Here is a 115,343-nt window from a genome sequence, read left to right on the forward strand (position 1 = left end):
CCGAAACCCGCTGACCAGCCACAACCCCCACGCCTAGAGACACGCCCCCACGGCGTATCCAGCCGCATTTCCCCAGGCCACAGCACGAATCAATGCTCTAGGCGCCGCGAATTATGCGGAACGCAGGTCACATGGATGTTCGGCACGCCGTCGCGGATCTCTCCGTTTCCGGCGACCTCTGCGAGACGGCCGGAGGTGAGAACTGCCTCCCGGGGGTTGTCGGCCTTCATGTTCGAGACCGTGAACGACCGTGCCGCGCCGACGACCGAGACGACTGCCGCGTTCGTGATGCCCCGTTCCTTGGCGATCGCCGTCAGCGCCTCTATCGCGTCGCCCGTGTCGCCAAGGATGATCAGTTCCACGGTCGTTCTCCGTTCAGTCCCAAGCCGATGGCCCGCAGGTTCTCCCTGCTGGACTCCGTACGCAGGGCCCCGACGAGAAGGGCCCTGGCAGCTCCTGAGCCGCCCTCAACAGCCTCTCCCAGGAACACCGCCGCACACCAGCGGTTCGAAACGTCGTGGGGGTCGTGGAGCAGTTGGCCGAGGCTGCTGATCTCGCTGACGGGCGCAGCGGATGCCGTGTAGCGCGAGGCGTCGGGCCAGGAGAGTCCGAAGGTCCGCCGGGTGAAGCAGCGCATGCAGCGCCGTCGGGTCTCCTCGTCGTGGCGCATGGATTGCTCGGCCCGCTCGACCAGGTCGGGCTGGTGGGTCTTGAACAGGGTTCCCTGGGCGTTGCCACGGAGCAGCGAGGTGGAACCTCCCTCCAACCAGCGCATCAGACGGCGCTTCGTGCCTTGATCCCTGTCGGCCAGGTTGGCCAGCGCGACTGAGAAGTCGTACGGGCCGATGTTCCGAGACAGCCAGGACTCGTCCCCGCCGGCTACCGAGGTCAGCATGTCCAACAGCTCTGCCCTGCGCGGGCCGGGAACGGCAACTCCATGGGCAGAGCGGGCAGTGCGGCGCTGCGCTCGGGTGGCATTCGCTTCCTTCTCAAGGTCCGCGCGCGGGACCCCGAGCGCAAGAGCCAGCAGCCCGACCCAGTACTTCCCTGGGATCACCTTCCCGGTCTCCCAGCGCTTCACCTGGTCACGGCCAGGTGTCCCCTCAGGGTTGCCGGACAGTTCGCACAGCAAGGCAGCCAGTTGCACTTGGGTGCGCCCCTGAGCAAGCCGGAGATCACGAATCACGTCACCGATCGCCACTTGCTCAGGATGCCCCCCAACATGCCCCCGCGTGGCTGAAACGGCGCCGGTAGACCAGTAGTCGTACCGAACGACTGACGCGGAGGAGTCTGCGGTGACGAGCATTTTGAGGCGGAACACGCCCACGACTGCGAACCCGGCGAAGATGCCCCATCGGGACGACCGGCGGGCCACCCCCGACGAGATGGCCGCGATCATGAACGAGTACCAGCAGGCCACGAACAGCCGCCCGTTCGTCGCCTACCAGCCCGATCCGGGCTGTGTGTGCCCCCGCTGCACGACTTCGGAGGGGCGCTGTGGGATCTGAGCGCGAGTGCGCCAGGTGCACCGAGCTGGACGAGCTGGAGAAGGCCGCAAAGCCTGCCCCAGAGGCCAATGGGCGGGGCTTCATCGACCGTTCGGCGCTGCTGGACATCGAGATCTGGCGGAACCGGCACCAGCCCGTGTGCGAGGTCTTCCGGGTTGCTGGTGCGCGTGTCTGAGCCGGATGACATCGAGCACCAGGACCACCAGGACCACCAGGACGACGCCGAGCAGCACCCGCTTGAGCCCGTATGGGAGTCCGAGACGTTGGGTCGTCTGCGGGCCGCTCAGCGCAGGGCCAACGCCCTCAACCAGAACAGGCGTTGGTCAACCGACTCCGGACCGCACCGCCGGTCCGGCCGGTAAGGATCCAATCGACGAAGGGACAGTCGTTATGACCGCAAACCCCTACTTCGAGTTCGTCACGGTGGCGTGCCGTGACTCCCGGGTGAACAACTGCCCGCAGGTCGCCAGCAACGTGCCCGGCGTGGTCGCGCTGCGGGACTCCGCCCGACCCGGTGAGGTGGTCACCTTCACGGCGGAGGACTGGGCGGCCCTGGTCGCCGAGTCGGCCCGGCAGCTCGGTCTCACGGCCTAGCCTGGGTCCATGGACTGCCCGCTGTGTGAGCACCCGATCGCGTTCGATCCCGAGAGCGACGCGGGGTTCTGCTTTCGCTGCGGACAGTGGGTCGGCACGGCCGGGCCGCTCCCGTGCCCAGGGCCCGAGCCGGAGCGGTTCCGCGCCACCAGAAAGCCCTACCGGTCCCGAGACCACGAGTGATCCGGCCCCGGCCGACCTGTGCACCCGCGCTGGTCAGCCGGGGCTTCTCGGTGCCTACGCTGGTCGCATGACTGACGAGACGCCAGCGAAGCCCGCAGCCGAGACGACTGAGACGCCCGTACAATGTGTAAGAGTTCTCCTCGCCGAGGACCAGGGCATGGTCCGCGAGGCGCTCGCCGCGCTGCTCGGGCTGGAGGGCGACATCGACGTGGTCGCCCAGGTCGCCCGGGGCGACGAGGTGGTCGAGGCGGTGCTGGCGCACGGGGTGCAGGTGGCGGTGCTGGACATCGAGATGCCCGGACTGACCGGGATCGAGGCGGCCGCGCTGGTCAAGCGGCGCAGCCCGGGGACCAAGGTGGTGATCGCGACCACGTTCGGGCGGCCGGGGTACCTGCGCCGGGCGATGGAGGCGGGGGCGGACGCGTTCCTGGTCAAGGACGCGCCGGCCAGTGAGCTCGCCCAGGCGGTGCGGCGGGTGCTGGCGGGGGAGCGGGTGATCGACCCGACGCTGGCGGCGGCCGCGCTGGCCGAGGGGGCCAATCCGCTGACCGGGCGCGAGCTTGAGGTGCTCGCGGCGGCCGCGGACGGCGCGGTCAACGCCGAGATCGCGCGCCGGCTGCACCTCTCCGAGGGCACGGTGCGCAACTACCTCTCGATGGCGATCCAGAAGACCGCGGCGCGCAACCGGGCCGAGGCGGTCCGGGTCGCCCGGGAGAAGGGCTGGCTGTAGTCCCGGGCCGTCGCTGCTCGGTTGTCGCTGCTCAGTTGAGGCGGTGCCGTGCGGCCCGGGCGTCCTGGCGGACCCGCTTGGCGGTCTCCGGGTCGAAGACGTCCAGGATCCGCGCGTAGGCGTCCATCTCGTCCGCGCCGCCCAGGAAGTCGCCGGTGCGCACCAGCAGTTCGGCCCGCTCCAGGCGGAGCTGGGCCGGGTGGCGGGGGAGCAGCAGCGAGAGCTCGGTGGCCCACAGCTGGGTCCTGGCGTGCTCGGGGCGGTCGGCCGCCCAGTTCCGGATGTTGCCGAGCACCCGCAGCACGAGGTCCAGCGGCTGCGCCGGTGTGAACAGTTCGGGCGAGAACCGGTGGCCGGCGGCGACCACCAGGGCGCCGGCGTCCTCGATGGCGAGCAGCCGGCCGCCGTGGAACGGGTCCGCCAGCACGTACTCGCCGACCGCGCCCGGGCCGACCACCGCGGCGTGGCCCGCGGCCGGCACGGGCCCGGGCGGTGAGCCCGGCCCGCCGACCGCGACGATGAAGTGGCCCGGCAGCGCGATCCCGTGCACGGTCAGCCCGGCCCGGGCGGCCACCGCCTGCCAGACCAGCGAGAGCAGGATCGGCAGGCCGCGCCGGCGGCGCAGCACGTCCGGCAGCAGCGAGGACTCCAGCCGCCGGTAGTCCGACTGCCGTCCGTGGAACCGCTCGCGGCCGCCCAGCACCGCCGCCAGCAGCGCGGCGGTCGCCTCCGGGGTGCGCGGGCGGCGTTCGGCCACCGCGCGCCGCACGGCCGCCGCATGCCGGTCCAGTGCGGCCAGGCAGGCGGCCAGCAGGGCCTCCAGGGACGGCGGCGGCTCGCCGTCCTCGGTGCGGACGGCCGTGGACAGGGTGTGCTCGGCGGCGGCCAGCAGGCAGAGCAGCACCGGGTCGGGCTGCTCGGACCTGGCCTCGGCACGGAAGCGGGCTCTGCTCTGCTCGGTCACGGTGGCTGCGGTGGCTTTCGGGCTGGGACGGCTTTCCTGCGGGTACTGCGGGTACTGCGCGGTGCTGCTGTTTCGGTGCTGCGGCGGTGCTTCTTCGAGGTCTTGCGGCGAGGCGTTACGGCGGGAACCTACGCGGACGGCCGCGCCTCGGGAAGACCGGCGTAGTGGTAAGTGTGACTGGTCGTGAAACCGAGCCGGTCATAGAGCGCGATCGCAGCGCTGTTCTCGGTCTCCACCTGCAGGTACGCGCCGGTCGCCCCCTCCTCGGCGGCCCGCGCGGCGAGCACCGCCATCACCGCGGAGGCCAGGCCGGCCCGGCGCGCGAACGGCTGCACCTCGACCGCGCCGAAGTGCGCCCACGGGCCGTCGATGACGCAGCGCCCGATCGCCAGCGGCGCGGGCCGCCCGTCCGGGTCCGTGGTCCCCGTGCCGGCCGCGCCGGGGACGGTCGCGAACCAGACCGAGGCGCCGCCGTGCAGCACCCGCCCAGCGGCCGCCTCGGCGTCGGGGCCGCCCTCGACCCGGTGGTAGACGGAGAGCCAGTCGGCTCCGGCGGTCCGGGACAGCCGGACCCTCTCGACGCCCGGCACCGGCTTCGCGAGCGGTGCGAGCGGGGCGGTGCGCACCAGCGCGGGGGTCACGACCCCGGGCAGTTCGGCGGCGAGCGCCGGGTCGCTGCCCGGTGTGGTGATCTCCACCCAGGCGGGCAGCGCGCGGGCCGCGTACCAGGCGCGCACCGCGGCGAGTGCCTGCGGCAGCGGCAGGCCCGGGTCGCCGAGCGCCTGCACCGAGTTGGCCCGCTTGGTGAAACCGCCGGCCGCCCGCAGCGTCCACTCGCCGAGCTGCTCGCGCTCGATGGCCGGCCAGCTGCGCGCCGCCGTCCGCTGCAACTCGACCGGGTCGGCCTCGGGCTGCGGAGCCCGCCGGGCCGTGAAGAGCGGGACGGTCTTGCCGGCGACCAACCGGTCGGTCGGGATCTTCGTCTCGGTGCCGTCCCTGGTGACCACCACGAGCCCGGAATCGTCCCAGGATGTGAGCACACCGATCGCATCGCGGAACACCGGCCGGCCCGTGGCACTGTCGCGGTACTCTTCGATCTTCCGTACTGATACCCGAAGTCCCACGTCAGCAGGGTCTATCCGGACCTCTGGACGGGAGCTGACGGGATTCGGCGTGATCCTCAAGGCAACCTCCGGTGCATTTACAGTCCCTGACCCGCGATACTAGGGGCGGGCATCGACGACGCCGCGCTCACCCGCGCACGCAAGCACATAGTTTGGGCACCGGCCCATCCGAGGAGGAACGACAGCGTGACCTACGTCATCGCGCAGCCTTGTGTCGACGTCAAGGACAAGGCGTGCATCGAAGAGTGCCCGGTCGACTGCATCTACGAGGGCCAGCGCTCCCTTTACATCCACCCGGATGAGTGCGTCGACTGTGGCGCATGCGAGCCGGTCTGCCCGGTCGAGGCGATCTTCTACGAGGACGACACGCCGGAGGCGTGGAAGGACTACTACAAGGCGAACGTCGAGTTCTTCGACGACCTCGGTTCGCCCGGTGGCGCCTCGAAGCTGGGCCTGATCGAGAAGGACCACCCGTTCATCGCCGCTCTCGAGCCGCAGAACCAGGGCGAGCACTGAGCAGTGAGCACCAATGAACCGACGCACGCGCCGTTCCCGGGTCACCCGGGGGCGGCGCGCCGCGTATCCGACCTCCTGCCGGTCTTCCCGTGGGACAAGCTGGAGCCGTACAAGGCGACCGCGCTGGCCCACCCGGACGGTCTCTGCGACTTCTCGGTCGGCACGCCGGTGGACCCGGTCCCCGAGCTGATCCAGAAGGCGCTGGCCGCCTCGACCGACACCCCCGGCTATCCGACCGTCTGGGGCCCGCTGGAGCTGCGCGAGGCGATCGCCGGCTGGCTGCGGCGCCGCTGCGGCGCCGAGATCGAGCCGACCGCGGTGCTGCCGACCCTCGGCTCCAAGGAGCTGGTCGCCTGGCTGCCCGGGCAGCTGGGCCTGGGCCCCGGCGACCAGGTCGCCTACCCGCGGCTCGCCTACCCGACCTACGAGGTCGGCGCCCGGCTCTGCGGGGCCGAGCCGGTCGAGTACGAGGACGTCTCGGAGCTGGACGGCTCCCGGGTGCGGCTGCTCTGGCTGAACTCGCCGTCCAACCCCACCGGGCGGGTGCTGACGGCCGACCAGCTGCGGCGCGCGGTCGAGTGGGCCCGTGAGCACCGGGTGCTGCTGGTCAGCGACGAGTGCTACCTCGAGCTCGGCTGGGAGGCCGAGCCGGTCTCGGTGCTGCGCGCCGACATCTGCGGCGGCTCGCACGAGGGGCTGCTCGCGGTCCACTCGCTCTCCAAGCGCTCCAACCTGGCCGGCTACCGCGCCTCCTTCGTGGCAGGTGACCCGGTGGTGGTGCGCGAGCTGCTGGAGATCCGCAAGCACGGCGGCATGATCGTGCCGGCGCCGGTGCAGGCGGCCACCGTGGCGGCGCTCGGCGACGACGCGCACGTGGCCGAGCAGCGCGAGCGGTACGCCGCCCGGCGCTCGGCGCTGCGCGGCGCGCTGGAGGCGTGCGGCTTCCGGGTCGAGCACTCCGAGGCCAGCCTGTACCTGTGGGCCACCAAGGACGAGCCCTGCTGGGACACGGTCGCCGAGCTGGCCCGGCTCGGCATCCTGGTCGCCCCGGGCGACTTCTACGGTCCGGCCGGCGCGCGCTTCGTCCGGGTCGCCTTCACGGCGACCGACGAGCGGGTCGCCTCGGCCGTCGCGCGGCTGCGGGCACACGCGGCGGCCTGACGCGGCACAGCCAGGACGGCCGGTACGGCCGGTACGGCAGAAGGCCGGGGCCCGGGAGGGCGATCTCCCGGGCCCCGGCCTTCTGCCGTCCTGTGCGGGCGGTGTGGGTCGTGGGTGCGGTCAGTCGACCGACGGCAGGTGCTGGAGGCCGCCGGGCAGGCCGCCGACCGCGTTGGTGACCGAGCCCAGGTCGGAGAGCCCGCCGAGCCGGTGGGTGCTCTCGCCGACCTGGTTGCCGAGCGGGCCGAGGTGGTCGGTGTCCGCCGGGGCCGACGGCTGCATCGGGTGGCTGGAGTGGCCGAGCTGACCGAACTGGCCGGGCAGGCCGTGGGTCAGCTGCTCGCCGCCCGGCAGCAGCGAACCGAGGTGCTCGGTGCCCGGCAGGCCGGCGACGAGCTGGTCGGCCGCGGGCACCGAGCCGAGCGTGTTGCCGGCGGTGGGCACCGTGTCGGCCAGCCGGTCGGCGCGGGGCAGTGCGCCGGTCACCTTGTCGGTGCCGGGCAGCGCGTCGGCCAGCGGCTTGGTGGCCGGGATCTGACCGGCCAGGTGCTGGGTGGCGGCGACCGGGTTGCTCACGGTGTCGGCGTTGACCAGCTTGTCCACCCCGTCCACCTTCGGCGTGCCCGGGACCGGCAGGTTCGAGACACCGGGCAGGCCGGGCGTGCCGAGGCCGGGAGTGGCCATCGGCATCGAGCGGGGAGCCATGCCGCCCGGCAGCGAGCCGCCCAGCAGCGGCAGCAGCTTGCCGACGGCATCGGTCAGCGTGCCGGTGGTGTTCGCGGTGGAGCCCTGGTCGCCGAGCGCGCCGATGGTCTTCTTGGCGTCGGGCAGCGTCTTGCTGGCGGCGTCCCCGGTGGCGTCGGCCGCGGCCGGCACCGCGGTGCCGGCCAGCACCGAGCTGGTGGTGCCGAGCGCCCGGCCGAGGTCGTGCGTCTCCCCCTTCAGGGTCGAGGCCGAGGTGACGCCGTCCAGCTTGCTGATCCCCGAGGTGACGTCGGTGTTCTTCGGCACCAGCTCGTTCGCGGACGCCACCCCGGCGGCGGCGACCAGCGGGGTCGCGCCGGCGGCGACGAGCAGCGCGGCCTGGGCGATCCGGCGCGTAAGGGGGAGGGACATGGTGCTCCTAACAGGTGACGACACGGCAGGTCCGCCGGGCGGACGCCGTGATTACCGCCTGAGGAGCGAGAAGGTTTCGCCCGGAAAAGGCAAAGAGTGACCAAAGATCGCATGATCCTCTTTCTGGCATCCCGGACAAATCGACCCGCCGTCAGAGATCGAGGAGCAGCCGGGGAAACGTCACTTCCCCTGGTCGGAGCAGGTGCCGGCGGGCGGCCCGGCATGCCGCGGCCCGGACCGCGCGGGCGGTCCGGGCCGGTGAGGTGCGTCCAGTCGGCGCGTCCACGTTCACTCGTCGGAGCGTCCACGGGCGGGTGTACGTCAACGCGTGGTGACGGGGCGTCCGTCCGTGACGGTGGATCAGTGCTTCGCGGTCGTCGGCATGCCCAGGAAGACCAGCACCCGGTCGGTCTGAGTGGCGTCCGGCTGGGCCTTCCAGCCGTCGGAGGAGTGGTCGATCCGCCAGGACTTGCCGTCGTACTCGATCGTCCCGATGCCCAGCTCCTGGGCGTGCGCGACGGCCCACTGCGCGACGGCCCAGCCGCTCTGCCGCTGCGCGTCCGGTCCGGCGTCGGTGTTCGCGGACGGGTCGGGGATCAGCGCGATCGGCGACCCGGCCGACCCGCTCGCGTTCGCGCCGGTCGCGGGGCCGACCGTCACGGTCTTGCCGAACTCGCGGCGCAGCCGGTCGGTCAGCTGCTGCCGGCCGCTCGGCGCCGGGCTCGGCACGCTCGTCGCACCGGCTGCCGCGCCGGCCGCCACCGCACCGCCCGAGGCCGCCGCACCGGCGGCGCTGGTGGCCGCCGTGTCCAGCTGGTCGGCGGTGACGAACTGGTGCACCGTGCAGCTGAACGAGGCCGGCGAGCGGCCGGTCAGCGCGGAGGCGAGCATGTCGGCGTTCGCCTCGTGCTTCGCGTACGCGTCGGGGTAGCCGCTGTGCTGGACGTCCTGCGCGGCCTCGGTGAGCGGCAGCCGGGCGTAGCCGGGCACCTGCACCAGCGCGTCGAGGAACTTGTTCGTCGCGTACACCGGGTCTTCGATCTGCTGCGGGGTGCCCCAGCCCTGCGAGGGGCGCTGCTGGAACAGCCCGATCGAGTCACGGTCGCCGCCCGGCAGGTTGCGCAGCTTGGACTCCTGCAGCGCGGTGGCCAGCGCGATGGTCAGGGCCCGCTCGGGCAGGCCGCGGGCGATCGTGACGGCCGCGATCGTCGCCGCGTTCGAACCCTGCTCGATGTCCATGCCGACCGGCTTGCCGCCGGCCGGCGTGACCGCACAGCCCTCGGGAGTCTCCAGCAGCCCGTGCCGGTTCCACAGCAGCAGACCGGCCACCACGGCCGCGGTCAGCACCAGTGCGGTCAGCACCCAGCGCAGCGGGCGCCGGCGCCGGCCGCGACCACGCGCCGGGCCGTCCTCCTCGTTGGCCACCGTGGCCCCTCTCACCTCGGGATGTCTTCGCACACCGTACTCAGTCGGCACCAACTCGGACGACTGTGCGGCCCCCGCCGGTTGCACGCACGAGTGTCCAACCGGTGACAGACGGTTGCGCGGGCCGTCGGCGGCCGGGCGTGCGGCTCGCTCCCGCCAGGCGTCGGAGCGCCGTTCGTGCGCTGTTCCGCGCGGTGTTCCACGCGCTGTTCCGTGCTCGGGGCAGCGCTACGCTTGGCGCCCATGAGCAGCCTGAACAGCGTCACGACAGCCCTGGACCTCTCCCTGGACGGCGGCGCGCTCACCGCGCGGCTCGTCGACTTCCCCTCGGTGAGCGGGGACGAGCAGGCCCTGGCCGACAGCGTCGAGGCGGCGCTGCGCGCGTTCCCGCACCTGACCGTGGACCGGTACGGGAACAACGTCGTGGCCCGCACCAACCTGGGCCGCGCGGAGCGGGTGCTGCTCGCCGGCCACCTGGACACCGTGCCGATTGCCGACAACGTGCCCTCCCGGGTCGACGGCGACCTGCTGTACGGCTGCGGCACCTCGGACATGAAGTCGGGGGTGGCCGTCCAGCTGCGCCTGGCCGCCACGCTGGCCGAGCCGAACCGCGACCTGACCTTCGTCTTCTACGACTGCGAGGAGATCGAGGCCTCCCGCAACGGCCTGGGCCACCTGGTCGCCCAGCACCCCGACTGGCTGGCCGCCGACTTCGCGGTGCTGATGGAGCCGAGCGGCGCGATGGTCGAGGGCGGCTGCCAGGGCACGATGCGGATCCGGATCACGCTGACCGGCGTCCGGGCCCACGCCGCGCGCAGCTGGCTCGGCGACAACGCGATCCACCACGCGGCCGAGGTGCTCGGCCGGCTCGCCGCCTACCAGCCGCGCCGGGTGGAGATCGACGGCCTGGAGTTCCGCGAGGGCCTGAACGCGGTGGACATCCGCGGCGGCGTGGCCGGCAACGTGATCCCCGACGAGTGCGTGGTGACCGTCAACTTCCGCTACGCGCCGGACCGTACGCCGGCCGATGCCGAGGCGCACCTGCGCGAGGTCTTCGCCGGCTTCGAGATCGAGGTGACCGACTCCGCCCCCGGCGCGCTGCCGGGCCTGGACAAGCCCGCCGCCCGCGACTTCGTGGCGGCGGTCGGCGGTCAGGCCCGGGCCAAGTTCGGCTGGACGGACGTCGCGCGGTTCAGCGAGCTGGGCGTGCCGGCCGTCAACTACGGCCCCGGCGACCCGAACCTGGCCCACAAGCGGGACGAGTACTGCTCGTTGAGCGCGATCGCCGACGTCGAGCGGCGGCTGCGCGACTGGCTGACCAAGGACTGACGTTCGGGGCGGGGCGGGGCGGGGCGGGCTGGTGCGGTGCGGAGCGCGCGGTGCGGTGGTACACCCGGTGGCCATGCACCGTCCGCCCCGTGTTCCCCACGGGCGGCGCCGGCCGGGCGTACAGTTTCGTCATGACAGGGACATCAGCGCACGACGGCGCAGACGGACGGCGCTTCGGCCACGGGCCGGAGCTGGTGGAGACGGCGGAACCCGGTGCGGACGCGCCGCGGCGGACCTGGCCGGAGAAGCAGAAGGGCCCGGTGCTGCTGCGCCGGGAGCAGGTCGGCACCAGCACCACGGACCAGCGGCTGCTGGACACCACCGGCCCGACCGACTGGCTGCACACGGACCCCTGGCGGGTCTGGCGGATCACCTCGGAGTTCGTCGAGGGCTTCGGCGCGCTCGCCGAACTCCCGGTCGCGGTCAGTGTGTTCGGCTCGGCCCGGACGGCCCCCGACTCCGACGAGTACAAGTCGGGCGTGGCGATCGGCCGCGCGCTGGCCGAGGCCGGCTACGCGGTGATCACCGGTGGCGGCCCGGGCGCGATGGAGGCGGCCAACCGCGGCGCCTCCGAGGCCGGCGGGCTGAGCGTCGGGCTCGGCATCGAACTCCCCTTTGAGCAGGGGCTGAACGAGTTCGTCGATCTCGGGCTGAACTTCCGTTACTTCTTCGTGCGCAAGACGATGTTCGTCAAGTACGCGCAGGGGTTCGTGGTGCTGCCCGGTGGTCTGGGCACGCTGGACGAGCTGTTCGAGGCGCTCACCCTGGTGCAGACGAAGAAGGTCACCCGGTTCCCGGTGATCCTCTTCGGCTCCGCCTACTGGAACGGGCTGGTGGACTGGCTGCGCGACACGCTGGTCGCCCAGGGCAAGGCCTCCCCGGCCGACCTGGAGCTGTTCCAGGTCACCGACGACGTGGACGAGGTGCTGAAGATCCTCGCCGACAGCCGCCGCCCGGCGAACGAGATCTGAGCAGTCGTCCGGTTCGTTCGTCCGAAGCTCTACGCCAGCCCCCGGCGGGCCACCGCCGGGGGCCGGGTGCCGCGGATCGAGGCGACCATGTCCAGCACCTGCCGGGTCTCGGCCACCTGGTGGACCCGGTAGATCTGCGCGCCCAGCCAGGCCGAGACCGCGGTGGTGGCCAGCGTGCCGAGCAGCCGCTCGTCCACCGGCTTGTCCAGCGTCTCGCCGACGAAGTCCTTGTTGGAGAGCGAGACCAGCACCGGGAACCCGGTCGCCGTCATCTCCGGCAGCCGCCGGGTGGCCTCCAGCGAGTGCCGGGTGTTCTTGCCGAAGTCGTGCCCCGGGTCGATGATCAGCGCGTCCCGCCGCACGCCGAGCGCGGCGGCCCGCTCGGCCAGGCCGACCGTCACCCGCAGGATGTCGGCCATCACGTCCTGGTACCCGACCCGGTGCGGCCGGGTGCGCGGCTCGGCCCCGCCGGCGTGCGTGCAGACCAGCCCGACGCCGCGCCGGGCGGCCACCTCGGCGAGCTTCGGGTCCGCGCCGCCCCAGGCGTCGTTCAGCAGGTCGGCGCCGACCTCGCAGACCGCCTCGCCGACCTCGTGCCGCCAGGTGTCCACGCTGATCACGGCCTCGGGGTGCCGCTTGCGCAGCTCGGCGACGAACGGGACGGTGCGCCGCAGCTCCTCCTCGACCGTCACCTCCTCGCCCGGCCCGGCCTTGACCCCGCCGATGTCCAGGATCGCCGCGCCCTCGGCCATCGCACGGTCGGCGGCGGCGAACGCGGCCTCGTCGGCGAAGGTGGCGCCGCGGTCGAAGAAGGAGTCCGGGGTGCGGTTGACGATGGCCATGATGACCAGTTCGTCCGCGGCGAACTCACGCGGTCCCAGGCGCAGTGCCACCCTTGCTCCTCCAGGTCCAAGCAGATGAGGTCTCAAACGGATTCCGGGTACCGCGGGCGGGTATTGCGGGTATCGATCCACACCTGCCCTGGTGCGATGATGGGGCCCCGGCCTTCCCCAGGGACACCATGATCCCTCACACGGCCGCATACTCACGTGTCGGGAGGACAGCTCGTGTTCTGGGTGATCGTGGTGGCGATGGCCGTGGTGGTCGGCGGCGCCGCGCTGGTGGCGCTGGGCGGCGGCGGTTCGTTGCCGGAGGCCGTGCACGACCGGATCGCGGCCCGGCTGCCGCAGGAGCGGCCGCTGAGCCGACATGACGTGGACGAGATCCGGCTGCCGATGGCGGTGCGCGGCTACCGGATGAACGAGGTGGACGACGTGCTCGACCGCCTCGGCGCCGAGCTCGCCTACCGCGACTCGCGGATCGCCGAGCTGGAGGCCGCGGCGGGCGTGCGCGACGGCGGCGGGGCCGCAGGCGGCGAGCAGGCGGGCACCGCGCAGGACAGCACCGCGCAGGACGGCCCGGCCGCGCAGGATGCGGTCGAGCACGCCGGCCAGGTCGGCAAGCAGGCCGCCGAGCACCCGGAGAAGGCCGAGTCGTGACCGACCCGCAGCCGCTCGTGCCCGGCCCGGACGGGCTGCTCCGCTGCCCCTGGGGCGAGTCCACCGACGACTACCGGATCTACCACGACACCGAGTGGGGCAAGCCGGTGCACGGCGAGGACCCGCTGTTCGAGCGGATCTGCCTGGAGGCCTTCCAGTCCGGCCTGTCCTGGATCACCATCCTGCGCCGCCGGGAGGGCTTCCGGGCCGCGTTCGCCGGCTTCGAGATCGCGAAGGTCGCGCGGTTCGGCCCCGAGGACGCCGAGCGGCTGCTCCAGGACACCGGGATCATCCGCAACCGGCTGAAGATCGAGGCGACGATCAGCAACGCCCGGGCCGCCCTGGCACTGGACGGCGGTCTGGACGCGCTCGTCTGGCAGTTCGCCGCCGGGCCGGACCGGCCCGCGCCGAAGACGCTCGCCGAGGTCCCCGCGGTGACTCCGGAGTCCACCGCGCTGGCCAAGGAGCTCAAGCGGCACGGCTTCAAGTTCGTCGGCCCGACCACCGCGTACGCGCTGATGCAGGCCTGCGGCCTGGTGAACGACCACCTGGCGGACTGCCACGCCCGCTGAGCCGGGCTGGGGCCTGTTGTTCAGACCCCAGGGCCATCCGCCAGGTGACGGCCGGTCAGCGGCCGACGTACGCCGGCTGCTCCTTGGCGATGAAGGCGCGCACCGCGATCCGGTGGTCCTCGCTCTCCCCGGCCATCGTCTGCAGCTCGTCCTCCTTGTCCAGCGTCTCGCTCAGCGAGTGCGAGGCGGCGAAGTCCAGTGAGGCCTTGATCGCGCCGTAGGCGACGGTCGGGCCGGCCGCCAGCTTCTGTGCGAACTCCCGTGCGGTCGCCGCCAGTTCGGCGGTCGGCACGACCTGGGTGGCGAGCCCGAGGGCGAGCGCCTCGGGGGCCTTGACGGTGCGCGGGAACATCAGCAGCTCGGTCGCCCGGGCATGCCCGACCAGCCGGGGCAGCGTCCACGACGCGCCCGAGTCCGCGGTCAGCGCGATTCCGGCGAACGAGGTGTTGAAGCCCGCGGTCTCGGCGACGATCCGGAAGTCGCAGGCGAAGGCGAGCGAGGCGCCGGCGCCGGCCGCCACCGCGTTGACCGCGGCGATCGTCGGCTTGCGCATCCCGGTCAGCGCGCGGACCAGCGGGTTGTAGTGGTCGGCGACGGTCTTCAGCGGCGCCTCGCCGGTCTCCTCGGCCCGCTTGAGCAGGCCCAGGTGTTCCTTGAGGTCCTGCCCGACGCAGAACGCCCGCTCGCCCGCGCCGGTCAGCAGCACCGCCCGCACCGCCGGGTCGGCGGCCGCCGCGACGACGGCGTCCCGCAGTGCGACCTTGGTCGGCACGTCGAGCGCGTTCATCGCCTCCGGCCGGTTGATCGTGATGACGGCCAGGCCGCCGTCGAGCTCGTACAGCACGGAGTCGGACATGGGGTGGAGGCTCCCAACCGTTCGGTAACATCGCGGACCTGAATCAGCATGCCGGAGCGCGCCGGTCGGCGGGAGTGTGAGGTAGCGCACCTTTGTGGCCCCGCGCGCGCCGCCGCGCCGGGGGCCGCCGCCGGTGGCTCCGCCGGGCCGGGCGGCCGCAGGGTACCGGCCGGGGGCAGGCGGGGAGCGGCAACTGATGCGCTTTCGCCCGTTCGAGTGCTGCGCCGTCTGAGGTGGAATCAGCGGGTCTGTGCCGGTGTGGCCACTGGTGCGGTGAGAGTGACGTTGGTCATCGGGGCGCCGAATGCGGGATAATGGCTTCCGATCAATGCGTTCGATACCGGCGGTGGACGGACTGCTGGTACGTAGCTGAGCGGTTGCAGGAAGGGGAACGAGCATGGCGGCCATGAAGCCGCGGACGGGTGACGGCCCGCTCGAGGTCACCAAAGAGGGGCGGGGCATCATCATGCGAGTTCCGCTCGAAGGCGGCGGGCGCCTGGTGGTGGAGCTCACTCCGGACGAGGCAGACGCTCTGGGTGAGGCTCTGAAGAAGGCCTGCGGCTGACTCAAGCGTGAGCTTCGCATCCTGCGGGATGCGTGTGCGGGGCCCGGGAGCCGACTGGTGCGCAGACACCGGTCGGCCCCCGGGCCCCGCTGTCGTCCGCGCACCCGCACGCCCCCGCAACCCCCATGCCCCCGTCCCAGGGGCTCCGCGGGGCCGCCAGGGCTCTCCGAGCTCCCAGGGTCCCTGGGCCCTCCCCGTGGGCGGTACGGCTGTCGGTACGGCTGTCGGTACGGCTGTCGGTACGGCTGTCGGTACGGCTACCGCTTGGCCGCGCAGAGCAGCCCGTCGCTGACCGGCAGCAGCGCGGGCAGCAGCATCTCGCTCTCCCGCACCGCCTGCACCAGCCCCCGCATCGCGCTGGTCCGCGGATCGTCCAGCGACGGGTCGGTCAGCCGGCCCTGCTGGAACACCCCCTCGAAGCAGACCAGCCCGCCCGGCCGCAGCAGGCGCAACGATTCTGCGAGATACGCCTGCGATTCGGCTGCCTCGCCGTCGCAGAAGACCAGGTCGTACTGTCCGTCGGCGAGGCGCGGCAGCACCTCCAGCGCCCGGCCCGGGATGAACCGCGCACGGTTGGCCGCGAAGCCGGCCGCCAGGTACGCCTCGCGGGCGAACTGCTGGCGGATCGGCTCCAGATCGACCGTGGTCAGGATGCCGTCCGGACGCATGCCGCGCAGCAGGTAGAGGCCGGAGACGCCGGTGCCGGTGCCGATCTCGGCCACCGCCTTGGCGCCCACCGCGGCGGCCAGCAGCCGCAGGCAGGCGCCGCCGCTCGGGCCGATCGCCTGCACGCCGGTGCGGGCGGCCTGAGCCCGGGCATAGGTCAGCACGGCGTCCTCGCCGACGTACGTGTCGGCGAGGGTTGCAGCCGCGGGCCCGAAGTCGTTGATGGTGGTCCTGGGGGGTCTGCCGGCGCCTGGCGGGCCGGCGGCTGGCCTGATGTCGATATTTCAGGCGACAGATTACTGGCCGGGCGGGAACCGCGTCCGGGGGCGGGCCGTTGCTCTTGTTGAGAGTCTGCGGGAGCGGCCGGTGGCAGGTGTCCCTCGCGCTGCGGTGGAAGAACACACTTTTATCCAGAACTGACGGGTGAGGTGGATATGGTGGTGGCCCTGCTGGGCAGAAGAGCCAACCGAGGAGGTGTGGCCGAGGGCGACGTCCCTGTGCGGCGGCATCTCCGCGGCACCACGTCGGCCCGTACGCCGAAGCCCGTGATGAACCAGACTGCGCCCACCCCCCAGGACCTGTCGTCCGACGGCACCGCCGCCGAGTCCTCGGCTCCCGCCGCGCTCGCGACCTTCACCGAGGGGCCCGCCGCGCAGAGCTGGACCCCGCCCAGCTGGGAAGAGATCGTCGAGGCGCACAGCGCCCGGGTCTACCGCCTGGCCTACCGGTTGACGGGTAATCAGCACGACGCCGAGGACCTCACGCAGGAGGTCTTCGTCCGGGTCTTCCGCTCGCTGTCCACGTACACCCCCGGCACCTTCGAGGGCTGGCTGCACCGGATCACCACCAACCTCTTCCTCGACATGGTCCGCCGCCGTCAGCGGATCCGCTTCGACGCGCTCGCCGAGGACGCCGCCGAGCGGCTACCGAGCCGCGAGCCGAGCCCGGCCCAGGCCTTCAGCGACACGCACTTCGACGCCGACGTCCAGCAGGCGCTGGACACGCTGGCCCCGGAGTTCCGCGCCGCCGTCGTGCTCTGCGACATCGAGGGGCTCTCCTACGAGGAGATCGCCGCCACGCTGGGCGTCAAGCTCGGCACCGTGCGCAGCCGGATCCACCGCGGCCGTTCGCACCTGCGCGCCGCGCTCAAGCACCGCGCGCCCGGCGCCGCGCCCGGCCGGATCCGGCGTGGCGGCTCGGAGCCCGCGCCCGCGGTCGTGGGAGCGGCTGCCGGTGAGGCCGGTGTGGGCGGGAGCGGGCGGAGGCGATCGTGAGCGTTCCGGGCTGGTCCGGCGCCAGGCGCCCGGCACCCGCCGAGGTGGAGCAGGAGAGCACCAGTGAGGAGGTCCCCGTGCTGCGGCCGATCGCCGTACGCCAGGCAGAGCCGAGCAGTAGCGAGGAACACCACCTCGGCGACCGGCTCACCGCGTACCTGGACGGCGAACTGGGACACGACGCGCGTGAGCGGGTCCAGGCCCACCTGGCGACCTGCGAGCGGTGCCTGGCCGAGGCCGAGGAGGCCCGCACGGTCAAGCAGTTGCTCGCCCACACCGAGGCACCCGGTCCGTCCGCGCTGCTGATGTCCCGGCTGCTCGCGGTGGCCGCGCTTCCCGACGACGCCGGTGGCGGCGGTGGCGCAGGGAGTGGTCCGGGAGGTCTTCCCTCCGCAGGCCCGACACTCGGCGGCAGCCGGCTGACCGGCGGCTCCTTCGGCCGCGGCGCGGGCGCCTCGTTCGGCTCCGGCTTCGGGTCCGGCGCGCTCGGCGCGGACGACCCGCTGCCCGGCGTGGACCCGCGCGCCGGGCGGCTGCCCGACGTGCGGCTCTGGACCGGCCGGCGCGGCTCGGGCAGGACGGCGCACGCCACCGAGCGTCCGCCGACCGTGCCGCCGATCTCCCGCCCCGGCCCGCCGCGCGGGCGGCGGCTGGTCGTCGCGGCGGCCGGCGCGTTCTCGGTCGCGGCGGTCACGCTCGGCGGCTTCGGCAGCCTGGGCCTGGCCTCGGTGGCCGGCGACAGCCCGCTGGACGAGCAGCACGGCACCACGGTCAACTCGCAGCTGCCCGGCGGCGGTACGGCGCCGGGGCTCACCGGCGGCGCGGTCGGAGCGGTCGGCGCGGGGCTGAGTGCCCCGCTCTCGGTGGACTTCCCGCTGCACAGCTACGGCCACCCGTACGACGCGGTGACCCCGGTGCCGACCGCCTCCTCGCTCACCGTCCTCCCGGCCTCGCACGGGCACGCGCCGCTGCCCTAGGGCTGTCCGGCGTCACCTGTTCGGGCCCGGGCGGGCCCTCGGCATTCGGCCGCCGGCTGGTCTTTACCACGGTTTCGTTCCCCCGTGGGCCGCAGACCCGCCGGCGGCCATTACGCTGTAGGAGACCGGTGGCGTGCGCCCGACCGGAGCCGTCCTTCAGGAGCTGGGAGCTTAGGTGTTCTTCGACATAAGCCCGCTCGAACTGCTCACGCTGATCGTCATGGCGATCGTGATCTTCGGGCCGGACAAGCTGCCCAAGCTGATCCAGGACACCATGGGCTTCATCAAGAAGGTGCGGGCCTTCGCGGACAACGCGAAGGAGGACATCCGCAGCGAGCTGGGCCCCGAGTTCAAGGACTTCGAGTTCGAGGACCTCAACCCGAAGACCTTCGTCCGCAAGAACCTGATCGGCGGCGACGACGACCCGCTCGGCTTCAAGGAGCTGCGTGAGGGCCTCGACATCAAGTCGGTGCTCGACGACAAGCCGCCGACGGCGGTCAGCACCACGAAGACCCCGGCGGCGGCCGGCGGCGTGGCCGCCTTCGTCAAGCCGGAGACCGGTGCCCCGCTGACCGCGGGCGAGCGCCCGCCGTACGACTTCGACGCGACCTGACGCAGCACTCGGCGCTTTCCTGACGCCCTCCTGCCGCCTCGTTTGCCCCACGACACCCCGCCCGGCCCCGGCCCGGCGGGGTGTCCGCGCTCCGCGCCGCTATTGTGCTGAGTGCTCGGCAGGGTGGCCGGTCGACAGGTGGCTGAGGAGGTCCGGGATGGACGCGACGAGCAGTCGTGCGGTGAACCCGACGAGCGGTGCCGGTACGGCCACCGCCCAGGCGGCGGAGGTGCCCGGCCGGCGCACGGCCGAACCCGCCGACCCGCTGGCGCCGTACCAGAGCGCCGACTTCCCCTGGTACGGCCTCGACGAAGGCTGGACCGGCCACCGCTGGCTGCTCCAGGCCGGCGCCGGCGGCCACCGCGCCGTCCAGCCGCGCACCATCGACTACGGCTCGGTCGGCCACGGCGAGGAGCCCCCCAAGCAGTACGAGGCCCGCGACGCCCGTCGCTTCGCCGTCGTGGTCACCGTCGCCCGCCGCCCCGGCCGCCGCAGCGCCGACGGCACCGGCGTCCTGGAGGCCACCTCCGCCTCCTCCGCCGCCTGGCTCGCGGGCTCCGGCCTGCTCGCCGCCACCTGGCCGGGCCAACTCGACCGCGGCCGCCGCCAGGACTGGCTCGACCAGCAGACCGCCCTCGCCTGGGACCTCGCCGACGACCTCGCCGGCCCCGGCTGGTCCCCCCTCACCCTCCCGGTCAACGGCCTCCCACAGCCCTTCCGCTACCGCGAGTCCGAGTACGGCTGGGTGCTGGCCGGCGAGGCCCCGGGCGTCCTGCTGGGCGCCTACGGCCGCGGCGTGAGCGCCTACGGCATCGGCTTCAGTGCGATCGCGGACCTGGCGTCGTACACCGGGAAGTGACGAGAAGTCAGCCCGTCCGACGTTTCGTGCCCCCCCGTCGGACGCAGGAACGCGAGACGGCCCCGGGAGTGGAACCCCGGGGCCGTCTCGCGTTCCGTCAGCCCGCCGCCGGAGTGAACTCCCGCGGCGGGCTGACGGGCTGACGGATCAGAACTTGTTCTTCGGGGTCAGTCCGAGGGAGAGACCCGAGAGTCCGCGCTGGCGGCCGCCGAGCTTGCCCGCGACGGCGCGCAGGGCGGCGCCGGCGGGGGAGTCGGGGGCGGCCAGGACGACGGGGGTGCCGTCGTCGCCGCCCTCGCGCAGGCGGACGTCGATGGGGATGTTGCCGAGGACCGGGACGGTGGCGCCGGTGGCCCGGGTGAGGGCGTCGGCCACGGTCTGGCCGCCGCCGGTGCCGAAGACGTCGACCATCTCGTTGCAGTGCGGGCAGGGCATGCCGGACATGTTCTCGATCACGCCGACGATCTTCTGGTGGGTCTGCAGCGCGATCGTGCCGGCTCGCTCGGCCACCTCGGCGGCGGCCATCTGCGGGGTGGTGACGATCAGGATCTCGGCGTTCGGGACCAGCTGGGCGACCGAGATGGCGATGTCGCCGGTGCCCGGCGGCAGGTCGAGCAGCAGGACGTCGAGGTCGCCCCAGTAGACGTCGGCCAGGAACTGCTGGAGGGCGCGGTGCAGCATCGGGCCGCGCCAGACCACCGGGGCGTTGCCCGGGGTGAACATGCCGATCGAGATCACCTTCACGCCGTGCGAGGACGGCGGCATGATCATGTCCTGCACCTGGGTCGGGCGGCCCTCGACGCCCAGCATCCGGGGCACGCTGTGGCCGTAGATGTCGGCGTCCACCACGGCGACCTTCAGGCCGTCGGCGGCCAGCGCGGCGGCCAGGTTGACGGTGACCGAGGACTTGCCGACGCCGCCCTTGCCGGAGGCGACCGCGTAGACCCGGGTCAGCGTGCCGGGCTTGGCGAACGGGATCTCCCGCTCGGGGGCGCCGCCGCGCAGCAGCTGGGAGAGCTCCTTGCGCTGCTCGTCGCTCATCACGTCGAGCTCGACCTCGACCTCGGTGACGCCCGGGATCCGGCCGACCGCCGTCTTCACCCGGTCGGTGATCGTCTCGCGCATCGGGCAGCCGGAGACGGTCAGGTAGACGGCGACCCGGACCGTGCCGCCGTCCGCGAGTTCGACCGATTTCACCATGCCGAGCTCGGTGATCGGGCGGTTGATCTCGGGATCCTGCACGGTGGACAGCGCCTTGCGGACGGACTCCTCCGTCACGCCGGTCGCCACCTCTGTCTCATTGGCCATGCCTTGATGGTACGGCTCGCCGGTCGGGTGGTTGACTGGCCGGTAGCGTGCCGACGGTCACAGCCGGGAGTCACAGCCGGGCTCACGCGCTCTCGGAGACCTCCGAGCGCTCGTCCAGCTCCTTGAGCAGCTGTTGCAGCTCGGAGCGGATGCCGCTCAGTTCGGAGGAGATGAAGGCGCGGGTCGCGACCTCGCCCAGGCCCTGGCGCAGCGCGGCGACCTCGCGGGTCAGGTACTCGGTGTCGGCGATGCTGCGGTCGCTGCGGGCCCGGTCCTGCTCCATGTTGACCCGGTCGCGGTCGTCCTGCCGGTTCTGCGCGAGCAGGATCAGCGGGGCCGCGTACGAGGCCTGGAGCGAGAGCACCAGGGTGAGGAAGATGAACGGGTAGTTGTCGAACCGGGCGGCCTGCGGAAGCAGCGTGTTCCAGAGCACCCAGATGATGATCACCACGGTCATCCAGACGATGAACCGTCCGGTGCCGAGGAAGCGCGCGATCCGCTCGGAGAGCCGGCCGAAGGCCTCCGGGTCGTAGGCCGGCAGCGTGAACAGGCCCGGGCGCTCGGTGCGCGGCTGGTCCAGCCGGGAGCGGACGGCGGTGCCGTGCACGGTCGGGGTCCGGACCACGCCCTCGCGGGCCCGCAGCTCGCGCAGCTGCCGCAGGTCGCGCAGCTCGCCCTGGAGCCGCTGGCGCTTGCGCGGGCCGCCTTCCTGCTGCCCGTCTCTGCGGTTCTTCCGATCAGCGTCCACGGGTCGCCTCGCTCTCGTGCCCGGTGTGGTCGATGTCGCCGTGGTCCATGTCGCCGTGCAGCGCGGCCTCGCGCCAGTCCTCGGGCAGCAGGTGGTCCAGCACGTCGTCGACCGTGACCGCGCCGAGCAGGTGGTCCGCCTCGTCCACGACCGGGGCCGCGACCAGGTTGTAGGTCGCCAGGTAGCTGGTCACCAGCGAGAGCGGGGTGTCCGGCGGCAGCGGGTCGAGGTCGTCGGCCAGGATCGAGCCGACCAGCGTGTACGGCGGCTCGCGCAGCAGCTGCTGGAAGTGGACCGTGCCCAGGTACTTCCCGGTCGGGGTCTCGTTCGGCGGGCGGCAGACGTAGACCTGGGCGGCCAGTGCCGGCTTGTGGTCGCGGATCCGGACCCGGGCCAGCGCCTCGGCCACGGTCGAGTCCGGTTCCAGCACGATCGGCTCGGTGGTCATCAGGCCACCCGCGGTGTCCTCCTGGTAGGAGAGCAGCCGGCGCACCGGTGCGGCCTCCTCGGGCTCCATCAGCTGGAGCAGCCGCTCGGCCTCCTCGGCGGGCAGCTCGGAGAGCAGGTCGGCCGCGTCGTCCGGGTCCATCGCCTCGAGCACATCGGCGGCGCGCTCCTGCTTGAGCTTGCCGATGATCTCGATCTGGTCGTCCTCGGGCAGCTCCTCCAGCACGTCGGCGAGCCGCTCGTCGTCCAGCGCGGCGGCCACCTCGGCGCGGCGCTTGGCGGACAGGTGGTGCATCACGCCGGCCAGGTCGGCCGGGCGCAGCTGCTCGAAGGTGGCCAACAGGTTGGCGGCGCCCTGGCTCTCCTCGGTGAGGGTGAAGCCGGTGACGGCCGACCAGTCGAGGGTGACCGCCTCGCCGCGGTTCTTCCGCAGTCGGCTGGTCTTGCCGCGCTGCACGAAGACCCGGCTGATCTCCCACTCGCGCAGCCGCGTCTGCACCATGGCGACGTCCAGCACGGTGACCTGTTCGCCGGTGCCGGTCTCGGTCACCCGGCGGTCCAGCAGCTCGGCCAGCACCAGGGTCTCGGTCGGGCGCTGCTCGAACCGGCGCAGGTTGATCACGCCGGTGGTCAGCACCTGGCCGGACTCCAGGCTGGTGACCCGGGTCATCGGCAGGAAGATCCGCCGTCGGCCGATCACCTCGACCACCAGGCCGAACACCCGCGGCGACCGGCCGCCGATGCGCAGCGAGACCACTACGTCACGAACCCGGCCGACCTGGTCGCCGTTCGGGTCGAAGACCGCGATTCCGGCGAGGTGGGAGATGAAGACCCGGCCGCCTGGTCCTGCCATGGGCTTCCCTTCGATCGTCGTTGGGGTGTCTTCGGGGTGGCCAGGCTATCGAAGGGTGCAAGTCAGAGCTCGTCGCGACCGTACTGCAGTGCCCGGGACGGTCGTACGGGAGGTGGAACGGTGCGTCGTACGGCAGGTCGTGGGGCCGGTGGCTGCCGCCCGGGCGCGGCGCGGCGACCCGTACGCTGTGCGGCATGGACGGTACGACCGCAACAGCTGAGGCCCTCCTCGACCGCGCGCTGATCGAGGAGTCGGTGAAGAAGTCCGGCCTGCTCTGGGTGCTGCCCGACGGCGCGGCCGACAGCCGGCCGCTCTGGCACGCCTGGCACGACGGCGCGGTCGTGGTGGTCGGCGACGGTGGCGAACAGCCGCTGCACGGGCTGACCGCCGGCGCCGGCGCCGCGGTGACGGTCCGCAGCAAGGACAAGTGGGGTCGCCTGGTCGCGTTCGCCGCCCGGGTGACCGAGCTCGAACCGCGCGGCGCGGCCTGGGACGGCGCGGTCGAGGAACTCAAGGGCAAGCGGCTCAACGCGCCGGACACCGACGCGATGACCGACCGCTGGGCGCGCGAGTGCCGGGTGCTGCGGCTGGAGCCGGTCGGCACCTCCACCGAGCGGCCCGGCGCGATGCCGGACGCCTCGCACGCCGCCGTGCCGATGCCGAGCGCGGCCACCACCCGGCAGCCGATCCCGGCGGGCCTGCCGAAGCTGGTACTGCGCCGGCTGAGCCGCAAGGGCTGAGTCGTGCCCTGCACCAACGCGGCCGAGACCGCTCGGACCGCGCAGCCCGTCCCCGGGATACCCGCGCAGCTGCCCAGGGCCGACCTCGGCCTGCTCGCGATCTCCGTCGCGGGCATCTCGCTCTCCGCGCCGCTGATCAGCGCGACCGCCGCGCCCGCGCTGGCGATCGCCTGCTGGCGCAACGTGATGTCGGTCGGCGTGCTCGCGCCGTACGCGCTGGCCCGGCACCGGGCCGAGCTGCGCGGCATCGGGCGGCGCGCGCTGCTGCTCGCGATGGCCGCGGGTGTCCTGCTCGCGCTGCACTTCGCGCTCTGGATGCCGAGCCTGCGGATGACCTCGGTCGCCTCGTCCACCGCGCTGGTCACCACGACGCCGTTGTGGACCATCCTGCTGCTGAGGATCACCGGGGTCCGTCCGCCGCGGCTGGTCGCGGTGGGTACCTGTGTCTCGTTCGTCGGCGTCCTGCTGCTGACCGGGGTCGACCTGGCGCTCTCCTCGCGCGCGCTGCTCGGGGACGCGCTGGCGCTCGGCGCCGGGCTGGCCGCGGCCGGCTACATGCTGCTCGGCGCGGAGGTCCGGCGGACCGTCAGCACGACCGCGTACACGCTGGTCTGCTACGCCACGACCGCGGTCGTACTACTCGGGATCTGCCTGGTCGCCGGGGTGCGGATGACCGGCTGGCCGGCCGGCGTCTGGGGGCAGATCGCGCTGCTGATGGTCGCCGCGCAGCTGGTCGGGCACTCGCTCAGCAACCGGGTGGTGCGCACGCTCGGCCCGTCGGTCACCTCGACGGCGATCCTGCTGGAGACGCCGGGGGCGGCGCTGATCGCGGCCGTCTGGCTGGGGCAGCTGCCGCCGGTGGCGGCGTACCCGGCGGTGCTGATGATCCTGGCCGGGCTGGCGCTGGTGGTCCGCGGCGGACGCCGCTGAGCAGTCGTCAGCGGCCTCGGGGCGGGTGTCGGGGGGCGGCTGTCGGCGGCTGCCGGCGGCGTCCGGGGGGGCTGTGGGGGCACCCTGTACGCTCGGCCGCATGGCGCACGACTTCCCGCTCTTCGGTGACCCCTCGCAGCCCGCGCACGGCCCGCAGGGGCCGACCAGGGCCGACGTGCTGACGGCGGTCGAGGCCCGCCTGATCACCGCACTCGGCGAGCCGAGCGGGCGGGCGGCGATCACGTTCCTGGGCGCCGAGAAGATCGAGCTGCTGCGGTTCGGCCCGGACGCCGACGGGCTGGTGCGGTACGCGACGCTGGGGATGTCGGCCGCGCCGATGGCCGACCCGAACGCCGCCGTCGCCGACCAGGTGCGCGGGCCGCGGGTCGAGCTGCTGCTGACCGTCCGTGGCGGCCGTGACGATGTGCTGCGCGCGCTGGCCACATTCGCCGCCACGCCGCAGGTCGAGGGCCTGGTCGTGGCGCCGGGCGCCTCGCTGGACCTGGGCGAGCCGCTGTGGGCGGGCGCGCCGTTCACCTCGGTGCTGGCGGGCGAGCCGGGCGGGCTGGTCGAGGACCTGGAGCTGGAGGAGCCGGCCGACCCGGTGCGGTTCCTGCCGCTGCTGCCGATGACGCCGAACGAAGCCGCCCACAAGCGGGTGCACGGGGCTGAGGAGCTGCAGGAGCGCTGGCTTCGGTTCGGGGCCGACCTGCGGGACCCGGAGCGCCGGGGAGTGGCGTTGGACTGACGGATAGCGGGCTGCGGATGACGGCTGACGGATGACAGAATCTGTTATCTGTCAGTTGTCATCCGTTGGGCGCTATCTGTCAGCCGTCAGCCGTCAGCCGTCGATTGTCAGGCATCAGACGTCAGCTGTCAGGCGGTGATCGGCTTCGCTCCCGTGGCCTGGGACAGCAGCGCCTCGTAGGCCTCCGGGGCCGTGGTGAAGGCGCCGAGCTCCACCGTCTTGCGGGAGCCGTGGTAGTCGCTGGAGCCGGTGCAGAGCAGGCCGAGGTCGCCGGCGAGCGAGCGCAGCCGGTCGCGGGTCTGCTCGTCGTGGTCCATGTGATCCACTTCGAGGCCGCCCAGCCCGGCGGCCGCCAGGTCGGCGATCACCTGCTCGGAGACCGTACGTCCGCGCTTGACCGCGCCCGGGTGCGCGAAGACCGGCACGCCGCCCGCCGCGCGGACCAGCCGGACGGCCTCGGCCGGATCGGTCTCGTGCTTCGGGACGTCGGCCCGGCCGCCGTTGGCCAGCCAGTCGCCGGTGAAGGCCTCCGAGACGGTCGCCACCACGCCGGCCTCGACCAGCGCGCTCGCGATGTGCGGGCGCCCCACCGAGCCGGCCCCCGCGATCCGCTGCACCTGCTCCCAGCTGATCGGTGCTCCCAGCTCCCGGCACCGCTCGACGACCGCCTGCCCGCGCCGGAACCGGTCGTTGCGGACCAGCTCACGCTCGCGGGCGAACGCCGGCTCGGCCGGGTCGAACAGGTAGGCCAGCAGGTGCATGCTGATCCCCTCGACGCGGCAGGACAGCTCCGCGCCCGGCACCAGCGTCAGACGGTCCCCGGCCGGCAGCGCGTGCACCGCCTCGGTCGCCTCGGCGTGGCCGGCCACCGTGTCGTGGTCGGTCAGCGCGACCACGTCGAGTCCGGCCGCGACGGCCGCCGCGACCAGCTCGGCCGGAGTGTCGGTCCCGTCGGAGGCGTTGCTGTGGGCGTGCAGGTCGATGCGCACGGGACGGGCTCCTGGCTGGCTCGGATGCGGGCTGGGGCAGGCGGGGCGGGGCTCAGGTGGGGCAGGCAGCCCAGGATAGCCAGCCGGTTACCGGGCGGTTCGGGGCAAGGGGCACGAAGGCCGAAGGGCGAGAGGTGCGGGCCAAGGGGGCGCGGGCCACGGGCCGGCGGGCAAGCCGAGCACCGGTGACCCGGAGCAGGGGTCGACCCGGAGCCCGGCAACTGGAACGCGGGCGACCGGAACGCACGCGACTGGAACGCGGGAGGCGACTAGAACGTGGGCGGTGCGCCGAGCAGGCGCGGCGAGAGCGCGCCGCAGGGCAGCAGGTCCAGCTCGGCGCCGGCGTCTCGCAGATCGGTGAGCACCAGCTCGTCGTACATCAGCAGCGCGGACTGCTCGGGCCAAGCGATCGCCCAGAGCCAGAGCCCGAGCGCCTCGCCGACGAAGACCGCGCGGTCGTCGGGCGCACCCGGCACGTGCCACATCGGGGTGGGCCGGCCGGCGGCCATCAGCTTCGTGTCGGCGGGCTTGTGCAGCGAGATGACGTCGCCGGGATCGGGGCCGGGCAGCCCGGCGTACCGTGCGCCGAGGCCGACGCCGAGCTCCTCGGCGACCAGCACCAGTTCGCCGAAGCCGCCGAGCGGCGCAGGGCCGGAGCAGGCCACCGCAGTGGCACGGGCGCCGGACAGGTCGTCACCCGCATGCGCGATCCCGGTGTAGAGCCAGCTGACCGGGAGCGGCCAGGGCAGCCAGACCGGCACCTGGGACCGGGCCACGGCAGCCCCGAGCGCCTCCACGCTCGGCGGGAGCACGGGCTGCATCGGATAGACGGCGCCATGCTTGTCGCACTGCCAGGTGTCGGAGAAGAGACCGGGGGCACGCACCCGACCGGCGCACCTCGGGCAACTTGGCTCGCCCCTCATAACAGCCAACGCTCCTCCCTCCGGACCGCCTCGTCAAGGACGATCACCCGTACGGAGTGCGTCGCGGCGGCTCCGTGCTGGGGGCACCTCCCGGCCGGAGGCGGGGGGAGGCTGCGGGCCCGACCGGGTAGAGCGGTCGCCCCCGGCTAGGGGATGTCCCGCGCGGCCGGACGCCAAACGTCCACGGGGAGCGCGGCGTGCACCAGGGGGCGCGCACACGGACGCCCCGTCACCGGGAAGTCGGTGGCGGGGCGCCGGGGAGGGTGTGGGCGGTCGCGAGGACCTGCCGGGGCGTCAGACGGTCTGGCACGGACGGATGTAGAGGCGCTCGCCGGTGAGTGCGGCGGCCTCGACCAGCCGGCGTACGGTCTCCGCGTCGGCGATCAGCCGGTCGGTGGCGGAGCCCTGGTGGTCGTCCAGACGGAGGATCTCGAAACGCATGGGCGTCTCCTTTCGCTGCCCCGGCAGTGGCCGGGACGGGTTTACTGTCTTCGCTTCGGTCAGTGCGGGGATCGTCGGCGTCGTTGCCTTCGGCACTGCGGCGTTCGGTTCTGCGGCGTTCGGTGCTGCGATGTTCGATGGTGCGGACTTCGGTGCAGCGGATCTCCGTGGCGCGCTCTTCAGCACAGCGCTCGTCGGTGCTGCGGTCTGCGGTCCTGCGGTCCTCGGCGTCACGCCTCCCCCTTCGGTCGCCGCCGGTGGGACGGGATCCAGCGGGAGCCTCGTTCACCAGCCTGGCTTCGGGCTGTTTCCTCGCGGTTGCCCGCCGGTGAAGTCCTGCCACCGGTTGTCGACCGGGCGGCGTGGCTGCGGGGGCACGTGGGGTACAACGGCGCAGCTGGGGTCGATAATTCCCGGTCTGAATCAAATATTACCGGAACTAATGATTTTTAGGCCGTGCCGCACCTGGGCAGCGGGAGCGCGCCCCGGAGCACGGGGGCATGGGACGGAGCAGGGCTGCGGCAGGGCGCGCCAGGGCAGGCCAGGACAGGCCAGGGCAGAGCAGGGCAGGACAGGGCAGAGCAGGAGGACGAACCAGTGGGACCGGACGGACGGACGGCTTTCAGCCGGTGCTGACCGCAGACCAGAAGGCCACCAGCGCGGCAGCCGTCTCGGCCGGGCGCTCGGCGTTGGGGGAGTGGCCTGCGCCGTCCACCACCACGTGGCGCGCGCCCAGCTGCTCGGCCGTACGGGCCTGCTCCTCCACCGGCCAGGCGTAGTCCCGCACGCCCGAGACGGCCAGCTTCGGCAGCGCGGTGGCCGCCAGCAGCGCGGTGCGGTCGGGCTCGTGCAGCAGTCGCTCGCCCATCGCCTGCAGCGACTGCGGGACGTTGGCGAGCCAGCGCTGGTGCAGGAACTCGGCGATCTCCGGTGCCAGCGGCGGGTTCGGGGCCTCCTCCATCTGCTGCATGACCTGCCAGATGCTCTCCAGGTCCATCATGCCGAGCGCGTCCATCAGCAGCTTGGTCCGGGCGGCCTCGGACGCCTCGATCGGACCGGGACCGCTGGAGAGCAGCGTCAGTGAGGCCCACGGCAGTGCGGCCGACGGCAGTGCGGCTTCGGCCGCCAGTACCGCCTCGCGAGCCACCAGGCCGCCGAAGGAGTGGCCGAGCAGGTGCAGCGGGCCGCCGCCCGCCGCGCCGAGCAGCTCGGTGACGGCCAGCAGGTCCCGGCCCAGCTCAGGCAGCGCGTAGGCGTCCTGGTCGGCGGGCCCACCGGTCTCGTACTGGCCGCGCTGGTCCACCGCGACCACCCGGAAGCCGGCTGCGGCGAGCGGCTCCAGCAGCGCGATGAAGTCCTCCTTGCTCCCGGTGAACCCCGGCACCAGCAGCGCAGTGCCGCGCGACTGCCCGGCCGGCTCGGCGCGCAGCGCGGCGATCTCACCGCGCGCGGTGACCAGCCGGGTGGCGACGGCGCAAGCGGGGAGCGTGAGGAAGGGCGGCGTGCTCATGGGCGGGCTCCTCTGCAGGCGGGGGAGGGGAGAGGGAGGCGACAGGGAGGGGAGGGGACGGACGAGGCCGGCGGCCGGACGGCCGGGGCGCACTCCGCCTCCGAGCTTAGGGCGTCTGCGGAGCCCTGACGTGCGAAGGCGGGCGGACCGACCGGTCCACCCGCCCTCGCACGGTGCGTCAGATGACGCGTTGTCACTCGGCGGCGGGCGCCTTCTTGGCGGCCGTCTTGCGGGTGCGCGTCGCCTTCTTGGCGACCGGCGCGGCCTCAGCCGCGGCCTCGACCACGGCCTCCGCCTCCGCGACGACCTCGGCCGCAGCTGCGGCGGTCTTCTTGGCGGCGGTCTTCCGCGTGCGGGTGGCCTTCTTGGCCGGTGCCGGAGTCTCCTCCGTCACGACCGCAGCCTCGGTCACCGTCTCGGCCGCCGTCTCGGTGGCGGCGGTCTTCTTGGCAGCGGTCTTGCGCGTGCGGGTGGCCTTCTTGGCGACCGGCGCGGCCTCAGCCGCGGCCTCGACCACGGCCTCCGCCTCCGCGACGACCTCGGCCGCAGCCGGGGCGGTCTTCTTGGCAGCCGTCTTCCGCGTGCGCGTCGCCTTCTTGGCGACCGGCGTGGCCTCGGCAGCGGCCTCGACCACGGCCTCCGCCTCGGCGACGACCTCGGCGGCAGCTGCGGCGGTCTTCTTGGCGGCGGTCTTCCGCGTGCGGGTGGCCTTCTTGGCGACCGGCGCGGCCTCAGCCGCGGCCTCGACCACGGCCTCCGCCTCGGCGACGACCTCGGCGGCAGCCGGGGCGGTCTTCTTGGCAGCGGTCTTCCGCGTGCGGGTCGCCTTCTTGGCCGGCGCCGGAGCGTCGGTCTCCTCGACCGGTGCGCTCGCCTGGCTCGGCACAGCGGCCACGGCGGGCGCCTCGGCGACCGCGACAGCCGACGCCGGAGCCTCGACCACAGGCGCCTCGACCACGGGGGTCTCGGCCGCCGGAGCCTCGACGGCCGGCGCAGCCGGGGTCGCAGCCACCGGAGCGGCCGTGCCCTCGCCCGACGCGCCCCCGTTGCGCGGACGGCGACGGCGGCGGCGCGGAGCGCTCTCGCCCTCGCCGGTCGCCGCTGCCGGGGCAACGGCGGCAGCCGGCGCACCGGTCACCGAGGTCGTCGAAGTCGCCGACGCGGTCGAGTCCACCACGGCCGCAGCGGCAGCCGGAGCGCCCGCCTCGACCGAGGACCCGCCACGGGTACGCCGACGGCTGCGCGGCGCACGGGCCGCACGCGGCTCGCCCGCCTGCTCGCCGGCCGTCTCGCCGCGCCGTCCGCCGGAGCGCTCGGAGCCACTGGACCGCTCGGAACCACCGGCGCGCTCGGCGCCGGCGCCCCGCTCGGGACGGTCGCCGCCACGCCCGCGACCGCGGTCACGGTCACGATCGCCGCGCCCACCGGAGCGGGAGCCGCGTCCCCCGGTCTCGCCGAGGTCCTCGACCTCCTCGGCGGCCAGCCCGGCGCGGGTGCGCTCGGAGCGCGGCAGCACGCCCTTGGTCCCCGGCGCGATGTGCAGCAGCTCGTACAGGTGCGGAGACGTCGAGTAGGTCTCCTCCGGCTCGTTGAAGCCGAGCTCCAGCGCCTTGTTGATGAGCTGCCAGCGCGGGATGTCGTCCCAGTCGACGAGCGTGACCGCGGTGCCCGAGGCGCCGGCGCGGCCGGTGCGGCCGATCCGGTGCAGGTAGGTCTTCTCGTCCTCGGGGCACTGGTAGTTGATGACGTGTGTGACGCCCTCGACGTCGATGCCGCGGGCCGCGACGTCGGTGCAGACGAGCACGTCCACCTTGCCGCCGCGGAACGCCCGCAGCGCCTGCTCACGGGCGCCCTGGCCGAGGTCGCCGTGCACGGCGCCGGCCGCGAAGCCGCGCTGGGTCAGCTGGTCGGAGACGTCCGCTGCGGTCCGCTTGGTGCGGCAGAAGATCATCGCCAGGCCGCGCCCGTCGGCCTGCAGGATGCGGGAGACCAGCTCGACCTTGTCGAGCGAGTGCGCCCGGAAGATGTGCTGGGTGGTGTTGGCGACCGTGTGGCCGCTGTCGTCCGGCGCGGCGGCGCGGATGTGCGTCGGCTGGCTCATGTAGCGGCGGGCCAGGCTGATCACCTGACCCGGCATGGTGGCCGAGAAGAGCAGGGTCTGCCGCTTGGCGGGCAGCATGGTGATGATCTTCTCGACGTCGGGCAGGAAGCCCAGGTCGAGCATCTCGTCGGCCTCGTCCAGCACCAGCGCCTTGACCTTGGAGAGGTCGAGCTTCTTCTGCCCGGCCAGGTCGAGCAGGCGGCCGGGGGTGCCGACGACGATGTCGACGCCCTTCTTCAGCGCCTCGACCTGCGGCTCGTACGCCCGGCCGCCGTAGATGGCGAGCACGCGGACGTTGCGGACCTTGCCGGCCGTCTGGAGGTCGTTGGTGACCTGGGTGCAGAGCTCGCGGGTGGGGACCACGATCAGCGCCTGCGGGCTGTCGGAGAGCTGCTCCTCGGTCGCGCGGCCGGCGTCGACGTCGGCGCGCACGATGGCCCGCTCGATCAGCGGCAGGCCGAAGCCCAGGGTCTTGCCGGTGCCGGTCTTGGCCTGGCCGATGACGTCGTGCCCGGTCATGGCGACCGGGAGGGTCATCTCCTGGATCGGGAACGGGTGGACGATGCCGACTGCTTCCAGCGCCTCGGCGGTCTCCGGGAGGATGCCGAGTTCGCGGAACGTGGTCTTCGTGGGTTCGGTCGTGGTGGACAGGGTGCTGCCTCTTCCGTGTGGCGGGCCGAGAGCGAGAGGGCGGCGGGCAGCCGCGCGGTTGGTCCTGGGCCGTGAAAGCCCGTCAACCGCGCGGTCGTGCACGACCGCGCCGGCCCCTGCGGCGTACGGGAGGGCCTGCCCTGGCGGGGCGGTGGCGTCCCGTGGCGTGGGGGGAGATGTCCCATGAGGGGTTCGGCGCGGGACCGGCGCCCTGCGGCGCGGTCCGCGGCGGCCCTCGCTCGGCCACTGATGCGGTGCCTGGCTTGGGGTCCAAGCCAAGGTCGGAGCCGATCGGCTCTCCGACCGGGCATCCGCGTACGTGAGTGCCCCATGCCGTGTGCCGGAATCGTCCGGACTCAGCGAACCCGCGCGGTTTGCGAACCGTGCGGGCATGACGGGCCTCTGTACCACTGTACAGTCAGCCGACGACTCGAACAGGTGACGTGTCTGACCTTGCGGTATGTGACGCCACGGACACGGTCGCCGCGCAGCGCACGGGCGCTCGCCGGGCCGGTCCACAGTGACGGGAACACCGGTCCGCAGTGACGGAACAGCCGTGACGGACCATCTAGAGTGACGGACCATGGAGACTCAAGGCGGAGCCGGTCAGGTCGGCTCGATCGGTGACTGGACCAGCTGCGCCGCGGACCCCGGCTACCGGGCCGCCGTGCTCGACCTGCTGGGCGCGCTGGCCTACGGCGAGCTGAGTGCCTTCGAGCGCCTCGCCGACGACGCCAAGCTCGCGCCCGGCCTGGCCGACAAGGCGGCGCTGGCCCGGATGGCGTCCGCCGAGTTCCAGCACTACCAGCTGCTGCACGACCGCTTGGCCGAGATCGGCGCCGACCCGACCGAGTCGATGACGCCGTTCGTCGAGCCGCTGGAGAACTTCCACCGGGTGACCAGGCCGTCGGACTGGCTGGAGGGCCTGGTCAAGGCGTACGTCGGCGACGCGATCGCGACCGACTTCTACCGCGAGGTCGCGGTCCGCCTCGACGACGACACCCGCGAGCTGGTGCTGCGGGTGATGAGCGACACCGGGCACGCGCAGTTCGCGGTGGACAAGGTCCGCCAGGCGATCGAGGAGAACCCGCGGGTCGGCGGCCGGCTCGCGCTCTGGGGCCGACGGCTGATGGGCGAGGCGCTCAGCCAGGCGCAGCGGGTGGTGGCGGAGCGCGACGCGCTCTCCAACCTGCTGGTCGGCGGCGCCGAGGTGGCCGGCTTCGACCTGGTCGAGGTCGGCAAGATGTTCAACCGGATCACCGAGGCGCACACCAAGCGGATGAGCGCGCTGGGTCTCTCCTCCTGAGCCGGGTCGGCAGGAGCAGCGGGGGCCCGGTCAGGCCGCGTGCCGGCGGCGGCGGTGGCTGTTGCGCCTGGCGGCCAGGTCAGGCCGCGCCAGCACCGAGGTGAGCAGCCCGGTGCAGACCATCGTCATCACGACCGTGGCCGCCGCCGAGGCGTCGCCGAGCGTGAACCGCAGCAGCATGCCGCTGAGCAAGGCCGAGACCAGCCCGGTGCCGACGGTGACGGCGCGCGTCATCGGGTAGTACTCCGGCACGAGGATCAGCGCCGCGGCCGCGGTCAGCAGACCGATCACGGCGAACACGATCGCTTCGACGGGCAGGGGCACGGCAGGCCTCCCGGTCTCGTGCAGGGCGGCGCGGCGGGGGACCGCGGTGGCCCGACCCATACCCGAGGCTGCCGGACCGGAAACGGCACGGACCGGAAACGGCGATGCCCGCCACTCCCTGACGGAGTGGCGGGCATCGCCGACGCGGCGCGGCTCAGATGGTGCCGAAGCCGACCTTGCGCGCAGCCTGCTCGCCGATCTCGACGTACGCCAGCCGCTCGGCCGGAACGATGATGCGGCGGCCGTGCTCATCGGTCAGCGAGAAGAGCTTCGAAGTACCGTCGACCGCCTTGGCGACCGCGTTCTCGACCTCATCCGCCGTCTGCGAGCTCTCGATAACGATCTCTCGGGGTGCGTTCTGCACGCCGATCTTGACCTCCACGGCTTCCGTCCCTCCGGGGTTGCAGCCATCCATGCGCGGCGGCCGCCAGCTCCGAACGGGAGTTCGCGGCTACCGCGCCGTACGGCTTCACCATAGAGCAAGGTCGCCCCCGGTACGGGGCGGATCAGTCCGCAGTCGACTGCTGGGCGCCCGGCTCGCCCGGCTCGGTGGGGTGCATCGGGAAGCCCTTGAGACCGCGCCACGCCAGGCTGGCCACCAGCCGCACGGCCTCCTCGCGCGGGATCTCGCGACCCTGCGAGAGCCAGTAGCGGGCGGTGATCTGGGCCAGTCCGCAGACGCCGGCGGCGAGCAGCTTGGCCTCCGCCTCGGGCAGGTCGGTGTCCTCCGCGATCACCTTGCTGACCAGCGTCGCGCTCAGGTCGGCGGCGCGCTCCACCCGCTCGCGCACGGCGGGCTCGTTGGTCAGGTCGGACTCGAAGACCAGCCGGAACGAGCCGGACTCGCTGGCCACGTAGTCGAAGTACGCCTGCATGGTGGCCGCGACGCGCTGCTTGTTGTCCGTGGTCGCGTCCAGCGCGGCCCGGGTCGACTCGACCAGGGCGTCGCAGTGCTTGTCGAGCAGTGCGAGGTACAGCTCCAGCTTGCCGGGGAAGTGCTGGTACAGCACGGGCTTGCTGACGCCGGCGCGCTCGGCGATGTCGTCCATCGCGGCGGCGTGGTAGCCCTGCGCGACGAACACCTCCTGCGCGGCTCCGAGCAGCTGCTCACGGCGGGCGCTACGCGGCAGCCGGGCACCGCGAGGGCGGTCCTGGGCCTCCTGGATGGCCGTCACGGCGCTCCTCACTTCTGGCTGGCGATGGTGCTCGGATGGTGCTCGGACGGCGCCAGGGGCGACGACCCGACGGGTGCCGGGCCGCTGACCGGGCTGACGCCTGGGCAATAGGGAGTGATTCTACTTTTCGGTAACCCGGTTTGCGCCCCCCTGAACCTGGAAAAGCAGCAGCTCTCGGGTTGTCGGGTGCCCACAATACGGCGCGCGCGCGTCGACCGTGCCAACGTCTCATTACCATCATCACTCATGAGCACTGAGCAGCAGGAGCGGGCCGGGGCACAGCCCGGCGACGGTGCGGGCGGCCCCGCGGAGCCGGGCGCCGGCGCGGTACGGGACGCGGTGCAACGGCCCGCCGGGCTCTGGGAGACCAGGGCGGTCGAGGTGCCCGGGGCGGTGCTGTCGGTGACCGGTCCGACCGCCGACGAGGCCGCCGGGCTGCCCGAGGCGCTCTTCGTGCACGGGCTGGGCGGCTCCTCGGACAACTGGACCGAGCTGATGCGCGAGCTGACCGGGGTGGTCCGCGGCGAGGCCCTGGACCTGCCCGGCTTCGGCTGGTCGGCGCCGCCGCTGGACGGCAACCTCTCGGTCTCCGGGCACGTCCGGGCGGTGATCGGCTACCTGGAGGCGAGCGGACGGGGGCCGGTGCACCTGTTCGGCAACTCGCTCGGCGGCGCGGTCTCGGTCCGGCTCGCGGCGCTGCGGCCCGACCTGGTGCGCAGCCTGACGCTGATCTCCCCGGCGCTGCCCGAGCTGCCCCCGCAGCGCACCGCGCTGCCCACCGGCCTGCTCGCGCTGCCCGGGGTGCCGCGGCTGCTCCAGCGGGTCCAGTCCGAGGGGCGCAGCGTCGAGCAGGCCACCGACGGGCTGCTCGACCTGGTCTACGGCAACGCCCGGGCGATCCCGGCCGAGCGCCGGGAGCAGGCGGTCAGCGAGTACCGGCGCCGGATGGGCCTGCCGTACGCGATGCAGGTGCTGGTCGGCTCGGCGCGCGGGATCGTCTCGGCGTACACCGAGCGCGGCGACCAGGCGCTGTGGCGGCAGGCGGAGCGGGTCGAGGCACCGGTGCTGCTGGTCTACGGGCTGCGCGACAAGCTCGTCTCGTACCGCTCGGCGGCCCGGGCCTGCGCGGCCTTCGGGGACGCCCGGCTGCTGGTGCTGCCGGAGTCCGGGCACGTGGCGATGATGGAGCACCCGGCGCAGGTCGGCCGGGCGGTCCGCGACTTCCTACGCGAGATCGGCTGAGATCAGCACGGAGCTGAGCAACCACGAGCGGGGCCCGACGCAACGTCGGGCCCCGCTCGTGGTTACGGGGGTTCACTCGTTCAGGTGGCAGGGGTGGCCGCCGAGCGATGGCAGGACCGTTTCCGTTCTACCGTCAGTGCTGTCGGACCGAACAGCTGTGGGGGGGCGTGAACCGCCGGCCTGCCGGGTGGGCGCCCAGGGGTTATGAACCGCTGGGGATTGAGGTCCGTCTCGGGACGGGCGCACGTAAGTGTCCACGAGCGTTTTCGATCATGGCCGTCAGGTGGATGAGACGACTGTCGGTGGTGTGAGGGCGGTGGCACCGGCTGGGAGGGGGGGATGACGTGACTGGGTCGAAAAAGGAGTTCCGGCGGATCGAGGCGCCGTTTGTTGCCCTGGGCCCGTCGGGTGTGACGGTTCGCGACCGTCTCAAGGGCCTCACGTCCGAGGACGAGAGGGTGCTGCGGCTGGTCGGTGAGCACCTGGGGGCGCTGGCTTCCCGTGATCTCAAGGGCCACTGTGCTGACGGTCTTGAGCACTCCAGCGACTCGTGGGCGGCGCGGAAGCGGGAGCTGACCGCCGTCTCGTCGTCGCGGTGGGCCGGATCGATCACGAAGGCGACGCATGCTCAGTGGACCCTGTCGCGTCGTGGTCAGGCAGCGCACCTGGACTCATTGGACGCGGGTATCCGGATGCTGCGGCACCGCCTGTCGCTGCCCACTGGGCAGAAGGGCGGCAAGCGCGCACCTGGTGGTTACCGCTCCAAACACGAGTGGTTCGTCAAGTCCCGGCGTCTGGCCGTGCTGGAGGACCGGCGTGACGCTGTTGCGGCGAATCGTGAGGCCTGTGTCGTGCATGTGGTGCGCGGCGGTCGGAAGCTGCTGAAGACCCGGCACAACTTGGTCGCCGCCGGTCTCACCGAAGCCGATTGGCGGAAGCGGTGGGAGAGCGTGCGATGGTTCCTGTCAGCTGACGGTGAGTCGGGCAAGCGGTACGGGAACGAGACGATCCGGGTCACCCCTGACGGCGAAGTGTCGGTCAAGCTGCCCGCGCCGCTGGCCGGGCACGCGAACGCTGCACACGGCCGGTACGTCCTGGCCGCGAAGGTGTCGTTCCCCTATCGGGGCACTGAATGGGCCGACAGGATCGAGGGCAACCGGGCGGTGGCCTACCGCATCCACCTGGACGTTGAACGCCGTCGCTGGTACCTCGACGCCTCCTGGACCAGGCCCGTTGTCCGGACGGTTCCGCTCTATGTCGCCCGTACTGCCGGGGTGGTCGGGGTGGACACGAACGCGGACCACTTCGCCGCCTGGCACCTCGACGTCCACGGCAACCCCGTCGGTGACCCCAAGCGGTTCCGTTACGACCTGTCGGGCACGGCCCAGCACCGCGACGCTCAGGTGCGGCACGCCATCAGCCAGCTGTTGCACTGGGCGAAGCGCTCCGGTGTCAACGCGATCGGCCTTGAGAACCTCGACTTCGCCGAGGAGAAGACTCGCGAGAAGCACGGCCGCAAGAAGCGGTTCCGGCAGCTCATCTCCGGCTTCCCGACCGGGAAGCTCAAGGCCCGGCTCGTGTCGATGGCCGCCGAGCTGGGACTGTCGATCGTCGCGGTTGACCCGGCCTACACCAGCATGTGGGGCACGCAGCACTGGCAAAGGCCGCTCGCGACCCCGCGACGCAAGACCACCCGACACGACAGCGCCGCTGTCGCCATCGGACGACGCGCTCTCGGACACCGGATCCGGCGACGGACGGCACCGCCCCCACATCACCAGAGCGATGGTGTGGGGCATCGGACCGTCCAGGCCGGACCAGGTGCCCGGGGGCGTGAGGAAACCCGCCACTCCGTCACGGACCGCAACCATGAGCTGCGCGCCCGAACGGGGACAACGAGAACGCGGGCCACCAGCGCACCCAGAACCGTTCGGGCTGCGCGCAGCAACGGGACGTGGACTCAATGCTCACTCCTGGACACTGCTTAAGGAACGGTGTGTGAGAGATGCGCAGCGGGCGGGAGCGGATCCCGTCGAGGCCGCAGTGGAGCGTGGGGGCGCTCCGTGAGGGCGGGGGCGATCTGACTCCGCGTCGGGACCGGGACCGGTGTCTTGGTGACGGCGTGTCTGATCCTGCCCGCTCTGGTTGCTGACCCACTTTGTTTTCTTGTTCTCTCGTCCCTGTCTCTCCGCCGGAGGTCGTCGTGCGCATTGCCCTGCTCACCGAGGGCGCCCATCCGTACGCTCAGCGTGCCGGGGGTGACTGGTGCGACCGGCTTGCCCAGGGGCTGCCGGAGCACGAGTTCGAGCGGTTCCTGCTGCTGCCGACCGAGCCGGGGCCGGTGCCGACGGCCCCCAGGGTGCGGACGCTCGCGCTGTACGGCCCGCCGCCGGGCGGTCGTGGCCCTGGTGCGGTCCGCCGCCGGCACTACTCCGAGGCGTTCCGGGACCTGGTCGGCGCTCTGGTGCTGCCGCGCGAGTCGGCCTCGTTCGCCGAGGGGCTGTACCGGCTCGCCGAGCTGGCCCGGATCGACGGCGCGCTGCCCGCGTTCCTCGCCTCCGGGCACGCCCACCAGGTGCTGGAGAAGGTCTGGCGCGCGCCCGGCGCCGACACGGCCGCCGGGCGGCCGCTGGTCCGTGACGTGCTGGCGGCGGGCGATCTGCTGGAGCGGTGCCTGCGCCCGCTCTCGGCCCCCTGGTACGGCGACGGGCGGGGCGGGCTCGGCGGTGTCGATCTCTGCCACGTGGTCGGCGGCGGCCCGGCGGTGCTGCCCGCGCTGGTGGCGAAGGAGCTGCACGGCGTGCCGTTCGTGCTCACCGAGCACACGCTGCACCTGCGCGAGCAGTACCTGGGCCGTCGGCAGGCGCCGTACCTCGCGCGGGCTTGGGCCGGTGGTGCTGCTGCGCCGGTGCGGGCGCTGCTGCTCGCGTTCTTCCGCCGGCTGACGGCGCAGACGTACCGGCAGGCCGCGCTGCTCACCCCCGGCAGTGCCTACGACCGCGAGTGGCAGCTGCGCTGTGGGGCCGACCTGGGGCGGATCCGGGTGGTCCACGAGGGCACTGCGGCCGTGGACCGACCCGCCGCCGGCGCCGAGCCGGCCCGGCCCACGCTGGTCTGGGCGGGGCGACTGGAGCCGGCCGCCGATCCGGAGCTGATGCTGCACGCCTTCGCGCAGGTGTCGGCCGAGCTGCCGGGGACGCGGCTGCGCATGGACGGGCCGGAGGGGCCGCCGGGCTACCGGGCGCACTGCGTGGCGGTGGCACGCAGGCTGGGGCTGACGGTGGGTGAGGGGGAGGACGGCTCGGTGGCGGGCGATGCGGCCGTGCTGTTCGGCGATGCGCTGGTCGGGTCGGTCGGGTCGGGCGGGCTCTGGGAGAGAGGGACGGTGACGGTCTTCTCGGCGCGGGCCCGGTGGCGGGCCGGAGCGCTGGTCGAGGCGATGCTCAGTGGCCGGGCGGTGGTCGCCACCGATGTCGGCGTGACCCGGGAGGCGCTGGGGCCGACCGGGCTGCTGGTGCCGCCCTGCGATCCGCCCGCGCTGGCCGTCGCCTGCCTGGCGCTGCTCGGTGACGAGGAGCGGCGGGCCCGGCTGGGCCTGGCTGGGCGGCTGCGGGCCCAGGAGCGGTTCGCGGTCGAGCCGGTGGTGGGCGCGTTCCGGGAGGTCTACCTGGAGCTGGTCTCGCAGTGGCCGGCCTTCCCGGCCACCGACCGCCGGCCTGGCAGCGGGCCGCCGCGTCCGTTCACCCGTCCGGCCGAGTACTGGGTGGCCGGCTCGGATCCGGGCCCGGACCCGGAGCCGGGGGGTGGCGGTGCGGTCGGTACGGCGAGTGCGGTCGTGCCCGAGGCCGCCGGGGCGCTTGCGGAGGTGCTCTGATGTCCGGCCGGCGCACGGACCCGGCCGAGGCTCGTTCGGCGGCGGCCGTCCCCGCCGCGGATCCGGTGCGGCAGCTGATGGCGAGCCACCGCGAGCTCTGCGAGCGGGCCACCGATCCGCTGGAGATCGCGGCGGGACTGGAGGAGGCCGGGATCGGCGCCGCCTCGGTCGGGCGCTACCGGCACGGCGATGTCTTCGCGCTCGCCGAGGAGCTCTTCGCCAGGGTGCCGCGCCGGCCGGCCGAGCCGTCGCGGGAGGTGCCGCGCGAGGCGGCGAGGGAGCTGTCGTCGCCGGAGGGGGCGCCGGCGGCGGTGCCGTCGGTGTCGCCGCGGCGGCCCGTCGTCCTGTCCGAGGAGCAGCGGCCGACGTCGGCGCGGCCGGGCGGCCGGCGCCGGCCCCGCAGCCGGTCCGAGAGCACGACACCGGGCCGGAGCCTGCGCGCCGCTCGGACCGCCGCCCGGACGATCGCCCGCCCCGGTGGCGAACCGGGTGCCCGGCCGGGGAGCGCGCCGGCCGCCGAGTCGTGGCGTGCCGGTCCGGGCAGCGCGGCGCCCGGGTGGCGGGACCGTGCCGCTTCAGGGGTGGCGCTGCTCGGCGTGCTGCTGCTGCCACTGCTCGCCGTCCTCGGCGCGCCCGCCGCTACCGCAGCCGCCACCACCGCAGCCGGAGCCGCCCCGGGCGGACCCGGCGGAGCCGTACCGACTGCCGCCGCGCTGGCCGCGGCGGCCTGGGTGGCCGCCGGGTCGGCGGACTGGGCGGCCCGCTGGGCCCGGCACGCGGGGCGGGTCCAACTGCGCACGGCCGCCACGATCGCCGAGTTCCGGGCCCGGATGCGCCCGGTGCTGCCGGTCGCGCTGGGCCTGCACCTGGTCGCACTCGCCGTGGCCGGCTTCGCCGCGCTCGCCGTGCTGTCCGCGCTCGATCCGCGCCCGGGATCGGGCGCCGGGCTGCTCCAGGCGGTGGTGCAGCGGGCCGGGGCCGAGCAGTGGGCGGCGCAGGCCGCGCTCGGCTTGCTGGTCGGCTCGGCCGCCGTGCTGCGCCGCTGCGGCCGGCGCCGGGCCGCGCTGGCCGGGTTGCTCGTGGCCGACGTGCTGGCGGTGCCGCTGCTCCTGCTGCGCTCCGGCGGCCTGCTGCCCGGCTGGGCCGCCCACCCGGGGGGACCGGCCGCGCTCGCCCTGGGGGCCGCGGCGGCCGCGCTGCTGCCGTACGCCTGGTCCGTACTCGGCCGGCCGGGTGCCCATCGCTGAGACCCGGTCGCCGCCGGCCGCCGGACAGGCCCTGGGCTCTGGACTCTGGGCTTTGGGCGCCGGCCGTCCGTACCGGTGTGGCGACGGCCGCCACCGACTTCCCGTCTGCTGTCTCATTTGTCGTCTCGATGGAAGGACACCCCTGATGCGGGTGCTGTTGCTGGGCGCCGGTGGTTATCTGGGCCGCCGGGTCGCCGAACGTCTGCTGCTCGACCACGACCTCCAGGTCACGGTGCTGGGCCGGCGCGATTCGGCCGACATCCGGTTCGATCTGGCGGCCGGCAGCCCGGGGGCGCTCGCGCGGTTCCTGGACGCGGTGGCGCCGCAGGTGGTGATCAACTGCGCCGGCGCGACGTACGGCACCCCGCGCACGTTGGTCCGGGCGAACACGCTCGCCGTCGCGACGGTCTGCGAGGCGATCCGGCGCAGCCGGGAGCCCGCCCGGCTGGTGCACGTCGGATCGGCGGCGGAGTACGGCCCGGTCCCGTTCGGGGTGCCGATCGCGGAGACCGCCGAGCCGCGCCCGGTCGGTCCGTACGGGGTCTCCAAGCTGGCCGGGACCGAGCTGGTGGTCTCCTCCGGACTGGACGCGGCGGTGCTGCGGGTCTTCGACGTGGTGGGCCCGGGCACGCCGGCGGCCTCGCTCTTCGGGCGGCTGGCCGAGGGCCTGCGGCGGGCGCTGGAGCGCGATGAACAGCTGGTCAGGATGCCGGACCTGTCGGCGGTGCGGGACTTCGTGGACGTCCGGGACGTCGCGCAGGCGGTGCGGGCGGCCGCGGTCTCGGCGGCCACCGGGGTGGTCAACGTCGGTGGCGGCCACCCGGTCCGGGCCAGGGACGCGGCCGAGCTGCTGGTCCGGGCGTCCGGCTTCGAGGGGGTGCTGAGCGAGGAGCCGCGCCCGGTCCAGCTGCCCGCCCAGGCGGCCGGCGAGTTCGGCGCGACCGCGGTGCCCACCGCCGGCGTCGAGCCGGTGCCGTGGCGCCAGGCGGACGTCCGCACGGCGCGCGAGCGGCTCGGCTGGCGGGCGCACATTCCGCTGGAGGAGTCGCTGGCCGACGTCTGGCTGGAGACCGCCTGCCGGGTCTGACCAGCGGGCCGGACGCGCTGGGTGGTGGTGATTCCCACGATCCGGCGCGGGCTGTCTCGCCTGTCGGACTTGCTGTCTCGGAATACCGGCCGGGCATGACACTGTTGGTTGAAGGAAACACCGTTTTGACGACCATCGGAGTCCCCGTGTCGCTGCCACCCCTGGTCGAGCCGGCCGCCGAGCTCACCGTCGACGAGGTCCGCCGGTACTCCCGCCACCTGATCATCCCGGATGTCGGGATGGCCGGGCAGAAGCGGCTGAAGAACGCCAAGGTGCTCTGCGTGGGCGCCGGCGGTCTCGGCTCCCCGGCGCTGATGTACCTGGCCGCGGCCGGTGTGGGCACCCTCGGCATCGTCGAGTTCGACACCGTCGACGAGTCCAACCTCCAGCGCCAGATCATCCACGGCCAGTCCGACATCGGCCGCTCCAAGGGCGAGTCCGCGCGGGACTCGGTCAAGGAGATCAACCCCTACGTCAACGTGATCCTCCACGACGAGCGTCTCGACAACGACAACGTCATGGAGATCTTCTCCGGCTACGACCTGATCGTGGACGGCACCGACAACTTCGCCACCCGCTACCTGGTGAACGACGCCGCGGTGCTGCTCGGCAAGCCGTACGTCTGGGGTTCGATCTACCGCTTCGACGGCCAGGCCAGCGTCTTCTGGGCCGACCACGGCCCGTGCTACCGCTGCCTCTACCCGGAGGCCCCGCCGCCCGGCATGGTGCCGTCCTGCGCCGAGGGCGGCGTGCTCGGCGTGCTCTGCGCCTCGATCGGTTCGATCCAGGTCACCGAGGCGATCAAGCTGCTGACCGGCGTCGGCGAGCCGCTGGTCGGCCGTCTGATGATCTACGACGCGCTGGAGATGAACTACCGCCAGGTCAAGGTCCGCAAGGACCCGGACTGCGCGCTCTGCGGTGAGAACCCGACGGTCACCGAGCTGATCGACTACGAGGCGTTCTGCGGTGCCGTTTCGGAGGAGGCCCAGGAGGCCGCTCTGGGCAACACCATCACCTCGAAGCAGCTCAAGGAGATGCAGGACAACCACGAGGACATCCTGCTGATCGACGTCCGCGAGCCGAACGAGTACGAGATCGTCAGCATCCCCGGCGCGGTGCTCATCCCCAAGAACGAGTTCCTGATGGGGAACGCGCTGGAGAAGATGCCGCAGGACAAGAAGATCGTGCTGCACTGCAAGACCGGCGTCCGCTCGGCCGAGGTGCTCGCCGTGCTGAAGGCGGCCGGCTTCGCCAACTCCGTCCACCTGGGCGGCGGCGTGATCGGCTGGGTCAACCAGATCGAGCCCGAGAAGCCGGTCTACTAGACCCGGCTCGCTCGACCCGACCGACGCGTGAGGGCCGGTTCCCCGTCCGGGGGACCGGCCCTCACGCGTGCCGCGGAGCTGCGTGGCAGCAGGCTCAGAGCGGCAGCAGAGTCAGAGCGCGTCCTTGCGCTGCAGGTACGAGTACGCGACCCAGCCCGGCAGCACCGGCAGCCAGAAGGTCAGCGCCCGGAACAGGAAGACCGCCGAGGTCGCGACGGCCGGCGGGATCGCCAGGCTCAGCGCGAAGATCAGCGCGCCCTCGATCGCGCCGATGCCGCCCGGGGTCGGGACGGCCGAGCCGGCCGCGTTCGCCGTCAGGAAGATCACCGCGACCGCCGCGAAGCTCATCGAGCCGCCGAAGGCCTGCACCGAGGCGTCCAGGCAGGCCGTGAAGGCGAGCGTCAGCAGCACGATGCCGCCGAAACCGGTGATCAGCTTGCTGGGCCGCTGCATCAGGTCGAGCATCCGGGGCACCACGCCGAAGAAGAGCCCGCGCACCCGGGTCACCACGAACCGTCGCAGCGGTGCGACCGCCGCGATCACCAGCGCCAGCACGGCGGCGGTCAGCACCCCGATGATCACCGCGCGCTGGCTGCCCAGGTCGTTGTTGTTCTGGGAGCCGGTGATCAGGCCGAAGGCGAAGAGCAGCGACAGGTGCCCGGCCAGCCCGGCGAGCTGCGAGGCGCCGACACTGGCCACCGCCTGGCCGGGGCGGACGCCCTGTTTCTGCAGGTAGCGGGTGTTCAGCGCGATGCCGCCGATCGCCGCCGGCGCGACCAGCTTCACGAAGGAGCCGGCCAGCTGGGCCGCGACGGTCCGCCCGAACGGCAGCCGCTCCGGCACGAAGCCGGTCAGGCTCATCGCGGCGGCGCCGTAGCTGACGGCCGCGGCGGCCAGCGCGACCGAGGCCCAGGCCCAGTTCATCTGGGAGAGCTTGAGCTGGCCCGGCTGGATCGTGGTCACCGCCAGGTACGCGGCGAAGGCCAGCGCGACGACCGTTATCAGCGTCTTCGGCTTCAGCCGCTCCAGCCTGGCGGGAGCCAGTGGTGCCTCCGGCGCGATCTCCAGGATCTCGGCGCGGATCTTGCTGAGCAGGTCCTCGCCGGCGGCCGCGATGTCCTCCTCGGCCTCCTCACGGGTGCGTTCGCCGGCGGCCACCTGTTCCAGCGCCAGGGCCTGCGCGGCGGCCTTGCGGTCCTTGGCGAGCTTGGCCAGGTCGGCGCGGGTCTGCCGGCTCAGGCCGACCGGCTGGAGCAGCGGCAGCGAGGCGGCCACCCGCTCGGCGCCGAGCACCTGGTTGGCGACGGCGACGGCGCGGGCGGGGCCGATCCGCAGCGCGAAGGTGGTCAGCAGCTGCGCCACGTCGATCCGCAGCGTCAGGTCGCCGGCCGCGATGTCGCCGCCGGAGAGGTTGACCAGCGCGCCGTGCCGCTCGTCCACCACCAGCAGCGACTCGCCGGTGAGCCGGCGGTGCGCGATCCGGCGCTCGTGCAGCGCGGAGACCGACTCCCAGAACGAGGTCATCACCTCGTCGGTGATCCGCTCCTCGTCCAGTTCGTCCAGGGTCTGTCCGGGCACCTTCTCGTAGACCAGGATCGCGGCGTCCGGACCGAGCTCGGAGGTGGCCACCAGCTGCGGTGCCCGCGCGCCGGCGGCGGCGGTCGCGTACGCGATCAGCGCCTCCTGCTCCAGCGCCTGGCGCAGCGACTGCGGGCTGCGCCGCACGGCGACCGAGCGCAGCAGCAGCCGGCGCCAGAGGCGGTAGAAGAAGCCGGTGGCCTGCTGCTCGCGGTCGATGATGTGGACGTCCAGCGCGGGGCCGTCCTGCTGGTCCACCCAGTACCGGCGGGTGCCGCCGGGGGCGTCCGGAGCGCGGTGTGCGCGGCTCGGCGCGAAGCCGACCTTGCGCAGGCCGAGCATCAGGTGCTGCCCGGTCGGCCGGATGTTCGGCGAGCCGATCGCGTACAGCGTGCCGTAGGCGACCGACCAGCCGATCAGCAGCGTCAGCAGCAGCGAGAGCGGAGTGGTGTAACCACTGATCAGCTCGGTGGCGCCGGTGAGGAAGACGACGACCCAGAGCGCGACCCGCCAGCGCGGCCGGCTGGTCATGCCGACCGCCGTCATGTAGGCGATCACAGGTGCCAGGTAGCCGTGCACCGGGTCGGTGATCGGGCCGCCGGTGCCCTGCGGGAGCTGGGTCAGCGCGTTGCGGATGCCCTCCGAGGCGCCCTCGGCCACCCACCAGTCGAAGGCGAGCGAGACGCCGTAGGCGAGCACCGAGGCGAGCACGCCGTCGGCGACCCGCAGGCCGTCGCGTTTGATCAGCCGCTCGACCGCGAAGGCGAGCGGGACGGCGAGGACCGCGACGCTGGAGACCAGGCTGCCGACCGTCTTGAGCCAGGGGGTGATGCCCTCCACATTGGTGTGGATGTCGCTCGCGATGCCGCTGGTGGTCGAGGTGGCGAAGCCGGCGAGCACGAAGAGCGCGACGATGCCGAGCAGGCCGGCCAGGAAGCGGATCAGGTCGGACGGGCGGTGCGCGCGGGCGGCGAGCAGCGGCTCGTCCACCGCGATGCGGTCGTCGTCCTCGTCCTCGTCCTCGTCCTCAGCCTCGTCGCCGACCGGCTCCACGGCCGGTGCGGGCTCGGGGGCGGGCGTCGGCGCGGGTCCGGTCGCCGGCGGTGGCGCCGGGGTCCGTTTCTCCAGCGACACCACGAGTTCCTCGGCCGGAGGTGGCACGGCGCCGGACTCGTCCGAGTCCTTCTGCACACCCACGTCAGCCGTCCCGGTCATCTGGTCTTGTCCTCGTATCACCACTCACCGCCTCGAAGATGGTGGCATGCCGGGCGCGGCGGCGCCGGACAGGGGCCGAATCGGGCGCGGCGAATCCCTCGGGAGGAGACCGGCGGCTCCTCCGGATGGGCAAGAATGCCCGGGTGACGGACAACAGCGCGGACCACAACCGTACGGACGCGAGCCCGGCTGCGGAACTGCCACCGTTCGCCGACATGGTGCTCGAACTCGTCGACCGTATCCCCTCGGGACGGGTCCTGACGTACGGCGACGTCGCCGAGTACCTGGAGCAGGGCGGCCCGCGTCAGGTGGGCCGGGTGATGGCGCTGTACGGCGCCCCCGTGCCCTGGTGGCGGGTCGTCCGGGCGGACGGTGCGCTGCTGCCCGGCCACGAGCAGCGGGCGCTGGCCGCCTACCGGGCCGAGGGGACGCCGCTGCGCAGCTCGGCGGCGGCCGGGGGCCTGCCCCGGGTGGACCTCAGGCAGGCCCGCTGGGACGGGCGAGAGGACTGACACGGTCCGCATCCTGCCCGGCCGGGTCGGTTGACAGAGCCGGAAACGGCGCACGTGCTCGCCCGCGCGCCGGTTTGGTCGGCCGGTCTCGTACGCTCGGTTGTTCCTGTTGTCGACCGGCTGGACTCCCGTGGCCTCCCCCTACCGTCTGGTGCGCAGCCCGATCGTGCCGCCCGCCCCGCCCGTGCTGGACGAGTACCAGCATGCGGTGGCCGAGCACACCGGCGGGCCGCTGCTGGTGCTCGCCGGGCCCGGCACCGGCAAGACCACGACGCTGGTCGAGGCGGTCGCCCGGCGGGTCGAGCGCGGTACCGATCCGGACCGGATCCTGGTGCTGACCTTCAGTCGCAAGGCGGCGATGGAACTGCGCGACCGGATGGCGGTGCGGCTCGCCGCGGCGCCGCAGGCCACCACCTTCCACTCCTTCTGCTACGCGCTGCTGCGCTCCGAGCAGGCGCCGGAGCGGTTCGCCGAGCCGCTGCGGCTGCTCTCCGGGCCCGAGCAGGACGTGATGGTCCGCGAGCTGCTGGCCGGCGGCGCCGAGGACGCGGCGGCCGGGACCGGCCGGATCCGCTGGCCGCTCGACCTGCGGGCCTGCCTGACCACCCGCGGCTTCGCCGACGAGGTGCGCGCCGTGCTGGCGCGCAGCCGCGAGCTGGGCCTGGGCGAGGCCGAGCTGGCCCGCTTCGCGGCCGGCGTGCAGCGCCCGGACTGGGCGGCCGCCGCGCACTTCCTGGCCGACTACCTGGACGTGCTGGACCTGCGCGGGGTGCTGGACTACGCCGAGCTGGTGCACCGCGCGGTGCTGCTCGCCGAGCGGCCCGACACCGACCTGCGCGGGCGCTACGACGCGGTCTTCGTCGACGAGTACCAGGACACCGACCCGGCCCAGGTCCGGCTGCTGCACCAGCTGGCCGGCGGCGGCCGGGACCTGATCGCGGTCGGCGATCCGGACCAGTCGATCTACGCGTTCCGCGGCGCCGACATCAACGGGATCCTCGACTTCCCGCAGCGGTTCCGGCGGCCCGACGGGAGCCCGGCCGAGGTCAAGGTGCTGCGGGTCTGCCGCCGCTCGGCGCCGACGCTGCTGGCGGCCTCGCGGGAGCTGGCGGCCCGGCTGCCGATGGGACGGCTGCCCGCCGACAAGCTGGCCCAGCACCGCGCGCTGCTGCCGGGGCGCCCCGGGCCGCGCGGGCGGGTGGAGGTCTTCACCTACCCCACGCCGGGCGCCGAGCTGGAGAGCATCGCCGACCAGCTGCGCCGCGCGCACCTGGAGGACGGCGTGCCGTGGGGCGAGATGGCGGTGCTGGTCCGGGCCGGCGCGCGGGCCATCCCCGGCGTGCGGCGGGCGCTGAGCGCGGCCGGCGTACCGCTGGAGATCGACGGCGACGACCTGCCGCTGCGCGAGGAGCCGGCCGTGGTCCCGCTGCTGCTCGCGCTGCGGGTCTGCGCCGAGGGCGCGGTGCACCACAAGCGAGAGCAGCGCGGGCAGGAGGAGCCTGGGCACGGGCACCCCGACCCGCTCACCGTCGAGCTGGCGCACACGCTGCTCACCGGCCCGCTGGCCGCGCTGGACGGCGCCGACCTGCGCCGGCTCGGCCGCGCGCTGCGCGAGGAGGAGCGGGCCGCCGAGCCCACCGCGCTGGTGCGCCCCGCCGACGAGCTGCTCCGCGAGGCGCTCGCCGAGCCGGAGCGCCTCTTCGCGCTGGCCACGCCGCCGGCCCGCCGGGCCCGCGAGCTCGGCATGCTGCTGCGCAAGGTCCGCGACCACCTGGGCGGCGGCGGCACCGCCGAGGAGGCGCTCTGGCTGCTCTGGGACGGCAGCCCGCGCTGGCGCGAGCGGCTGGAGCGCACGGCGCTGCGCGGCGGCGGCACCGCGGCCCGCAACGCCGACCGCGACCTGGACGCGCTCTGCGCGCTCTTCGAGACCGCCGCCCGCGCCGAGGACCAGGTCACCGGTCACCGCGGCGCGCTCGACCTGCTCGCCGAGGTCGAGGCGCAGGACATCGCCGCCGACACGCTGACCGTGCGCACCGCCCGTCCCGAGGCCGTCCGGCTGATGACCGCGCACCGTTCGAAGGGCCTGGAGTGGCGCGTGGTGGTCGTCGCGGGCGTGCAGGAGGGGCTCTGGCCCGACCTGCGCCGCCGCGGCTCGCTGCTGGAGGCCGACCGGATCGGCCGGGACGGCCTGGCCGAGCCGCTCACCCCGGGCGCGCTGCTCGCCGAGGAGCGACGGCTCTTCTACGTGGCCGCCACCCGGGCGAAGGAGCGGCTGATCGTCACCGCGGTCAAGGCGCCGGCCGAGGACGGCGACGAGCCCTCCCGGCTGCTGCGCGAGCTGTACCGCGAGGAGCTCGACCTGAGGACCGGCAAGGTGTTGCGCCGGATCCCCGAGGTCACCGTCGAGGACGTCACGCACCGGCCGCGCCGTCCGCTCTCGGTGGCCGCGCTGGTGGCCGAGCTGCGCGCGGTCACCGTCGACCCGGCGCAGTCGCCGGCGCTGCGCCGGGCGGCCGCCGAGCGGCTGGCCGTGCTGGCCGGCGCGAGCGACGACGAGGGCGCCCCGCTGGTCCCGGCGGCCCATCCGGACCGTTGGTGGGGGATGGTCGAGCCGACCAGCAACCCGGTGCCGCTGCGCGAGCCGGACCGCCCGGTGCAGCTCTCCGGCAGCGGGCTGGAGCAGCTGGAGTCCTGCTCGTTGCAGTGGTTCCTGACCAAGGAGGTCAAGGCGCAGACGGCCACCTCCGGCGCCCAGGGCTTCGGCAACGTGCTGCACGCGCTGGCCGACGAGGTCGGCTCCGGCCGGACTCCGGCCGACCTCGCGGTGCTGATGGAGCGGCTGGACACGGTCTGGGACGCGCTGGCCTTCGACGCGCCCTGGAAGTCCGCACAGGAGAAGACCCAGGCGCGGGCCGCGCTGGAGCGGTTCCTGCACTGGCACGTGCTGGAGCGCGGCCGGGCCACGCTGGCCACCGAGCACCCGTTCGACCTGACGCTGCCGGTCGGTGAGGTCGCGGTGCGGATCCGCGGGGTGATGGACCGGGTCGAGCAGGACGCGGTCGGGCGCGCGTACGTGGTCGACTTCAAGACCGGCAAGCAGCACCCGAGCGACAGGTCGCTGCCGGAGCACAAGCAGCTGGCCGTCTACCAGCTCGCGGTGCGCGGCGGCGCGCTGGACGAGCTGGTGAACGGCCGCCCCGAGCTCGGCGGCGCCGAGCTGGTGCAGCTGCGGTTCGAGGACAAGAAGCTCCCCGAGGCGCCGAAGGTGCAGCACCAGCCGCCGCCGGAGGGCGAGCCGTGGGTCGAGAACCTGCTGGCCGACGCGGCCGGGCGGGTGCTCGCCGAGCGCTTCGCCCCGACCACCGGCGAGGGCTGCGGTCGCTGTGAGTTCCGCCGCAGCTGCTCGGCCCAGCGCGACGGCCGCCAGCTCGTCGAGTAGCCACGACCGGGTCGGCGAGGAGCGCGGGCGCGGGATCACCGCCGCCGACTGTCCGTTCTTCCTATTACCGTTGCTGCCATGCTCACCCACCCCGACCAGCTCAAGGAGTTGCTCGGCATCCCCTTCAACCGGGAGCAGATGCAGGCCATCGGCGCCCCGCTGGAGCCTGCCGTGATCGTGGCGGGGGCGGGCTCGGGCAAGACGACGGTGATGGCCGCCCGGGTGGTCTGGCTGGTCGGCTCCGGTGCCGTCCGGCCCGAGCAGGTGCTGGGCCTGACCTTCACGAACAAGGCGGCCGCCGAGCTCGCCGAGCGGGTCCGCACCGCGCTGGCGCGGGCCGGCGTGCGAGAGTTCGAGGCGCCGGCGGGCCCGGAGGAGCCCGGCGGGGAGCCGGAGATCTCCACGTACCACGCGTTCGCCGGCCGCCTGCTCAAGGAGCACGGCCTGCGGATCGGCATCGAGCCGGACGTGCGGCTGCTCGCGGACGCGACCCGGTTCCAGCTGGCCGCCCGGGTGCTGCGCACCGCGCGGGGGCCGTTCCCGCACCTCAGGGAGACCTTCACCGCGCTGGTCGGCGAGCTCATCGCGCTGGACGCCGAACTGGCCGAGCACCTGGTCGAGCCGGACGGGCTGCGCGCGTTCGACACCGCGCTGCTGGACGAGCTGGCCGCCGCCAAGCTGACCAACGCGGACCTGCGGGCCGTCCCCGAGGCGGCGCAGGGGCGGCTCGAACTGCTGCGGCTGGTCGAGGAGTACCGCCGCCGCAAGAGCGCGGCCGGCCTGATGGACTTCGGCGACCAGATCGCCGCCGCCGCGCGGCTGTCGCAGCAGCGCCCGGAGGTCGGCCGGCTGCTGCGCGAGCAGTACCGGGTGGTGCTGCTGGACGAGTACCAGGACACCTCGGTGGCCCAGCGCCTGATGCTCGCGGGGCTGTTCGGCGGCGGGCCGCAGGACAACGGGCCGCAGGACAACGGGCCGCAGGACAACGGTCCGGAGCACAACGGACAGCAAGACGGCGGACCTCGACTCGGTGGCCACCCGGTGACCGCCGTCGGCGACCCCTGCCAGGCGATCTACGGCTGGCGCGGGGCCTCGGTGGCCAACCTGGACGACTTCCCGGTGCACTTCCCGAAGGCCGACGGCGCCCCCGCCGCCCGCTACGCGCTCAGCGAGAACCGGCGCAGCGGCGGGCGCCTGCTCGCCTTCGCCAACGAGCTGGCCGCCCCGCTGCGCGACATGCACGAGGGAGTCGAGGCGCTGCGCCCGGCCCCCGGCGCGGAGTCGGACGGCTTCGCCCGCGTGGCGCTGCTGCCGACCCACCGCGCGGAGATCGACTGGCTGGCCGACTCGGTCGCGCACCTGGTCCGCACCGGCACCGCGCCGGGCCGGATCGCGGTGCTCTGCCGCGGCGGGGTGGCCTTCCCCGACATCCACGCGGCGCTGGTGGCCCGTGAGGTCCCGGTCGAGGTGGTCGGCCTCGGCGGGCTGCTCCAGCTGCCCGAGGTGGCCGACCTGGTCGCGGTCTGCGAGGTGCTCCAGGATCCGACCGCGAACGCCGCGCTGGTCCGGCTGCTGATCGGCCCGCGCTGGCGGATCGGCCCGCGCGACCTGGCGCTGCTCGGCCGGCGCGCCGCCGAACTGGTCCGCACCGCGCGCGGCGACGCCGGCGATCCGCTCTCCGCCGCGGTCGCGCAGACCGACCCGACCGAGGTGATCTCGCTCTCCGACGCGCTGGAGACCTTCCTGGACAGCGCCCGGGACCAGCCCGACGAGCTGCCGTTCTCGCCCGAGGCCCGGAGCAGGTTCGCCTACCTGGCCCGGGAGATCCGCGAGCTGCGCCGGATGCTCGCCGAGCCGCTGATGGACGTGCTGCACCGGGTGCTCACGGTCACCGGCCTGGAGGTCGAGCTGGCCGCCTCGCCGCTCGCGCTGGCCGCCCGGCGCCGCGAGACGCTGAACGCGTTCCTGGACGTCGCGGCCGGCTTCGCCGATCTGGACGGCGATCCGGGCCTGACCGCGTTCCTGGCCTTCCTGCGGGCCGCCGAGACGTACGACCGCGGCCTGGACAGCAGCCTGCCCGGCGGCGAGGACACCGTGAAGGTGCTGACGGCGCACAAGTCCAAGGGCCTGGAGTGGGACGTGGTCGCGGTGCCCGGCCTGGTCAAGGGCGCGTTCCCGAGCAACCGGGCCCGCGAGCGCTGGACCAGCCGCCGCCCGGTGCTGCCGCACCCGCTGCGCGGGGACGCGGCCACGCTGCCGGCCGTCGTGAACTGGACCGCGAAGGGCATGACCGCGTTCAAGGACGGCCTGAAGGCGCAGGCCGCGACCGAGGAACTCCGGCTGGGCTACGTCGCGTTCACCCGCCCGCGCACGCTGCTGCTCGCTTCGGGCCACTGGTGGGGACCGACCCAGAGCACCGTGCGCGGCCCCTCCGACTTCCTGGAGCAGCTGCGCGCGCACGCCGAGCGCCCCGGCAACGGCGAGGTCGAGCAGTGGGCCGAAGCGCCGCTGGACGACGCGGTCAACCCGGCGCTGGAACAGGGCGCGGCGACGCCGTGGCCGCTGCCGCTGGACCCGGCCGCGCAGCTGGCCCGGCGCCGGGTCGCCGAGGTGATCACCCGTCGGCTGGCCGGGCAGCCGGCGCCGGAGCCGGAGTGGCTGGTGCCCGAGGAGCAGCGCCGACTGGCCTCCTGGGACCGGGACTTGACCGCACTGCTTGGTGAACTCGCCCGCTCCAGGCGGACCGTGCGCGAGGTGCCGGTGCCGCCGGCGCTGTCGGCGACCCAGCTGATGCGGCTGGCCGCCGACCCGGACGGCTTCGCGCACGAGCTGGCCCGTCCGCTGCCGCGCCCGCCGCAGACCGCGGCCCGCCGCGGCACCCGCTTCCACGCCTGGATCCAGGCGCAGTTCGCGCCGCTGCCACTGCTGGACGCGGACGCGCTGCCGGGCGTGGACGAGGACGGCATCGAGGACGAGCGCGACCTCGAACTGCTCAAGGAGGCGTTCCTGCGCGGGCCGTACGCGCGGCGCCGGCCGTACCGGGTCGAGGCGCCGGTGCAACTGGTGCTCGGCGGACGGGTGGTGCGCGGCCGGATCGATGCGGTGTACCGCGAGAGTGATGGCGACGCTGGGTCACCGGCGACCGTCCGTTACGAGCTGGTGGACTGGAAGACCGGCCACCAGGAGAGCGCGGACCCGTTGCAGCTGGCGATCTACCGGGTCGGCTGGGCCGAGCAGCGCGGGGTGCCGCTGGAGCAGGTCACCGCCGCGTTCTGTTACATCCGCAGCGGCCGGATCGAAAGACCGGCAGGACTTCCCGACCGGAAAGCGTTGGAAACGCTTCTGATCGGGAACAGTGACTATTAGGTCACAGAGAGCATCCAACTCGCTACGGATTCGCGCGAAACCGATGCGCAGTGCACGTTTCGCGCCTATTGTGGGGTCGGTAACCGGTCACCCGCGTCTTGCCGGCCATCGGACAGGCCCCCGATCACCACCCTCAGTCATCGCCGCAGGTGCCGCCGGGCGCCCGGCGCCTTCTGTTGGAGACACCTGAGTTGAGCGCGATCGGGAAGGGCACCTGGCCCAAGACGGCACTGGCCCTGCCGTTCATCGGCATGGCCCTGGTGGTCTGCCTGGACTACTTCAGCACGATCAAGGTGACGGTCGAGCCGGCCCTCACCGCCGTGCCGGCGCTGGCGGCGATCGTCAGCCGCCGGGTCTGGTACCCGATCCTGACCGGGCTGCTCGCCGAGGGTGCGGCCTTCGTGATGGCGGCGTACAACAACGTCCTCGGCGAGTCGGTGCACAGCGCCACGGTCTTCGCGATCGCGCTGGTCACCGCGATCAGCTGGGTCAGCGCCACGCTGCGGGTGCGCCAGGAGCAGGCGCTGGCCGACGCCCAGCTGGTGGCCGAGATCGCCCGCCGGGTGCTGCTGCGCTCGGTGCCCGACCGGGTCGGCACCGTGCGGGCCGCCGTGCACTACGCGGCGGCCGCCGCGCACGCGCGGATCGGCGGCGACCTCTACGAGGTGGTCAACACCCGGCACGGGGTGCGCGCGGTGGTCGGCGACGTCCGCGGCAAGGGGCTGAACGCGGTGGAGACCGCGGCCGCCGTGCTCGGCGCGTTCCGCGAGGCCGCGCACCAGGAGCCGGCCCTGGACAAGGTGGCCGGCTGGCTGGCCGTCAGCCTGGACCGGGCGCTGCACGAGAACGACCACCCCGGCGTGGAGGAGGAGTTCGTCACGCTGGTGCTGATCGGGGTGCTGCCGGACGGCACCGCCGAGATCGTCAACTGCGGCCACCCCGCGCCGCTGCTGATCGACGGTCAGGGCGCCGTGCGGGTGCTGGAGCTCGACGAGACGGTGCCGCCACTGGGCGTGCTGGACCCGGCCGACGTCGCACCGCCGGTGCTGCGGGTGCCGTTCGCGCCGGGGGACCGGGTGCTGCTCTTCACCGACGGGGTGATCGAGGCGCGCAACCGGGCCGGGCACTTCTACCCGCTCGCCGAGCGGCTGCCGGCCTGCGCGGACGGCGGCCCGCGCGACGTGCTGCACCGGCTGCACGCCGACGTGGTGCGCCACGTCGGGCGCCAGCTCGGCGACGACGCCGCGATGCTGCTGCAGTACGAGCCGACCCCGGCCGGCCCGCAGCAGCTGCCGCACCAGAACGGCCGGCTGGTCCGGCCGTAACGGCCGGCTGAGAGCGGCCTCAGAGCTCCACTTCGACGACCAGCGGCCGGTGGTCGCTGACGCCGACCCGGGGCGCCGAGACGGTGCCCACCGCCGTGCGCGGCACGCCGACCGCGAGCACGTGGTCGAACTGCACGGCCGGGCGGTGCGAGGGGTAGGTGGGCGTGCGGGCCAGGTCGTACCAGCCGGGCAGTCGCGGGCGCGGTTCGCGACCGCGGCGCCGGCGCGGCTCCGCGAGCAGCGCCTCACGGGCCCGCCGGGCGGCCCGCAGCTCGCCGCGGGCCGCCTCGACCCGCCGCTGCCGGGCGGCCGGTGCGCGGTCCAGGGCGGTGGCCCCGCCGAGGACGGTCCGCGGCACCGCGCCGATCAGGTTGAAGTCGCCGAGCACCAGGTACGGCCGGGGCAGGTCGGCGATCCAGCGCCGGATCCCGGCCAGCTGCGCCATGTTCCAGCCCGGCACGAAGGACAGGTGGGCGGCGACCACGGTGAACGGCCCGTTCGGACCCTCCAGCACGGCCGCCAGCGCCGCCCGCGGCTCGTCCGGGACGGGAGTGAGCCCGCGCCGCCCGGCGACCCGCAGCGGCAGGCCGAACGGCGCCGGCGCGAACCGCCGGGCCCGCCAGTGCCGGACCGGCAGCCGGCTGAGCAGCGCGGTGCCGTAGGACGGCAGCTCGGTCGCGGTGCCCACCTCGTCGGGGCCGTAGACCTGGAGGCCGGGCACCGACGGCTCGCGCAGCCAGCCGGCCACCGGCGCGGGGCGGCCGTGCAGCGCGGCGGCGAACCGCCAGTCGGCGGCGCCCATCGCCTTGGCGGCCACCGCGCTCTGGTCGGTCAGGCCGGAGCGCTGCTGGTGGCGGTCCACCTCCTGGAGCGCGAGCACGTCGGCGTCCAGTGCGGTGACCGCGTCGTGCAGTGGGTCGCCCGCTTCGGTCGGGTACGGCAGCGGGGTGCCGTCGGCGGCCAGCGGCTGGCCGTGCAGCAGGTTGAAGGTCGCGATTCGCAGTGGGCTCACACCTGGTGACGGTACGCCCTGATGGTGTCACGCAAGGAGCTCCCGCTTGAGCGAGCGTTGCATACCAGGTATATATACCGAGTATGTCCATCAGACACGGTCTACTCGCCCTGCTCGACCAGGGGCCGCGCTACGGCTACCAGCTGCGTACCGAGTTCGAGGCCCGCACCGGCGCCACCTGGCCGCTCAACGTGGGTCAGGTCTACACCACGCTCGGGCGCCTGGAGCGCGACGGCCTGGTCGTACCCGACGGTGAGGACGAGGAGGGGCACCAGTTCTACGCCGTCACCGAGAAGGGACGCGCAGAGCTGCGTGACTGGTTCGACACCCCGGTGCCGCGGACCAATCCGCCCCGGGACGAGCTGGCGATCAAGCTCGCCATGGCGGTGACCGTGCCCGGCGTGGACGTGCACGCGGTGGTCCAGGCGCAGCGCCGGCACAGCATCCAGGCCCTGCAGGACTACACCCGGCTCAAGGCACGGGCGCTCGCCGGTGAGCGCCCGCCGGCCGGTGAGGCGGCCGGCGAGGCGGTCGAGAACTCCGAACTCGCCTGGCTGCTCGTGCTGGACCAGCTGATCTTCCAGACCGAGGCCGAGGTCCGCTGGCTCGACCACTGCGAGACCAGGCTGGCCGGCCACCGTGCGCGGCAGAGCACGCCGACCGTCACCGAGGCGCCCGTGCGCCGCCGAAGCAAGCTGCCCCTGGGGGAATCATGATCGGCAAACTGGCCACCGTCCGCCGCCTTCCCGACCGCACCGAGCCCGTGCTCCGGCTCGACGACGTGAGCCGGGTGCACGGTCAGGGCGCCGCCGAGGTCCACGCCCTGCGCGACATCGATCTGCAGGTGTTCCCGGGTGAGTTCGTGGCCGTGATGGGCCCGTCCGGCTCCGGCAAGTCCACGCTGCTGACGCTGGCCGGCGGCCTCGACACCCCGAGCAAGGGCCGGGTGCTGGTCGAGGGCAGCTCGCTCGGCGAGCTCTCCCGCAAGAAGCTGGCGGCGGTGCGGCGCCGGGCGATCGGGTACGTGTTCCAGGACTACAACCTGATCCCCGCGCTGACCGCGGCGGAGAACATCATGCTGCCGCGCGAACTGGACGGGGTGTCCACCCGCACCGCCCGGCGCGAGGCGCTCGCGGCGCTGGAGGAGATCGGCATCGGCGAACTCGCCGACCGGTTCCCCGACGACATGTCCGGCGGCCAGCAGCAACGCGTCGCGATCGCCCGCGCGCTGATCGGCGACCGCCGCCTGGTGCTGGCCGACGAGCCCACCGGCGCCCTCGACTCCACCACCGGCGAAGCCGTCCTGGCCGTGCTGCGCACCCGCTGCGACGCGGGCGCGGCGGCCGTGATGGTCACCCACGAGGCCCGGCACGCCGCCTGGGCGGACCGGGTGGTCTTCCTGCGCGACGGCCGGCTGGTCGATGAGACCGGCCGGCAGAACGCCGAGAGCCTGCTGCTCAGCGCGGCCACCAACAGCCTGCGCCGGGCGGTGGACGAGTGAAGCTCACGGCCTGGCGGGTGGCCCTGCGGATCGCCCGCCGCGACGCGTTGCGCGCCAAGGGACGCAGCGCGCTGGTGCTCGCGATGATCGCGCTGCCGGTGCTCGGCGTGGCCGGTGTCGATGTGGTCTACCGCAGTGCGACGCTGACGCCGCAACAGCAGATGACTCGCCAGCTCGGCACTGCGGACGTGTTGCTGCAGTCCACCGCGCCCGGCATGACGGTCAGTCAGGCGCCGTTCGCCTCGGATGGGTACACCACCCAGGATCCCAGCCAGGGCGGGTCGCCCACTCCGGAGCAGCAGCGCAGCAAGGCCACCGAACCCGCCGTGCTCGCCGCCCAGTTGCTGCCGGCCGGCGCGACGCTCACCCCGCTGCCGTCCGGCAGCAGGAGCACGCTGGCGAGCAGCAGGGACGGGCTGCTGCGGACCATGCTGAGCGAGGCCGATCTGAACGACCCGGTCTGGCGGGGCAGGCTGAACGTGGTCTCCGGCCGGGCACCGAGCCAGGACCACGAGATCGCGGTCACCCGGTCGTTCCTGACCGGCGCCGGCCTGAAGGTCGGCGCCACCACGGTGCTGCGCGGCTACGGCGACCAGCCGTTCAGCATCACCGGTGTCGCGGAACACCCGAGCGACCTGAAGGCCGTCGAGGTGATCGGGCGGCCCGGCGCGCTGGTCGCCTCGCCGTCCGACGCACAGGCCGACGCGCAGCCCGGTTCGCCAGCCGCCCCGCCGGCCACCGGGCAGCGCTCGTCCAACAGTTGGCTGGTTCGGCTGCCGGCCGGCTCGGTGCTGGACTGGGCCGGCGTGCAGCAGCTCGACAAGTACGGCTTCGTGGCCACCTCGCGCAGCGTGGTGCTGCATCCGCCGGCCCGCTCCCAGGTGCCCTACTACGCGACGCAGGCGCAGGGGCAGGGCCGGGGGGCCGACTACCTGGGCAGTCCGACCGTGGTCGCGCTGGTGACCGTGGCCGGGATGGCGCTGCTGGAGGTGGTGCTCCTCGCGGGCCCCGCGTTCGCCGTCGGGGCCAGGCGCTCCCGGCGGCAGCTCGGTCTGCTGGCGGCCGGTGGCGGTGACCGCTCGCACGTGCGCGCGGTGGTGCTGGCCGGCGGTGTGGTGCTGGGCGTGGCCGGAGCCGTGGTCGGCGTGCTGCTCGCGGTGCTGCTGGTGGCACTGGCCCGGCCGTGGCTGGAGCCGTTGGCCGGGGAGCGGTTCGGCGCGTTCACCGTGGCGCCGCTGGACCTGCTCGCCGTGGTCGCGGTCGGGCTGGTCACCGGCCTGCTCGCGGCGCTGGTCCCGGCGTTCCAGGCGGCTCGGCAGGACGTGGTGGCCGCGCTGACCGGTCGCGGCTCGATCCGGCCGCCGTCCAAGTGGTTCGCGCTGCTCGGTCTGCTGATGCTGCTCGGCGGTGCGGCGATCGCGCTGTTCGGCGCGCTGGAGGCGGGTCGGCTGCGCAGCACCGCGGTGCTCGGCGGCTCGGTGATCGCCGAGCTCGGCATGGTCGCCTGCACGCCGATGCTGGTCGGCCTGTTCGGCCGGCTCGGCCACTGGCTGCCGCTCGCTCCGCGGCTCGCGCTGCGTGACTCGGTGCGCCACCGGGGCCGCACGGCTCCGGCGGTGGCGGCCGTGATGGCGGCGGTGGCCGGCTCGGTCGCGGTCGGCATCTACAGTGCGAGCGCGGACCAGGAGAGCAGGCAGGCGTACGTCGCCTCGGTGCCGGCGGGTGCGGTGACGCTGGTCGCCACGTCCTTCCGCGAGCCCGACAGCGCGAGCGCGCTGGCCGCTCAGCGGTCGGCCGTCGAGCACGCGATCCCGTCGCTCGGCCGGCGGGCCGACGTGCTGCGGGTCGACTACGGCGGCGCCTGCACGATCCCGACCGGCTGCGGTGAGGTCCGGGTGGTGGCGCCGCCGGCTACCCGCTGCCCGCTGCAGGACGCCAGTCAGCACCCGGAGGGGATCGACTTCGCGCAGCTCGAGACGGACCCGCGCTGCAAGGGCGACGGAGCCGGTGAGCGGTTCGGCTCGATCGTCTCAGGCGACGCGAGCGTGCTGCACAACCTGTTCGGCGTGCACGACAGTGCCGTCGAGCAGGCGGCGGCGGCAGGCAAGGTGGTGGTCTTCGATCCGCGGATGATCGAGGACGGGCGGACGGTGCTGCGCACCACCGCGCACTTCGATCCGAGCAACCCGCAGTGGACCGACCGTGACGCGCCGGTGGACGCCGTGCTCGCGCACGGGAGCGTGCCGAGCCGCGCCGCGTACGTGACGCCGCAGACCGCCGCCCGGCTCGGGCTGGTCACCACCGCCGACGCCGGCTCGGTCTGGCTGCCGTCCGCTCCGCCGTCGCGGGCGGAGGAGCAGACGGCGCTGGCTGCGACCGCCCGACTGGTCGGCGACACCTGGACCTTCCAGGTCGAGCGCGGCTTCCAGTCGTCGCACACGCTGCTGGGCCTGGGGCTGAGTGCGTTCGCCACGCTGGTCGCGCTCGGTGCGGCGGGCATCGCCACCGGGCTGGCCTCGGCCGACTCGCAGCAGGACCTCGGCACGCTCGCGGCGGTCGGCGCGAGTCCGCGGATCCGCCGGACCCTGTCCGGCTTCCAGTGCGGGGTGATCGCGGCGATGGGCGTGCTGCTCGGCACGGTCTGCGGGGTGGTGCCGGCGGTCGCGCTGCGCGAGGTGAGCGGGATGGCGCAGTACCCGGGGCAGGCCGCGCACGTGGTGATCGCGTTCCCGTGGCTGAACCTGGCGCTGACGCTGCTGGTGCTGCCGCTGCTCGCGGTCCTGCTGGCCGCGCTGCTGACCCGCTCGAAGATCGCCGTGGCCCGTCGCGCGGCCTGAATGGTCGGCGGGTGACGGAAGTTACAGTGCCGCTGCGGTCCCCAGCCCCGACCACAGCGGCACGCACGGGTGCGGGAGAACTAAAGTCGTCCGTATGACGAAAACCCCGGACAGCGCCGTCCGCTCCTTCATCGACCAGCAGCAGGACGACTTCCTGCGGGACCTCACCGACTGGCTGCGCATCCCCTCGGTCTCGGCCGATCCGGCCCGGGCCCAGGACGTCCGCCGCTCCGCCGAGTGGCTGGCCGCGAAGTTGCGCGAGACCGGGTTCCCGGTGGCCGAGGTCTGGGAGTCGGACGGCCTGCCGGCGGTCTTCGCCGAGTGGCCCTCGGGGGACGCCGACGCGCCGACCGTGCTGGTCTACGGCCACCACGACGTGCAGCCGGCCGCCAAGGCGGACGGCTGGGACACCGAGCCCTTCGAACCGGTGACGGTCGGCAACCGGCTGTACGCCCGCGGCGCGGCCGACGACAAGGGGCAGGTCTTCTTCCACACCCTGGGCTTGCGCGCGCACCTGCACGCCACCGGCCGGACGGCGCCGGCGGTCAACCTCAAACTGCTGATCGAGGGCGAGGAGGAGTCCGGCTCGCCGAACTTCGGCGCGCTGATCCGCCGCGAGGCCGAGCGGCTCGCCGCCGACCTGGTCTTCGTTTCGGACACCGGGATGTGGGACGAGTCCACGCCGACGGTCTGCACCGGCATGCGCGGCAAGGCCGACTGCCAGATCGACCTCTACGGGCCGGACAGCGACATCCACTCCGGGTCGTTCGGCGGCGCCGTGCCCAACCCGGCGACCACCGCGGCCGAGCTGGCCGCCGCGCTGCACGACGCCGACCGCCGGGTCGCGGTCCCGGGCTTCTACGACGGCGTGATCGAGCTGACCGAGCGCGAGCGCGAGCTGTTCGCCAAGCTGCCGTTCGACGAGCAGCGCTGGCTGGCCACCGCCAAGTCGCACGCCACCCAGGGCGAGGCCGGCTTCTCCACCCTGGAGCGGGTCTGGGCCCGGCCGACCGCCGAGGTCAACGGCGTCTGGGGCGGCTACACCGGTCCCGGCAGCAAGACCATCGTGCCGGCCGAGGCGCACCTGAAGCTCTCCTTCCGGCTGGTCGCCGGTCAGGACGCCGAGCGGATCGAGCAGGCCGTCACCGACTGGGTGGCCGAGCGGCTGCCGGCCGGCATCCGGCACGAGATCAGGTTCCGCGCGGCGACCCGCCCGTGCCTGACCCCGCTGGACCACCCGGCGCTGCAGTCAACCGTCCGGGCGATGGGCCGGGCCTTCGAACAGGAGATCCTGTTCACCCGTGAGGGTGGTTCCGGGCCGGCCGCCGACCTGCAGGACGTGCTCGGCGCGGCGGTGCTCTTCCTCGGCATCTCGGTCCCCTCGGACGGCTGGCACTCGGTCAACGAGAAGGTCGAGCTCGACCTGCTGCGCAAGGGCGTGGAGGCCGCCGCCTACCTCTGGGGCGATCTGGCCGAGAACTTCCGGCCGACCGCCGCCTGACCGCCGGCCGACTGAGCACTGAGCACTGATGACAGATGACATTCGCGAACGGGGAGATCAGCGCATGACGACGTCACCCGACACCGAGCAGCCGCTCGCGCTCGCCCTGGCCCAGGCCGGCGTAGAGCGCGCGGCCCACCACCGGCTGGACGAGCCGTGGCTGGCCGCCGCCTGGAGCCACCCGAGCACCAAGGTGCTGCCGATCGCCGGCGGTGAGGCCTTCGTGGTGGACACCGAGTCCGGCACCGAGCTGGTGCTGCTGCCCTCCTTCGAGGCGCCGCAGACCGGTGACCGGTACTTCCTGGGCATCGACGAGGAGGGCGTCGCGTACTTCGCGCTGGCCGGCGAGACGCTGCCCGGGCGACTGGACGGCGACGCCCGTCCGGCCGGGCTGCGCGAGGTCGGCGGGACGCTCTCCGACCGGGACGCCGGGCTGCTGGTGCACGCGGTGGCGCTGGAGCACTGGCACCGGCTGCACAGCTTCTGCTCGCGCTGCGGGCACCCGACCGAGAAGGCCGGTGCCGGCCACCTGCGTCGCTGCACGTCCTGCGCGGCCGAGCACTACCCGCGCACCGACCCGGCGGTGATCATGCTGATCACCGACGAGCAGGACCGCTGCCTGCTCGGCCGCCAGGCACTCTGGCCGGAGGGCCGCTGGTCCACGCTGGCCGGTTTCGTCGAGCCCGGCGAGTCGATCGAGCAGACGGTCGCCCGCGAGGTCTTCGAGGAGGCCGGCGTGCGGGTCGGCGAGGTCTCCTACGTGGCCAGCCAGCCGTGGCCGTTCCCGGCCAGTCTGATGCTCGGCTTCATGGGCAAGGTCGCGCCGGGCGGCGAGCAGATCACGGTGGACGGTGAGGAGCTCTCCGAGGCCCGCTGGTTCTCCCGGGAGGACCTGCGGGTGGGGATGGAATCCGGCGAGATCGTTTCGCCGTCCGGGATCTCGATCGCCAGGCACCTGATCGAGCGCTGGTACGGCGAGCCGATGCCGAGTACGGCGCGCTGGTAGTCACGCGGCGCGAAATTACTCAGGGGGCGTACGGGAATTGCCGTACGCCCCCTTTCGCTCTGCTTGCCGGCGGTTCCTTCGCAGGTCAGGGTGGTTCTTCGGGTGCCGATGGGGGGCCTGGGTCGGGAGGGTCCGGCGATCAGGAAACCATGGAATTCGATCGTGATTGACCCCGCCTTGATCGGCGCGGCGGTCCGCTGAATCGCCGGGGTCCCCAATTCTGGCCAATTGTGGTCCGTTTAGCTGAAACGCCCTGGGCGTAATCGCTACATTCCCAGGGTGACCATCCCCAGCGGAAGCGCTACCTCTCCCAAGTACCAGCGGCTGGCCGCCGATCTGCGCCGGCGGATCGCGGCCGGCGAGTGGCGTCCCGGCGTCGCGCTGCCGGTGGAGTCCGAGCTGGAGCACCAGTACGGCGTGGCCCGCAACACCGTGCGGCTCGCGGTGGACGTGCTGGTCAACGAAGGCCGGCTGGTCCGGCTCCAGGGCAAGGGCACCTTCCTGCGCGAGCATCCGGTGCTCGACCACCGCGCGTACGGGCCGCCGCTGACCGATCCGTGGCCGGCCGCCGCGAAGCTGCCGGCCCAGCGCGGCGCCGCGCACGACCAGGACGATCCGGCCGGGCTGGCGGCGCCCACCGAGATCTACAACGAGGAGGCGGACGAGGCCGGCCGGGTGCTCACGGTCGAGTTCGAGATGCTGATCGTGCGGGCCCGGGTGGACATCGCCGAGCGGCTCGGGCTGCGGCCCGGCGAGGCGGTGGTGGTCCGGCGCCAGCTGCGGCTGCTGGACCGCGAGCCGTACTCGATCGAGGAGAGCCACTACCGGGCCGGGCTGGCGGCCGGCACCGCGCTGATGGAGCCCGATCCGGTGCCCGGCGGCGACGAGGTGGTGCTGGCCGGGCTCGGCCGGATCGAGATCGGTGCGGTGGACCAGCTGGTCGCCCGGATGCCCGGGCCGGAGGAGGCCCAGTGGTTCCAGAGTGGCCCCGGGGTCCCGCTGATGGTCCAGACCCGGGTCACCTACGACGCCCGCGGCCCGGTCCGGGTGATCGAGAGCCGCTACTCGGCCGACCGCTGTCGCCTGGTCTACGGGCTCGGCGAACTCGGCGCCCGTCCGAGATCCTGACCGATCGGGCGCGGCGCCGGGGATCGCGAACCGGCCCGGCCTCCCTGGGTCAGGGACGCCGGGCCGGTGTGTGGTGCCGGGTCAGCTCGCGAGCGCGGCCTGGACCTGGCGCAGGCTCGGGTTGGTCATGGTGACCGGCTCGCCGCCGTTCACCGGGACCACCTGGACGGTCGGCACGACCTGGTTGCCGCCGTTCACCGACTCGACGTACGCCGCGGAGGCGGGGTCCTCTTCGATGTTGATCTCGGTGTAGGCAATGCCCTCGCGGGTCAGCTGGCTCTTCAGCCGCTGGCAGTAGCCGCACCAGGTCGTGCTGTACATCGTGACAGTGCCGGACATCGAAAAGGCTCCTTCTTCGCCGGTGAGGTTCTCCGCGGGGACAACGTACGCGAGGGGCCGCGGCATTCCGTGGCCGGTACCAGGCCGATCGGCAGAGCAGACCGGCAGAGCGGATCGTCAGGTCGGCAGAGCTGATCGTCATACCAGGCCTGTGGACAACGCGTGCCGATATGTCCGAGCCGGGTGCCAGGATGGCAGCACCGGGCCACTCCACCCGGCGGGCTGAGAGGATGGAGCCCATGCAGGAAGAGCTCTTGACCATGGGCGGTTTCGACGGTCCGTCCGGCTACGGCGGGCGCCCGGCCGACCCGGACGCGGTGCTGGCCGGGCTCGACCCCGAGCAGCGGGCGGTGGCCACCGCGCTGGCCGGACCGGTCTGCGTGCTGGCCGGCGCCGGCACCGGCAAGACCCGGGCGATCACCCACCGGATCGCCTACGGCGTGCGCAGCGGCGTCTTCCAGCCGCAGCAGGTGCTGGCCGTCACGTTCACCGCGCGCGCCGCCGGCGAGATGCGCGGGCGGCTGCGCCAGCTCGGCGCGGACGGCGTGCAGGCCCGGACCTTCCACTCCGCCGCGCTGCGCCAGCTCCAGTACTTCTGGCCGCGCGCGGTCGGTGGCGAGGTGCCGCGGCTGCTGGAGCGCAAGGTGCAGCTGGTCGCCGAGGCGGCCGGGCGCACCGGCCTGCGCGTGCAGCGCACCGAACTGCGCGACCTGACCAGCGAGATCGAGTGGGCCAAGGTCACCCAGATCGTGCCGGACGACTACCCGGTGGCCGTGCTAAAGGCCGGCCGCGACGCGCCGCGGGACCCTGCCGAGATCGCCCGGGTCTACGCGACCTACGAGCAGACCAAGCGCGACCGCAACGTGATCGACTTCGAGGACGTGCTGCTGCTCACCGCCGCGATCCTGGAGGACCGCCCGGAGATCGCCGAGCGGGTGCGCGGCCAGTACCGGCACTTCACCGTCGACGAGTACCAGGACGTCTCGCCGCTCCAGCAGCGGCTGCTCGACCAGTGGACCGGCGGCGGCTCCGGCGCGAGCCTGTGCGTGGTCGGCGACGCCAGCCAGACCATCTACTCCTTCACCGGGGCCACCCCGGACTACCTGCTGAACTTCCGCACCAAGCACCCGGACGCGACCGTGGTGAAGCTGGTCCGCGACTACCGCTCCACCCCGCAGGTGGTGCACCTGGCGAACGGGCTGCTCGCCCAGGCGCGCGGCGCGGCCGCCCAGCACCGGCTGGAGCTCGTCTCGCAGCGCGAGGCCGGCCCCGAGCCGGTCTACGTCGAGTACGCGGACGAGCCGACCGAGGCCGAGAGCACCGCGCACCGGATCAAGGAGCTGCTCGCCCAGGGGGTGCGGGCCAGCGAGATCGCCGTGCTGTTCCGGACCAACGGCCAGTCCGAGGTCTACGAGCAGGCACTGGCCGACCTCGGGCTCTCGTACCAGCTGAAGGGCGCCGAGCGGTTCTTCGAGCGGCCCGAGGTGCGCGAGGCCGGGCTGCTGCTGCGCGGCGCGGCGCGGGCCGGCAACGACCCGCTGACCGCCGACGCGCCCGACCTGGCCGCCCAGGTCCGCGCGGTGCTGGCCACCCGCGGCTTCACGGCGACCCCGCCGGCCGGTTCGGGCGCGGTGCGCGAGCGCTGGGAGTCGCTGGCCGCGCTGGTCCGGCTCGCCGAGGAGTTCGAGGCGGGCCGCCGCGCGGCGGGCGAGCCGGCCGACCTGGCGGCCTACGTCGCCGAGCTGGACGCCCGCGCCGCCGCCCAGCACGCGCCGGCCGTGGAGGGCGTCACGCTGGCCTCGCTGCACGCCGCCAAGGGCCTGGAGTGGGACGCCGTGTTCCTGGTCGGCCTGACCGAGGGCACGCTGCCGATCATCTACGCCAAGACCGACGAGCAACTGGAGGAGGAGCGCCGGCTGCTCTACGTCGGGGTGACCCGGGCGCGGGCGCACCTCTCGCTCTCCTGGGCGCTCTCGCGCTCGCCGGGCGGCCGGGCGAGCCGCAAGCCCACCCGGTTCCTGGACGGCCTGCGGCCGGGCTCCGGCGCACCCGGCGCCCGCTTCGGCGCGGGGGGCGGGCGCGGCGGCGTGGAGGGCGGTGCGGAGCGCTCCGCGGGGCGCCGGGCGCCGCGCGGACCGGTCAAGTGCCGGGTCTGCGGGAAGACCCTCACCGAGGCTGTGGAGCGCAAGCTGCGCCGCTGCGAGGACTGCCCGTCCTCGATGGACGAGGGCCTGTACGAGCGCTTGCGCGAGTGGCGGTCCCGCCAGGCCAAGAAGCAGGGCGTGCCGGCCTACGTGATCTTCACCGACGCGACGCTGATGGCGATCGCCGAGGACGCACCGGCCTCGACCTCGGAGCTGACACTGATCTCAGGCGTCGGTGCCATGAAGCTGGACAAGTACGGCGCCGCCGTGCTGTCGTTGTGTGCGGGGGAGGAGCCCGAGGAGGAGCAGGCCGGGGCGGAGCACGCCGAGGCCGCCGATCCGTCGGGTGAGACCGCCGAGGACTCCGCTGCGGACGAGGCGTGAGAGCCGCGCGCCGGAGGGGTTCGGGAAGCACTCCCGAAACTCGCCGGAAAAATAGTTTGCGCGCTGTGCACGAAGCGCAATAGCCTGCCGGAGCGGTCAAGGAGACGCGACCGCGAACCGCTCGGGATCACACCTGGTGCGGCTCAGCCCTGCGACCACACGTGGGGCGCCCTGCATGACGGCACCACCTTCTGCTTCACCGCAGGAGCGCTCGACCGACCTATATCCGAACATCGGAGCCCGGGGAACCGGGAACCGCGAGACGCCGAGAGGAGGCGACGACACGTGAAGAACCAGCTGAGCAACAAACTGACTGGCCAGGCCGCTGTTGCCGCTTCCGTTTCGCTGCGTCTCTGCTCCGCGGGTGTCCCCGCGGGCGGAGTCTCGCTGACCGGTGTCTGCGGTGGTCTGGTCCTCGACACCACCTCTGTCGCTGTCGCCTCCGTCATTACCACCGGTGCCCTGCGTACCAGTGTCATGACCGATGCCGGCCTCAGCACGGGTGTCGGGACCGGTCTGTCCCTCGGATGGGTCGCGGTCGATGGTGACTCCGCGCGTGTGATGCGTGGCGGACGACCGACCAAGGCACCGAAGGCAGTGGATGCGGCGGCCAAGCATGGCGCCTATCTGCAGGTCGTCGGTGCCGGAGCCGCCCCGAAGCAGGACGAGCAGCTGATCAACCTGGCTGAGGCCGCCTTTAACGGCGCCGAAGCCGTCCGGAACCGGGCCTTCCGCGGGCCTGAACCCTGGAGAGAGCGAACCTGAGCACCCTCAGGTCGGCAGCTTTCCAGGGCCGCGGAACCCGTACACCGGGATCCGCGGCCCTCTTGTTTTGTCCGGTACGACAGACCACCAGGCCCCTCGGGGCCTCCTGACCGGCCCACCAGTCCGCCGGTCAGGAACCAGAACTCCAGACGAGGAAGACGCCACCAGTGTCCACGGTCATCACACCGCCCACCCCGTCCGTACCGCCGACATCGCCGACCCAGGCCGTGCCCGCCCAGTTCCCTCCCCCGGAAGGTTCCCTCATGCAGATCACCGCGCTCGACGACGCCGAGACGCTCGGCGCTCCCATCCCGTGCCGCTCCTTCGACCCGGAGGTCTTCTTCGCCGAGACCCCGGCCGACGTGGAGTACGCGAAGTCCCTCTGCGGCACCTGCCCGGTGAAGGAGGCCTGCCTCGTGGGCGCCCTCGACCGGCGTGAGCCATGGGGTGTCTGGGGTGGCGAGCTCTTCGTGCAGGGCGTCGTGGTGGCCCGCAAGCGGCCGCGTGGCCGCCCGCGCAAGACCGAGGTCGTCGCATGAACCCGTCCGGAGCAGCTTCAGTCCACCGGGATTGCCCCCCGGCGGACGGCGCACTGCGCCATTCCGTCCGCATCGCCCTTGCCCAGGCCGATGCCGCGGTGAAAACCACCTACCCGACCACGCACCACGAGCAGGACCACAACATGCCGATCACCGCAGGGCGCTCCGCCCGCGCCGAGCAGACCACTGAACTTTCGATCCAGAACAGGACCCTGGAAATGCATCTCATGCAGGAAAACCTGGCCCGTGCCCATATGCAAGAACGCATCCACGAGGCTGAGCACCAACGCCTGGTGCTGCGCGCCGTCCAGGTCGGCAGGCTCCGCCGCAAGGCCGAGCGCGCCTCGCTGCGCGCCCGCAAGGTGCTGGCGACGGCCGTCATGTAGGCCTTCCGGCCCCGGCACGCTCCGCACCCGCTGCACCTGAGGCTGACACGACTGTGCCCGGGTCCCCTGTCGAGGGGGGACCCGGGCACAGTCGTGTTTGTGTGTCAGCCCTGCCGTGTGTCAGCTCTGCCGTGCGTCAGCTCCGCGGTGCCGGCGCCTCTTCGACGAACCCCGGCAGCCACTGGGTGAGCTCGTCGTGCAGTCTGACGGTGGCGCCGAGCTGGCAGAGCACACCGATGGTGCTCAGCGTGACGCGGTGGATCAGCAGGTACGACGGCGGGAGGTTCAGCTGCTTGCCGAGGTTGTAGGCCGGGGAGCGCGGGTCGGCGATGCGCGCGGCCTGCGTCCGCATCCACTCCCTGGTGAAGGTGAACTCGGCCGCTCTGGTGGGTTCGATGATGGGCAGCAGGTAGTCCAGCACCGCATCCGGGTCCAAGGTGATGGTCGGGCGGACGAAACCCTCCTGCTTGAGCGAGTCGTAGACCGCTCCCGCGTCTCCGGCGAGGGCGAGGCGGAGGCAGGTGCCGATGGGAGTCGGCAGTCCGCCCGGCAGCCGGTCGACGGTTCCGAAGTCCAGGACCCCGAGCTTCCAGGAGCCGGCCGACCGCGAGGTCTTGAGCAGCCGGAAGTTCCCGGGGTGCGGGTCGGCGTGCAGCAGGCCGGTGCGGGCCGGGCCGGCGAAGAGGAACCGCGAGAGCAACTGACCGGCGCGGTCCCGCTCGGCCTTGGTGCCGGAGGTGATCACCTGGGAGAGGGGCTTGCCGTCCATCCATTCGGTGACCAGGATCTGTCCCGCCTGGGCGACCACCCCGGGCACCGAGATGTCGGGGTCCCCGGCGAACTCGTCGGCGTGCCGCTGCTGTGCCTCGGCCTCGAGCTCGTAGTCCAGCTCCTCGGTGACCCGCTCTCGCAGCTCGGCAATGAGGGGTTTGATGTCCATCCCCGGAATCAGCGGCCCGAGCACCTTCGCCAGTCGGGCCAACTGGCCGAGATCGGTCAGCAGGGCGTCGCCTGCTCCGGGGTACTGGATTTTCACCGCGACGGTTCGGCCGTCCTGCCAGACCGCCTTGTGGACCTGACCGATCGAGGCCGCTGCTGACGGCTCGTCGGAAAAGGACCGGAAATTCGATTTCCAGTCCGCGCCCAGCTGTGCGGCCAGGACGGAGTGGACCGTCCGGGTCGGCATCGCGGGGGCGGAGTCCTGCAGTTTGGTGAGCGCCGCCCGATAGGGCCCCGCCACGTCCTCCGGGAGTGCCGACTCGAAGACGGACATGGCCTGGCCGAATTTCATGGCACCCCCCTTCAGCTTTCCGAGCGTGGCGAACAGCTGCTCCGCCGTCTGCTGCTGCAGCTCCGCGGAGACCTCCTCGGCGGGGCGACCGCCGAGCCGCTTCCCGAGGCCGAGGGTCGCCCGGCCGGCGAAGCTCAGCGGCAGCGCCGCGAGCCGCGCCGTGCGGGACACCGCCTTGCGCGGCATGTCAGACATGGGCCACCCCCGGGGCGAGCAGGGCCGCGAGCCTTGCGGTGCGGGTCACAGCCTTGCGCGGAAGATCGCTCACCCGGGCCTCCCTCGAATGCGTGGACCGACAGTCACCACGGCTGCGGTGACAGGGGACGGCGGTCACTAGGCCATTGTGCCCCGTTCCCCTCAAGGCCCGACCGGAGCCCGGAGGGTGGGATTCCAGTCGGCGTCTCCGCAGTCGGACGGTTGGATACGGAGCAGCCGTGGCTCGCGGCGGGCCGGGCGGGCGGCCGGCTCAGCGCCAGAAGCAGCCGCATTCGGTGTGCGGGGGCAGCCGCAGCCGGCGGACCATGCCGTCGGCCGCGGAGACCTCGCACCAGCCGTCCACACTCGGCGGGCGCTCGCCGTCCAGCAGGAGCAGCGCGTGCAGCCCGGCCAGGCCCGCCAGCGCGGTGGCGACCGCGCCGTCACAGGCGGGCTCGCGCGGCCGGCCCGGGCCCTCGGCGGCCAGCTGGGCGAGGAGTGCGGGCCAGGCGGAGTCCTGGTCGGTGCGGGCGAGCGAGACGCAGCGGCCGCAGGCCGAGGCGCCCGGCAGCACCAGCGGGCCGACCACGCCCAGGTGTTCGACCACCCCGACGTAGAGGTGCGGGATCCCGGCCCGCATCAGCCGCTGCGCCTCGGCGGCATCGCCGGCGAACGCGCCGCTGCCGTCGCGCGGGGCCAGCACGACCAGGTCCGGCGGCGGCTCCCCGCCGGCCCGGCCCCGCTGTCCCGAGGGCTGTGCCGAGAGCTGTGCCGAGGACTGCGGAGAGGGCTGTGACGAGGCTTGCGTCGAGGGGCGTGCCGGCCGGCCCGCCGAGCGCTCCGGCGGGCCGCCCGGCGGGAGTCCGGCCGCCCGGCGCACCGCCTCGCGGGCCGCGCTGCTGCGCAGTCGGCCGGCCTCCTGGGCCGGAATGCCGGCGGGCGCGCAGTCCCCGGGCAGCACCCGCCCCTGGTCCAGGACCTCGACCCGGCCGACGCCGCCCGCCGCGAGCACCGCCGCGACCGCCGCGCCGACCCGGCCGGCGCCGCGCACCTGCACCCACCGGCCGGTCCGCCGGGCCAGCGCCCGTGCGCCGCCGCCCGGCTCGGGGTGGAGCAGCGAGAGCGAGGCGAGATCGGGCCCGAGCAACTCGCGTCTGCTCGGCGGCAGCACGGCCAGCTCCTCCTCGACCGCCCGCGCGTCGTCCAGCAGCCCGGCCTGTTCGAGTGAGTGCAGCGCCTCGGTGACGTAGTCGGGGGCCAGCCCCAGGCCCTGGCCGGCCTCGGCGAGCTGCGGGCCGTCCCGCGCGCCGTCCAGCAGGGCGAGGAACGCACAGAACCGGTCGTCCGCCTGCGGCACCAGGCGGGCCAGGGCAGGGACGGTGCCGAACTGCAGCGTCACCTGGTCCCGCCAGGCGCGGGACAGGGCCGGCTTGAGCATCGGGCGCATGGCACGTCTCCATTCCCCTCGGGCTCCGCCATGATGAATGGCGAGTCACCGAAAGAAGTCGAGTGACGACTTTGAGTAGGGAAAGCGTGCCTCAACTGCGAGAATTCGCCAAGCCGGTTATCCACAACCCTGTGGATACGGTCTGACGATCATTCGAGATCGCCATTCCGTTCACGATCGGTGTTGAGAACAATTCGGCCGGGGCAGCGGACTTCTGTCAGTGCCACCGGGTAACGTCGTGTGCCATGGCAGCCGAACGGGACTCCCAGCCATCGGCGTCGCCTCGGCGTGCCCGTCCAGCGGCCGGGTCTGGAGTCGCGACGTCCGGTAGGCGCGGGACAAGTCAGCACGCAGCGCCGTCACAGCATGCCGCACCGGGTCAGCAGGCGCAGCATGGGCAACACGGCCAGCACGGTCAGCACGGCCCGGTGGAGGTCCGCCGCAGTGCCCGGCGCAGCCGCACGGTCTCCGCCTACCGCGAGGGCGATCGCACGATCGTCCTGATCCCGGCCCGGATGTCACTCGCCGAGGAGCAGCGCTGGGTGGCCCAGATGCTCGACCGGCTGGCCGCCCAGGAGAGCCGGCGAGCGCTCGGGGACGACGCGCTGGCCGAGCGGGCCGCCCGGCTGTCGGCGGGCTACCTCGGCGGCCGGGCCCGCCCGGACCAGGTCCGCTGGGTCACCAACCAGAACTCCCGCTGGGGTTCCTGCACCCCCAGCGAACGCACCATCAGGCTCTCGCACCGGCTCCAGGGGATGCCCGAGTACGTGCTGGACTACGTGCTGCTGCACGAGCTCGCGCACCTGCTGGTCCCCGACCACGGCCCCCGCTTCTGGGCGCTGCTGGAGTCGTACCCGCGCACCGAGCGGGCCCGCGGCTACCTCGAAGGGGTGGCCTCGGCGGCCCGGCTGCCGCACATCCCGGGCGCCCGCGGCGGTGCGCTGCCCGCCCCGAGCGAGGGCGACACCGAGATCTGCGGCTGACCGCCCGTCGCCAGGGCCTGTCCTCAGACCCAGGGACGGGCGGTCAGCCGCAGTCGGTCAACCCGTCAGCCGGTGAGCTTCGCCGCCAGCGCGACCAGCCGCCGCAGCGGATCGTCGGTCAGGTCGGGCAGCTCGTCGTAGTCGAACCAGCGCAGGTCCAGCGACTCCTCGCTGATCTGCTCCTGCGCGCCGGGCGGCGCCAGCGCGACGAACTGCACGTCCAGGTGGCTGTTCTCCGGCTGGTCCTTGCCGTTGCAGTACACCTGGTGCCGGTCGAGCTGCACCGGCATCGGGCGCCCGCCGTCACCGTCCGCCGTCAGCAGGGTCAGGCCCTCGATGCCGGACTCCTCGGTGGCCTCGCGCAGCGCGGCCGCCGCGAGCGTCTCGTCCTCGGGCTCGCAGTGGCCGCCCATCTGGAGCCAGAGCCCGACCTTGGGGTGCAGGGTCAGCAGCACCCGGCCGGCGGCCGGGTCGATCACGGCGGCGCTGGCCGTGATGTGGGCGGGCAGGCAGGACTTCCACAGGCCGTCCTGATGGTCCGCCAGGTGCGCCAGGTAGTCACGGCGCAGCTGGTCCTGGGTGGCGTCGGCCGGGGCCCAGGTCTCCAGCGTGCTGATCGCGTCGGCGTGGATCACTGCTCGGTGTCGTCCTTCTTCTCGTCGGCACCAGGCTGCTCGTCGGCGGCCGGCTTCTCCTCGGCGGTGGGCTCCTCGGCGGTGGGCTTCTCGTCGGCGGCCGTCCGGCCGCCAGCCGCAGCCTCGCCGAGCAGCTTGTCGAAGGCCGCGAAGTCGAGCCCGCCCTCGGCCGACTCGTCGCCGCCCGGGTGCACGAAGCCGTCCGGGTCGTCCAGGTCGGCGGCGGTCGGCAGCATGTCGGGGTGCTGCCAGAGCGCGTCACGGCCCTCCAGGCCGCGCGCGTCGGCCAGCGAGGCCCACAGCCGGGAGGCGTCGCGCAGTCGGCGCGGGCGCAGCTCCAGGCCGACCAGCGTGGCGAAGGTCTGCTCGGCCGGCCCGCCGGTCGCGCGGCGGCGGCGCAGCGTCTCGCGCAGCGCGCCGGCCTGCGGCAGGTGCGGTTCGGCGGCGGCGTGCACCACCGCGTCCACCCAGCCTTCGACGAGGGCCAGCGCGGTCTCCAGCCGGGCGAGCGCGGCCTTCTGCTCCGGCGTGTCCTCGGGCTGCAGCAGCCCGCCGGCCAGCGCGTCCTGGAGTGCCTCCGGGTTCTCCAGGTCGAGCCGGCCCATCAGCTCCTCCATCCGGGAGGTGTCGACCTTGATGCCCCGGGCATAGGCCTCGACCGCGCCGAACAGGTGCGCCCGCAGCCACGGCACGTGCGTGAAGAGCCGCTGGTGGGCGGCCTCGCGCAGGGCCAGGTAGAGCCGCACCTCCTCGGCCGGCACGCTCAGGCCCTCGCCGAACTCGGCGATGTTCTGCGGCAGCAGCGCGGCCTTGCCGGTCGGCGCGAGCGGCAGGCCGACGTCGGTCGAGCCGAGCACCTCGGAGGCCAGCGCGCCGAGCGCCTGCCCGATCTGGGTGCCGAACATCGCGCCGCCCATCGAGCGCATCACGCCCATCAGCGGCCCGGCCATCGCCTGCATCTCCTCGGGCAGCACGCCGCCCATGGCGTTGCCGACCCGCTCGGCGACCGGATCGACCAGCTCCTGCCAGACCGGCAGGGTGGCCTCGATCCACTCGGCACGGCTCCAGGCGACCGCGCCGGCGGAGGAGGACGCGAACTCGGTGGCGGAGTCCAGCCAGAGCTCGGCGAGCCGGACCGACTCCTCGACCGAGGAGCGCTCGGTCGCGCTGACCGAGCGGTCCTTCGTCTTGCCCTCGGCCGGCTCGGCGACCACACTCTGCCGCGCGATGTCCTTGGCCAGCTGCCAGTTGACCGGTCCGCCGTCGAACGACAGCATCTGGCCGAGCTGCTGGAAGGCGGCGCCCAGGTCACCCGGGTTCATGCCGCCCATCATGGCGGCGAACGGGTTGTCGCCGGCGCCGCCGTTCTGGCCGCCCATGCCGAAGAGCGCGCCGAACGGGTTGGCGCCGAAGCCGAAGGGCATCTGCTGGGCCGGCTGGTCGCCGGACTGCCCGGCGGCGCCCTGGTCGCCCTGCTTGGCGTTCTCGCCGTTCTCGCCGTCCTTGCCGTTCTCCGGCTCCTCAGGCGGCTTACCGAATCCGAAGGGGAGGTCGCTCACAGGTTCCTCGATCTGGTCGGCCGTCACGCGGGTGGAGTGGCGGGAAAGCAAGTGGTGGGGAGAACAACGGGTGAAGCACAGCAAGATAGGGGACAACGGCCGGGAACGCCGGGTGCCGGCCGGCTTCGGACGGGCTCGCCCGTGCCGGGTGCGCCGCCGGGCCCACTCCTCGGGCAGGATGGACCGTGCGTGACACTCGTACGTACGCACATAAGCTAACCGTGGAGGATGCCCGGTGAGTTCCCCGCCTTCGGACGTTCGCTCTGGGCTGACCGGAGGCGAGGAGGCCCAGGTGGCCCCTGGGTCCGTGCACCCAGCCTACGGCGGTCCGCCGCTCATCGTCGCCGTCACCGGCGCCGCCGGCGTGCTCGGTGAACGGCTGGTGTCCCGGCTGGTCGGGTCGCCCGCGGTGCGCCGGGTGCTGGCCATCGACGACCGGCGCGGCGAGACCCCCGGCGTGCAGTGGCGGGTGCTCGACGTGCGCGATCCGGCGGTGGCCGAGCGGCTGCGCGGGGTGGACGTCGTGGTGCACCTGGCGATGGACCTCGGTATGGAGTCGGATGCCCGTGCCCGCAGCGCCTACAACGTGCGCGGCGCGCAGACGGTGCTGACCGCCGCCGCGGCCGCCGGCGTGCACCGGGTGGTGCTCTGCACCTCCGCGATGGTCTACGGCGCGCTGCCGGACAACGAGGTGCCGCTGGCCGAGGACTCCGAGCTGCGGGCCACCGAGGAGGCCAGCCTGGTCGGCGACCTGCTGGAGATCGAGCGGCTGGCCCGCCGGGCGCCGGGCGTGCACCCGGGGCTGCAGGTCACCGTGCTGCGCCCGGCCGTGGTCGTGGGCCCGGGCGTCGACACCGTGCTGACCAGGCACTTCGAGGCGCCCCGGCTGCTCGTGGTGGCCGGCTCGCGGCCCTGCTGGCAGTTCTGTCACCTGGACGACCTGGCGGCCGCGCTGGAGTACGCGGCGCTCGGCCTGGTCGAGGGCGAGCTGGCGGTCGGCTGCGACGGCTGGCTGGAGCAGGAGGAGGTGGAGGAGCTCTCCGGGATCCGCCGGATGGAGCTGCCCGCCGCACTGGCGCTCGGCACGGCCGCGCGGCTGCACCGGCTCGGGCTGACCCCGGCGCCGGCCGGCGACCTCGCGTACACGATGTACCCGTGGGTGGTCTCCGGCAGCCGGCTGCACGAGGCGGGCTGGCGGCCGCGGTTCAGCAACGAGGAGGTGCTGGCCGAACTGCTCGGCCAGGTCTCGGGCAAGCACGCGGTGGCCGGGCGGCGGCTCGGTGGCAAGGAGGCCGCGACCAGCCTGGGCGCGGCGGGCGCGACGGTGGCGCTGGTGGGCACCGCGGCGCTGGTGCGCCGGGCCCGCAAGCGGCGGCGGATCTGACCGGCGGTAGTTGCAATGGGGGAGGGGCGGGGCGCGTGACGGACAGCGCGGAGTCGCGGCGGACACCGGACAGTACCGGGCGGGAACGCTTTGGACGACCGGACAATTGTCCGAGCCCGCCCCGGATGGCGGATCATGGGGGCATGTCCGAGAACCACGACCCCATCCGCCTGCTGGCCGTCCGGGAGACCCCGCTCTCGCTGGACGAGGTCTACGCGGCGGTCGGTGACGACGCCGCCGGCGGTACCGCGATCTTCGTCGGCACGGTCCGCGACCACGACGGCGGCAAGTCGGTCGCCGCACTGGAGTACAGCTGCCACCCGAGCGCCGAGCTGGAGATGCGCCGGATCGCCGAGAAGGTGGTCGCCGACTACCCGGTCCGGGCGCTGGCGGCGGTGCACCGGGTCGGCCGGCTGGAGATCACCGATGCCGCGGTGATCGTCGCCGTCTCCTGCCCGCACCGGGCCGAGGCCTTCGCGGCGGCGCGCAAGCTGATCGACGACCTGAAGCACGAGGTGCCGATCTGGAAGCACCAGGTCTTCACCGACGGCGAGGAGGAGTGGGTCGGCGCCGGCTCCTGCTGAGCCCCCGGAACGCGCGCGGGGGCAGCCCCGAAGCGCGAGTGGGTGAGCCCTGGAACGCGCGCGGGCGAATCCGGCCGTAACTCTCCGGGCCTCACGGACGTTCTCAGACCAGGCGGTTAATGTGCTGATAGGCACGACGATCTGGGAGGACTGACATGGGCGCACTGGCCTGGCTGGGCATTCCCGTCGTTGCGGGCGTGATCGCCGTCATGTGGGCGGCCTGGGCGGCCCGGCCGCCGCGGGCCACCGGAGACGGTGCCTCACTCGCCGAGCACCAGCGCTTCCTCGCCGCGATGGAGCGCAGCACCGTCGGCACGGGGACGCCTCCGTCGGGAGGCAGGAGCAGGGCGTCGGAAGGTGCCGCCGACCGGGACGTTTCTTCCTGACCCGACGGGCGCCATCGGGGCCGGTTCCCGTACTGTCGTGCCATGCCACGCCGCTCTGCGACGATGCTCGCCGCCACCCTGATGCTCATAGCGCTGCTCTGCGCCTCCGTGCTGCTGCCGGTGCCGTATTCGCAGCTGAGCCCCGGGCCGACCTACAACACGCTCGGTGCACAGGACAAGGGCGGCACCCCGGTGATCAGCATCACCGGGCACCAGACCTATCCGACCAGCGGTCACCTGAACATGACGACGGTCGAGGTCACCGGGGCGAACTACGAGCCGAGCCTGGTCTCGGTGGTGGTCGGCTGGCTGCGTGACGACGTGCTGGTGGTGCCGCACGACACGCTGTACCCGAAGGGCACGACCGAGCAGCAGTCCGAGCAGCAGAACGCCGAGCAGTTCGCCAGCTCGCAGGACAGCGCCAAGGCGGCCGCGCTCACCCAGCTGGGCTACCAGGTCGGCACCGAGGTGAACGTCGCCTCGGTGGTGGCCGGCGGCCCGTCCGAGGGCAAGCTGCACGCGGGCGACCGGATCGTCGCGGTGGACGGCGTCCAGATCACCGGCACGGACCAGGTGGCCAAGCAGGTCACCAAGCACAAGCCGGGCGAGAACGTGGTCTTCACGGTCGTCCCGCACGCCAAGGACAGCATGAACCCGTCGCCGGCCGACCAGAGCCAGGTGACGATCACCACCACCAAGGCGCCGGACGACCCGAACCGGGCGATGGTCGGCATCCTGCCGGGAGTGACGCACACCTACCCGTTCAAGATCGACATCGGGCTGCAGGACGTCGGCGGGCCGAGCGCCGGCCTGATGTTCTCGCTCGGCATCGTGGACAAGCTGACCCCGACCGACCTGACCGGCGGCAAGTTCGTGGCGGGCACCGGCACCATCGACGACGGCGGCAACGTCGGCCCGATCGGCGGGATATCGATGAAGGTGATCGCGGCCCGGGACGCCGGCGCCAGGTACTTCTTCACGCCGAGCGACAACTGCGCCGAGGCGAGCAAGAACACCCCGAGCGGGCTGCGGCTGATCAAGGTGGACACGCTGGGCGGCGCGCTCCAGGCGCTGGGGGACATCCGGGCGGGCAACGACGCGGCCCTGCCGTCCTGCACCGCACACTGACGGTCGTCCTGCACACGAGAACGCCCTGCACACGAGAACGCTCTGCACACGAGAACCCCCTGGCACTCGCCAGGGGGTTCTCACGTTCAGTACGACCCGGCTCAGGCGAAGGTCGCCAGCAGCGCCTTGGTCAGGCCCGGCACCAGGTCGGGGCCGGTCAGCACCTCGCGGGCCAGGTCCTTCTCGCGCAGCCGGATCGCCGTCTCGCGCTTGCCGTCGCGCAGCACCGCGGCGGTGATCCGGACCTCCTGGCGGCTCGGGTGGTTGGCCACCCACTCGGCGATCTGCGCCTCGGTCGCGTTCGCCGGGCGGGTCTTCTCGGCGCCCGGCGGCAGCATCAGCCGCTCGACCACCAGCGCGCAGCCGGACACCATGTCGGGCCAGGCGATGGTGCCGAGGAACTCGTCCAGCGCCATCCCGGCGGGCAGCTCGTCCTGCTCGACCGGGGTGAGCGAGCCGTCCTGTTCGGCGTCGAGGCCGAGCTGCTTGGCCACCTTCGGGTCGCTGCGGCGCAGCTTGGCGCTGTCGACCAGGGCGAACAGGCGGGCGGGCAGGTCCCAGCCGAGCCCCGCGACGTACTCGTCGATCTCCAGGGCGGCGCGGGTCAGCGGGGTCGCGGCCGGCGGCAGGCCGGCTTCGGCGGGGGTGTTGCGGGCATCGGACATGCCTCAATCCTCACATGTCGCCGCACTGCCCCGGGCCTGACCCGCTCGGAACGTGCCCTGCGCCCGGGAACTCGGGGAAAGGCTGATTTAGTTGCTCTCGGGGTAGAGCCCCCCGCAGTTGCCCAGACCAGTCGCGCAGACCAGTTGATCGATACGGCTTCGATCGATACCGACTACAACAGCAGAGGTGCCGCCTTGGTATTCCAGATGCCCGAACGAGGAGGGCCCGGGTTCCGCCCAAGAGTCGGTCCCCCCTCCCGCCGCACCAAGGTCCTGCTGCTCTCCGTCGGCGTGCTGGTCCTGCTCTTCCTGGCCTTCGTGCTGTTCGCCGGTTTCTGGACGGACTGGCTCTGGTTCAAGTCGGTCCACTACGCCTCGGTCTTCCGCACCGAGCTGTGGACGAAGGCCGCGCTGTTCGGGGTCTTCGGGCTGCTGATGGCGCTGGTCACCGGCGCGAACATCTGGCTGGCGTACCGGCTGCGGCCGCCGCTCTCCGCGATGTCGGTGGAGCAGCAGAGCCTGGACCGGTACCGGATGGGCATCGCGCCGTTCCGCAAGTGGCTGCTGCTCGCCGCCTCGCTGCTGGTCGGTCTGATCGCGGGCGTCGCGGCCTCGGGGCAGTGGCGGCTCTGGCTGCTGTGGACCAACGAGACCCCGTTCGGGGTGAAGGACAGCCAGTTCCACCTGGACGTCTCCTTCTACGCCTTCAAACTCCCCTGGTACGAGTTCCTGTTGGGCTTCGCGTTCAGCGTGGTGGTGGTCTCGCTGGTCGCCGCGCTGATGGTGCACTACCTGTACGGCGGGGTCCGGCTGCAGGGGCCGGGGCGCCGGGCCAGTGCCGGGGCGCAGGGCCATCTCGCGGTGCTGCTGGGCGTGTTCGTGCTGCTGAAGGCGGTCGCGTACTGGCTGGACCGGTACGCACTGGTGGTGAAGACCGGCTCCTACAAGGGAGTTCAGGGCTACACCGGCCTGCGCTACGTGGACGCGAACGCGTTCCTGCCGGCCAAGACGATCCTGTTCTGCGTCGCGCTGATCTGCGCGGTGCTCTTCTTCCTGACCCCGCTGCGGCGGACCTGGGCGCCCGCGCTGATCGGCTTCGGCCTGATGGCGCTCTCGGCGGTGCTGATCGGCGGGCTCTACCCGGTGCTGGTGCAGCAGTTCCAGGTCAAGCCGAACGAGCAGGCCAAGGAGACGCCCTACCTCAAGCAGAACATCGACGCGACCAGGCAGGCGTACGGCATCGCGGACAGCCAGACCAAGCAGTACAGCCCGAACGGGACGGCTGACCCCACCACCCTCCAGTCGGACAGCCAGACGATCTCCGACATCCGGCTGCTCGACCCCAACATCGTCTCGCCGACCTTCCAGCAGATCGAGCAGCAGCGCTCGTACTACGGCTTCCCGGCCACGCTGGACGTGGACCGCTACAACACGCCGGCAGGCGTCAACACCCCGGCGGGCGTCCAGGACACCGTGATCGGCGTCCGTGAGCTCAACCCGCAGGGCGTCCAGCAGCACAGCTGGATCAACGACCACTTCAAGTACACCCACGGCTACGGCGTGGTCGCCGCCAAGGGCAACCAGGTCAACGCGAACGGCCAGCCGGTCTTCACCGAGTCCGGCCTGCCCACGACCGGCAGCCTGGGCGACTACGAGCAGCGGGTCTACTACGGCGAGAGCACCACGACGTACTCGATCGTCGGCGGCTCCAACCGCGAGATCGACAACACCGCCGCCGGCGGCGAGCAGACGTACCAGTACACCGGTGACAGCGGGGTCTCGCTGGACAACCCCTTCACCCGGGCCGCCTACGCGGTGAAGTTCAGCGAGCCGCAGATGCTCTACTCGGGCGCGATCACCAGCGGCGCCAAGGTGCTCTACGACCGTACGCCGCAGGAGCGGGTGGCCAAGGTCGCGCCGTGGCTGTCGATCGACGGGGACGCCTATCCGGTCGTGCAGAACGGCCAGTTGACCTGGGTGCTGGACGGCTACACGACCTCCGACGGCTACCCCTTCTCGTCGAAGACGACGCTCGGCGACGCCACCAAGGACTCGCTCAGCAGCGAGCGCGGCCAGGAGGTCGGCAACGCCGACCAGGTCAACTACATCCGCAACTCGGTCAAGGCCACCGTCGACGCGTTCACCGGCAAGGTGACGCTCTACCAGTGGGACGACAGCGACCCGGTGCTGAAGACCTGGATGAAGGCGTTCCCGGGCACGGTCGAGCCGAAGAGCGCGATCCCGGCCACGCTGCTGCCGCACCTGCGCTACCCGCAGGACCTGTTCAAGGTGCAGCGCGACCTGCTGGGCATGTACCACATGACCGACCCGAACGCCTTCTTCAACGGGACGGACATCTGGCAGGTGCCGGCCGACCCGACCAACGGCAGCAACCAGGCCCAGCCGCCGTACTACCTGACGCTGCGGATGCCCGACATGCCCGCCGCGACCTTCTCGCTGACCAGCACCTTCGTGCCCAGCGGCCGGCCGAACCTGGCGGCCTTCATGGCGGTGGACTCGGATCCCGGGCCCGACTACGGCCGGATCCGGATCCTGACGGTGCCCAGCGACAGCAACACGCCGGGGCCCAACCAGGTGCAGGCGAAGTTCAACTCCAACTCGACGGTCGCCACCCAGATCACGCTGCTGAAGAACGGCAGTGACGCGAACCTGGACTACGGCAACCTGCTGACGCTGCCGGTGGGCGGCGGGTTCCTCAACGTCGAGCCGGTGTACGTCAAGGGCAGCGGCTCGAACTACCCCGTGCTGCAGAAGGTGCTCGCGGTGTACGGCAACGACAACGTGGCCTTCGAGAACAACCTGAGCGATGCGCTGACCAAGGTGCTCGGCGCGGCGCCCGGCGCGACCGGGACGGCGCCCAGCGGCAGCGGAACCGGAACCGGAACCGGAGCAGGGACCGGGAGCAGCACGCCGCCGAGCGGTGGCAGCTCGGCCGGCATTCCGCCGGCGCTGCAGAAGGCGTTGGATGATGCACAGAAGGCGTTCTCGGACAGCCAGAATGCGTTCAAGTCCGGAAACTGGACGGCCTACGGGCAGGCTCAGCAGGCACTGCAGAACGCGCTCAACGAGGTGAACGCGATCGAGCACCCGGCAGCCGGCAGCACGCCCACCGCAGCGCCCACGGCGGCGCCCAGTACGGCGCCCAGTACGCCGCCGAGCCAGGCGGCCAGCCCGGCTGCCGGCGGGGCGGCCGGCGCCACGCCGACGCCGTAGCGCGGCCGCGAGCCGCGGCCCCCGCGCCGGCCGTCCGACCGGCGGTCTGCGCGGGGGTCCCCGTGATCGTGCTATGGTTTGAACACAACGACGCGGGGTGGAGCAGCTCGGTAGCTCGCTGGGCTCATAACCCAGAGGTCGCAGGTTCAAATCCTGTCCCCGCTACTCTCGTCGAAGGCCCGGAGATTCGTCTCCGGGCCTTCGACGTTTTCCGGGCCGTTTCCCAGATCGTTTCGCAGCGCTCCCGCCGGGTTCTCCGGAATTCTCCGGGCGCTGCCGGGTGGTTCCTCCGCAGCGCCCCGCCGGTGGTCGCGGGCCGAGGTCGCCCTGCTTGTCGCCGTCCTGACAAGTTTTTCTCCCCAGGCTGTTGACGCGGCTGATGGTCTAGTCCACCGTGGGGCCACTCGGTGGCTCGGCGGTTCGGCGCGCCGTAGCGCTCCGGGGCGGAGAGGAGCGGGTCGATGGACTCGGGGGAGGCGGGCGCCGAGCGGCGGTACGGCGAGCTCCGTTATCAGCTGCTCGGGCCGCTGGTGGTCCGGCGGGCCGGCCTGGAGTGCGACGCCGGGCCGGCGATGCAGCGGGCGGTGCTCGCGGTGCTGCTGCTGGGCGCGAACGAGCCGGTCTCGCGCGAGCAGGTGGTGCAGGCGGTCTGGGGGAGCCGGGCCACCGCGAAGTCGCCCGGCCTGGTCGCGACGTACGTCTCCCGGCTGCGGCAGGTGCTGGAGCCGGACCGGCCGCGCCGCGCGCTCGACGGAGTGCTCTCCTCGCGCGGGGCCGCCTACCGGCTGTCGGTGGTTCCCGGCGGCCTCGATCTGCACGACTTCGAGGCGGCCCGGCAGCGGGCCCGGGACCGGCGGGCCGCCGGGGAGCCGGCCGCGGCGCTGGCCGCCCTGGACGGCGCGCTGGCCCTGTGGCGCGGCGGCGCGCTGGACGGGCTGCCCGGACCGTTCGCCGCGCTGCACCGCGGCCGGCTGGCCGAACTACGGCTCGCCGTGCAGGAGGAGCGGCACGAGCTGGCGCTGCAGCTCGGGCGGCACCACGAAGTGGTCGCCGAGCTGGGGCTGTTGGCGTCGGCGCATCCGCACCGGGAGCGGCTGCGCGCGCTGCTGATGCTGGCGCTGTACCGGGCCGGGCGGCAGAGCGAGGCGCTGGCGGTGTTCACGGAGACCAGGCAGCTGCTGATCGACGACCTGGGCCTCGAGCCGGGGCGGGAGTTGGCCGAGCTGCATCGCCGGATCCTGTGCACCGACCCGGAGTTGGAGCCCGTCGCGGTGTCGGCGCCGGATCCGGTCCGGTTCCAGCCGCTGCGCCCGGCTCAACTCCCCTCCGATCTAGCCGACTTCACCGGCCGGGCGGGCGAGCTGCGGACCCTGGGGCGGCTGCTCGGCGGCGGTGCCGTGACCGGCGCCGTACCGGTGGCGGTGGTCAGCGGGCCACCCGGGATCGGCAAGACCGCGCTGGCCGTGCATGCCGCGCACCGCTGGCGCGAGCGGTTCCCGGACGGCCAGCTGCACGCCGTGCTGCACGACGGCGCCGGCCGGCCGCGGCCGCCCGATGAGCTGATCCGACGGTTTCTGGCCGATCTGGGTCGTGACGTTGACGAGGTGTCCGCGCATGATCCCGAGCGGCTGACCGCGCTCTTCCGGTCCGTCAGTTCGGGCCGCCGGCTGCTGCTGGTGCTCGACGACGCCCGGGACGAGGCACAGCTGGCGCCGCTGCTGCCGGGGTCGCCGAGCTGCGCGGTGCTGGTCACCGCACGCGGCCGGCTGGCCGGGCTGCCCGGTGCGCGGCGCGTCCCGCTCGACCGGCTCGGCCCGGTGGAGGCGGGGCGGCTGCTCCGCCGGCTGCTGGCGGCGGCCGGGGTCGGCGCCGCCGAGGTGTCGGAGGCCGGCGGCGCGCGCGGTGGGATGGGCGGTGGGGCGGGTGGTGGAGCCGGGCCGGGGGAGCAGCTGCGGACCGTGCTGGCAGCCTGCGCCGGGCTGCCACTCGCGCTCCGGTCGGCCGCCGCGCGGATCGCCGCCGGGCGCGCAGTCGCGGCGCTGGTCGAGAGGTTGGCCGATGAGAGCCGCAGACTCGGCGAACTCAGCCCGGGTGGCCGGGGCGTGCTGGAGGCGCTCGCCGAGGCCGAGCGGCGACTGCGCGAGCGACCGCAGGGGGCGGCCGCGATGGCGCTGCTGCGCGAGCTCGCGTCCGGCCGGTCCGCCGACGCGGCCGGGGTGGCCGGGCCCCCGGTGGAGGAGTTGCTCGAGCTGCTCGCCGAGTACGGCCTGCTCCAGACGGCACCCGGCGGCCGGCACCTGCTGCACCCGCTGACCGAGCTCTTCGCGCGCGGCAGTGCGAAGCCAGGAGGCGGTGCGCTGCCAGATGGAGGTGCGCAGCCGGAAGGTGGTGCGCAGCCGGGCGACGGATGGACGGCGGATGGAATCCGAATGTCGGCCGAACCCCAACGCCCGCCCGCTCGACCCGTCTGAGCTGCGGTGACACCGCTCCGGCCGGCAGCCGCCGAGGTCCGCGCGGCCTTGACGGCGGCTCGGTCGGGCCAGGCCCACCGGCTCCCCTTGACCGGGTATTTGGTCTAGTCCACTCTGTGATCCGGGTCCCTCTGGGGCGGGCTGTGCCGGAGTTTCCCGGGGGCGGGCCGTACCGCAGGAGGCCCGCTCCCTGCTGCCTGGATTCCGTCCGCGTGGCCCGGCCCGGCCCCACCCGCGCCGGCCCGCCGAACCGAGGAGCTGCACTGTGCCCATCCACCGTGCGACCAGAGCGACCAGAGCAACGATGAGAAGACCCGGCGCGCCGAGTCGCGGCTACCGTGCCGCGCTGGCCGGTACGGCGGCGTTCGCGCTCGCGGCGAGCGGTGCGGTGCTGCTCGCCGGCGGCGGCAGCGCTAGTGCCGCCGTGGTCAACCTGCTGCAGAACCCGGGCTTCGAGTCCGGGAACCTGACCGGCTGGAGCTGTTCGGCCGGCTCCGGGGCCGTGGTCACCAGCCCGGTCCACAGCGGCTCGTACGCACTGCAGGCCACGCCGGCCGGCAGCGACGACGCGCAGTGCTCCCAGCAGGTCGCCGTGCGGCCGAACTCCAGCTACACGCTGAGTGGCTGGGTGCAGGGCAGCTACGTCTACCTGGGCGACAGTGGGACCGGTGGCACCGACACCTCCACCTGGAGCACCAACGCCGCGTGGAACCAGCTGACCACCGGTTTCAGCACCGGCTCCGCCACCACCAGCGTGACGATCTACCTGCACGGCTGGTACGGCACCGGCGCGTACGGCGCCGACGACCTGGTGCTCAGCGGCCCCGGCACCCCGCCCCCGCCCCCCACGACGCAGCCGCCCACCTCGTCCACGCCGACGTCGAGCGGCGGCCCGACGGCCACGGGCGGTCCGACCTCCACCGGTACGCCGACGTCCAGCGGTACTCCCACCGCCACCTCCACCCCCACGGGACCTGGCGGCAACAAGCACCTGCTGACGGGCTACTGGCAGGACTTCGACAACGGCGCCACCGACCAGCGGATCAGCGACGTCAACCCGGCCTACGACATCATCGCGGTCGCGTTCGCCACCGCCGACCCGGCCAGCCCCGGCGGCATCACCTTCTCGCTGGACAGCACGCTGGCGGGCAAGCTCGGTGGCTACACCGACGCGCAGTTCAAGGCCGACATCGCCGCCAAGCACGCGGCCGGCAAGAAGGTGATCCTCTCGGTCGGCGGCCAGAACGGCACCATCTCGGTCGGCGACTCCACCTCGGCGACGAACTTCGCGAACAGCGCCTACGCGTTGATCCAGCAGTACGGCTTCGACGGTGTCGACATCGACCTGGAGAACGGCGTCACCTCGACGTACATGAGCCAGGCGCTGCACTCGCTCGCTGCGAAGACGGGCAGCGGCTTCGTGCTCACCATGGCGCCGCAGACCATCGACATGCAGTCCACCGGCACGCAGTACTTCCAGTTGGCGCTGGCCACCAAGGACATCCTCACCGTCGTCAACACGCAGTACTACAACAGCGGTTCGATGAACGGCTGCGACGGCAACGTCTACTCCGAGGGCAGCGAGGACTTCCTGACCGCGCTCGCCTGCATCCAGCTCCAGGGCGGGCTGGCGCCCAGCCAGGTCGGCCTCGGTGTGCCGGCCTCGACCAGCGCGGCCGGGAGCGGCTACGTCTCGCCGTCCACCGTGGACAACGCGCTGGACTGCCTCGCGAGCGGGACGAAGTGCGGCTCCTTCAAGCCCTCACACACCTGGCCGGGCATCGGCGGAGCGATGACCTGGTCCACCAACTGGGATGCCAGCAACGGCAATTCCATCGCGACCACGGTCGGCGGCCACCTCCACGGCATGAGCTGACCGACCGTCGGAAGTCGGCCCGCCCCCACAGCGGGCCCAGCACGGTTCTCCAACCCCCACAGCACAGGAGAAGACCGCATGCACGGAAACAGACGACCGGCATGGGCGGTGACCTCGGCAGCCGCGCTGCTGCTCGGCGGCGCCCTGTCGGTGCTCGGCATCGCCCACGCCCAGGCCACCCAGGCCACCGGGAGCACGGCCACCCCACAGGCCGCCGCGACCAACACCACAGGCGCGCCGGCCACCTCGGGCGGCATCAAGGTGGCCTACTACGACCAGTGGTCGGTCTACCAGAACGCGTTCTACCTGAAGAACGTGGACACCACCGGTGAAGCCGGCAAACTGAACTACCTGATCTACGACTTCGAGAACATCGACCCGGTGAACCACACCTGTTTCGAGGCCAACTCGGCCGCCTCGCAGGACGAGAACAACCCGAACGCGGGTGACGGCGCCGGTGACTCGTACGCCGACTACGGCAAGACCTTCGGCTCGGACACCAGTGTGAACGGCACCGCCGACACCTGGAACCAGCCGATCGTCGGCAACTTCAACCAGCTCAAGGAGCTGAAGGCGAAGTACCCGAACCTCAAGGTGCTGCTGAGCATCGGCGGTTGGACGTACTCCAAGTACTTCTCCGACGCGGCGGCCACCGACGCCTCGCGCAAGGCGCTGGTCAGCTCCTGCATCAACATGTTCATCAAGGGCAACCTCCCCTCGCAGAACGGCTACGGCGGCAACGGCACCGGGGCCGGCATCTTCGACGGCTTCGACATCGACTGGGAGTACCCGGGCGGCGGCGGGCACGTCGGCAACCACTCCTCGACGGCCGACAAGCAGGACTACACCGCACTGCTGGCCGAGTTCCGCTCGGAGTTGAACACCCAGGGTGCGGCCGACGGCAAGAGCTATGCGCTCTCGGCCGCGCTCCCGGCCGGCCAGGACAAGATGGCCAACATCCAGACCGACCGGATCGGCCAGTACCTGACCTTCGGCGACGCGATGACGTACGACATGCACGGCGGCTGGGAGCCCACCGGGCCGACCAACCACCAGGCGCCGCTGTACGACAACCCCGCCGACCCGTCCACCGCGATCCCGCCGGGCACCAGCAAGTACTCGATCGACGAGGCGGTCAAGGCGTACACGGTCGGCGATCCGCAGTACGGGATCCCGGGCGGCTTCCCGGCGAACAAGCTCAACATGGGCGTGCCGTTCTACTACCGCGGCTGGACCGGCGTGCCGGCCGGCTCCCAGCACGGCCTGTTCCAGACCGCGACCGGGCCCGCGCCCGGAGCCGCGGACTCGGGCAACGTGGCGGGCACCCGGATGTACAAGGAGCTCGGCGGCGTCGTGGACAACGCGTCGGACACCTTCTGGGACCCGGTCGCGCAGGCCGCGTACTTCTACGACGGCACGAACTTCTGGACCGGCGAGGACGCGCAGTCGATCCAGGCCAAGGCGGACTACCTGCACTGCAACGGCCTGGGCGGCTCGTTCGCCTTCTCGCTGTACGACCTCGATCCGGCGGCCACGCTCTTCAACGCGATGGTGACGGACACCAACGGGTCCGCGTCCAACTGCCCGGCGCCCCCGCCGACGGGCAGCCCCAGCGCCAGCCCGACCTCCTCGCCCACCTCGTCGCCGACGAGCAGCCCCACCTCCAGCCCGACCTCGTCCCCCACGTCCAGCCCCACCTCGTCGCCGACCTCCTCCCCGACCTCCACCCCGACCGGTCCCGGCGGCACGATCGTGGCCAACGGCGGCTTCGAGTCGGGCGCGCTCTCCCCGTGGACCTGCACCGGAAACCTCGGTTCGGTGGTGAAGAGCCCCGTGCACTCCGGCTCGTACGCCCTGGCGGGCGCTGCGAGCAGTAGCGACGACGCGCAGTGTTCGCAGACCGTCACGGTGAAGCCGAACACCACGTACACGCTCTCCGGCTGGGTGCAGGGCAACTACACCTACATCGGGGTGACCGGCTCCGGCGCGGACACCTCGACCTGGACCAGCGGCCCGAGTTGGAGCCAGCTCTCGACCAAGTTCACCACCGGTGCCTCGGTCACCTCTGTAACCGTCTGGGTACACGGCTGGTACGGGCAGGGTACGTACTACGCGGATGATTTCAGCGTCAACTGATACTCCGTGAGCCGAAGCGGTGACGACGGAGGCGGTGCCACCATAAGCGGTGGTACCGCCTCCGGTACTATTGGCGGACGCTCGGTACATCCCATGGCCTATGGGGGTTTGTGAGGCGCAAGTGTCGGGAAATCGACAAAGCGCTGAAGCAATCTCGCCGGCTTCGGCCCGGCTCGGCGAAATCGCGGCGGGCAGGTGTACGCGGGTATTCGGGTGATGCGACGATGGACCATGTGGGGGACGGTGCGCGACTGCTGACGGGTCGTGAGCACAGAAGTGTCCCCAGCGGATGCCGCGGCACTCGGGGGGAGCGGGAGTCGGCATGAAGCTGATCGGCAGGAACGAGCCCGGCTCCGGCTCCGGTGAGAGCGACGCGCTGACCGCCCCCGTGCCCGCACAGCGCGGCCTGGCCGGCCGGGCGAAGGGGGCTTCCTACGGCCCGGAGAGCCTGGTGCACGTGCCGGTCCCGCAGGTCGGCGGCCCGTACCCGGCCCCGGTCGCGACGGCCTCGACAGTCGGGACAAGCACGCCGGCCGTGATGCCCGAGAGCGGTGCCGAGGCGGTCGAGGCCGCGGAGGCCACCGCGTTCGCCACCGGCAGCTTCGAGACCGAGCTGGCCGCCCGCGAGTCCGCCGAGCTGGAGACCAGGCACCGCGCCGCCGCCGACTCCGGCGACCCGAACGCGGCCAGTCTGCTCGGCGCGCTGCTGCTGCGGCGCGGCGACCTCGACGATGCCGAACCGTATCTGCGCAGGGCCGCGGCGGCCGGGATCCGGGCCGCCGCGAACAACCTCGGCGTGCTGCTGCACCAGCGCGGCCACCGGTCCGAGGCCGGCCAGTGGTGGCGCCAGGCCGCGGTGGCCGGCAGCGCCCCGGCCGCGCACGCGCTCGGCCTGCACCTGCGCGACCACGGCGACGAGGAGGCCGCCGAGTACTGGCTGCACTTCGCCGCCGAGCAGGGGCACGCACTCGGTGCCTACGCGCTGGGCGATCTGATGGAGCACCGGCGCGACGTGCGCGCCGAGCGCTGGTTCAAGGCCGCCGCCGACGCGGGCCACCGCGAGGCGGCCTACCGGCTGGCCCGGATGCGCGAGGCGGCCGGCGACAAGGAGAGCGCCGAGACCTGGTACCGCACCGCGGCCGTGCGCAGCCACGCCCGCGCCGCGCTGCGCCTGGGCGTGCTGGTGGAGGAGCGCGGCGCGCGCGACGAGGCGGCCCGCTGGTACCGGCAGTCCGCGCAGAACGGCGAGGCCCGGGCGGCCTGCGCGCTGGGCTTCCTGCTGCGCGACTCCGGCGACCTGCCGTCCGCCGCCGAGTGGTGGCAGGAGGCCGCCGAGGCCGGTGACGGCAACGCCGCCAACGCGCTCGGCGCGCTGCACGCGGCCCGCGGCGAGGACACCGCGGCCGAGCGCTGGTACCGCGCCGCGCTGGACGCCGGCGACCACAACGGCGCGTTCAACCTCGGCCTGCTCTGTGCGAACGCCGGCCGCGAGGCGCAGGCCGAGCAGTGGTACCGCCGGGCCGCGTACGCCGGACACCGCGAGGCCTGCAACGCGCTGGCCGTGGTGCTGCTGCAGCGCGGCGACGAGTCCGGCGCCGAGCCCTGGTTCTCCAAGGCGGCCGAGGCCGGCAGCGTGGACGGCGCGTTCAACCTCGGCATCCTGCACGCCGGGCGCGGCGAGCACCAGCAGGCCCAGGAGTGGTACGCCCGGGCCGCCGCCGAGGGCCACGGCGAGGCGGCGCTGCAGCTGGCCGTCGCCAAGGAGCAGCGCGGCGACCTGCCGGCCGCGCTGGACCGCTACCGCCAGGCGGCGGCCGGCGGTTCGGCCGAGGGCGCGTTCCGGCTCGGCTCGCTGCTGGACCGGCGCGGGGACGTGCCGGCCGAGTCCGAGCACTGGTACGCGGTCGCGGCCGACGCCGGGCACGCCCGGGCCCAGGTCAGGATGGGGGTGCGGGCCGCCGAGCGCGGCGCGCTGGAGATCGCCGAGAGCTGGTACCGCCGGGCCGCCGAGAGCGGCAGCCGCAGTGCGGCGTTCAACCTCGGCCTGCTGCTCGCCCGTCAGGAGCACGAGGCGGAGGCGATGCTCTGGTACACCCGGGCCGCCGACGCCGGGCACGGCCGGGCGGCGCTGCGCCTCGCGCTGCTCGCGCTGCGGCGCGGTGAGCCGGTGCAGGCCGAGAACTGGTGCCGGCGGGCGGCCGACTACGGCCCCGCCGAGGTCGCCGAGCGCGCGGCGCGACTGCTGGACGCGCTGCACCCCGAATTGAGTGCGTGAATTGAGCGCGTGAGCCGGGCGCCCGAGCCGGCGCGTTCGGCGTGCGTCAGCGCGTCGCGCGCTGCTGCGCGCCGTCTTCCAGCACGGTGCGGCAGTCCGGGCAGAGCCCGCGGTAGGTGATCTCGGCGCCGGCCAGCAGGAAGCCGAAGCGCTCGGCGTCCGGCAGCGCGGCCAGCGGGTCGCCGCTCGGGTGCACGTCACGGATCGTGCCGCAGGCCGAGCAGACCAGGTGCTGGTGCGAGGTGTGCGCGTTGGGGTCGTACCGCTTCGCGCGGCCGTCGGTGCTGACCTCCAACACCTCGCCGAGCGTGACGAGTTCGCCGAGCGTGTTGTAGACCGTCGCGCGGCTGATCTCGGGCAGCCGGGCCACCGCGCGGGCGTGCACCTCGTCGGCGGTCAGGTGGACGTGCTCCCCGTCGAGGACCTCGGCCACGACGCGCCGCTGTGCGGTGAGTCGCCAGCCCTGCTCGCGTAGACGTGCCAAGAGATCGCTCATGGAACAAACGATATCAAGTTCCGAACTTAGGTCTAGTGTTGACTTAGACAGAGTCCAAGTTAGGATCGTGTCACACGACCGGATAACGCGGAGGTGCTCCCATGACTGCCCAGGACGAGCTGCGGCCAACCCTGACCACTGAGGCCGGCGCGCCCGTGGCCGACAACCAGAACACCGAGACCGCCGGCATCGGCGGCCCGGCTCTGATTCAGGACCAGCAGCTGTTCGAGAAGCTCGCGCACTTCAACCGCGAGCGGATCCCGGAGCGCGTGGTGCACGCCCGCGGTGCGGCGGCCTACGGCACCTTCACGGTGACGGCGGACGTGACGCCGTACACCCGGGCGAAGTTCCTCGGGGAGGTCGGCAAGCAGACCGAGACCTTCCTGCGCTTCTCCACGGTGGCGGGCAACCTCGGCTCGGCCGACGCGGTGCGCGACCCGCGCGGTTTCGCGCTGAAGTTCTACACCGAGGACGGCAACTACGACCTCGTCGGCAACAACACCCCGGTGTTCTTCATCAAGGACGCCATCAAGTTCCCCGACTTCATCCACACCCAGAAGCGTGACCCGTACACGGGCTCGCAGGAGGCGGACAACGTCTGGGACTTCTGGGGCCTGTCGCCCGAGTCGACCCACCAGGTCACCTGGCTCTTCGGCGACCGCGGCATCCCGGCCAGCTACCGCCACCTGAACGGCTACGGCTCGCACACCTACCAGTGGCAGAACGAGGCCGGCGAGTACTTCTGGGTGAAGTACCACTTCAAGACCGACCAGGGGATCAAGAACCTGACGGCCGAGGACGCCGCGAAGCTCGCCGGCGAGGACCCGGACAGCCACCAGCGCGACCTGCGCGAGTCGATCGAGCGCGGCGAGTTCCCGACCTGGACCGTGCAGGTGCAGATCATGCCGGCCGCCGACGCCGCGAACTACCGCTTCAACCCGTTCGACCTGACCAAGGTCTGGCCGCACGAGGACTACCCGCCGATCGAGATCGGCAAGCTGGAGCTGAACCGCAACCCCGACAACGTCTTCGCCGAGGTCGAGCAGTCGATCTTCTCGCCGTCGCACTTCGTGCCCGGCATCGGCCCGTCCCCGGACAAGATGCTGCAGGGCCGGCTGTTCGCGTACGCGGACGCGCACCGCTACCGGGTCGGCATCAACGCCGACCACCTGCCGGTGAACCGCCCGCACGCCACCGAGGCGCGCAACAACAGCCGTGACGGCTACCTCTACGACGGCCGCCACGGCCGCCAGAAGAACTATGAGCCGAACACCTTCGGCGGCCCGGTCGAGACCGGCCGTCCGCTCTGGTCGGCGACCGCCGTCAGCGGCCTGACCGGCAACCACGAGGCGCCCTCGCACAGCGAGGACAGCGACTTCGTGCAGGCGGGCAACCTGTACCGGCTCTTCTCCGAGGACGAGAAGCAGCGCCTGGTCGCCAACCTGGCCGGCTTCATCGCCAAGGTCTCCGCCGACCGCGACGACATCGTCGAGCGCGCGATCGGCAACTTCCGCCAGGCCGACGCCGACTACGGTCAGCGCCTGGAGGCGGCGGTGCGCGAGCTGCGCAAGCAGCAGTAGTCCGCACCCCCGAATACTGCGGGCCCGACGATCAGCTGACTGATCGTCGGGCCCGCTTCCATGCGTGCCGCCATGCGTACCGCGGCTACGGCTACGGCTACACGCTCAGCCGGCGCAGGGTCTCGTCGTGCAGGATGCCGTTCGACGCGACGGCGTCCGCGCCGCCGGGGCCGTCGATGCCGTCCAGGCCGGTGAAGCGCCCGCCCGCCTCCTGCACCACGATGCACGGCGCGGCCATGTCCCACAGGCTCAGCTCCGGCTCGGCGGCGATGTCGACCGAGCCCTCGGCGAGCATCATGTACGACCAGAAGTCGCCGTAGGCCCTGGTCCGCCAGCAGGCCCGGGTCAGGTCGAGGAACGGGTCGAGCCGGCCGCGCTCCTCCCAGCCGCTGAGCGAGGAGTACGAGAGCGAGGCGTCCTCCATCCGGGAGACGCCGGAGACGTGGATCCGGGAGGCCTTGGCCAGGCTGCGCCCGGCGAACGCGCCGAGCCCCTTCGCCGCCCACCACCGCCGCTGCAGCGCCGGCGCCGAGACGATGCCGACCACCGGCTGCTCCTCGCCGTCCGGCCCGACCTCCAGCAGCGCGATCAGCGTGGCCCAGACCGGCACGCCGCGGATGTAGTTCTTCGTCCCGTCGATCGGGTCGATCACCCAGCGCCGCGGCCCGGACCCGACCAGACCGAACTCCTCGCCCATCACCGCATCGCGCGGCCGGGCCCGCTGCAGCACGCTGCGCACCAGCTCCTCGGCGGCCTTGTCGGCGTCGCTCACCGGCGTCAGGTCGGGCTTGGTCTCGATCTTCAGGTCCAGTGCCCGGAAGCGCTCCAGCGTGACCGAGTCGGCCGAGTCGGCGAGAACATGGGCAAGGCGGAGATCATCGTGGTAGTCGGCCATGCTCGAACAGTACCGAGCCGCCCGCAGGACCGACAGCTCGGCTCGCGTGCCGGACGCTCGCGGTCTCAGCGCCCGGCGCGGCTCAGGGCCTCAGTGCCCCGAGCCGCTCAGTTGGAGGCCGACGACGCCGGCGACGACCAGTGAGATGGAGACCAGCTTGAGCACCGAGCTGGACTCGTCCAGCCAGATCATCCCGTAGATCGCGGTGCCGGCGGCGCCGATGCCGGTCCAGACCGCGTAGGCGCTGCCGACCGGGAGCTGCTTGAGGGAGAGGGTGAGCAGGCCGAAGCTGCTGAGGGCGAAGAGTGCGAAGGCGATGGTCGGACCGAGCTTGGTGAAGCCGTGGCTCAGCTTGAGGTTCACCGCGAAGCCGGTCTCCAGCAGTCCGGCGAGGATCACCATGAGCCATGCCATCGGTTCGCCTCCTCGGTGTGATCGGCCGACTCTCCCTATGATCACCAATCACCGGCGCATCGACACCTCAGCCGGCCTGCTCGGCCGCCCCGGCCGGGCGCCGTCAGTCGCCGTCAGTCGCCCTCGCGGGCCTCCTTCGTCGAGAGCAGGCGGCGCAGCGAGTAGAGCCGGGCCTGGTCGGCGTGGCCGTCGGCGACCCAGGCGTCCAGCGCGCAGTCGGGCTCGTCGTGGCTGCACGCGCGCGGGCAGTCCACCGTGCCCGGTTCCAGGTCGGGGAACGCGTGGATCACCCGGGACGGGTCGATGTGCGAGAGGCCGAAGGAGCGGAAGCCGGGCGTGTCGATCACCCAGCCGGGGTCGAGCGCCTTCTTCGAACCGGGCTTCGCGCCGGGCGGCGGGGGCAGCCGCAGCGCGAGCGCCGAGACGGTGGTGTGCCGCCCGCGCCCGGTGACCGCGTTGACCCGGCCGGTGGTCCGCTGGTGCTCCGGGACCAGTGCGTTGACCAGGGTGGTCTTGCCGACTCCCGAGTGGCCGATGAAGACCGTGGCGAGGCCGCGCAGGTGCTCGCGGACCGCCTCCGCGCCGGCCGTCTCCAGCTCGTCGCTCCGGGTCACCACGTACTTGATGCCGAGCGGTGCGTACGACTCCAGCACCGGCTCGGCCGGGGCGAGGTCGGACTTGGTGAGCACCAGCAGCGGCTCCATGCCCGCGTCGTACGCCGCGACCAGGCAGCGGTCGATCAGCCGGGGCCGCGGCTCCGGGTCGGCCAGCGCGGTGACGATCGCGAGCTGGTCGGCGTTGGCGACCACGATCCGCTCGTACGGGTCGTCGTCGTCCGCGGTGCGGCGCAGCACCGAGGTGCGCTCCTCGACCCGGACGATCCGGGCCAGCGTGTCCGGCTCGCCGGACAGGTCGCCGACGACGCTGACGATGTCCCCGACGACCACGCCCTTGCGGCCGAGCTCGCGGGACTTCATCGCGACGATCTCGCGCTCCTGCTTGGTCCCGGCGTCGACCAGGCAGGTCAGCCGGCCCCGGTCCACGGTGAGGATCATCGCCTCGTCGGCGTCCTCGTGCTTGGGCCGGATCCGCGTCCTGGGCCGGGATCCCTTGCGGGCCGGGCGGTTGCGGATGTCGTCCTCGTCGGCGTCCTTGCCGTAGCGGCGCATGGTGCTCGTATTCCGCTCAGCCTGCTGCCGGGCTTGTAGGTGTCGTGGACAGTAGTTCGGCCCACATCTGCGGGAAGTCCGGCAGGGTCTTCGCGGTGGTCGCGATGTTCTCCACCAGGACGCCCGGCACGGCCAGGCCGAGCACCGCGGCGGCGGTGGCCAGCCGGTGGTCCTCGTAGGTGTGGAAGACGCCGCCGTGCAGCGCGCGCGGGCGGATCCGCAGGCCGTCCTCGGTCTCGGTGACGTCGCCGCCGAGCGCGTTGATCTCGCGGGCGAGCGCGGCGAGCCGGTCGGTCTCGTGCAGGCGCAGGTGCGCGATGCCGCGCAGGTGCGACTCGGAGTCGGCGAGCGCGGCGACGGCGGCGATCACCGGAGCCAGCTCACCGACCTCGTGCAGGTCGGCGTCGATGCCGGTGATCCGGCCGGTGCCGTGGAACGACAGGCCGTCGTCGGAGCCGTACTCGTTCACGAACCGGCAGCTGCCGCCCATGGCGGTGAAGATCTCGCGCAGCTGGTCGCCGGCCTGGTTGGTGTGCTCGGGCCAGTCGCGGACCGTCACCCGGCCGCCGGTCACCAGTGCCGCGGCGAAGAACGGCGCGGCGTTGGACAGGTCCGGCTCGACCGCCATGTCGCGGCCGAGCAGGGCACCGGGGGTGACCCGCCAGACGTCCTTCTCGCCGCCGTCCTCCGGCGCGTCCACCTGCACGCCGGCCTGGCGGAGCATGTCCACCGTCATCCGGATGTGCGGCAGCGAGGGGACCGGGTCGCCGATGTGGCGGACCTCCAGGCCCTGGTTGTAGCGGGCGCCGGAGAGCAGCAGCGCGCTGACGAACTGGGAGGAGGACGAGGCGTCCAGCTCGACCGTGCCGCCGTCCAGCGCGCCGGTGCCGTGCACGGTGAGCGGGAACCCGCCGCGGCCGCCGTCCTCGATCCGGGCGCCGAGCGCGCGCAGCGAGTCGATCACGCCGTGCTGCGGGCGCTCGTAGCTGCGCGGGTCGCCGTCGAAGTGCACCGGCCCGTCGGCCAGCACCGCGAGCGGCGGCAGGAAGCGCATGACCGTGCCGGCGTTGCCGACGTCGATCCGAGCGGGGCCGGCCAGGTGCCCGGTCGGGATGATCCGCCAGGCCTCACCGCCGCCGATGCCGCCGCAGTCGTTGTTCACCTGCTCCTCGATGCCGACACCGAGCGCCCGCAGGCCGTCCGCCATCAGCTGGGAGTCGCGGCTGCGCAGTGGTCGCCGTACCCAGCCCGGCTCGGAAGCCAGTGCGGCCAGGATCAGCGCCCGGTTGGTGACGGACTTGGAACCAGGAACGGTGACAGTCGCGTCGACGGCGGCGGTCGCGATGGGGGCGGGCCACAGGGTCTCGGTCATGCCGCCAGTTTAGGGGGCGGTTCGCCTGCCGCCCTCGGGGCATTCGAGGAGTGGACGACGGGTGTGTCGGGGGCGCGGTCGCGGTCTCGGCACCAACGGGTCGGTCGATGGCCGGGCGGTGCTGAGCTGCGGCTCAGCTGGTGCTCAGCGCCGGGACCAGCCAGCTGCCGCCGGCCAGCAGGCAGGCCAGCGCGATGGTGAGGAAGAGCGCCACCCAGAGCAGCGCGCTCACGCCGGTGAGCCGGGCCAGCTGGTCGGCGTCCGAGTCGCGGGCCCCGCCCTGGCGGCGCTTGTGCTGGAGTTCGACCACCGGGCGCACGCCCGCCAGCAGCAGGAACCAGATGCCCAGGTAGGCGAAGGCGGCCTGGAGCTGGGCGGTGCCGTACCAGGAGACGGCGAAGAACGCGGCGCCGGTGACCAGCACCGTGAGCAGGCCGAACGCGTTGCGGATCCGGACCAGCAGCGCGGCCAGCAGGGCGATCGAGAGCCAGAGCAGCGCGGTGATGTGCCCGCCGTTGAGCAGGGCGGCGCCGCCGAGCCCGAGCAGCGAGGGAGCGGTGTAGCCGGCCGCGGCGGTCAGGATCATGCCCGGGCCGGTCGGCTTGCCGTACGAGACGGTCAGGCCCGAGGTGTCCGAGTGCAGCCGGATCGCGGCCAGCCGGCGGCCGGTGAGCAGCGCGACCAGGCCGTGCCCGCCCTCGTGGGCGATGGTCACGACGTTCCGGCTGACCCGCCACACGGGGTGCGGGAGTATCAGCAGCAGCGCGGCCCCGGCACAGGCGAACACCAGCCAGTGCGGTGGGTCGGGCTGGGTGCCGAGGACCCGCTGCCAGACGTCGCTGATGCTGTGGTTCATGGTTCGTCCCTGTGGTGTGGTGCCTGGGGGTCGGGGGGAAGGGGGCAGCCTCCCATGGAGGGACCGGCCCGCGGTAGCCGCCGGTTCCGCGGGCCGCATGAGAACCTCGCGCGCGCAGGGTGATCGGAGGGTGAGAAGCCGCCGCACGCGGAATGAGAACGTGAAAGGCTGACGGTATGTGTGGTCGATTCGCGGCGAGCACCACGCCGGAGGACATCGTCGAGCTGTTCGGCGTGCAGCAGTGGGACCCGACCGAGAGCCTCGCACCGAGCTGGAACGTGGCACCGACCGATCCGGTGCTGGCCGTGCTGGACCGGGTGCCGAAGGGCGGCGGCGAGACGGTGCGGCAGCTGCGGCAGCTGCGCTGGGGTCTGGTCCCGGCCTGGTCCAAGTCGCCGGAGAGCGCCGTCAAGATGATCAACGCGCGGGCCGACACCGTGCACGAGAAGCCGTCCTACCGGCAGGCCTTCGCGTCCCGCCGCTGCCTGCTCCCGGTGGACGGCTACTACGAGTGGCAGACCATCGAGAGCGGGAGTGGCCGGGGCAAGCCGCGCAAGCAGCCGTTCTTCGTCAGCCGGCTGGACGGCGCGCCGCTCGCGCTGGCCGGGCTGTACGAGTTCTGGCGGGACCGCTCGGTGCCCGCCGACCACCCGGCCTCCTGGCTGGTGACCTGCACGATCGTGACCACCGAGGCCGAGGAGCTGCTCGCCCCGATCCACGAGCGGATGCCGCTCTACCTCCAGCCGGACCGCTGGGACGACTGGCTGGACCCCGCGCTGGACGACGCCGAAGAGGCGCGCACGCTGCTGGTGCCGCCGGCCCCCGGGCTGCTGAGCGTGCGTCCGGTCTCCGCCGCGGTCGGCAGCATCCGCAACAACAACCCCGGGCTGACCGCGCAGGCCACCCCCGAGTCGGAGGGAGCGCTCTTCTGATGGCGGATCGGACAGCGGGTCGGACGGCAGACGGCGGGAGCGAGCAGACGGCTGAGCGCGGGAGCGAGCAGCTGGTGGAGCAGACGCTGGTGGAGACCCCGGCCGGTCCGGCCCGAATCAGCTGGCACCGGCCGACCGGCCGGCCCCGCGCGGTGCTCGGGCTCGGGCACGGCGCGGGCGGCGGGATCGAGGCCGCGGACCTGGCGGCGCTGGCCGCCGCGCTGCCCGCGCGCGGCATCGCGGTGGCGCTGGTCGAGCAGCCCTGGCGGGTGGCCGGCAAGAAGGTCGCACCCGCGCCGAAGACGCTCGACGCGGGCTGGCTGCCGGTCGCCGAGCGGCTCGCGGCCGAGGGAGTCCCGCTGCTGGTCGGCGGGCGCAGCGCCGGCGCCCGGGTGGCCTGCCGGACCGGCGCCGCCAGCGGCGCGGTGGGGGTGCTGGCGCTGGCCTTCCCGCTGCACCCGCCGGGCCGGCCGGAGCGCTCGCGGGCCGAGGAGCTGCTCGGTGCCGGGCTGCCGACGCTGGTGGTGCAGGGGGCGCGGGATCCGTTCGGCGGCCCGGCCGAGTTCCCGCAGCTGCCCGCGGGCTCCCGGCTGGTCGAGGTGCCGGCCGCCAACCACGGCTTCGAGGTGCCCAAGTCGGCCCCGCTGACCCGCGCCGAGGCGCTGGCGCTGATCACCGCGGCGGTCGGCGACTGGCCGACCGAGCTGACGCTGTAGGGACGGGTCTGCCGGGGCCCAGCGGTGGCGGGCGAGCGAGATTCGTGCTCCGCCGGGAATGCCCGCGCGGTGCTCCGGGTTAACCCTCTCGTCAGCAGTACCCGGCCGGAAAGGCAGCGCACATGGGTTCCATCGCGTGCCCCGAGCGACCTGAGGAGCAGAGCGCGCAGAGCGCGTTCCTCCCTTGGTCGGATTGGCTTGTCGCGGGCGAGAAGCCCGTGAGCCCGATATCCTCGCTTCCGGGTCGGCTCACGGTGAGCCGTGCCCGTTACAGCGAGGAGGTGGGTCCGGTCGTCGCGACCGAGGACGAGCCGAACGTGGGACTGGGCGCCGGGGCCGAGCCTTCGCCCGAGTCGCTCTCCGCCGATTCTTCGGCCGAGCCGTTGACCGGCGAGGAGCTGGCCGAGGCGATCGGCGAGGACACCTTCCGGGTGTCCTCCGACGAGACCGAGGAGGCCCGCCGCGCACGCTTCGAGCGTGATGCGCTGGGTTATCTGGACCCGATGTACTCGGCCGCGCTGCGGATGACCCGCAACCCGGCCGATGCGGAGGACCTCCTGCAGGAGGCTTTCGCGAAGGCCTATGCCTCCTTCCATCAGTTCCGGGAGGGGACCAATCTCAAGGCCTGGCTGTACCGCATCCTGACCAACACCTTCATCAACTCGTACCGGAAGAAGCAGCGGGAGCCGCAGCGCACCGCCGCCGAGGAGATCGAGGACTGGCAGCTGGCCCGGGCTGAGTCGCACATGTCGACCGGTCTGCGCTCGGCCGAGACCCAGGCGCTCGATCACCTGCCGGACAGTGACGTGAAGGACGCCCTGCAGGCGATCCCCGAGGAGTTCCGCATCGCGGTCTACCTCGCGGATGTCGAGGGCTTTGCATACAAGGAGATCGCCGACATCATGGGGACCCCCATCGGTACGGTGATGTCCCGGCTGCACCGAGGCCGCCGCCAACTGCGGGGCATGCTGGAGGATTACGCCCGCGAGCGTGGGCTGGTCCCGGCCGGCAGCGGGGCTGGGCGCGAGGCGAAAGGCACGGGCTCATGAGTTGCGGAGGTCCGCACGCCACCGACTGTGGCGAGGTGCTTGACCACCTGTACGAGTTCCTCGACAACGAGATGGCGGAAGGCGACTGCGCCAAGCTGCGTGAGCACTTCGACGAGTGCTCGCCGTGCTTGGAGAAGTACGGCCTTGAGCAGGCCATCAAGGCGCTGATCAAGCGCTCCTGCGGTTGCGACGACACCCCGTCGGACCTGCGGAGCAAGGTTCTCGCCCGGATCGACAGCATCCGGGCGGGGCAGCGCGCCGGCGAGCCGGTGGTGGAGGTGGCGACCGATGCCGCCACTCCCGCCCACGGCGACTCCGGACTGCTGGCCGCCGGTCAGGTGGCGGCGACTCCCGCAGAGTAGCGCGAACAGAGAAGTGGTGCCGACAGGGCCCCGGAGCGGAAAACCGCTCCGGGGCCCTGTCGTTCGTGCGTCCCCGAAGCCTCCCGGCCTTGCGGATACCGCGACATGAGGGTGCGTCAGCCCGCTCCACTCACCCGATCGGGTGAGTGTGAGCCGTGTTGGGGCGGGCAGCGGGCCAGGACGGGCCTGCGGCTGCCAGTGGAGCCCTATCCTCCTCTGGCGGGCCCCGGGGCATCTGGGCCCTGAGTCGGGCGACCGCGAGCAGGGCCAACCCGGCTGCCGGACAGGCCCCTTGAGGTGGGGAGGCGGAGATCGCCGTCGATCGCGGGGGCCGCGGGCTCCCAAAGCTGAAGTCGCCGATGCAGAAGTCGCCGATGCAGAAGTCGGCAGAACACAAGTCGGCAGAACACAAGTCGCCCGAGCAGAAGTCGGCGCGGCTGCCCGCGGCGGCGTTCGGCTACGTCCTGCTGGTTCTGCTGGCCGGCCTGTGCAGCCTGCTGCCGCTGCTGCCCGGCGCCGCGTCCTGCGGTCTGCCCGGCTGGCTCGGCCGGCCGGTCGACTGGCCCAAGGTCGGACTGCTGGCGTTCCTGCACGCCTGTTGGGAGTCGGTCGCGCAGGGGCTGCCCACCCCCTGCCTGCGGATGGTCCGCCGGCTGCGTGGCCTGCTCGCGCGCGCGGTCGGCCGGGGCGAGCGGTCGGCCTCGGCACCGGCGGCCGGAGCGGTGCCCGGGCGGGCGCGGGCCAACGCGTTCCTGCCGGTGCTCTTCGCCGGCGTGCTGATGCTGCCGCCGGCCGCCGCCGCGCTGGTCGCGCTCCCCGCCGCGCTCTCCGGTGCGGCTGCCGCGCCGCGGCTGCTGCGCCGCGCGTGGAACGCCGCCCAGCTCGCGCTGGCGGCCGCACTGGCCGCGGTGCTCTTCCACCTGCTGGACGGTCCGCGGCTGCTGCTCGGCGCCCGCTATCCGGCCGCGCTGCTCCCGCCGCTGGCGGCCGTCCTGGTGTTCTGCCTGGTCAACGGCGTGCTGGTGGCCGGGATCCGGCTGCTGGCCGAGAGCTGCACGCCGGCTCAGCTGCGCCGCGGCGCGGTGACCGTGCTCGGTCTGCCGGCCTTCGTGCACGCGCTCGGCGGCCTGATGATGGCGGTGCTCTGGCAGGGCCCGTACGGTGCGTTCGCGGCGGTGCTCGCGCTGCTGCCGCTCTCCATCTCGGCCTGGGTCTTCGCCCAGGGCCACCGGGAGCGCGCGGCGCACCGGGCGACCGTGGAGGCGCTGGTGCAGGCGGTGGAGATCAAGGACTCGTACACCCGCGGGCACAGCGAACGGGTCGGCCGGGCATCGGTGTTGATCGCCGGTCAGCTCGGGATCGACGGCGACCGGCTGCGCACGCTGCACTTCGCCGGGACGCTGCACGACGTCGGCAAGCTCGGCGTGGCGACCGAACTGCTGCGCAGAAACGGTCCCCTCAGCGAGGCCGAGCGCCGCGCGGTCGAGGTGCACCCGCAGTACGGGCACGAGCTGGTGCGCGGCATCGACTTCCTCGGTGAGGCGCACGCCGGGATCCTGCACCACCACGAGCGGATGGACGGGCGCGGCTATCCGCACGGCCTGGCCGGCGATCGGATCCCCGAGTTCGCCCGGATCATCGCGGTGGCGGACGCCTTCGACTCGATGACCTCGACCCGCTCCTACCGGCGCGGCCGACCGGTGCCGGAGGCGGTGGCCGAGCTGCGGCGCTGCGCGGGCAGCCAGTTCGACCCGGTGATGGTGCAGGCGCTGGTCGCGGCGGTGGACCGGCACGGCTGGCAGCCGGTGCTGCCGCCCGCCGCGCAGGACGAGGCGGCGGTGCCGGACATCCCGCTCGGCGTGCCGGAGCCGCTCGGAGCGCCGGCTTCGGCTCCGGGCGCTGCTGCGGCGCCCGGTTCGGGCCCGGCTTCGGGCTCGGCCTCTGCTTCGGGCTCGGCGCAGCGGTACGCGGCGGGCGGCACGCGGTGACGGCGCGGCCGGGCGGGCGCGTGGTGGTGCCGCGGGTGCTGGTGTCCCGGGTGCCGGTGAAGCGTGTGCCGGTGAACCGCGTAGGGGTGCACCGCGCGCTGCCGAGAAGCGCCGGCGGGAAGCCCCTGGTGGCGGGCGGTGCCGGTGCGGCGCGGGTGGTCGCGGTGGTGCGCGGCGGGCTGGACGGTGCGGCGGTGCTCCGGGGCGCGGCGATCCTGCTGCTCGCGGCGGGTGGCACCGCACTGCTGGCCCGGGGGCTGACGGATCCGCAGGTCGCGCTGGACTTCGGCGCGCTGATCGCGGTCGGTGAGGCGGTCCGGATCGGCCGGCCGGGCGGCCGCGAGCCGGCCCCGCTGGGCGCGGCCGCCGGACTCGCGTACGCGCTGCTCGGCCCGCTGCGCGGGCTGCCCACCACGCACGGCGTGCTCCAGGTGGTCGTGGTGACCGGGGCCGGGCAGGCGGCGGGCGCGCTGCTGCGGACGGTCGTCCGGCGGCGCGGGCAGTCGGACGAGGAGGTCGCGACCGTGCCCCGCCCGCGCGACACCCTGGTCGGCGGGCGCCCGCCGGCGCACCGCGGCGGGGCCGCGAGGGTGCGCGGGGTGACGGCGGTCGGGGCTTGTGCGCGGACGGGGTCCGCGACCGAGGGCGCGGACCGGCGTGGGTGGTGGGTGCGGGTGCGTGGCGTGCGCGGGGTGACGGCGGCCGGGGGTACCGCGCGGGCGCGGTCCGGCGTTCGCGGTGCGCGTCGGCGCGGGTGGTGGGCGCGGCTGCGTGGCGTGCGCGGGGTGATGGCGGCCGGGGGTGCCGCGCGGGTGGGCTCCGGCGTACGGCGTGCGGGCCGGAGTGGCCGGAGTGGCCGGAGTGGCCGGAGTGGGCAGACCAGGCGGAGCAGGCAGAGCAGTCGGAGCAGGTGGAGTGGGTGGCGCAGTCGGAGCGGGTGGCGCAGGCGGTGGGCGCGCCGGCGTGAGCTGCGCGAGGAGGCGGCGTTCGACGACACCGCACGCCGTCCGGCCGACGGCTGGGACGAGGCCGCCCGGCGGCTCTTCGTGGTCGCGTTCGCCGCCGCGCTCTTCCAGCCGCTCTACACCAGCGGCGCGCTGGACCGGGTCCCGCTGGCCGGCCCGGCGTACGGCGGCTTCCTGGTCGTCGTCGCCGCGCTGGCCGGGCTCTGCGACGCCGCGCTGGCCGCCTGCCAGCGGCGGGCCGGCCGCCCGTTCGGCGCGGCGCTGGAGGAGGAGCTGCGCGCGCTGCCCGGGATCGGCTCGGCGATCGCGGCCACCGGGATGCTGGTCAGCCTCGCGGCCGGCGAGGTGGGCCTGTGGGCGCTGCCGGTCTTCTGCCTGCCGCTGCTGCTCGCGCAGACCTCGTTCCGCCGGGCCGCCGCCGTCCGGGCCACCTACGGACAGACCATCGCCACGCTGGCCCGGGCCACCGAGGTGGCCGGCTACACCGCACCGGGCCACGCGCGCCGGGTCGCGGACACGGCGTGCGCGCTCGGCCGCGAGCTGGGTCTGGGTGCCCGCGACCTGACCCTGCTGGAGTATGCCGCGCTGATGCACGACATCGGCCAGCTGTCGCTCGTCGAACCGGTCCCGGGCGGCGCCACGGCGACCTTGCCGGACAGCGAGCAGCAGCGGATCGCCAGGCTCGGCAGCGAGGTGATCCGGCGCACCGGCGTGCCGGGCCCGGTCGCCGAACAGGTGGCGCGGCTGGCCGACCCGCTGGTTGGCCCGGACGGCCGTACCGACCGGACGCTGCCGCTGGCCGCCCGGATCATCCGGGTGGCCAACGCCCACGAGGACCTCTGCGGTCCGGCCGGCCCCGGCCCGGCCGCGCGGGCCGCGCTGGAGGCGCAGAGTGGCCGCGCCTACGACCCCCGCGTGCTGGCCGCGCTGGACCGGGTCGCCGCCGCGGGCCGTCGCCCGTGCACCGTCGCCCGGACGGAGAGCGGATGAACCTGGCCGAGTACCAGGGGCGGCCCGGCTGGAGTTGGCCCAGTGCCGAGCGCTGAATAGCAGGGTAGGTGCAGCGAGCGCGTCCCGGCTGTGCCGTGGTTGGATGCGGTCGTAGCGTGGAACACCCGATCCGGGGTCCTCGGGCCTCGGTTGTGGTCGCGCTCGGCCGTTACTGTCGGCCACCGCGCCGGCACTGAGCGGGAAGCGGAACCAGTAAACAGCGGAACCAGTGCAGCAGGACCAGTGGTCGGTAGGACCACTGGCAGTAGGGCCATCACGTATGAGGACCAGCAGGTAGTACGGCCATCAGGCATGAGGGTCGTCAGGCAGTAGTACTAGGACGTAGTAGGACAAGGACCGCGTGTGGGACGCGGGCCGGCCGACCTGGCGGTACAGGCCAGGGCGGCTCGGCTCCCAAGCAGAATGCAGCAGAACCGAGCGGACAGGCGGCAGGGCAACGTGAAGATCTTCCACCGGGCACGGCATCGGCCGTCCGCCACCTGGCGGCAGACGACCGACCGGGCCTTCACGCTGATCGGTGACGGGCGCTACGAGGACGCGGGCGCGCTGCTGGTGATGGCCGCGGACCTGGAGCCGTGGCTCTCCGACTCCTGGTTCAACCTGGCCCTGCTGCACAAGTTCCGGCGTGACTGGGAGCAGGCCCGGGTGGCCGGCCTACGGGCCGTCGCCCTGCTGGACCGCGACCACGGCGCGCCGGACTGGTGGAACCTCGGCATCACCGCGACCGCGCTGCAGGACTGGCCGCTGGCCCGCCGGGCCTGGCAGGCGTACGGCCTGCGGCTGCCCGGTGGCCCGTCCGCCGCCGCCGAGGGGACGGTTCAGCTCGACCTCGGCACCACGCCGGTGCGGCTCTCCCCGGAGGGCGAGTCCGAGGTGGTCTGGGGCCGCCGGCTCGACCCGGCCCGGGTCGAGGTGCTCTCCATCCCGCTGCCCTCCTCGGGCCGCCGCTGGGGTGAGGTCGTGCTGCACGACGGCGCGCCGCACGGCGAGCGGGTCGCGAACGGCTCGGCGTTCCCGGTCTTCGACGAGATCGAGCTGTGGGCGCCCTCGCCGGTGCCGACCTTCGTGGTGCTGCTCCAGGCCGCCGCCGAGACCGACCGGGACGCGCTGGAGAAGCTGGTCGCCGAGGCGGGCTACGCCGCCGAGGACTGGACCTCCTCGGTCCGGCTGCTCTGCCGGGCCTGCTCGGAGAGCCGGATGGCCATCGACGACGGCCGCACCGTGCACCACGACCCGCACGACGACGGCGACGCGGCCCACCCCGGCCACCTCAGCCACCTCAGCCAGGGCAGCGACGGCGCCGACTGGCTGACCGAGCGCGAGTGCGGGATCGCCGCACCAGCCGGGCTGGTCAGGCTGCTGCTGGACCGCTGGGTCGGGGCCTCACCGACCAGCCGGGCCTACCGCGACGTGGAAGAGGTCTGCTGAGCCGGTCGGAGCTGGGCCGGTGGGAGCCGAGCCGGTCGGACCGGATCTGCACGCCGTGAGGCCCTACCCTGGGGAGGTTGCAAAGACGGCCCCACAGAAGCGGAAGACAGCGATGGCGGACCAGCACGACCACGAGCACGACCACGACCACACGCATGATCACGGGCACGAGGAGGCCGAGCAGGCCCCCGTGCAGGTGATCGGCGAGGAGCCCGACCTGTCCAAGGGCACCGCGCGGCCGATCACCGTGGTCGGCAACCCGGTGCTGCACCGCGAGTGCAAGACGGTCACCGAGTTCGACGCGGACCTCGCGGCGCTGATCGACGACATGTTCCAGTCGATGTACGCGGCCGCCGGCGTGGGCCTGGCCGCCAACCAGATCGGCGTGGACGCGAAGGTCTTCGTCTACGACTGCCCGGACGACCAGAACGTGCGCCACATCGGCCACGTGATCAACCCGGTGGTCGAGGACCTCCCGGTCGACCGCCGCACGCTGGACGACGGCAACGAGGGCTGCCTCTCGGTCCCCACCGCCTACGCCGAGCTGCCCCGCCCGGACTACGCCGCGGTGACCGGTCAGGACATGCACGGCAACCCGATCCGGGTCGAGGGCACCGGCTTCTTCGCCCGCTGCCTCCAGCACGAGACCGACCACCTGAACGGCTACCTCTACATCGACCGCCTCTCCAAGCGCGACCGCAAGGACGCGCTGAAGCAGATGGCCGAGGGCACCCCGACGTACGCGACGGTGCCGAACGACTGACCTGGTCAGTGCCCCTGAGGCATCGTCATCCGGTCAAGATCTGACGAAAAACAGCTGTGCCTCCGATCTTCCCGGGTGGCACGATGATCATCACGCGAACTCGCGTTCGAATCATCGGACCGTCGGCGGTCCCGGACTCCGGGGCCGCCGACGGCGTGTCACCAGGGGGCAGAGACAGATGAGCAAGAGCACGTCCGCAGGCGCGGGCAGACGGCGGGGCGGCCGGATCACCGCCGCCCTGCTCGCCGCCGCCGGGCTGGCCGCAGGGCTGGCCACCGTCGTCCCGAGCCCGGCCGTCGCGGACACCGCGACCGTGACGGTGACGCCGAGCACCGACGCCACCGCCGCCGGCTTCGACAGCTGCGTGCTGCCGCCGGCCGCCACCATGACGAGCTGGGCCGGCGCCTCGCCGTACCGCGCGGTCACGATCCACCTGGCCGGGCAGTCCGATCCCTGCCCGCAGTCGGACCTGACGCCCGGCTGGATCAGTGGCCGGGCGGCCGAGGGCTGGTCCTTCCTGCCGGTCTACTACGGCCACCAGGCCAGCACCGGCGCGGTGTTGATCGACCCGAACACCAACAACGCCCAGTCCCAGGGCATGTCGGACGCCGACAGTGCGATCAACGCGGCGAGCACGGACGGGCTCATGCCGGGGTCGGTCATCTACCTGGACGTCGCCGCCTACGCCTCCACCTACCACGACCGCGTGGTGGCCTATGTCGCCGGCTGGACGAAGGAGTTCCTGAACCGCGGCGGCTGGCGCTCCGGGCTGCGCGGCGACGCGACCGGCGTGGTCGCCGACACCGCCGGGATCGTGCCGAAGCCGCAGGTGGTCTGGGCGCGGCAGCTGAACGGCCAGGCCAACACGGGCGACGCGGCGACCGGTGTGACCGCCGCCGCCTGGTCGACCGGCTCCCGGGTGCACCAGTACGCGGCCGGCGCGAACGAGACCTGGGGCGGCTCGAGCCTCACCATCGACCCCAGCTACCTGGACGTCACCGAGGCCGCCATCGGCTCGGTGATCCCGAGCGCTCACCGGCTCGACCCCGGCGCGGTGCTGAGCAACGCGAACGTCACGCTGAGCATGCAGGCCGACGGCAACCTCGTCGCCTACGGGATGCTCAACGGTGCGCAGAGCACGGCACTCTGGTCGTCGAAGTCCTCGGGCAATCCGGGTGCGTACGCGGTCATGCAGACCGACGGCAACCTGGTGGTCTACAAGGCGGGCGGCAACTCCAGCACCGGCGGCGCGCTCTGGGCCTCCGGCACCTGGGGCGGTCCGTTCTCCTCCGCGGTCTTCCAGGGCAGCGGCAGCCTGGCGGTCTTCGGCCCGAACGGTCCGAACAGCGCGAACCCGGGGGCTCCGCTCTGGCAGAACGGCACTCAGTCGCTCGGCAGCACGCTGAGCCCCGGTCAGGCACTGGCCAGCGGCCAGTGGCTGGAGGGCACGCTGACCAAGGTGTTCATGCAGGCCGACGGCAACCTGGTGATGTACCGCAAGCGGGACGGCCTGTACCTCTGGTCCAGTGGGACGTACCCGAACTCCGGTGCCTACGCGATCATGCAGACCGACGGCAACCTGGTGGTCTACAAGGCGGGTGGCAGTTCCAGTGTCGGTGGCGCGCTCTGGGCCACTGGGACGTATGCCGTCAGCGGCGCCGCCGGCTCCCACCTGGTGATGCAGGACGACGGAAATCTGGTGATCTACAAGGCCGACGGCGTCACGCCGATCTGGGCCACCGCGACGTACAACACCGCGGCGGGCTGAGGGAAACCGGTCCAGCCGGACGAATGGGGTGAGTGAGGGCCGGCGGTGGGTGTGGCACCCGCCGCCGGCTCTGTCGAGCGTGCATATTATCGTGCCTATTTCGCGCATGATTGCGCGTCGGATGTACACAAACTCATGGGGGGCTTCCCGCTTATGGCTAGGCGTTTGGCAAGCACGACCGCAGTCGTCATTCTGGCGACCGCCGGCCTCGGCGCCGTCGCACCCGGCGCGCAGGCGGCCGGGACCGACGGCAGTCAGACCGTCACGTACCAGGGCTACCAGCTCAAGGTGCCGGCCGACTGGCCGGTGGTGGACCTCGCCCAGGACCCGCACAGCTGTGTCCGATTCGACCAGCACGCCGTTTACCTGGGCACGCCGGGCGCCGACCAGAACTGTCCCGCGCACATCTCCGCGAAGACCACCGAGACGCTCGTGATCGAGCCGACGCCGGTGCCGAACGCCTTCACTCCGGCCGCTCCGCAGCTCGCCCCCGGCACCGTGCTGCCGTCCGCGATCATCAACGCCGGCGCGCTCACCCACCAGGCCCGGGTGAACCTGCACGGTACCGGGCTCCAGGTGACCGCCACGTACGGCGACAGCACGACGCAGCTGAACTCGATCCTGGCCGGCGCGACCGTGGTCGCCGGCTCGGCCGCGCCGGCCGGCAGCGCCGCCGCTCCCGCTCCTGCCGCTCCCGCGCCGGCCCGGGCGCCGCGGATGCTGGCCGCCGCGCCGCGCGCCGCCGCCGGTGCCGCCGGCACCGGGGCCTCGGCGGTGCCCAGCACCGACCTGACCGGCAAGGCGTTCGACACCTGTGACGCGCCGTCCGCCAACACCATGAGCGTCTGGAAGGCGAACTCGCCGTACAGCGGGGTCGGCATCTACATCGGTGGCCGCCGCGGCTGCTCCAACCAGAACCTGACGCCGGCCTGGGTCAGCGCCCGGGCGGCCGAGGGCTGGTCGTTCCTGCCGATCTACGTCGGCCTCGACCCGTCCACGATGTCCGCCGACCCGGCCACCGCCCGCAGCCAGGGGGCGGCCGCCGCGAACGACGCGGTCGCCAAGGCCACGGCGCTGGGCCTGCCGACCGGCTCGGTCCTGTACAACGACGTGGAGGCCTACGACTCCACCCAGTACAAGACCAACGCGCTCAACTACGAGAGCGGTTGGATCGACACGCTGCGCTCGAACGGCTTCCGGGCCGGCATCTACTCCAGTGCCGGCAGCGGCATCAAGGACCTCGCCGACAACTACAACAACACCGCCTACTCGCGCCCCGACGCGGTCTGGTCGGCGAACTGGAGCCAGTCCGCCGCCGACACCTCGGACGTGTCCATGGGCCTCGCCTCGTACGGTTCGAGCTACTGGCCGGGCGGCCGCCGGGTCCACCAGTACGAGGGCAACACGTACGAGACCTACGGCAACATCCAGATCCAGATCGACGGCGACTACGCCAACATCAGCGCGGAGGCGAGCGGCAGCACCATGCAGCCGGGCCAGCGGCTGGACGCCGGGCACAGCATCGCCAGCTCGTCGATGACGCTGACCATGCAGGCCGACGGCAACCTGGTGGTCTCCGCCAACACCGGCGGCTCGGGCCAGGGTCCGCTGATGTGGAGCACCAACACCGCCGGCAACCCCGGCGCCTACGCGATGATGCAGACCGACGGCAACTTCGTCCTGTACAGCGCGACCGGCAGCCCGCTCTTCACGACCAACTCCTATGGCGTGTCGGGCAACTGGCTCACCGTGCAGGCCGACGGCAACGTGGTGCTGTACCGCGCCGACAGCACGCCGATCTGGTCCACCGGCACCAACCAGTACGGTCCGGTGATCTACCCGGGCCAGCTCTTCTCCTCGGGCCGCTGGACCGACAACACCCTCACCCGCCTGGTGATGCAGGCGGACGGCAACCTGGTGATGTACCGCAAGCGTGATGGAGCGGCCATCTGGTCCTCCAACACGGCCGGGAACCCGGGGGCTTACGCGGTGATGCAGAGCGACGGCAACTTCGTCGTGTACCGCAAGGGCGGCAGCTCCAGCGTCGGCGGCGCGCTCTGGTCCACCAACACCCAGGGCAACCCGAACGCCTGGGCGTTCATGCAGAACGACGGCAACTTCGTGGTCTACAAGCAGGGCGGCGGCCAGGGTGTCGGCGGCTCGCTCTGGGCCAGCAACACCTGGTGGAACGCGAGCTGACGCTTCGTCAGAAGCTGCGTTGACGGCTGCCGCTCGGTGGCCGGAAACGCGTCGGGCCCCACTGGCCTGCTGGTCAGTGGGGCCCGACTGCGTCTTGGTGACCGGCCCGTAGGGCTGTGGGCCGGTCAGCCCGTCGGCCTGTCTGCCGGTTGCCTAGAAGTCGTCGTCGAAGGCGACCGAGCCCTCGACCGCGACCTGGTAGGCGGAGACCCGGCGCTCGAAGAAGTTCGTCAGCTCCTGGACGTTCTGCAGCTCCATGAAGCCGAACGGGTTCGTCGAGCCGTAGCGGATCGGCATGCCGAGGCGGGCCAGGCGCTGGTCGGCGACGGCCTCCAGGTACTGGCGCATCGACTCGGTGTTCATGCCGGGCAGGCCCTCGCCGCAGAGGTCGCGGGCGAACTGGAGCTCGGCCTCGACGGCCTGCTCCAGCATCTCGGTGACCTGCTGGGCCATCTTGTCGTCGAAGAGGTCGGGCTCCTCGGCGCGGACCGTGTCCACCACCGAGAAGGCGAAGTCCATGTGCATGGACTCGTCGCGGAAGACCCAGTTGGTGCCGGTGGCCAGGCCGTGCAGCAGGCCGCGGCTGCGGAACCAGTACACGTAGGCGAAGGCGCCGTAGAAGAAGAGGCCCTCGACGCAGGCGGCGAAGCAGATCAGGTTGAGCAGGAAGGCCCGGCGGTCATCCTTGGTCTGCAGCGAGTCGATGTGGTCGACCGCGTTCATGTACGTGAAGCAGAACTGCGCCTTCTGGTGGATGGAGGGGATGTTCTCCACCGCGTCGAAGGCGGCCGCGCGGTCGTCCGGGTCGGGCAGGTAGGTGTCGAGCAGCGTCAGGTAGAACTGGACGTGCACGGCCTCCTCGAACAGCTGCCGGGACAGGTAGAGCCGGGCCTCAGGGGAGTTGATGTGCTTGTAGAGGCTCAGCACCACGTTGTTGGCGACGATCGAGTCACCGGTGGCGAAGAAGGCGACCAGGCGGCCGATCATGTGCCGCTCGCCCTCGCTGAGCTTGGCGAGGTCGGCGACGTCGGAGTGCAGGTCCACCTCCTCGACGGTCCAGGTGTTCTTGATCGCGTCCCGGTAGCGGTCGTAGAAGGACGGGTAGCGCATCGGGCGCAGCGTCAGCTCGAAGCCGGGGTCGAGCAGCATCTTCTCGCGGCCGGGCGTCTCAGGGGTGGTGCTCACTGGCAGGCCTCGCAGGACTCGGGGTTCTCCAGGGAGCAGGCGAGGGCGGCGGCCTGCTCCTCGGGGGTCATCGTGGGGGAGGGGATACTGACTGCCGGACGGGCGGCGCCGGACGCGGCCTGGGCGATCCGGGTGGCCGGACGCGAGCGCAGGTAGTAGGTGGTCTTCAGACCGACCTTCCACGCGTACGCGTACATCGAGCTGAGCTTGCCGATGGTCGGCGCGGCCATGAACAGGTTCAGCGACTGGCTCTGGTCGATGAACGGCTGCCGGGCGGCGGCCAGGTCGATCAGCGCGCGCTGGGGCAGCTCCCAGGCCGTGCGGTAGAGCGAACGGACCTCGGCGGGCAGCCAGTTGAAGTCCTGCACCGAGCCGTTGGCGTCGCGCAGCGCGTCCCGGGTCTGCTGGTCCCAGACGCCGAGCTCCTTCAGCTCGCGCACCAGGTACGGGTTGACCTGGAGGAACTCGCCGGACAGCGTCTCGCGCTTGAACAGGTTGGAGACCTGCGGCTCGATGCACTCGTAGACGCCGGCGATCGAGGCGATCGTCGCGGTCGGCGCGATCGCGAGCAGCAGCGAGTTGCGCAGGCCGGTGCGGGCGATCGTGGCGCGCAGCGCGTCCCAGCGGTCCTGCCACTGCGGCGCGGTGTCGAAGTGGTCGATGTGCAGCTGGCCGCGGGCGGCGCGGGTCTCGCCGTACGCCGGGTGCTGCCCGAACTGCTCGGCGAGCTCGCTGGAGCGCTCGTACGCGGTCAGCATGATCCGCTCGGAGATCAGCGTGGAGAGCTTGCGGGCCTCGGCGGAGTCGAAGTCGAGCCGGAGCTTGAAGAAGACGTCCTGCAGGCCCATCACGCCCAGGCCGACCGGGCGCCAGCGGGAGTTGGAGGTGCCGGCCTCGGTGGTCGGGTAGAAGTTGATGTCCACCACGCGGTCGAGGAAGGTCACCGCGGTGCGCACGGTGGCGTCCAGGCGCTCCCAGTCCAGCGCGTTCAGCAGGTCGTCGGCCGACGCGCCGTCGGCGACGTGCGCGCCGAGGTTGACCGAGCCGAGGTTGCAGACCGCGGTCTCGGAGTCGTCGGTGACCTCCAGGATCTCGGTGCACAGGTTCGAGGAGTGCACGGTGCGGCCGGGCAGCGCGGTCTGGTTGGCGGCGCGGTTGGAGGCGTCCTTGAAGGTCATCCAGCCGTTGCCGGTCTGCGCCAGGGTGCGCATCATCCGGGCGTAGAGCGTCTGCGCGGGGATGCTGCGGACGGCCTTGCCGGCCGCCTCGGCCTTCAGGTACGCCTCGTCGAACTCCTCGCCCCACAGGTCGACCAGCTCGGGGACGTCGGCCGGGGAGAAGAGCGACCAGTCGGCGTTGGCGTTCACCCGGCGCATGAACTCGTCCGGGATCCAGTGCGCCAGGTTGAGGTTGTGCGTGCGGCGCGCCTCCTCACCGGTGTTGTCGCGCAGCTCGAGGAACTCCTCGATGTCGGCGTGCCAGGTCTCCAGGTAGACGCAGGCCGCGCCCTTGCGCCGGCCGCCCTGGTTGACCGCGGCGACCGAGGAGTCCAGCGTGCGCAGGAACGGCACGATGCCGTTGGACTTGCCGTTCGTGCCGCGGATCAGGCTGCCGCGCGAGCGGATCCGCGAGTAGGACAGGCCGATGCCGCCGGCGTGCTTGGAGAGCCGGGCGATCTGCGCGTAGCGGGAGTAGATCGAGTCCAGGTTGTCCAGCGGCGAGTCCAGCAGGTAGCAGCTGGACATCTGCGGGTGCCGGGTGCCGGAGTTGAAGAGGGTCGGCGAGGAGGTCAGGTACTCCAGCCGGCTCATCAGGCGGTACAGCTCGGCCACCTCGGCGACCGACTGCTCGCTGTCGCCGACCGCCAGGCCGCTCGCGACGCGCAGCAGGAAGTGCTGCGGCTTCTCGACCACCTTGCGGGTGATCGGGTGGCGCAGCAGGTAGCGGGACTGCACGGTGCGCAGGCCGAAGTACTCGAACCGGCCGTCGCCGTCCGGGTCGATCAGCGCGTCGAGCGCGGCGGCGTGCTTGGCGACGAAGTCGGCGGTGGTGTCGCCGATCAGGCCCTCGGCGTGGCCGACCGCGATCGAGGCGGCGAAGGAGGTGGCGCCCTGGCTGTCGGCCTCGTCCGAGATCTCCTGGGCGAGCAGGCGGGCGGCCAGCTTCGAGTACTGCGGGTCCTCGGCGATCATCGAGGCGGCGGCTTCCATGGCCAGCCCGCGCAGCTCGGCGAAGTCGGAGCCGGCGTTGCGGCCGCGCAGCGCGGCGGCGGCCACGTGGCCGGGGTCGGCCTGGGGGAGGTCGCAGCTCAGGTCCGTCAGCAGCCGCAGCAGCGCCGACCCGGGGTCGGACTTGGAGGCGGGGGAGGTGCTGGATCCCTGGGTGGGCAGGGTGGCTGAGGCAGCGGTGGTCAAGGCGCTCTCTCCTGGCGACGCGGCGGACGGGGCAACTCCGCCGACCCGAGGGAGGGCGGCGGAGCACCGGACCGGCGCGAGCGGAGCAGGGCAGCAGCGCGCACGCCAACCAGTGGTGGCGTGCGACGGCGGCGTCCCTGAGCCCACCCGCGAGGCCCGGACTGACATACGTGCGATAGGGCCTCTGCGGGGAAGCCGGTGGCACACCGTCGGCAGGTACTCGGACTGGCGGGGACGCCCTGGGAGGCCTTGCTAAGCCTCGGAAATGCCTGTGGGCGGGCCCGCTCACCGCTGCGGGGCAGTCCCGGGTTCGCACCGGGTTCCCCTGCATCGACAGCGAGAGAGAGCATACATCTAGTGGTGCCTCGAAGATGAAGCACCACATGTTGTGTGGCAGGGCGTGTCAGACTCGTGACGGAGCTGCAACGGTGACGCCTCCGCGTGCGCACGAGCCGCCCCACACAGGGCCTGACGGCATGTCGGATCGGCGTGTCGGCGGGGGCGCGGGGTGGGGGTACGGCAGGGGTGCGGCAGCGGTGTGACGGGGGCCGGCGGGGGCGCCGGTCGGCGTGTTGCGGGGTGGCGTCGGGGTGCGTCGGGGCTGGGCTGTCAGAAGGCCATCGCGTAGACGAGCAGGTCGATCTCGGGCCGCGGGTACCAGTCGCGCTCGGGCGCGCGGCGGAAGCCCACCCGCTCGTAGATCCGGTGCGCCGCCGTCATCCCGGGCCGGGTGGAGAAGGCCATCCCGGCCAGTTCGAGCTCGCGGGCCCGCGCGATGCAGGCCCGGACCAGCGCCTCGCCGACGCCGCGCCCGCGGGCTGCTGCTGCGGCGGCCAGCATCCGGATCTCGCCCTCCTCGGGCGTCGCTATGTCGGCCCACTCGGTGCCGCCGACCGCGAAGGTCACACAGCCCAGCACCCGGCCGGACGGGCCGTGCGAGAGGTCCGCCGGATCGACGGCGACCAGCAGCTCGGCCTCGGCGGCCCGGCGGGCGGTGTCGCGCAGCAGCGCGATGTAGGGGGACTCGGGGTCGGTGTGGCCGTCGCCGACGAAGGCCTCGACGGTGACCTCGCCCGCGGGGTCG

At 73.0% G+C, this 115,343-nt stretch carries 96 protein-coding genes, 1 tRNA gene and 1 riboswitch (1 of these 98 running past the window's edge); of the genes, 60 read left to right on the forward strand and 37 right to left on the reverse strand.

The genetic code is table 11. The annotated features are described in order from the left end of the window. Positions 1-89: 89 nt before the first annotated feature. Both AC060L_RS05950 and AC060L_RS05955 read right to left on the reverse strand, forming a co-directional pair. The gene (locus AC060L_RS05950) at positions 90-362 is read right to left on the reverse strand and encodes a PCC domain-containing protein (RefSeq protein WP_483797447.1); all 273 of its coding nucleotides are present in this window, start codon (positions 360-362) and stop codon (positions 90-92) included. Beyond that, positions 353-1,201: a helix-turn-helix domain-containing protein gene (locus tag AC060L_RS05955; RefSeq protein ID WP_483797448.1), complete on the reverse strand. Its 849-nt coding sequence runs from the start codon at positions 1,199-1,201 to the stop codon at positions 353-355. Before AC060L_RS05955 ends, AC060L_RS05950 begins: the two co-directional genes overlap by 10 nt. 145 nt (positions 1,202-1,346) lie before the next feature. On the opposite strand from AC060L_RS05955, the gene AC060L_RS05960 reads away from it, so the two are divergent. The 3 genes from AC060L_RS05960 to AC060L_RS05970 all read left to right on the forward strand — a co-directional run bounded on the left by AC060L_RS05960 (position 1,347) and on the right by AC060L_RS05970 (position 3,015). Further along, entirely contained in the window at positions 1,347-1,508 is a 162-nt protein-coding gene (locus AC060L_RS05960) for a hypothetical protein (protein ID WP_483797449.1), read from the forward strand. A 390-nt stretch (positions 1,509-1,898) separates the two neighbouring features. Continuing rightward, positions 1,899-2,102, forward strand: a complete 204-nt coding sequence (locus AC060L_RS05965; protein WP_483797450.1) for a DUF397 domain-containing protein — start codon at positions 1,899-1,901, stop codon at positions 2,100-2,102. 250 nt (positions 2,103-2,352) lie between these two features. Further along, positions 2,353-3,015, forward strand: a complete 663-nt coding sequence (locus AC060L_RS05970) for a response regulator (RefSeq protein ID WP_483797451.1) — start codon at positions 2,353-2,355, stop codon at positions 3,013-3,015. Positions 3,016-3,046: 31 nt separating this feature from the next. On the opposite strand, the gene AC060L_RS05975 is transcribed toward AC060L_RS05970, so the two are convergent. Next, positions 3,047-3,979, reverse strand: a complete 933-nt coding sequence (locus AC060L_RS05975) for a transglutaminase family protein (protein ID WP_483797453.1) — start codon at positions 3,977-3,979, stop codon at positions 3,047-3,049. 128 nt (positions 3,980-4,107) lie between these two features. Beyond that, the gene (locus AC060L_RS05980; protein ID WP_483797734.1) at positions 4,108-5,157 is read right to left on the reverse strand and encodes a GNAT family N-acetyltransferase; all 1,050 of its coding nucleotides are present in this window, start codon (positions 5,155-5,157) and stop codon (positions 4,108-4,110) included. Positions 5,158-5,289: 132 nt separating this feature from the next. On the opposite strand from AC060L_RS05980, the gene fdxA reads away from it, so the two are divergent. Both fdxA and dapC read left to right on the forward strand, forming a co-directional pair. Further along, a complete protein-coding gene (gene fdxA, locus AC060L_RS05985; RefSeq protein WP_483797454.1) occupies positions 5,290-5,619 on the forward strand; it encodes a ferredoxin in 330 nt (109 codons plus the stop codon). A 3-nt stretch (positions 5,620-5,622) separates the two neighbouring features. After that, the gene (dapC, locus tag AC060L_RS05990; RefSeq protein ID WP_483797455.1) at positions 5,623-6,780 is read left to right on the forward strand and encodes a succinyldiaminopimelate transaminase; all 1,158 of its coding nucleotides are present in this window, start codon (positions 5,623-5,625) and stop codon (positions 6,778-6,780) included. A 120-nt stretch (positions 6,781-6,900) separates the two neighbouring features. Here dapC and AC060L_RS05995 read toward each other — a convergent pair whose 3' ends face one another. Next, positions 6,901-7,896: a hypothetical protein gene (locus AC060L_RS05995; RefSeq protein WP_483797456.1), complete on the reverse strand. Its 996-nt coding sequence runs from the start codon at positions 7,894-7,896 to the stop codon at positions 6,901-6,903. Positions 7,897-8,256: 360 nt separating this feature from the next. Beyond that, positions 8,257-9,321 carry a VldE C-terminal domain-containing protein gene (locus AC060L_RS06000; protein WP_483797457.1) on the reverse strand — a complete coding sequence of 355 codons (1,065 nt, stop codon included), beginning with the start codon at positions 9,319-9,321 and terminating at the stop codon, positions 8,257-8,259. Positions 9,322-9,564: 243 nt separating this feature from the next. On the opposite strand from AC060L_RS06000, the gene dapE reads away from it, so the two are divergent. Both dapE and AC060L_RS06010 read left to right on the forward strand, forming a co-directional pair. Next, positions 9,565-10,650 carry a succinyl-diaminopimelate desuccinylase gene (gene dapE, locus AC060L_RS06005; protein ID WP_483797458.1) on the forward strand — a complete coding sequence of 362 codons (1,086 nt, stop codon included), beginning with the start codon at positions 9,565-9,567 and terminating at the stop codon, positions 10,648-10,650. A gap of 131 nt (positions 10,651-10,781) precedes the next feature. Then, on the forward strand, positions 10,782-11,621 hold the full coding sequence (locus tag AC060L_RS06010) for an LOG family protein (RefSeq protein ID WP_483797459.1): 840 nt from the start codon (positions 10,782-10,784) through the stop codon (positions 11,619-11,621). Positions 11,622-11,650: 29 nt separating this feature from the next. Here the strand turns inward: AC060L_RS06010 and folP are convergent, their stop codons facing one another. After that, the gene (folP, locus tag AC060L_RS06015; RefSeq protein WP_483797735.1) at positions 11,651-12,463 is read right to left on the reverse strand and encodes a dihydropteroate synthase; all 813 of its coding nucleotides are present in this window, start codon (positions 12,461-12,463) and stop codon (positions 11,651-11,653) included. Positions 12,464-12,688: 225 nt separating this feature from the next. On the opposite strand from folP, the gene AC060L_RS06020 reads away from it, so the two are divergent. Together AC060L_RS06020 and AC060L_RS06025 are read left to right on the forward strand one after the other, a co-directional pair. After that, positions 12,689-13,120, forward strand: a complete 432-nt coding sequence (locus AC060L_RS06020; protein ID WP_483797460.1) for a DivIVA domain-containing protein — start codon at positions 12,689-12,691, stop codon at positions 13,118-13,120. Beyond that, on the forward strand, positions 13,117-13,692 hold the full coding sequence (locus tag AC060L_RS06025) for a DNA-3-methyladenine glycosylase I (protein ID WP_483797462.1): 576 nt from the start codon (positions 13,117-13,119) through the stop codon (positions 13,690-13,692). The genes AC060L_RS06020 and AC060L_RS06025 overlap by 4 nt, the downstream gene beginning before the upstream one ends. A gap of 55 nt (positions 13,693-13,747) precedes the next feature. Here the strand turns inward: AC060L_RS06025 and AC060L_RS06030 are convergent, their stop codons facing one another. After that, positions 13,748-14,548 carry an enoyl-CoA hydratase-related protein gene (locus AC060L_RS06030; protein WP_483797463.1) on the reverse strand — a complete coding sequence of 267 codons (801 nt, stop codon included), beginning with the start codon at positions 14,546-14,548 and terminating at the stop codon, positions 13,748-13,750. 397 nt (positions 14,549-14,945) lie between these two features. Here AC060L_RS06030 and AC060L_RS06035 point away from each other — a divergent pair, with 397 nt between their 5' ends. After that, complete coding sequence (locus AC060L_RS06035) at positions 14,946-15,113, forward strand: DUF3117 domain-containing protein (RefSeq protein WP_014137929.1); 168 nt, start codon at positions 14,946-14,948, stop codon at positions 15,111-15,113. 257 nt (positions 15,114-15,370) lie between these two features. Here AC060L_RS06035 and AC060L_RS06040 read toward each other — a convergent pair whose 3' ends face one another. Next, positions 15,371-16,003: an O-methyltransferase gene (locus AC060L_RS06040; protein WP_483797736.1), complete on the reverse strand. Its 633-nt coding sequence runs from the start codon at positions 16,001-16,003 to the stop codon at positions 15,371-15,373. A 324-nt stretch (positions 16,004-16,327) separates the two neighbouring features. Here AC060L_RS06040 and sigE point away from each other — a divergent pair, with 324 nt between their 5' ends. From sigE to AC060L_RS06060, 4 genes are all read left to right on the forward strand, one after another. Beyond that, on the forward strand, positions 16,328-17,053 hold the full coding sequence (sigE, locus tag AC060L_RS06045; protein ID WP_483797737.1) for an RNA polymerase sigma factor SigE: 726 nt from the start codon (positions 16,328-16,330) through the stop codon (positions 17,051-17,053). Beyond that, positions 17,050-18,030, forward strand: a complete 981-nt coding sequence (locus AC060L_RS06050) for an anti-sigma factor family protein (RefSeq protein WP_483797464.1) — start codon at positions 17,050-17,052, stop codon at positions 18,028-18,030. The genes sigE and AC060L_RS06050 overlap by 4 nt, the downstream gene beginning before the upstream one ends. Positions 18,031-18,205: 175 nt before the next feature. Then, positions 18,206-18,643, forward strand: coding sequence for a sec-independent translocase (locus AC060L_RS06055; protein ID WP_483797465.1), 438 nt, complete (start codon positions 18,206-18,208; stop codon positions 18,641-18,643). Positions 18,644-18,800: 157 nt separating this feature from the next. After that, entirely contained in the window at positions 18,801-19,502 is a 702-nt protein-coding gene (locus tag AC060L_RS06060) for a hypothetical protein (protein WP_483797466.1), read from the forward strand. A gap of 147 nt (positions 19,503-19,649) precedes the next feature. Here the strand turns inward: AC060L_RS06060 and AC060L_RS06065 are convergent, their stop codons facing one another. From AC060L_RS06065 to AC060L_RS06075, 3 genes are all read right to left on the reverse strand, one after another. After that, entirely contained in the window at positions 19,650-20,810 is a 1,161-nt protein-coding gene (locus AC060L_RS06065; protein WP_483797467.1) for an Mrp/NBP35 family ATP-binding protein, read from the reverse strand. Between the two features lie 82 nt (positions 20,811-20,892). After that, entirely contained in the window at positions 20,893-21,462 is a 570-nt protein-coding gene (locus AC060L_RS06070) for a DUF1003 domain-containing protein (RefSeq protein WP_483797738.1), read from the reverse strand. Between the two features lie 85 nt (positions 21,463-21,547). Continuing rightward, a complete protein-coding gene (locus tag AC060L_RS06075; protein ID WP_483797468.1) occupies positions 21,548-22,858 on the reverse strand; it encodes a magnesium transporter MgtE N-terminal domain-containing protein in 1,311 nt (436 codons plus the stop codon). A gap of 194 nt (positions 22,859-23,052) precedes the next feature. Here AC060L_RS06075 and AC060L_RS06080 point away from each other — a divergent pair, with 194 nt between their 5' ends. From AC060L_RS06080 to AC060L_RS06090, 3 genes are all read left to right on the forward strand, one after another. Beyond that, positions 23,053-23,598: a hypothetical protein gene (locus AC060L_RS06080; RefSeq protein ID WP_483797469.1), complete on the forward strand. Its 546-nt coding sequence runs from the start codon at positions 23,053-23,055 to the stop codon at positions 23,596-23,598. Positions 23,599-23,601: 3 nt separating this feature from the next. Then, a complete protein-coding gene (locus AC060L_RS06085; RefSeq protein WP_483797470.1) occupies positions 23,602-24,528 on the forward strand; it encodes a DMT family transporter in 927 nt (308 codons plus the stop codon). A 100-nt stretch (positions 24,529-24,628) separates the two neighbouring features. After that, a complete protein-coding gene (locus AC060L_RS06090; protein WP_483797471.1) occupies positions 24,629-25,276 on the forward strand; it encodes a suppressor of fused domain protein in 648 nt (215 codons plus the stop codon). Positions 25,277-25,404: 128 nt separating this feature from the next. Here AC060L_RS06090 and AC060L_RS06095 read toward each other — a convergent pair whose 3' ends face one another. The 5 genes from AC060L_RS06095 to AC060L_RS06115 all read right to left on the reverse strand — a co-directional run bounded on the left by AC060L_RS06095 (position 25,405) and on the right by AC060L_RS06115 (position 31,777). Beyond that, positions 25,405-26,265 (reverse strand): PHP domain-containing protein, encoded by an 861-nt coding sequence (locus AC060L_RS06095; protein ID WP_483797472.1) that lies wholly within the window; start codon positions 26,263-26,265, stop codon positions 25,405-25,407. Positions 26,266-26,534: 269 nt separating this feature from the next. Continuing rightward, positions 26,535-27,188, reverse strand: coding sequence for a DUF6758 family protein (locus tag AC060L_RS06100; RefSeq protein ID WP_483797473.1), 654 nt, complete (start codon positions 27,186-27,188; stop codon positions 26,535-26,537). A gap of 294 nt (positions 27,189-27,482) precedes the next feature. Next, positions 27,483-27,629, reverse strand: coding sequence for a hypothetical protein (locus AC060L_RS06105; RefSeq protein ID WP_483797474.1), 147 nt, complete (start codon positions 27,627-27,629; stop codon positions 27,483-27,485). 622 nt (positions 27,630-28,251) lie between these two features. Beyond that, positions 28,252-29,139: an alpha/beta fold hydrolase gene (locus AC060L_RS06110; protein WP_483797475.1), complete on the reverse strand. Its 888-nt coding sequence runs from the start codon at positions 29,137-29,139 to the stop codon at positions 28,252-28,254. A gap of 193 nt (positions 29,140-29,332) precedes the next feature. Continuing rightward, on the reverse strand, positions 29,333-31,777 hold the full coding sequence (locus tag AC060L_RS06115; RefSeq protein WP_483797739.1) for a DEAD/DEAH box helicase: 2,445 nt from the start codon (positions 31,775-31,777) through the stop codon (positions 29,333-29,335). A gap of 697 nt (positions 31,778-32,474) precedes the next feature. On the opposite strand from AC060L_RS06115, the gene AC060L_RS06120 reads away from it, so the two are divergent. Beyond that, positions 32,475-33,197: a ferritin-like fold-containing protein gene (locus AC060L_RS06120; RefSeq protein WP_483797476.1), complete on the forward strand. Its 723-nt coding sequence runs from the start codon at positions 32,475-32,477 to the stop codon at positions 33,195-33,197. A gap of 30 nt (positions 33,198-33,227) precedes the next feature. On the opposite strand, the gene AC060L_RS06125 is transcribed toward AC060L_RS06120, so the two are convergent. The 3 genes from AC060L_RS06125 to AC060L_RS06135 all read right to left on the reverse strand — a co-directional run bounded on the left by AC060L_RS06125 (position 33,228) and on the right by AC060L_RS06135 (position 34,696). After that, positions 33,228-33,521 carry a hypothetical protein gene (locus AC060L_RS06125; RefSeq protein ID WP_483797477.1) on the reverse strand — a complete coding sequence of 98 codons (294 nt, stop codon included), beginning with the start codon at positions 33,519-33,521 and terminating at the stop codon, positions 33,228-33,230. Positions 33,522-33,675: 154 nt separating this feature from the next. Next, complete coding sequence (locus AC060L_RS06130; RefSeq protein ID WP_483797478.1) at positions 33,676-33,903, reverse strand: DUF3107 domain-containing protein; 228 nt, start codon at positions 33,901-33,903, stop codon at positions 33,676-33,678. A gap of 124 nt (positions 33,904-34,027) precedes the next feature. Further along, positions 34,028-34,696, reverse strand: a complete 669-nt coding sequence (locus AC060L_RS06135) for a TetR/AcrR family transcriptional regulator (protein ID WP_483797479.1) — start codon at positions 34,694-34,696, stop codon at positions 34,028-34,030. Between the two features lie 246 nt (positions 34,697-34,942). Here AC060L_RS06135 and AC060L_RS06140 point away from each other — a divergent pair, with 246 nt between their 5' ends. The 6 genes from AC060L_RS06140 (at position 34,943) to moeZ (ending at position 43,471) form a co-directional block, all read left to right on the forward strand. Further along, entirely contained in the window at positions 34,943-35,938 is a 996-nt protein-coding gene (locus tag AC060L_RS06140) for an alpha/beta fold hydrolase (protein ID WP_483797480.1), read from the forward strand. A gap of 344 nt (positions 35,939-36,282) precedes the next feature. Next, positions 36,283-37,926 carry an IS200/IS605 family accessory protein TnpB-related protein gene (locus AC060L_RS06145; protein WP_483797481.1) on the forward strand — a complete coding sequence of 548 codons (1,644 nt, stop codon included), beginning with the start codon at positions 36,283-36,285 and terminating at the stop codon, positions 37,924-37,926. Positions 37,927-38,141: 215 nt separating this feature from the next. Beyond that, positions 38,142-39,812, forward strand: a complete 1,671-nt coding sequence (locus AC060L_RS06150; protein ID WP_483797482.1) for a DUF3492 domain-containing protein — start codon at positions 38,142-38,144, stop codon at positions 39,810-39,812. Next, the gene (locus tag AC060L_RS06155; RefSeq protein WP_483797483.1) at positions 39,812-41,059 is read left to right on the forward strand and encodes a hypothetical protein; all 1,248 of its coding nucleotides are present in this window, start codon (positions 39,812-39,814) and stop codon (positions 41,057-41,059) included. The genes AC060L_RS06150 and AC060L_RS06155 overlap by 1 nt, the downstream gene beginning before the upstream one ends. Before the next feature lie 145 nt (positions 41,060-41,204). Further along, positions 41,205-42,146 carry an NAD-dependent epimerase/dehydratase family protein gene (locus AC060L_RS06160; RefSeq protein ID WP_483797484.1) on the forward strand — a complete coding sequence of 314 codons (942 nt, stop codon included), beginning with the start codon at positions 41,205-41,207 and terminating at the stop codon, positions 42,144-42,146. 146 nt (positions 42,147-42,292) lie between these two features. Beyond that, the gene (moeZ, locus tag AC060L_RS06165; protein WP_483797740.1) at positions 42,293-43,471 is read left to right on the forward strand and encodes an adenylyltransferase/sulfurtransferase MoeZ; all 1,179 of its coding nucleotides are present in this window, start codon (positions 42,293-42,295) and stop codon (positions 43,469-43,471) included. Between the two features lie 111 nt (positions 43,472-43,582). Here moeZ and AC060L_RS06170 read toward each other — a convergent pair whose 3' ends face one another. Next, entirely contained in the window at positions 43,583-46,264 is a 2,682-nt protein-coding gene (locus tag AC060L_RS06170; RefSeq protein ID WP_483797485.1) for a lysylphosphatidylglycerol synthase domain-containing protein, read from the reverse strand. 215 nt (positions 46,265-46,479) lie between these two features. On the opposite strand from AC060L_RS06170, the gene AC060L_RS06175 reads away from it, so the two are divergent. From AC060L_RS06175 to AC060L_RS06190, 4 genes are all read left to right on the forward strand, one after another. Then, positions 46,480-46,776: an MGMT family protein gene (locus tag AC060L_RS06175; RefSeq protein WP_483797741.1), complete on the forward strand. Its 297-nt coding sequence runs from the start codon at positions 46,480-46,482 to the stop codon at positions 46,774-46,776. A 130-nt stretch (positions 46,777-46,906) separates the two neighbouring features. Further along, positions 46,907-50,215 (forward strand): ATP-dependent helicase, encoded by a 3,309-nt coding sequence (locus AC060L_RS06180; RefSeq protein WP_483797486.1) that lies wholly within the window; start codon positions 46,907-46,909, stop codon positions 50,213-50,215. A 78-nt stretch (positions 50,216-50,293) separates the two neighbouring features. Further along, entirely contained in the window at positions 50,294-53,581 is a 3,288-nt protein-coding gene (locus tag AC060L_RS06185; RefSeq protein WP_483797487.1) for an ATP-dependent helicase, read from the forward strand. Between the two features lie 191 nt (positions 53,582-53,772). Next, complete coding sequence (locus AC060L_RS06190) at positions 53,773-54,906, forward strand: PP2C family protein-serine/threonine phosphatase (RefSeq protein ID WP_483797489.1); 1,134 nt, start codon at positions 53,773-53,775, stop codon at positions 54,904-54,906. Positions 54,907-54,925: 19 nt separating this feature from the next. On the opposite strand, the gene AC060L_RS06195 is transcribed toward AC060L_RS06190, so the two are convergent. Continuing rightward, complete coding sequence (locus AC060L_RS06195; RefSeq protein WP_483797491.1) at positions 54,926-55,918, reverse strand: endonuclease/exonuclease/phosphatase family protein; 993 nt, start codon at positions 55,916-55,918, stop codon at positions 54,926-54,928. A gap of 83 nt (positions 55,919-56,001) precedes the next feature. Between AC060L_RS06195 and AC060L_RS06200 the strand changes: the two genes are divergently transcribed. From AC060L_RS06200 to AC060L_RS06225, 6 genes are all read left to right on the forward strand, one after another. Further along, positions 56,002-56,634 carry a PadR family transcriptional regulator gene (locus tag AC060L_RS06200; protein ID WP_483797492.1) on the forward strand — a complete coding sequence of 211 codons (633 nt, stop codon included), beginning with the start codon at positions 56,002-56,004 and terminating at the stop codon, positions 56,632-56,634. Beyond that, on the forward strand, positions 56,631-57,419 hold the full coding sequence (locus AC060L_RS06205; RefSeq protein WP_483797494.1) for an ABC transporter ATP-binding protein: 789 nt from the start codon (positions 56,631-56,633) through the stop codon (positions 57,417-57,419). Before AC060L_RS06200 ends, AC060L_RS06205 begins: the two co-directional genes overlap by 4 nt. After that, positions 57,416-60,256, forward strand: a complete 2,841-nt coding sequence (locus AC060L_RS06210) for an FtsX-like permease family protein (RefSeq protein ID WP_483797495.1) — start codon at positions 57,416-57,418, stop codon at positions 60,254-60,256. The genes AC060L_RS06205 and AC060L_RS06210 overlap by 4 nt, the downstream gene beginning before the upstream one ends. 94 nt (positions 60,257-60,350) lie before the next feature. Next, a complete protein-coding gene (locus tag AC060L_RS06215) occupies positions 60,351-61,757 on the forward strand; it encodes a dipeptidase (RefSeq protein ID WP_483797496.1) in 1,407 nt (468 codons plus the stop codon). Positions 61,758-61,821: 64 nt separating this feature from the next. Beyond that, positions 61,822-62,763, forward strand: a complete 942-nt coding sequence (nudC, locus tag AC060L_RS06220; RefSeq protein WP_483797497.1) for an NAD(+) diphosphatase — start codon at positions 61,822-61,824, stop codon at positions 62,761-62,763. 279 nt (positions 62,764-63,042) lie between these two features. Next, the gene (locus AC060L_RS06225) at positions 63,043-63,891 is read left to right on the forward strand and encodes a GntR family transcriptional regulator (protein WP_483797498.1); all 849 of its coding nucleotides are present in this window, start codon (positions 63,043-63,045) and stop codon (positions 63,889-63,891) included. 81 nt (positions 63,892-63,972) lie between these two features. On the opposite strand, the gene AC060L_RS06230 is transcribed toward AC060L_RS06225, so the two are convergent. Further along, a complete protein-coding gene (locus AC060L_RS06230) occupies positions 63,973-64,230 on the reverse strand; it encodes a mycoredoxin (protein WP_483797499.1) in 258 nt (85 codons plus the stop codon). Between the two features lie 260 nt (positions 64,231-64,490). Between AC060L_RS06230 and AC060L_RS06235 the strand changes: the two genes are divergently transcribed. The 4 genes from AC060L_RS06235 to AC060L_RS06250 all read left to right on the forward strand — a co-directional run bounded on the left by AC060L_RS06235 (position 64,491) and on the right by AC060L_RS06250 (position 68,448). After that, positions 64,491-66,758 (forward strand): ATP-dependent DNA helicase UvrD2, encoded by a 2,268-nt coding sequence (locus AC060L_RS06235; RefSeq protein ID WP_483797742.1) that lies wholly within the window; start codon positions 64,491-64,493, stop codon positions 66,756-66,758. 285 nt (positions 66,759-67,043) lie between these two features. Further along, positions 67,044-67,523, forward strand: coding sequence for a hypothetical protein (locus AC060L_RS06240; protein ID WP_483797500.1), 480 nt, complete (start codon positions 67,044-67,046; stop codon positions 67,521-67,523). Positions 67,524-67,702: 179 nt separating this feature from the next. Beyond that, positions 67,703-68,062, forward strand: a complete 360-nt coding sequence (locus AC060L_RS06245; RefSeq protein WP_483797743.1) for a WhiB family transcriptional regulator — start codon at positions 67,703-67,705, stop codon at positions 68,060-68,062. Then, on the forward strand, positions 68,059-68,448 hold the full coding sequence (locus tag AC060L_RS06250) for a hypothetical protein (RefSeq protein WP_483797501.1): 390 nt from the start codon (positions 68,059-68,061) through the stop codon (positions 68,446-68,448). Before AC060L_RS06245 ends, AC060L_RS06250 begins: the two co-directional genes overlap by 4 nt. 136 nt (positions 68,449-68,584) lie before the next feature. On the opposite strand, the gene AC060L_RS06255 is transcribed toward AC060L_RS06250, so the two are convergent. After that, a complete protein-coding gene (locus AC060L_RS06255) occupies positions 68,585-69,934 on the reverse strand; it encodes an ABC1 kinase family protein (RefSeq protein WP_483797502.1) in 1,350 nt (449 codons plus the stop codon). A gap of 271 nt (positions 69,935-70,205) precedes the next feature. After that, positions 70,206-71,381 (reverse strand): ThiF family adenylyltransferase, encoded by a 1,176-nt coding sequence (locus tag AC060L_RS06260; RefSeq protein ID WP_483797503.1) that lies wholly within the window; start codon positions 71,379-71,381, stop codon positions 70,206-70,208. Positions 71,382-71,626: 245 nt separating this feature from the next. On the opposite strand from AC060L_RS06260, the gene AC060L_RS06265 reads away from it, so the two are divergent. After that, positions 71,627-72,364, forward strand: a complete 738-nt coding sequence (locus AC060L_RS06265) for a M48 metallopeptidase family protein (RefSeq protein WP_483797504.1) — start codon at positions 71,627-71,629, stop codon at positions 72,362-72,364. Between the two features lie 65 nt (positions 72,365-72,429). Here AC060L_RS06265 and AC060L_RS06270 read toward each other — a convergent pair whose 3' ends face one another. Both AC060L_RS06270 and AC060L_RS06275 read right to left on the reverse strand, forming a co-directional pair. Continuing rightward, positions 72,430-72,999 carry an NUDIX hydrolase gene (locus tag AC060L_RS06270; RefSeq protein WP_483797505.1) on the reverse strand — a complete coding sequence of 190 codons (570 nt, stop codon included), beginning with the start codon at positions 72,997-72,999 and terminating at the stop codon, positions 72,430-72,432. After that, a complete protein-coding gene (locus AC060L_RS06275; protein ID WP_483797506.1) occupies positions 72,996-74,558 on the reverse strand; it encodes a zinc-dependent metalloprotease in 1,563 nt (520 codons plus the stop codon). The genes AC060L_RS06270 and AC060L_RS06275 overlap by 4 nt, the downstream gene beginning before the upstream one ends. Before the next feature lie 235 nt (positions 74,559-74,793). Between AC060L_RS06275 and AC060L_RS06280 the strand changes: the two genes are divergently transcribed. From AC060L_RS06280 to AC060L_RS06295, 4 genes are all read left to right on the forward strand, one after another. Then, positions 74,794-75,942, forward strand: a complete 1,149-nt coding sequence (locus AC060L_RS06280; protein ID WP_483797507.1) for an NAD-dependent epimerase/dehydratase family protein — start codon at positions 74,794-74,796, stop codon at positions 75,940-75,942. Between the two features lie 125 nt (positions 75,943-76,067). After that, on the forward strand, positions 76,068-76,526 hold the full coding sequence (locus AC060L_RS06285) for a molybdenum cofactor biosynthesis protein MoaE (protein WP_483797508.1): 459 nt from the start codon (positions 76,068-76,070) through the stop codon (positions 76,524-76,526). A 155-nt stretch (positions 76,527-76,681) separates the two neighbouring features. Further along, the gene (locus tag AC060L_RS06290; protein WP_483797509.1) at positions 76,682-76,912 is read left to right on the forward strand and encodes a hypothetical protein; all 231 of its coding nucleotides are present in this window, start codon (positions 76,682-76,684) and stop codon (positions 76,910-76,912) included. 42 nt (positions 76,913-76,954) lie between these two features. Then, positions 76,955-78,040 (forward strand): YlbL family protein, encoded by a 1,086-nt coding sequence (locus AC060L_RS06295; RefSeq protein ID WP_483797510.1) that lies wholly within the window; start codon positions 76,955-76,957, stop codon positions 78,038-78,040. A gap of 101 nt (positions 78,041-78,141) precedes the next feature. Here the strand turns inward: AC060L_RS06295 and AC060L_RS06300 are convergent, their stop codons facing one another. Beyond that, the gene (locus AC060L_RS06300) at positions 78,142-78,705 is read right to left on the reverse strand and encodes a PPA1309 family protein (protein ID WP_483797511.1); all 564 of its coding nucleotides are present in this window, start codon (positions 78,703-78,705) and stop codon (positions 78,142-78,144) included. Between the two features lie 207 nt (positions 78,706-78,912). On the opposite strand from AC060L_RS06300, the gene AC060L_RS06305 reads away from it, so the two are divergent. The 6 genes from AC060L_RS06305 to AC060L_RS06330 all read left to right on the forward strand — a co-directional run bounded on the left by AC060L_RS06305 (position 78,913) and on the right by AC060L_RS06330 (position 90,697). After that, the gene (locus tag AC060L_RS06305; RefSeq protein WP_483797512.1) at positions 78,913-81,939 is read left to right on the forward strand and encodes a UPF0182 family membrane protein; all 3,027 of its coding nucleotides are present in this window, start codon (positions 78,913-78,915) and stop codon (positions 81,937-81,939) included. A 91-nt stretch (positions 81,940-82,030) separates the two neighbouring features. Then, positions 82,031-82,104, forward strand: a tRNA-Met gene (locus tag AC060L_RS06310). 296 nt (positions 82,105-82,400) lie between these two features. Then, on the forward strand, positions 82,401-84,410 hold the full coding sequence (locus AC060L_RS06315; protein ID WP_483797513.1) for an AfsR/SARP family transcriptional regulator: 2,010 nt from the start codon (positions 82,401-82,403) through the stop codon (positions 84,408-84,410). Positions 84,411-84,714: 304 nt separating this feature from the next. Beyond that, positions 84,715-86,286, forward strand: coding sequence for a chitinase (locus AC060L_RS06320; RefSeq protein WP_483797744.1), 1,572 nt, complete (start codon positions 84,715-84,717; stop codon positions 86,284-86,286). Positions 86,287-86,364: 78 nt separating this feature from the next. Beyond that, positions 86,365-88,422, forward strand: a complete 2,058-nt coding sequence (locus tag AC060L_RS06325; RefSeq protein WP_483797514.1) for a glycosyl hydrolase family 18 protein — start codon at positions 86,365-86,367, stop codon at positions 88,420-88,422. 538 nt (positions 88,423-88,960) lie between these two features. Further along, on the forward strand, positions 88,961-90,697 hold the full coding sequence (locus AC060L_RS06330; protein WP_483797745.1) for a tetratricopeptide repeat protein: 1,737 nt from the start codon (positions 88,961-88,963) through the stop codon (positions 90,695-90,697). 46 nt (positions 90,698-90,743) lie between these two features. Here AC060L_RS06330 and AC060L_RS06335 read toward each other — a convergent pair whose 3' ends face one another. Further along, positions 90,744-91,193: a Fur family transcriptional regulator gene (locus tag AC060L_RS06335; RefSeq protein WP_483797515.1), complete on the reverse strand. Its 450-nt coding sequence runs from the start codon at positions 91,191-91,193 to the stop codon at positions 90,744-90,746. Between the two features lie 101 nt (positions 91,194-91,294). On the opposite strand from AC060L_RS06335, the gene AC060L_RS06340 reads away from it, so the two are divergent. Further along, positions 91,295-92,773: a catalase gene (locus tag AC060L_RS06340; protein WP_483797516.1), complete on the forward strand. Its 1,479-nt coding sequence runs from the start codon at positions 91,295-91,297 to the stop codon at positions 92,771-92,773. A 97-nt stretch (positions 92,774-92,870) separates the two neighbouring features. On the opposite strand, the gene hisN is transcribed toward AC060L_RS06340, so the two are convergent. From hisN to AC060L_RS06365, 5 genes are all read right to left on the reverse strand, one after another. Further along, positions 92,871-93,668, reverse strand: coding sequence for a histidinol-phosphatase (gene hisN / locus AC060L_RS06345; RefSeq protein WP_483797517.1), 798 nt, complete (start codon positions 93,666-93,668; stop codon positions 92,871-92,873). A gap of 90 nt (positions 93,669-93,758) precedes the next feature. Next, positions 93,759-94,082, reverse strand: coding sequence for a DMT family transporter (locus AC060L_RS06350; protein WP_483797518.1), 324 nt, complete (start codon positions 94,080-94,082; stop codon positions 93,759-93,761). A gap of 113 nt (positions 94,083-94,195) precedes the next feature. Beyond that, positions 94,196-95,251 carry a ribosome small subunit-dependent GTPase A gene (rsgA, locus tag AC060L_RS06355; RefSeq protein ID WP_483797519.1) on the reverse strand — a complete coding sequence of 352 codons (1,056 nt, stop codon included), beginning with the start codon at positions 95,249-95,251 and terminating at the stop codon, positions 94,196-94,198. A 16-nt stretch (positions 95,252-95,267) separates the two neighbouring features. Further along, complete coding sequence (gene aroA, locus AC060L_RS06360) at positions 95,268-96,623, reverse strand: 3-phosphoshikimate 1-carboxyvinyltransferase (RefSeq protein ID WP_483797520.1); 1,356 nt, start codon at positions 96,621-96,623, stop codon at positions 95,268-95,270. 133 nt (positions 96,624-96,756) lie between these two features. After that, positions 96,757-97,479: a M50 family metallopeptidase gene (locus tag AC060L_RS06365; RefSeq protein ID WP_483797521.1), complete on the reverse strand. Its 723-nt coding sequence runs from the start codon at positions 97,477-97,479 to the stop codon at positions 96,757-96,759. 176 nt (positions 97,480-97,655) lie between these two features. Here AC060L_RS06365 and AC060L_RS06370 point away from each other — a divergent pair, with 176 nt between their 5' ends. From AC060L_RS06370 to AC060L_RS06415, 10 genes are all read left to right on the forward strand, one after another. Further along, positions 97,656-98,411, forward strand: coding sequence for an SOS response-associated peptidase (locus AC060L_RS06370; RefSeq protein WP_483797522.1), 756 nt, complete (start codon positions 97,656-97,658; stop codon positions 98,409-98,411). Next, complete coding sequence (locus AC060L_RS06375) at positions 98,411-99,127, forward strand: alpha/beta hydrolase family protein (RefSeq protein ID WP_483797523.1); 717 nt, start codon at positions 98,411-98,413, stop codon at positions 99,125-99,127. Before AC060L_RS06370 ends, AC060L_RS06375 begins: the two co-directional genes overlap by 1 nt. Before the next feature lie 398 nt (positions 99,128-99,525). Further along, positions 99,526-100,176: a sigma-70 family RNA polymerase sigma factor gene (locus AC060L_RS06380; protein WP_483797746.1), complete on the forward strand. Its 651-nt coding sequence runs from the start codon at positions 99,526-99,528 to the stop codon at positions 100,174-100,176. Then, positions 100,173-100,538: a mycothiol system anti-sigma-R factor gene (rsrA, locus tag AC060L_RS06385; protein WP_483797524.1), complete on the forward strand. Its 366-nt coding sequence runs from the start codon at positions 100,173-100,175 to the stop codon at positions 100,536-100,538. Before AC060L_RS06380 ends, rsrA begins: the two co-directional genes overlap by 4 nt. A gap of 374 nt (positions 100,539-100,912) precedes the next feature. After that, positions 100,913-102,526 carry an HD-GYP domain-containing protein gene (locus AC060L_RS06390; RefSeq protein WP_483797525.1) on the forward strand — a complete coding sequence of 538 codons (1,614 nt, stop codon included), beginning with the start codon at positions 100,913-100,915 and terminating at the stop codon, positions 102,524-102,526. 71 nt (positions 102,527-102,597) lie between these two features. Beyond that, the gene (locus tag AC060L_RS06395) at positions 102,598-104,481 is read left to right on the forward strand and encodes an HD domain-containing phosphohydrolase (protein WP_483797526.1); all 1,884 of its coding nucleotides are present in this window, start codon (positions 102,598-102,600) and stop codon (positions 104,479-104,481) included. Positions 104,482-104,904: 423 nt separating this feature from the next. Next, complete coding sequence (locus tag AC060L_RS06400; RefSeq protein WP_483797528.1) at positions 104,905-105,930, forward strand: hypothetical protein; 1,026 nt, start codon at positions 104,905-104,907, stop codon at positions 105,928-105,930. A 112-nt stretch (positions 105,931-106,042) separates the two neighbouring features. Continuing rightward, positions 106,043-106,693: a peptide deformylase gene (gene def / locus AC060L_RS06405; protein WP_483797529.1), complete on the forward strand. Its 651-nt coding sequence runs from the start codon at positions 106,043-106,045 to the stop codon at positions 106,691-106,693. A gap of 178 nt (positions 106,694-106,871) precedes the next feature. Next, the gene (locus AC060L_RS06410; RefSeq protein ID WP_483797531.1) at positions 106,872-108,461 is read left to right on the forward strand and encodes a glycoside hydrolase domain-containing protein; all 1,590 of its coding nucleotides are present in this window, start codon (positions 106,872-106,874) and stop codon (positions 108,459-108,461) included. Between the two features lie 165 nt (positions 108,462-108,626). Next, positions 108,627-110,660: a glycoside hydrolase domain-containing protein gene (locus tag AC060L_RS06415; RefSeq protein WP_483797532.1), complete on the forward strand. Its 2,034-nt coding sequence runs from the start codon at positions 108,627-108,629 to the stop codon at positions 110,658-110,660. 153 nt (positions 110,661-110,813) lie between these two features. Here the strand turns inward: AC060L_RS06415 and AC060L_RS06420 are convergent, their stop codons facing one another. The 3 genes from AC060L_RS06420 to AC060L_RS06430 form a co-directional block, all read right to left on the reverse strand. Beyond that, positions 110,814-111,809, reverse strand: coding sequence for a ribonucleotide-diphosphate reductase subunit beta (locus AC060L_RS06420; RefSeq protein ID WP_483797747.1), 996 nt, complete (start codon positions 111,807-111,809; stop codon positions 110,814-110,816). A gap of 32 nt (positions 111,810-111,841) precedes the next feature. Beyond that, positions 111,842-114,235, reverse strand: coding sequence for a ribonucleoside-diphosphate reductase subunit alpha (locus tag AC060L_RS06425; RefSeq protein WP_483797748.1), 2,394 nt, complete (start codon positions 114,233-114,235; stop codon positions 111,842-111,844). Between the two features lie 218 nt (positions 114,236-114,453). Continuing rightward, positions 114,454-114,609, reverse strand: a riboswitch (cobalamin riboswitch). 259 nt (positions 114,610-114,868) lie between these two features. Continuing rightward, on the reverse strand, positions 114,869-115,343 hold the 3' portion of the coding sequence (locus AC060L_RS06430) for a GNAT family N-acetyltransferase (protein ID WP_483797533.1). It continues 38 nt past the right edge of the window; the window shows 475 of its 513 coding nt (coding positions 39-513); the start codon falls outside the window, past its right edge; it ends in the stop codon at positions 114,869-114,871.

It is taken from the genome of Kitasatospora sp. NEAU-69, assembly GCF_057158765.1.

Bases quoted from the DNA above. Each gene is read 5' to 3' on its own strand.
- sigE (WP_483797737.1), top strand. From the start codon at position 16,328: ATGAACCAGACTGCGCCCACCCCCCAGGACCTGTCGTCCGACGGCACC.
- AC060L_RS06080 (WP_483797469.1), top strand. From the start codon at position 23,053: ATGGACGGTACGACCGCAACAGCTGAGGCCCTCCTCGACCGCGCGCTG.
- AC060L_RS06010 (WP_483797459.1), top strand. From the start codon at position 10,782: ATGACAGGGACATCAGCGCACGACGGCGCAGACGGACGGCGCTTCGGC.
- rsrA (WP_483797524.1), top strand. From the start codon at position 100,173: ATGAGTTGCGGAGGTCCGCACGCCACCGACTGTGGCGAGGTGCTTGAC.
- AC060L_RS06155 (WP_483797483.1), top strand. From the start codon at position 39,812: ATGTCCGGCCGGCGCACGGACCCGGCCGAGGCTCGTTCGGCGGCGGCC.
- AC060L_RS06030 (WP_483797463.1), bottom strand. From the start codon at position 14,548: ATGTCCGACTCCGTGCTGTACGAGCTCGACGGCGGCCTGGCCGTCATC.
- AC060L_RS06375 (WP_483797523.1), top strand. From the start codon at position 98,411: ATGGCGGATCGGACAGCGGGTCGGACGGCAGACGGCGGGAGCGAGCAG.
- AC060L_RS06295 (WP_483797510.1), top strand. From the start codon at position 76,955: ATGCCACGCCGCTCTGCGACGATGCTCGCCGCCACCCTGATGCTCATA.
- AC060L_RS06170 (WP_483797485.1), bottom strand. From the start codon at position 46,264: ATGACCGGGACGGCTGACGTGGGTGTGCAGAAGGACTCGGACGAGTCC.
- AC060L_RS06365 (WP_483797521.1), bottom strand. From the start codon at position 97,479: ATGAACCACAGCATCAGCGACGTCTGGCAGCGGGTCCTCGGCACCCAG.
- folP (WP_483797735.1), bottom strand. From the start codon at position 12,463: ATGGCCATCGTCAACCGCACCCCGGACTCCTTCTTCGACCGCGGCGCC.
- AC060L_RS06255 (WP_483797502.1), bottom strand. From the start codon at position 69,934: ATGTCTGACATGCCGCGCAAGGCGGTGTCCCGCACGGCGCGGCTCGCG.
- AC060L_RS06250 (WP_483797501.1), top strand. From the start codon at position 68,059: ATGAACCCGTCCGGAGCAGCTTCAGTCCACCGGGATTGCCCCCCGGCG.
- AC060L_RS06335 (WP_483797515.1), bottom strand. From the start codon at position 91,193: ATGAGCGATCTCTTGGCACGTCTACGCGAGCAGGGCTGGCGACTCACC.
- def (WP_483797529.1), top strand. From the start codon at position 106,043: ATGGCGGACCAGCACGACCACGAGCACGACCACGACCACACGCATGAT.
- nudC (WP_483797497.1), top strand. From the start codon at position 61,822: ATGACGACGTCACCCGACACCGAGCAGCCGCTCGCGCTCGCCCTGGCC.
- AC060L_RS06090 (WP_483797471.1), top strand. From the start codon at position 24,629: ATGGCGCACGACTTCCCGCTCTTCGGTGACCCCTCGCAGCCCGCGCAC.
- AC060L_RS06260 (WP_483797503.1), bottom strand. From the start codon at position 71,381: ATGCGCCCGATGCTCAAGCCGGCCCTGTCCCGCGCCTGGCGGGACCAG.
- AC060L_RS06175 (WP_483797741.1), top strand. From the start codon at position 46,480: ATGGTGCTCGAACTCGTCGACCGTATCCCCTCGGGACGGGTCCTGACG.
- AC060L_RS06205 (WP_483797494.1), top strand. From the start codon at position 56,631: ATGATCGGCAAACTGGCCACCGTCCGCCGCCTTCCCGACCGCACCGAG.
- AC060L_RS06290 (WP_483797509.1), top strand. From the start codon at position 76,682: ATGGGCGCACTGGCCTGGCTGGGCATTCCCGTCGTTGCGGGCGTGATC.
- AC060L_RS05995 (WP_483797456.1), bottom strand. From the start codon at position 7,896: ATGTCCCTCCCCCTTACGCGCCGGATCGCCCAGGCCGCGCTGCTCGTC.
- AC060L_RS06230 (WP_483797499.1), bottom strand. From the start codon at position 64,230: ATGTCCGGCACTGTCACGATGTACAGCACGACCTGGTGCGGCTACTGC.
- AC060L_RS05970 (WP_483797451.1), top strand. From the start codon at position 2,353: ATGACTGACGAGACGCCAGCGAAGCCCGCAGCCGAGACGACTGAGACG.
- dapE (WP_483797458.1), top strand. From the start codon at position 9,565: ATGAGCAGCCTGAACAGCGTCACGACAGCCCTGGACCTCTCCCTGGAC.
- aroA (WP_483797520.1), bottom strand. From the start codon at position 96,623: ATGACCGAGACCCTGTGGCCCGCCCCCATCGCGACCGCCGCCGTCGAC.
- AC060L_RS06115 (WP_483797739.1), bottom strand. From the start codon at position 31,777: ATGACCCTCCCGGTCGCCATGACCGGGCACGACGTCATCGGCCAGGCC.
- AC060L_RS06390 (WP_483797525.1), top strand. From the start codon at position 100,913: ATGCAGAAGTCGGCAGAACACAAGTCGGCAGAACACAAGTCGCCCGAG.
- AC060L_RS06350 (WP_483797518.1), bottom strand. From the start codon at position 94,082: ATGGCATGGCTCATGGTGATCCTCGCCGGACTGCTGGAGACCGGCTTC.
- AC060L_RS06420 (WP_483797747.1), bottom strand. From the start codon at position 111,809: ATGCTGCTCGACCCCGGCTTCGAGCTGACGCTGCGCCCGATGCGCTAC.
- AC060L_RS06325 (WP_483797514.1), top strand. From the start codon at position 86,365: ATGCACGGAAACAGACGACCGGCATGGGCGGTGACCTCGGCAGCCGCG.
- rsgA (WP_483797519.1), bottom strand. From the start codon at position 95,251: ATGCGCCGCTACGGCAAGGACGCCGACGAGGACGACATCCGCAACCGC.
- AC060L_RS06110 (WP_483797475.1), bottom strand. From the start codon at position 29,139: ATGAGCACGCCGCCCTTCCTCACGCTCCCCGCTTGCGCCGTCGCCACC.
- AC060L_RS06100 (WP_483797473.1), bottom strand. From the start codon at position 27,188: ATGAGGGGCGAGCCAAGTTGCCCGAGGTGCGCCGGTCGGGTGCGTGCC.
- AC060L_RS06340 (WP_483797516.1), top strand. From the start codon at position 91,295: ATGACTGCCCAGGACGAGCTGCGGCCAACCCTGACCACTGAGGCCGGC.
- AC060L_RS06285 (WP_483797508.1), top strand. From the start codon at position 76,068: ATGGCGGATCATGGGGGCATGTCCGAGAACCACGACCCCATCCGCCTG.
- AC060L_RS06265 (WP_483797504.1), top strand. From the start codon at position 71,627: ATGGCAGCCGAACGGGACTCCCAGCCATCGGCGTCGCCTCGGCGTGCC.
- AC060L_RS06120 (WP_483797476.1), top strand. From the start codon at position 32,475: ATGGAGACTCAAGGCGGAGCCGGTCAGGTCGGCTCGATCGGTGACTGG.
- AC060L_RS06370 (WP_483797522.1), top strand. From the start codon at position 97,656: ATGTGTGGTCGATTCGCGGCGAGCACCACGCCGGAGGACATCGTCGAG.
- AC060L_RS06140 (WP_483797480.1), top strand. From the start codon at position 34,943: ATGAGCACTGAGCAGCAGGAGCGGGCCGGGGCACAGCCCGGCGACGGT.
- AC060L_RS06160 (WP_483797484.1), top strand. From the start codon at position 41,205: ATGCGGGTGCTGTTGCTGGGCGCCGGTGGTTATCTGGGCCGCCGGGTC.
- AC060L_RS06065 (WP_483797467.1), bottom strand. From the start codon at position 20,810: ATGGCCAATGAGACAGAGGTGGCGACCGGCGTGACGGAGGAGTCCGTC.
- AC060L_RS05965 (WP_483797450.1), top strand. From the start codon at position 1,899: ATGACCGCAAACCCCTACTTCGAGTTCGTCACGGTGGCGTGCCGTGAC.
- AC060L_RS06075 (WP_483797468.1), bottom strand. From the start codon at position 22,858: ATGGCAGGACCAGGCGGCCGGGTCTTCATCTCCCACCTCGCCGGAATC.
- AC060L_RS06300 (WP_483797511.1), bottom strand. From the start codon at position 78,705: ATGTCCGATGCCCGCAACACCCCCGCCGAAGCCGGCCTGCCGCCGGCC.
- AC060L_RS06185 (WP_483797487.1), top strand. From the start codon at position 50,294: ATGCTCACCCACCCCGACCAGCTCAAGGAGTTGCTCGGCATCCCCTTC.
- AC060L_RS06315 (WP_483797513.1), top strand. From the start codon at position 82,401: ATGGACTCGGGGGAGGCGGGCGCCGAGCGGCGGTACGGCGAGCTCCGT.
- AC060L_RS06215 (WP_483797496.1), top strand. From the start codon at position 60,351: ATGACGAAAACCCCGGACAGCGCCGTCCGCTCCTTCATCGACCAGCAG.
- AC060L_RS06400 (WP_483797528.1), top strand. From the start codon at position 104,905: ATGCAGCAGAACCGAGCGGACAGGCGGCAGGGCAACGTGAAGATCTTC.
- AC060L_RS06035 (WP_014137929.1), top strand. From the start codon at position 14,946: ATGGCGGCCATGAAGCCGCGGACGGGTGACGGCCCGCTCGAGGTCACC.
- AC060L_RS06200 (WP_483797492.1), top strand. From the start codon at position 56,002: ATGTCCATCAGACACGGTCTACTCGCCCTGCTCGACCAGGGGCCGCGC.
- AC060L_RS06305 (WP_483797512.1), top strand. From the start codon at position 78,913: ATGCCCGAACGAGGAGGGCCCGGGTTCCGCCCAAGAGTCGGTCCCCCC.
- AC060L_RS06410 (WP_483797531.1), top strand. From the start codon at position 106,872: ATGAGCAAGAGCACGTCCGCAGGCGCGGGCAGACGGCGGGGCGGCCGG.
- hisN (WP_483797517.1), bottom strand. From the start codon at position 93,668: ATGGCCGACTACCACGATGATCTCCGCCTTGCCCATGTTCTCGCCGAC.
- AC060L_RS06060 (WP_483797466.1), top strand. From the start codon at position 18,801: ATGGACGCGACGAGCAGTCGTGCGGTGAACCCGACGAGCGGTGCCGGT.
- AC060L_RS06330 (WP_483797745.1), top strand. From the start codon at position 88,961: ATGCCCGAGAGCGGTGCCGAGGCGGTCGAGGCCGCGGAGGCCACCGCG.
- AC060L_RS06320 (WP_483797744.1), top strand. From the start codon at position 84,715: ATGAGAAGACCCGGCGCGCCGAGTCGCGGCTACCGTGCCGCGCTGGCC.
- AC060L_RS06235 (WP_483797742.1), top strand. From the start codon at position 64,491: ATGGGCGGTTTCGACGGTCCGTCCGGCTACGGCGGGCGCCCGGCCGAC.
- AC060L_RS06105 (WP_483797474.1), bottom strand. From the start codon at position 27,629: ATGCGTTTCGAGATCCTCCGTCTGGACGACCACCAGGGCTCCGCCACC.
- AC060L_RS05960 (WP_483797449.1), top strand. From the start codon at position 1,347: ATGCCCCATCGGGACGACCGGCGGGCCACCCCCGACGAGATGGCCGCG.